Origin of the sequence: Youngiibacter multivorans, from assembly GCF_017873395.1 — a bacterium.
GTDB classification, from domain to species: domain Bacteria; phylum Bacillota; class Clostridia; order Clostridiales; family Clostridiaceae; genus Youngiibacter; species Youngiibacter multivorans.
The window spans coordinates 1-114,472 of sequence record NZ_JAGGKC010000011.1; the positions used below are offsets into that span (position 1 = coordinate 1).

General features: G+C 46.5%; 126 protein-coding genes, 1 tRNA gene and 1 other annotated feature. Of the genes, 12 read left to right on the plus strand and 115 right to left on the minus strand.

Features of this window, described 5'->3' with window-relative positions:
- Positions 1-127: 127 nt before the first annotated feature.
- From J2Z34_RS07590 to J2Z34_RS07600, 3 genes are read right to left on the minus strand one after another with little or no spacing between them, the layout of a single operon-like run.
- The gene (locus J2Z34_RS07590; RefSeq protein WP_209459270.1) at positions 128-358 is read right to left on the minus strand and encodes a DUF2164 domain-containing protein; all 231 of its coding nucleotides are present in this window, start codon (positions 356-358) and stop codon (positions 128-130) included.
- The gene (locus tag J2Z34_RS07595; RefSeq protein WP_209459271.1) at positions 358-1,089 is read right to left on the minus strand and encodes a bactofilin family protein; all 732 of its coding nucleotides are present in this window, start codon (positions 1,087-1,089) and stop codon (positions 358-360) included. Before J2Z34_RS07595 ends, J2Z34_RS07590 begins: the two co-directional genes overlap by 1 nt.
- 11 nt (positions 1,090-1,100) lie before the next feature.
- The gene (locus J2Z34_RS07600) at positions 1,101-1,721 is read right to left on the minus strand and encodes a DUF4004 family protein (protein WP_209459272.1); all 621 of its coding nucleotides are present in this window, start codon (positions 1,719-1,721) and stop codon (positions 1,101-1,103) included.
- A 180-nt stretch (positions 1,722-1,901) separates the two neighbouring features.
- On the opposite strand from J2Z34_RS07600, the gene J2Z34_RS07605 reads away from it, so the two are divergent.
- Positions 1,902-2,195: a TIGR04104 family putative zinc finger protein gene (locus J2Z34_RS07605; RefSeq protein WP_209459273.1), complete on the plus strand. Its 294-nt coding sequence runs from the start codon at positions 1,902-1,904 to the stop codon at positions 2,193-2,195.
- A 41-nt stretch (positions 2,196-2,236) separates the two neighbouring features.
- Here J2Z34_RS07605 and J2Z34_RS07610 read toward each other — a convergent pair whose 3' ends face one another.
- The 25 genes from J2Z34_RS07610 to lysA form a co-directional block, all read right to left on the minus strand.
- On the minus strand, positions 2,237-2,782 hold the full coding sequence (locus J2Z34_RS07610; RefSeq protein WP_209459274.1) for a 2-oxoacid:ferredoxin oxidoreductase subunit gamma family protein: 546 nt from the start codon (positions 2,780-2,782) through the stop codon (positions 2,237-2,239).
- Complete coding sequence (locus J2Z34_RS07615; RefSeq protein WP_209459374.1) at positions 2,779-3,540, minus strand: thiamine pyrophosphate-dependent enzyme; 762 nt, start codon at positions 3,538-3,540, stop codon at positions 2,779-2,781. The genes J2Z34_RS07610 and J2Z34_RS07615 overlap by 4 nt, the downstream gene beginning before the upstream one ends.
- 16 nt (positions 3,541-3,556) lie before the next feature.
- Entirely contained in the window at positions 3,557-4,624 is a 1,068-nt protein-coding gene (locus J2Z34_RS07620; protein WP_209459275.1) for a 3-methyl-2-oxobutanoate dehydrogenase subunit VorB, read from the minus strand.
- Positions 4,625-4,636: 12 nt separating this feature from the next.
- Positions 4,637-4,846, minus strand: a complete 210-nt coding sequence (locus tag J2Z34_RS07625) for a 4Fe-4S binding protein (protein WP_209459276.1) — start codon at positions 4,844-4,846, stop codon at positions 4,637-4,639.
- Between the two features lie 16 nt (positions 4,847-4,862).
- Entirely contained in the window at positions 4,863-5,525 is a 663-nt protein-coding gene (locus J2Z34_RS07630; protein WP_209459277.1) for a nucleotide-binding protein, read from the minus strand.
- 271 nt (positions 5,526-5,796) lie between these two features.
- Positions 5,797-6,864, minus strand: coding sequence for a butyrate kinase (gene buk / locus J2Z34_RS07635; protein ID WP_209459375.1), 1,068 nt, complete (start codon positions 6,862-6,864; stop codon positions 5,797-5,799).
- Entirely contained in the window at positions 6,858-7,772 is a 915-nt protein-coding gene (gene ptb / locus J2Z34_RS07640; RefSeq protein ID WP_209459278.1) for a phosphate butyryltransferase, read from the minus strand. The genes buk (J2Z34_RS07635) and ptb overlap by 7 nt, the downstream gene beginning before the upstream one ends.
- Entirely contained in the window at positions 7,769-8,851 is a 1,083-nt protein-coding gene (gene buk, locus J2Z34_RS07645) for a butyrate kinase (RefSeq protein WP_209459279.1), read from the minus strand. The genes ptb and buk (J2Z34_RS07645) overlap by 4 nt, the downstream gene beginning before the upstream one ends.
- Before the next feature lie 160 nt (positions 8,852-9,011).
- Positions 9,012-10,601 (minus strand): NAD(P)/FAD-dependent oxidoreductase, encoded by a 1,590-nt coding sequence (locus tag J2Z34_RS07650; RefSeq protein WP_209459280.1) that lies wholly within the window; start codon positions 10,599-10,601, stop codon positions 9,012-9,014.
- Positions 10,602-10,638: 37 nt separating this feature from the next.
- Entirely contained in the window at positions 10,639-11,853 is a 1,215-nt protein-coding gene (locus tag J2Z34_RS07655; RefSeq protein ID WP_209459281.1) for a CdaR family protein, read from the minus strand.
- Positions 11,823-12,671 (minus strand): diadenylate cyclase CdaA, encoded by an 849-nt coding sequence (gene cdaA, locus J2Z34_RS07660; RefSeq protein WP_209459282.1) that lies wholly within the window; start codon positions 12,669-12,671, stop codon positions 11,823-11,825. Before cdaA ends, J2Z34_RS07655 begins: the two co-directional genes overlap by 31 nt.
- A gap of 152 nt (positions 12,672-12,823) precedes the next feature.
- Positions 12,824-13,138, minus strand: a complete 315-nt coding sequence (gene trxA, locus J2Z34_RS07665) for a thioredoxin (RefSeq protein WP_209459283.1) — start codon at positions 13,136-13,138, stop codon at positions 12,824-12,826.
- A gap of 92 nt (positions 13,139-13,230) precedes the next feature.
- A complete protein-coding gene (locus J2Z34_RS07670) occupies positions 13,231-13,794 on the minus strand; it encodes a zf-HC2 domain-containing protein (RefSeq protein ID WP_280922314.1) in 564 nt (187 codons plus the stop codon).
- A gap of 201 nt (positions 13,795-13,995) precedes the next feature.
- Complete coding sequence (locus J2Z34_RS07675) at positions 13,996-14,217, minus strand: hypothetical protein (protein ID WP_209459285.1); 222 nt, start codon at positions 14,215-14,217, stop codon at positions 13,996-13,998.
- Between the two features lie 150 nt (positions 14,218-14,367).
- Positions 14,368-15,984 carry a phosphoenolpyruvate--protein phosphotransferase gene (gene ptsP, locus J2Z34_RS07680; protein ID WP_209459286.1) on the minus strand — a complete coding sequence of 539 codons (1,617 nt, stop codon included), beginning with the start codon at positions 15,982-15,984 and terminating at the stop codon, positions 14,368-14,370.
- 84 nt (positions 15,985-16,068) lie between these two features.
- Positions 16,069-16,629, minus strand: coding sequence for a citrate lyase holo-[acyl-carrier protein] synthase (locus J2Z34_RS07685; protein WP_209459287.1), 561 nt, complete (start codon positions 16,627-16,629; stop codon positions 16,069-16,071).
- Positions 16,605-17,630, minus strand: a complete 1,026-nt coding sequence (locus J2Z34_RS07690) for a nucleotidyl transferase family protein (RefSeq protein ID WP_209459288.1) — start codon at positions 17,628-17,630, stop codon at positions 16,605-16,607. The genes J2Z34_RS07685 and J2Z34_RS07690 overlap by 25 nt, the downstream gene beginning before the upstream one ends.
- Positions 17,631-18,202: 572 nt before the next feature.
- Complete coding sequence (locus J2Z34_RS07695) at positions 18,203-18,760, minus strand: Fe-S-containing hydro-lyase (protein WP_209459289.1); 558 nt, start codon at positions 18,758-18,760, stop codon at positions 18,203-18,205.
- Complete coding sequence (locus J2Z34_RS07700; protein ID WP_209459290.1) at positions 18,760-19,602, minus strand: fumarate hydratase; 843 nt, start codon at positions 19,600-19,602, stop codon at positions 18,760-18,762. Before J2Z34_RS07700 ends, J2Z34_RS07695 begins: the two co-directional genes overlap by 1 nt.
- Positions 19,603-19,698: 96 nt before the next feature.
- Positions 19,699-20,940 carry a methylaspartate ammonia-lyase gene (locus J2Z34_RS07705; RefSeq protein ID WP_209459291.1) on the minus strand — a complete coding sequence of 414 codons (1,242 nt, stop codon included), beginning with the start codon at positions 20,938-20,940 and terminating at the stop codon, positions 19,699-19,701.
- Positions 20,937-22,400, minus strand: coding sequence for a methylaspartate mutase subunit E (locus J2Z34_RS07710; RefSeq protein WP_209459292.1), 1,464 nt, complete (start codon positions 22,398-22,400; stop codon positions 20,937-20,939). The genes J2Z34_RS07705 and J2Z34_RS07710 overlap by 4 nt, the downstream gene beginning before the upstream one ends.
- 11 nt (positions 22,401-22,411) lie before the next feature.
- Positions 22,412-23,794: a methylaspartate mutase accessory protein GlmL gene (gene glmL, locus J2Z34_RS07715; RefSeq protein WP_209459293.1), complete on the minus strand. Its 1,383-nt coding sequence runs from the start codon at positions 23,792-23,794 to the stop codon at positions 22,412-22,414.
- A 1-nt stretch (position 23,795) separates the two neighbouring features.
- Positions 23,796-24,227, minus strand: a complete 432-nt coding sequence (glmS, locus tag J2Z34_RS07720) for a methylaspartate mutase subunit S (protein WP_209459294.1) — start codon at positions 24,225-24,227, stop codon at positions 23,796-23,798.
- A gap of 18 nt (positions 24,228-24,245) precedes the next feature.
- Complete coding sequence (locus tag J2Z34_RS07725; protein WP_209459295.1) at positions 24,246-25,208, minus strand: GntR family transcriptional regulator; 963 nt, start codon at positions 25,206-25,208, stop codon at positions 24,246-24,248.
- 295 nt (positions 25,209-25,503) lie between these two features.
- Positions 25,504-26,751: a diaminopimelate decarboxylase gene (gene lysA, locus J2Z34_RS07730; RefSeq protein WP_209459296.1), complete on the minus strand. Its 1,248-nt coding sequence runs from the start codon at positions 26,749-26,751 to the stop codon at positions 25,504-25,506.
- A 245-nt stretch (positions 26,752-26,996) separates the two neighbouring features.
- Between lysA and J2Z34_RS07735 the strand changes: the two genes are divergently transcribed.
- Positions 26,997-27,971, plus strand: coding sequence for a P1 family peptidase (locus tag J2Z34_RS07735; RefSeq protein WP_209459297.1), 975 nt, complete (start codon positions 26,997-26,999; stop codon positions 27,969-27,971).
- Between the two features lie 46 nt (positions 27,972-28,017).
- Here the strand turns inward: J2Z34_RS07735 and J2Z34_RS07740 are convergent, their stop codons facing one another.
- On the minus strand, positions 28,018-29,421 hold the full coding sequence (locus J2Z34_RS07740; protein WP_209459298.1) for an MATE family efflux transporter: 1,404 nt from the start codon (positions 29,419-29,421) through the stop codon (positions 28,018-28,020).
- A gap of 303 nt (positions 29,422-29,724) precedes the next feature.
- Here J2Z34_RS07740 and pstB point away from each other — a divergent pair, with 303 nt between their 5' ends.
- The 6 genes from pstB (at position 29,725) to phoU (ending at position 34,863) form a co-directional block, all read left to right on the plus strand.
- A complete protein-coding gene (gene pstB / locus J2Z34_RS07745; RefSeq protein WP_209459299.1) occupies positions 29,725-30,522 on the plus strand; it encodes a phosphate ABC transporter ATP-binding protein PstB in 798 nt (265 codons plus the stop codon).
- A 246-nt stretch (positions 30,523-30,768) separates the two neighbouring features.
- The gene (locus J2Z34_RS07750; protein ID WP_342453134.1) at positions 30,769-31,557 is read left to right on the plus strand and encodes a phosphate ABC transporter substrate-binding protein; all 789 of its coding nucleotides are present in this window, start codon (positions 30,769-30,771) and stop codon (positions 31,555-31,557) included.
- The gene (gene pstC / locus J2Z34_RS07755; protein ID WP_209459300.1) at positions 31,554-32,399 is read left to right on the plus strand and encodes a phosphate ABC transporter permease subunit PstC; all 846 of its coding nucleotides are present in this window, start codon (positions 31,554-31,556) and stop codon (positions 32,397-32,399) included. The genes J2Z34_RS07750 and pstC overlap by 4 nt, the downstream gene beginning before the upstream one ends.
- Positions 32,400-32,406: 7 nt before the next feature.
- Positions 32,407-33,243, plus strand: coding sequence for a phosphate ABC transporter permease PstA (gene pstA / locus J2Z34_RS07760; protein WP_209459301.1), 837 nt, complete (start codon positions 32,407-32,409; stop codon positions 33,241-33,243).
- Positions 33,244-33,253: 10 nt separating this feature from the next.
- A complete protein-coding gene (locus J2Z34_RS07765) occupies positions 33,254-34,015 on the plus strand; it encodes a phosphate ABC transporter ATP-binding protein (protein WP_209459302.1) in 762 nt (253 codons plus the stop codon).
- Positions 34,016-34,173: 158 nt separating this feature from the next.
- Positions 34,174-34,863: a phosphate signaling complex protein PhoU gene (gene phoU / locus J2Z34_RS07770; RefSeq protein WP_209459303.1), complete on the plus strand. Its 690-nt coding sequence runs from the start codon at positions 34,174-34,176 to the stop codon at positions 34,861-34,863.
- Between the two features lie 219 nt (positions 34,864-35,082).
- Here the strand turns inward: phoU and J2Z34_RS07775 are convergent, their stop codons facing one another.
- From J2Z34_RS07775 to J2Z34_RS07795, 5 genes are all read right to left on the minus strand, one after another.
- Positions 35,083-35,502 carry a hypothetical protein gene (locus J2Z34_RS07775; protein WP_209459304.1) on the minus strand — a complete coding sequence of 140 codons (420 nt, stop codon included), beginning with the start codon at positions 35,500-35,502 and terminating at the stop codon, positions 35,083-35,085.
- Between the two features lie 121 nt (positions 35,503-35,623).
- Entirely contained in the window at positions 35,624-37,225 is a 1,602-nt protein-coding gene (locus J2Z34_RS07780; protein WP_209459377.1) for a Na/Pi cotransporter family protein, read from the minus strand.
- Positions 37,226-37,422: 197 nt separating this feature from the next.
- Positions 37,423-38,079, minus strand: a complete 657-nt coding sequence (locus tag J2Z34_RS07785; RefSeq protein ID WP_209459305.1) for a transaldolase family protein — start codon at positions 38,077-38,079, stop codon at positions 37,423-37,425.
- Positions 38,080-38,108: 29 nt separating this feature from the next.
- Positions 38,109-40,517, minus strand: a complete 2,409-nt coding sequence (locus tag J2Z34_RS07790; protein ID WP_209459306.1) for a glycyl radical protein — start codon at positions 40,515-40,517, stop codon at positions 38,109-38,111.
- 28 nt (positions 40,518-40,545) lie between these two features.
- Positions 40,546-41,292 (minus strand): DeoR/GlpR family DNA-binding transcription regulator, encoded by a 747-nt coding sequence (locus tag J2Z34_RS07795; protein ID WP_209459307.1) that lies wholly within the window; start codon positions 41,290-41,292, stop codon positions 40,546-40,548.
- Positions 41,293-41,460: 168 nt separating this feature from the next.
- On the opposite strand from J2Z34_RS07795, the gene J2Z34_RS07800 reads away from it, so the two are divergent.
- Entirely contained in the window at positions 41,461-42,399 is a 939-nt protein-coding gene (locus tag J2Z34_RS07800; protein ID WP_209459308.1) for a glycyl-radical enzyme activating protein, read from the plus strand.
- Between the two features lie 86 nt (positions 42,400-42,485).
- Here J2Z34_RS07800 and J2Z34_RS07805 read toward each other — a convergent pair whose 3' ends face one another.
- Positions 42,486-43,271 carry a histidinol-phosphatase HisJ family protein gene (locus tag J2Z34_RS07805; protein ID WP_209459309.1) on the minus strand — a complete coding sequence of 262 codons (786 nt, stop codon included), beginning with the start codon at positions 43,269-43,271 and terminating at the stop codon, positions 42,486-42,488.
- Between the two features lie 157 nt (positions 43,272-43,428).
- Between J2Z34_RS07805 and J2Z34_RS07810 the strand changes: the two genes are divergently transcribed.
- Positions 43,429-44,457: an ROK family protein gene (locus J2Z34_RS07810; RefSeq protein ID WP_209459310.1), complete on the plus strand. Its 1,029-nt coding sequence runs from the start codon at positions 43,429-43,431 to the stop codon at positions 44,455-44,457.
- A 301-nt stretch (positions 44,458-44,758) separates the two neighbouring features.
- Here the strand turns inward: J2Z34_RS07810 and J2Z34_RS07815 are convergent, their stop codons facing one another.
- From J2Z34_RS07815 to radA, 79 genes are all read right to left on the minus strand, one after another.
- Positions 44,759-45,682 (minus strand): helix-turn-helix domain-containing protein, encoded by a 924-nt coding sequence (locus tag J2Z34_RS07815; protein WP_209459311.1) that lies wholly within the window; start codon positions 45,680-45,682, stop codon positions 44,759-44,761.
- Between the two features lie 193 nt (positions 45,683-45,875).
- Complete coding sequence (rpsI, locus tag J2Z34_RS07820) at positions 45,876-46,268, minus strand: 30S ribosomal protein S9 (RefSeq protein WP_209459312.1); 393 nt, start codon at positions 46,266-46,268, stop codon at positions 45,876-45,878.
- Positions 46,269-46,292: 24 nt separating this feature from the next.
- Entirely contained in the window at positions 46,293-46,727 is a 435-nt protein-coding gene (gene rplM / locus J2Z34_RS07825; RefSeq protein WP_023388351.1) for a 50S ribosomal protein L13, read from the minus strand.
- Positions 46,728-47,009: 282 nt separating this feature from the next.
- A complete protein-coding gene (gene truA / locus J2Z34_RS07830; RefSeq protein ID WP_209459313.1) occupies positions 47,010-47,738 on the minus strand; it encodes a tRNA pseudouridine(38-40) synthase TruA in 729 nt (242 codons plus the stop codon).
- Positions 47,735-48,550: an energy-coupling factor transporter transmembrane component T family protein gene (locus J2Z34_RS07835; protein ID WP_209459314.1), complete on the minus strand. Its 816-nt coding sequence runs from the start codon at positions 48,548-48,550 to the stop codon at positions 47,735-47,737. The genes truA and J2Z34_RS07835 overlap by 4 nt, the downstream gene beginning before the upstream one ends.
- The gene (locus J2Z34_RS07840) at positions 48,547-49,413 is read right to left on the minus strand and encodes an energy-coupling factor transporter ATPase (protein WP_209459315.1); all 867 of its coding nucleotides are present in this window, start codon (positions 49,411-49,413) and stop codon (positions 48,547-48,549) included. Before J2Z34_RS07840 ends, J2Z34_RS07835 begins: the two co-directional genes overlap by 4 nt.
- Entirely contained in the window at positions 49,398-50,258 is an 861-nt protein-coding gene (locus J2Z34_RS07845; RefSeq protein WP_209459316.1) for an energy-coupling factor transporter ATPase, read from the minus strand. Before J2Z34_RS07845 ends, J2Z34_RS07840 begins: the two co-directional genes overlap by 16 nt.
- 133 nt (positions 50,259-50,391) lie before the next feature.
- Entirely contained in the window at positions 50,392-50,733 is a 342-nt protein-coding gene (rplQ, locus tag J2Z34_RS07850; RefSeq protein ID WP_023388346.1) for a 50S ribosomal protein L17, read from the minus strand.
- A 12-nt stretch (positions 50,734-50,745) separates the two neighbouring features.
- The gene (locus J2Z34_RS07855; protein WP_209459317.1) at positions 50,746-51,693 is read right to left on the minus strand and encodes a DNA-directed RNA polymerase subunit alpha; all 948 of its coding nucleotides are present in this window, start codon (positions 51,691-51,693) and stop codon (positions 50,746-50,748) included.
- Positions 51,694-51,812: 119 nt separating this feature from the next.
- Entirely contained in the window at positions 51,813-52,214 is a 402-nt protein-coding gene (gene rpsK, locus J2Z34_RS07860) for a 30S ribosomal protein S11 (protein ID WP_023388344.1), read from the minus strand.
- 12 nt (positions 52,215-52,226) lie between these two features.
- Positions 52,227-52,595 carry a 30S ribosomal protein S13 gene (gene rpsM / locus J2Z34_RS07865; protein ID WP_209459318.1) on the minus strand — a complete coding sequence of 123 codons (369 nt, stop codon included), beginning with the start codon at positions 52,593-52,595 and terminating at the stop codon, positions 52,227-52,229.
- Positions 52,596-52,630: 35 nt separating this feature from the next.
- Positions 52,631-52,744, minus strand: coding sequence for a 50S ribosomal protein L36 (gene rpmJ, locus J2Z34_RS07870; protein WP_023388342.1), 114 nt, complete (start codon positions 52,742-52,744; stop codon positions 52,631-52,633).
- An 18-nt stretch (positions 52,745-52,762) separates the two neighbouring features.
- Positions 52,763-52,981 (minus strand): translation initiation factor IF-1, encoded by a 219-nt coding sequence (infA, locus tag J2Z34_RS07875; RefSeq protein ID WP_209459319.1) that lies wholly within the window; start codon positions 52,979-52,981, stop codon positions 52,763-52,765.
- A 7-nt stretch (positions 52,982-52,988) separates the two neighbouring features.
- Entirely contained in the window at positions 52,989-53,264 is a 276-nt protein-coding gene (locus J2Z34_RS07880) for a KOW domain-containing RNA-binding protein (RefSeq protein WP_209459320.1), read from the minus strand.
- A gap of 59 nt (positions 53,265-53,323) precedes the next feature.
- Complete coding sequence (map, locus tag J2Z34_RS07885) at positions 53,324-54,082, minus strand: type I methionyl aminopeptidase (RefSeq protein ID WP_209459321.1); 759 nt, start codon at positions 54,080-54,082, stop codon at positions 53,324-53,326.
- A complete protein-coding gene (locus tag J2Z34_RS07890; protein ID WP_209459322.1) occupies positions 54,082-54,732 on the minus strand; it encodes an adenylate kinase in 651 nt (216 codons plus the stop codon). The genes map and J2Z34_RS07890 overlap by 1 nt, the downstream gene beginning before the upstream one ends.
- A gap of 20 nt (positions 54,733-54,752) precedes the next feature.
- The gene (gene secY, locus J2Z34_RS07895; RefSeq protein WP_209459323.1) at positions 54,753-56,030 is read right to left on the minus strand and encodes a preprotein translocase subunit SecY; all 1,278 of its coding nucleotides are present in this window, start codon (positions 56,028-56,030) and stop codon (positions 54,753-54,755) included.
- A 1-nt stretch (position 56,031) separates the two neighbouring features.
- Complete coding sequence (gene rplO, locus J2Z34_RS07900) at positions 56,032-56,472, minus strand: 50S ribosomal protein L15 (RefSeq protein WP_209459324.1); 441 nt, start codon at positions 56,470-56,472, stop codon at positions 56,032-56,034.
- Positions 56,473-56,493: 21 nt separating this feature from the next.
- Positions 56,494-56,673 carry a 50S ribosomal protein L30 gene (gene rpmD, locus J2Z34_RS07905; RefSeq protein ID WP_023388335.1) on the minus strand — a complete coding sequence of 60 codons (180 nt, stop codon included), beginning with the start codon at positions 56,671-56,673 and terminating at the stop codon, positions 56,494-56,496.
- 11 nt (positions 56,674-56,684) lie between these two features.
- Positions 56,685-57,182 carry a 30S ribosomal protein S5 gene (gene rpsE / locus J2Z34_RS07910; RefSeq protein WP_209459325.1) on the minus strand — a complete coding sequence of 166 codons (498 nt, stop codon included), beginning with the start codon at positions 57,180-57,182 and terminating at the stop codon, positions 56,685-56,687.
- Between the two features lie 17 nt (positions 57,183-57,199).
- Positions 57,200-57,559 carry a 50S ribosomal protein L18 gene (rplR, locus tag J2Z34_RS07915; RefSeq protein ID WP_209459326.1) on the minus strand — a complete coding sequence of 120 codons (360 nt, stop codon included), beginning with the start codon at positions 57,557-57,559 and terminating at the stop codon, positions 57,200-57,202.
- A gap of 19 nt (positions 57,560-57,578) precedes the next feature.
- A complete protein-coding gene (rplF, locus tag J2Z34_RS07920) occupies positions 57,579-58,121 on the minus strand; it encodes a 50S ribosomal protein L6 (protein ID WP_209459327.1) in 543 nt (180 codons plus the stop codon).
- 39 nt (positions 58,122-58,160) lie between these two features.
- Positions 58,161-58,559 (minus strand): 30S ribosomal protein S8, encoded by a 399-nt coding sequence (gene rpsH / locus J2Z34_RS07925; protein WP_209459328.1) that lies wholly within the window; start codon positions 58,557-58,559, stop codon positions 58,161-58,163.
- 29 nt (positions 58,560-58,588) lie between these two features.
- Positions 58,589-58,774 (minus strand): type Z 30S ribosomal protein S14, encoded by a 186-nt coding sequence (locus tag J2Z34_RS07930; protein ID WP_082447616.1) that lies wholly within the window; start codon positions 58,772-58,774, stop codon positions 58,589-58,591.
- Between the two features lie 15 nt (positions 58,775-58,789).
- A complete protein-coding gene (rplE, locus tag J2Z34_RS07935) occupies positions 58,790-59,332 on the minus strand; it encodes a 50S ribosomal protein L5 (protein WP_209459329.1) in 543 nt (180 codons plus the stop codon).
- 26 nt (positions 59,333-59,358) lie between these two features.
- A complete protein-coding gene (gene rplX / locus J2Z34_RS07940) occupies positions 59,359-59,673 on the minus strand; it encodes a 50S ribosomal protein L24 (RefSeq protein WP_209459330.1) in 315 nt (104 codons plus the stop codon).
- An 18-nt stretch (positions 59,674-59,691) separates the two neighbouring features.
- Positions 59,692-60,060: a 50S ribosomal protein L14 gene (gene rplN / locus J2Z34_RS07945; RefSeq protein WP_023388328.1), complete on the minus strand. Its 369-nt coding sequence runs from the start codon at positions 60,058-60,060 to the stop codon at positions 59,692-59,694.
- 23 nt (positions 60,061-60,083) lie between these two features.
- Complete coding sequence (gene rpsQ, locus J2Z34_RS07950) at positions 60,084-60,338, minus strand: 30S ribosomal protein S17 (RefSeq protein ID WP_023388327.1); 255 nt, start codon at positions 60,336-60,338, stop codon at positions 60,084-60,086.
- A gap of 21 nt (positions 60,339-60,359) precedes the next feature.
- Complete coding sequence (gene rpmC, locus J2Z34_RS07955; RefSeq protein WP_023388326.1) at positions 60,360-60,572, minus strand: 50S ribosomal protein L29; 213 nt, start codon at positions 60,570-60,572, stop codon at positions 60,360-60,362.
- A complete protein-coding gene (gene rplP / locus J2Z34_RS07960) occupies positions 60,572-61,006 on the minus strand; it encodes a 50S ribosomal protein L16 (protein ID WP_209459331.1) in 435 nt (144 codons plus the stop codon). Before rplP ends, rpmC begins: the two co-directional genes overlap by 1 nt.
- A gap of 30 nt (positions 61,007-61,036) precedes the next feature.
- Positions 61,037-61,702, minus strand: a complete 666-nt coding sequence (rpsC, locus tag J2Z34_RS07965; protein ID WP_209459332.1) for a 30S ribosomal protein S3 — start codon at positions 61,700-61,702, stop codon at positions 61,037-61,039.
- A gap of 18 nt (positions 61,703-61,720) precedes the next feature.
- Positions 61,721-62,056, minus strand: coding sequence for a 50S ribosomal protein L22 (rplV, locus tag J2Z34_RS07970; RefSeq protein ID WP_023388323.1), 336 nt, complete (start codon positions 62,054-62,056; stop codon positions 61,721-61,723).
- 30 nt (positions 62,057-62,086) lie between these two features.
- Positions 62,087-62,365 (minus strand): 30S ribosomal protein S19, encoded by a 279-nt coding sequence (gene rpsS / locus J2Z34_RS07975; RefSeq protein WP_209459333.1) that lies wholly within the window; start codon positions 62,363-62,365, stop codon positions 62,087-62,089.
- A gap of 81 nt (positions 62,366-62,446) precedes the next feature.
- Positions 62,447-63,277 carry a 50S ribosomal protein L2 gene (gene rplB / locus J2Z34_RS07980; RefSeq protein ID WP_209459334.1) on the minus strand — a complete coding sequence of 277 codons (831 nt, stop codon included), beginning with the start codon at positions 63,275-63,277 and terminating at the stop codon, positions 62,447-62,449.
- Positions 63,278-63,343: 66 nt separating this feature from the next.
- Complete coding sequence (gene rplW, locus J2Z34_RS07985; RefSeq protein ID WP_209459335.1) at positions 63,344-63,640, minus strand: 50S ribosomal protein L23; 297 nt, start codon at positions 63,638-63,640, stop codon at positions 63,344-63,346.
- The gene (gene rplD, locus J2Z34_RS07990; RefSeq protein WP_209459336.1) at positions 63,640-64,260 is read right to left on the minus strand and encodes a 50S ribosomal protein L4; all 621 of its coding nucleotides are present in this window, start codon (positions 64,258-64,260) and stop codon (positions 63,640-63,642) included. The genes rplW and rplD overlap by 1 nt, the downstream gene beginning before the upstream one ends.
- Positions 64,261-64,288: 28 nt before the next feature.
- On the minus strand, positions 64,289-64,915 hold the full coding sequence (gene rplC / locus J2Z34_RS07995) for a 50S ribosomal protein L3 (RefSeq protein ID WP_209459337.1): 627 nt from the start codon (positions 64,913-64,915) through the stop codon (positions 64,289-64,291).
- A gap of 80 nt (positions 64,916-64,995) precedes the next feature.
- Complete coding sequence (gene rpsJ / locus J2Z34_RS08000; protein ID WP_023388317.1) at positions 64,996-65,304, minus strand: 30S ribosomal protein S10; 309 nt, start codon at positions 65,302-65,304, stop codon at positions 64,996-64,998.
- Between the two features lie 468 nt (positions 65,305-65,772).
- Entirely contained in the window at positions 65,773-67,422 is a 1,650-nt protein-coding gene (locus tag J2Z34_RS08005; RefSeq protein WP_209459338.1) for an ABC transporter ATP-binding protein, read from the minus strand.
- Positions 67,419-69,059, minus strand: coding sequence for an ABC transporter ATP-binding protein (locus J2Z34_RS08010; protein WP_209459339.1), 1,641 nt, complete (start codon positions 69,057-69,059; stop codon positions 67,419-67,421). Before J2Z34_RS08010 ends, J2Z34_RS08005 begins: the two co-directional genes overlap by 4 nt.
- 168 nt (positions 69,060-69,227) lie before the next feature.
- Positions 69,228-69,965, minus strand: coding sequence for an MBL fold metallo-hydrolase (locus J2Z34_RS08015; RefSeq protein ID WP_209459340.1), 738 nt, complete (start codon positions 69,963-69,965; stop codon positions 69,228-69,230).
- Positions 69,953-70,612 (minus strand): HAD family hydrolase, encoded by a 660-nt coding sequence (locus J2Z34_RS08020; RefSeq protein ID WP_209459341.1) that lies wholly within the window; start codon positions 70,610-70,612, stop codon positions 69,953-69,955. Before J2Z34_RS08020 ends, J2Z34_RS08015 begins: the two co-directional genes overlap by 13 nt.
- A 264-nt stretch (positions 70,613-70,876) precedes the next feature.
- Positions 70,877-72,574: a S8 family serine peptidase gene (locus tag J2Z34_RS08025; protein ID WP_209459342.1), complete on the minus strand. Its 1,698-nt coding sequence runs from the start codon at positions 72,572-72,574 to the stop codon at positions 70,877-70,879.
- A gap of 262 nt (positions 72,575-72,836) precedes the next feature.
- Positions 72,837-74,192, minus strand: coding sequence for a S8 family peptidase (locus tag J2Z34_RS08030; protein ID WP_209459343.1), 1,356 nt, complete (start codon positions 74,190-74,192; stop codon positions 72,837-72,839).
- Between the two features lie 224 nt (positions 74,193-74,416).
- A complete protein-coding gene (gene tuf / locus J2Z34_RS08035; protein ID WP_209459344.1) occupies positions 74,417-75,610 on the minus strand; it encodes an elongation factor Tu in 1,194 nt (397 codons plus the stop codon).
- Positions 75,611-75,651: 41 nt separating this feature from the next.
- Positions 75,652-77,727, minus strand: coding sequence for an elongation factor G (gene fusA, locus J2Z34_RS08040; protein ID WP_209459345.1), 2,076 nt, complete (start codon positions 77,725-77,727; stop codon positions 75,652-75,654).
- Positions 77,728-77,801: 74 nt separating this feature from the next.
- Entirely contained in the window at positions 77,802-78,272 is a 471-nt protein-coding gene (gene rpsG / locus J2Z34_RS08045; RefSeq protein WP_209459346.1) for a 30S ribosomal protein S7, read from the minus strand.
- Positions 78,273-78,408: 136 nt separating this feature from the next.
- Complete coding sequence (rpsL, locus tag J2Z34_RS08050; RefSeq protein WP_209459347.1) at positions 78,409-78,789, minus strand: 30S ribosomal protein S12; 381 nt, start codon at positions 78,787-78,789, stop codon at positions 78,409-78,411.
- A gap of 180 nt (positions 78,790-78,969) precedes the next feature.
- The gene (gene rpoC, locus J2Z34_RS08055; RefSeq protein WP_209459348.1) at positions 78,970-82,512 is read right to left on the minus strand and encodes a DNA-directed RNA polymerase subunit beta'; all 3,543 of its coding nucleotides are present in this window, start codon (positions 82,510-82,512) and stop codon (positions 78,970-78,972) included.
- Between the two features lie 21 nt (positions 82,513-82,533).
- Complete coding sequence (gene rpoB / locus J2Z34_RS08060; protein WP_209459378.1) at positions 82,534-86,214, minus strand: DNA-directed RNA polymerase subunit beta; 3,681 nt, start codon at positions 86,212-86,214, stop codon at positions 82,534-82,536.
- Positions 86,215-86,550: 336 nt separating this feature from the next.
- Complete coding sequence (locus tag J2Z34_RS08065; protein WP_209459349.1) at positions 86,551-86,946, minus strand: YccF domain-containing protein; 396 nt, start codon at positions 86,944-86,946, stop codon at positions 86,551-86,553.
- Between the two features lie 71 nt (positions 86,947-87,017).
- On the minus strand, positions 87,018-87,824 hold the full coding sequence (locus J2Z34_RS08070) for a class I SAM-dependent methyltransferase (protein WP_209459350.1): 807 nt from the start codon (positions 87,822-87,824) through the stop codon (positions 87,018-87,020).
- A gap of 137 nt (positions 87,825-87,961) precedes the next feature.
- Positions 87,962-88,327 (minus strand): 50S ribosomal protein L7/L12, encoded by a 366-nt coding sequence (rplL, locus tag J2Z34_RS08075; RefSeq protein ID WP_209459379.1) that lies wholly within the window; start codon positions 88,325-88,327, stop codon positions 87,962-87,964.
- Between the two features lie 68 nt (positions 88,328-88,395).
- Complete coding sequence (gene rplJ, locus J2Z34_RS08080; RefSeq protein ID WP_209459351.1) at positions 88,396-88,899, minus strand: 50S ribosomal protein L10; 504 nt, start codon at positions 88,897-88,899, stop codon at positions 88,396-88,398.
- Between the two features lie 36 nt (positions 88,900-88,935).
- Positions 88,936-89,057, minus strand: a sequence feature (ribosomal protein L10 leader region).
- Positions 89,058-89,103: 46 nt separating this feature from the next.
- The gene (gene rplA, locus J2Z34_RS08085) at positions 89,104-89,793 is read right to left on the minus strand and encodes a 50S ribosomal protein L1 (protein ID WP_209459352.1); all 690 of its coding nucleotides are present in this window, start codon (positions 89,791-89,793) and stop codon (positions 89,104-89,106) included.
- Positions 89,794-89,852: 59 nt separating this feature from the next.
- Positions 89,853-90,278 (minus strand): 50S ribosomal protein L11, encoded by a 426-nt coding sequence (gene rplK / locus J2Z34_RS08090; protein ID WP_209459353.1) that lies wholly within the window; start codon positions 90,276-90,278, stop codon positions 89,853-89,855.
- Positions 90,279-90,356: 78 nt separating this feature from the next.
- A complete protein-coding gene (gene nusG / locus J2Z34_RS08095) occupies positions 90,357-90,881 on the minus strand; it encodes a transcription termination/antitermination protein NusG (RefSeq protein WP_209459354.1) in 525 nt (174 codons plus the stop codon).
- A gap of 55 nt (positions 90,882-90,936) precedes the next feature.
- Positions 90,937-91,137: a preprotein translocase subunit SecE gene (gene secE, locus J2Z34_RS08100; protein ID WP_209459355.1), complete on the minus strand. Its 201-nt coding sequence runs from the start codon at positions 91,135-91,137 to the stop codon at positions 90,937-90,939.
- Between the two features lie 23 nt (positions 91,138-91,160).
- Positions 91,161-91,310, minus strand: coding sequence for a 50S ribosomal protein L33 (gene rpmG / locus J2Z34_RS08105; protein ID WP_023388441.1), 150 nt, complete (start codon positions 91,308-91,310; stop codon positions 91,161-91,163).
- 211 nt (positions 91,311-91,521) lie between these two features.
- Positions 91,522-92,715, minus strand: a complete 1,194-nt coding sequence (gene tuf, locus J2Z34_RS08110) for an elongation factor Tu (protein WP_209459344.1) — start codon at positions 92,713-92,715, stop codon at positions 91,522-91,524.
- A gap of 101 nt (positions 92,716-92,816) precedes the next feature.
- A tRNA-Thr gene (locus tag J2Z34_RS08115) sits at positions 92,817-92,892 on the minus strand.
- A gap of 81 nt (positions 92,893-92,973) precedes the next feature.
- On the minus strand, positions 92,974-93,600 hold the full coding sequence (gene sigH / locus J2Z34_RS08120; RefSeq protein ID WP_280922313.1) for an RNA polymerase sporulation sigma factor SigH: 627 nt from the start codon (positions 93,598-93,600) through the stop codon (positions 92,974-92,976).
- A gap of 66 nt (positions 93,601-93,666) precedes the next feature.
- Positions 93,667-94,167 carry an NYN domain-containing protein gene (locus J2Z34_RS08125; protein ID WP_209459356.1) on the minus strand — a complete coding sequence of 167 codons (501 nt, stop codon included), beginning with the start codon at positions 94,165-94,167 and terminating at the stop codon, positions 93,667-93,669.
- A gap of 93 nt (positions 94,168-94,260) precedes the next feature.
- Complete coding sequence (gene rlmB / locus J2Z34_RS08130) at positions 94,261-95,199, minus strand: 23S rRNA (guanosine(2251)-2'-O)-methyltransferase RlmB (RefSeq protein ID WP_209459357.1); 939 nt, start codon at positions 95,197-95,199, stop codon at positions 94,261-94,263.
- A complete protein-coding gene (locus tag J2Z34_RS08135) occupies positions 95,192-95,629 on the minus strand; it encodes a Mini-ribonuclease 3 (RefSeq protein WP_209459358.1) in 438 nt (145 codons plus the stop codon). The genes rlmB and J2Z34_RS08135 overlap by 8 nt, the downstream gene beginning before the upstream one ends.
- A 96-nt stretch (positions 95,630-95,725) precedes the next feature.
- The gene (rpsD, locus tag J2Z34_RS08140) at positions 95,726-96,319 is read right to left on the minus strand and encodes a 30S ribosomal protein S4 (RefSeq protein WP_209459359.1); all 594 of its coding nucleotides are present in this window, start codon (positions 96,317-96,319) and stop codon (positions 95,726-95,728) included.
- 153 nt (positions 96,320-96,472) lie between these two features.
- Positions 96,473-97,567, minus strand: coding sequence for an FAD:protein FMN transferase (locus J2Z34_RS08145; RefSeq protein ID WP_209459360.1), 1,095 nt, complete (start codon positions 97,565-97,567; stop codon positions 96,473-96,475).
- A gap of 171 nt (positions 97,568-97,738) precedes the next feature.
- Positions 97,739-98,818, minus strand: a complete 1,080-nt coding sequence (locus tag J2Z34_RS08150; protein WP_209459361.1) for a hypothetical protein — start codon at positions 98,816-98,818, stop codon at positions 97,739-97,741.
- A 498-nt stretch (positions 98,819-99,316) separates the two neighbouring features.
- Complete coding sequence (gene cysS / locus J2Z34_RS08155) at positions 99,317-100,705, minus strand: cysteine--tRNA ligase (protein ID WP_209459381.1); 1,389 nt, start codon at positions 100,703-100,705, stop codon at positions 99,317-99,319.
- Between the two features lie 41 nt (positions 100,706-100,746).
- Complete coding sequence (locus J2Z34_RS08160) at positions 100,747-102,192, minus strand: YbaK/EbsC family protein (RefSeq protein ID WP_209459362.1); 1,446 nt, start codon at positions 102,190-102,192, stop codon at positions 100,747-100,749.
- A complete protein-coding gene (locus J2Z34_RS08165; protein ID WP_209459363.1) occupies positions 102,189-103,103 on the minus strand; it encodes a TVP38/TMEM64 family protein in 915 nt (304 codons plus the stop codon). The genes J2Z34_RS08160 and J2Z34_RS08165 overlap by 4 nt, the downstream gene beginning before the upstream one ends.
- Positions 103,104-103,290: 187 nt before the next feature.
- Entirely contained in the window at positions 103,291-104,334 is a 1,044-nt protein-coding gene (gene arsB / locus J2Z34_RS08170) for an ACR3 family arsenite efflux transporter (protein WP_425348041.1), read from the minus strand.
- 25 nt (positions 104,335-104,359) lie between these two features.
- Positions 104,360-104,845: a DUF2703 domain-containing protein gene (locus J2Z34_RS08175; RefSeq protein ID WP_209459365.1), complete on the minus strand. Its 486-nt coding sequence runs from the start codon at positions 104,843-104,845 to the stop codon at positions 104,360-104,362.
- Positions 104,846-104,870: 25 nt separating this feature from the next.
- Positions 104,871-105,188 (minus strand): ArsR/SmtB family transcription factor, encoded by a 318-nt coding sequence (locus J2Z34_RS08180; protein WP_209459366.1) that lies wholly within the window; start codon positions 105,186-105,188, stop codon positions 104,871-104,873.
- 146 nt (positions 105,189-105,334) lie between these two features.
- A complete protein-coding gene (locus J2Z34_RS08185; RefSeq protein ID WP_209459367.1) occupies positions 105,335-106,756 on the minus strand; it encodes a multicopper oxidase family protein in 1,422 nt (473 codons plus the stop codon).
- A 163-nt stretch (positions 106,757-106,919) separates the two neighbouring features.
- Positions 106,920-108,404, minus strand: coding sequence for a glycerol kinase GlpK (glpK, locus tag J2Z34_RS08190; protein WP_209459368.1), 1,485 nt, complete (start codon positions 108,402-108,404; stop codon positions 106,920-106,922).
- Positions 108,405-108,578: 174 nt separating this feature from the next.
- A complete protein-coding gene (gene ispD / locus J2Z34_RS08195) occupies positions 108,579-109,265 on the minus strand; it encodes a 2-C-methyl-D-erythritol 4-phosphate cytidylyltransferase (protein WP_245250562.1) in 687 nt (228 codons plus the stop codon).
- A gap of 3 nt (positions 109,266-109,268) precedes the next feature.
- Entirely contained in the window at positions 109,269-110,396 is a 1,128-nt protein-coding gene (locus J2Z34_RS08200) for a PIN/TRAM domain-containing protein (RefSeq protein WP_209459369.1), read from the minus strand.
- A 149-nt stretch (positions 110,397-110,545) separates the two neighbouring features.
- Positions 110,546-111,907, minus strand: a complete 1,362-nt coding sequence (gene radA / locus J2Z34_RS08205) for a DNA repair protein RadA (RefSeq protein WP_209459370.1) — start codon at positions 111,905-111,907, stop codon at positions 110,546-110,548.
- Positions 111,908-112,088: 181 nt separating this feature from the next.
- Between radA and J2Z34_RS08210 the strand changes: the two genes are divergently transcribed.
- Positions 112,089-112,922, plus strand: a complete 834-nt coding sequence (locus J2Z34_RS08210; RefSeq protein WP_209459371.1) for an HAD family hydrolase — start codon at positions 112,089-112,091, stop codon at positions 112,920-112,922.
- A gap of 52 nt (positions 112,923-112,974) precedes the next feature.
- Positions 112,975-113,685 (plus strand): MgtC/SapB family protein, encoded by a 711-nt coding sequence (locus tag J2Z34_RS08215; RefSeq protein ID WP_209459372.1) that lies wholly within the window; start codon positions 112,975-112,977, stop codon positions 113,683-113,685.
- 49 nt (positions 113,686-113,734) lie between these two features.
- Here the strand turns inward: J2Z34_RS08215 and J2Z34_RS08220 are convergent, their stop codons facing one another.
- Positions 113,735-114,211 (minus strand): PTS sugar transporter subunit IIA, encoded by a 477-nt coding sequence (locus J2Z34_RS08220; protein ID WP_209459373.1) that lies wholly within the window; start codon positions 114,209-114,211, stop codon positions 113,735-113,737.
- Positions 114,212-114,472: the final 261 nt, after the last annotated feature.

Sequence of the window (114,472 nt, forward strand, 5' to 3'; positions counted from 1 at the left end):
GTACAATCGGAAAAATTGCATTCGGGTCATCAATGCTTTCCTGCATCTGATGGCCATTCTTTTCCCCTCAACGATTCTTTCCTAATAAATTATATCACCATCTACACCAATTAAAAATCATTCACCCCTATGGCTTCTCAAGGGACATGATGTCCTCCACCCTGTCCTTCATCAGAAGGTATGAATCCATAACTCCCTGGTTGTAGAATTCAGGTCCAATCTTCTCCTCGAAGAAATCGAGAAGAAGAGCTGCGGCAAGGTCGCCCAGCTCCTCTTCTCTCTCAGCCAGGAAGTAGGTCCTGATCTCTGAAATCAGCCCTTCCTTCTTTTCCTTTGAAAGCATGCTCTTCTTCGCCATCAGTGGATTACCTCGTCAACCTTTGAATCCTGGGATACCCATATGGTACCTGTATGCTCAACGCGTCCGATCCTGCATCCGCGTCCTATCGACACGTCGCCGCCCCGAACAACCTCAGCAATTGTATTCTCAAGCTCTATCCTGTCTCCCTCTATGGTCTGCACCCTGAGGACTGAGTCTCCCGAGGTAACGATCTTAAGCTTCTTAAAACTCAGGTTGAAGCCGCCTCTGTCCCTGCCCTTGTTAACTACAGTAATCCTTCCTCCGACAAGCTCCTTGATCTCAGACTCCCCTGCAAGGTCTATGTCGCAGGTTTCGCAGTTTACTGTACCTCCACAGAATATTCCTCCATGAACTGTCAGTGTCTCGCACTCCATATCAAGCCCTATTGTGGACTCTCCACTTATCCTTACATCCGTACCCTTCAGAGCACCGCGTATCCTGGTACCGCCGGCAAGGTCCATCTTTTCTCCCCTTATGCTGCCGTCTATGGATACTCCGCCGCTGATGATAATCTCATCCCCTGTTACGTCACCTGCAATCTTAACCCCACCGGTTATCCTGATTTCCCTGCTCTCAACGCTTCCGTCAATCTTAACTCCACCGGTTATATTGACAGTCTCAGCATGGATAGGGGATGTCACACTTCCTGCACCCGAAATCTTTACATTCCTGAATCTGCCACCAGAGACTACTGAAGCCCCCGTCATTATTAGGTCTCTCTCATCCATTTCAATCCCTCCTACCCAAGCTTGTGCTTGAGGTTCTCTACAGCAGTCCTTAGGCTGTAGCCAGAAACAATAGCATCAACATCAGCCTTCAGATATCCGTCAGACCTGTGAAGGAATACCATGGTCACACCCAGCTTCCTGAATATGCTTATTGCAGGGTCCTTATCCTTCAGCTCGCCATAGTTCTCAGAAACAATCCTTATGGCCTTCTCGGCATCCTCAAGTGAAAGGTTCCTCTTCTCAATCAGCTCCGATACCATCTCCATGTATAGGAGGTCCTGGAATGTGAATTCCTTCTTCCCCTGATACATGTTTGTATACAATGCCAGTATATCTTTTGAAACAATGTTCCGTAGCGCTATATCCTCACCGCTTATTACCATCTCTTCCGGCATGCTGGGAGAAAACCTTTCAGCCAAATCATCAAGAGACACATCATCCTTCATCTCCATTATCTGCTTTACCCTCTCCAGTATCCTGTCCTTCTGGAAAAAAGTCTCCTGCCCTGTATAGCTTGATTTCTTTATGAACCAGTCTTCAGGTATAAGGTTCTTCCTCTTCCACCTGTAAAGCTGACCATAGGAGATTCCAGTAAGCTCCAACAGCTCCTTCTTTGATATGAGATCTTCCATTGTCCTCACCTCTCAAGAACAATGTAACATAACATTGTTACGTTGTAAATAGTTTTTTTACACTCTAAATCTTATTTTTAAAATGGACTATTTTTGCATATAAAGTATAATTATATATATTAGTGTTTATATTAAGTAATCTATAATTGGCAATTATTATTTAATTTAAGCTTTCAGGAGGTGAAAACCATACAGAAATGTCAGAATTGCTCCGAACAGTTTACATGGAAAGCTATTCAAAAATCACTGCTATGGGGCTACAAGCCCATCAGTTGTACCAATTGCAGCAGTACACATGACATAAGCTTTATGTCCAGGATCGGATTGGTTCTTTTTACTACGGCAATACCCATGCTGCTTGTCTTTAATCCGTTGATGGATCTTCGGATTGAGATTGAAACGGCTCTCTATCTGCTTTGGGTTGTCATTGTCATTGGGATTGCTCCACTATTCGTAAAGTACAGCATTAAGTGAACTAACCCGCAAAAAAGGAAGCCGCGAGGCTTCCTTTTGCATTACGCTGTAACGAGTTCCTTCCTTACAGCCTCTATTCCTTTTTCTATTGCCAGCTTGTTCATATCGAAGAACGATGCCTTGCCATGTTCCTTAAGTGAAGCGAGAAGGACTTCCATTGGGATTACACCTATCTTCTCTACAACAGCTCCAAGGAGGATCATGTTTGCGATGGTCTTGGCACCTATTTCAGCTGCGATAGTTTGAGAAGGTATCCTTATTTCAGTGACATCCTTCCTTTCAACGCTCCTGTTGACCAGGTCACTGTCTACGATGATAAGGCCACCGGGCTTTACGATATGTTCGAACTTGTCCAGTGAAGGCCTGTTCATGACAACCAGAACATCAGGCTCTGTGATTACAGGGGCTCCGATGTCATCGTCAGAAAGGATCACCGAACAGTTGGCTGTTCCTCCCCTCATTTCAGGACCGTATGAAGGACACCATGACACATGAAGTCCGTCATCCATTCCGCCATAAGCCAGGAACTTTCCCATGGACATTATTCCCTGTCCGCCGAAGCCGGCGAAAAGTATCTCATAGGTCATTTCGCTTCAACCTCCTTGACAGCATCCATATCCTTAACAACACCAAGAGGATAGTATGGAATCATATTCTCTCTCAGCCACTTGAGGCTTTCCTCCGTGCTGAGGCCCCAGTTAGTCGGGCAAATTGAAAGTACTTCAATCAGATTGAAGCCCTTGCCTGCAATGACATTCTCAAAGGCCTTCTTTATCGCTTTCTTGGCCTTTGCTACAGCAGCCACCTTGTCAACGGATACTCTCTCTACATAGTGTGCCCCGTCAAGCTGTGCAACCATCTCAGAGAACCTTATAGGGAACCCTTGTGTCTTTACATCCCTTCCATATGGCGAGGTCTCTGTGACCTGACCCGGAAGAGTGGTAGGAGCCATCTGTCCGCCTGTCATTCCGTATATGCAGTTGTTGACGAAAATGGTGACTATCTTCTCGCCTCTTGCTGCTATATGTACTGCCTCAGCAGTACCGATAGCAGCAAGGTCGCCGTCTCCCTGATAAGTGAATACTATTTTGTCGGGATTTGCCCTCTTTATTCCTGTAGCGACAGCAGGTGCCCTTCCATGGGCAGCCTCGAACATGTCACAGGCGAAATAGTCGTATGCAAGTACAGAGCATCCTACAGGAGCGACTCCTATGGTCTTGTCTATGATGTCGAGCTCCTCAAGTACCTCACCCACAAGCCTGTGGATGATTCCATGCGTACAGCCCGGGCAATAATGGGTGGGAACATCGAGCATGCCGGTTGTCGGCTTGAAAAGCACCTTCATTTCCTGGTTTTCCATGTTATCCCCTCCCCGTTATTTCTCTTACTTTTTTCATGATGTCCTTAGGCTCAGGAATCATGCCGCCAGACCTTCCGTAGAAGTATACAGGCTTCTGGCCTTCGACAGAGAGCCTTACGTCCTCTACCATCTGGCCTTCGCTCATCTCTACGCTCAGGTATCCATACTTCACGTCCTTCACTGTCTCAGTGAATGCCTTGACAGGGAACGGCCAGAGCGTTATAGGTCTTATCAGTCCAAGGTTCAGGCCTTCAGCCTTCGCCATCTTGATTACATTCTTGCATATCCTTGATGTGGTGCCGTAAGCGACCATGATGAGGTCTGCATTTTCTGTGTTGAACGACTCGTACCTTGTCTCGTTCTCCTTCATCTTTTTGAACTTAGCCTGGAGATGGTGGTTGTGCACTTCAAGCTCTTCAGACTTCAGGTAAAGGGAATTCACCACGTTATGGGTAGCCCTGCCATTCCTGCCATTAGCTGCCCAGGTCTTTTCAGGAAGTACCCTTGTGGTAGTCCTCTCCTTGAACTCAACCGGCTCCATCATCTGGCCAAGCATACCGTCACCCATAACCATTACAGGGGACTTGTACTCGTCAGCCACATCAAAGGCTTCCTGGATAAGGTCTACCATCTCCTGTATCGATGCCGGTGCATATACAGGCATGTTATAGTCGCCATGTCCGCCGCCCTTTGTAGCCTGGAAATAGTCCGACTGTGCGGGCTGTATGCTTCCAAGTCCCGGGCCGCCTCTCACGATATTTATGATTAGGCATGGGAGCTCAGCTCCCGCAAGATACGATATTCCTTCAGCCTTCAGGCTTATTCCAGGTGAAGACGAGCTCGTCATGCACCTTACTCCGGTACCTGCTGCACCGTAGACCATGTTGATGGCTGAAACCTCGCTCTCAGCCTGCAGGAATACTCTTCCAAGAAGAGGCATCTTCCTTGCCATATACGCCGCGACCTCAGTCTGCGGAGTTATCGGATATCCGAAGAAGCACTTGCAGTTTGCACGAATGGCAGCCTCACCGATTGCTTCATTCCCTTTCATGAGAACCTTCTCGCTCAATTTCCCCACCCCCTATTTATACACTGTGATACAAAGATCAGGACACATTCTTCCACAAGATGTGCAGCCTATGCACTTCTCCATGAGCTCCTCCGGTATCCCCGCCGGTCTGTAGCCCTTCTCGTTGATTCTCTCCGTGAAGGAAATTATCTTCACAGGACAAGCGATTACGCACTGGCCGCAGCTCTTGCACCTTTCTTCCCTGAACACTACTTTTGGCATTTGCTCTCCTCCCTAATTATCGCCATGGCGGCTTCATGTATATGTCTATGGGCAGGATCTCGCCCTTTATCCTTTCTTTGACCTCGTCAACCAGGTCTCTCCTCACCACCGTATACGCTACCGGCAGCCCTGTGGCTTCTGATATCTCGAAGACCTTCTCCTCGCCGGAGATGATGTCCTCTGCTGTAGTTTCATATGACAGGTTGGTGTTTGATATCAGCTTCGTCACCTTCAGCCTTGAGCTCCTCTCGATGCTCTCCATGTACTCCATGACCGACCTTCCGTCAGACGTAAGGGGTCTCAAAGTATTTACCACGAAATACATCTCATAGGGCTTGTCCTTCAAGTGCGCGTTGTACTGGCCAAGGACCACTGCACCCATGTCGTCTCCGCCGATATCCATGATGACGCAGGAATCCTCTCTGTAGAAGGCTCCAGACACCTGACGCGGAACCACCATGAGTTCTGCATTGGAGAGGTGCGGACTGGCAGATACCAGCTCGATCCCCTCGGCTTGCAGCTCATCCCTGAAATCCCTTATGCAGAAGTACGGGTTCACGATGTCGATGTCAACAAGGACTACCTTTTCCCCTTCCTTCCTGAGCTTCTTCGACAGGTTCAATGCTATCTCAGATTTGCCGCTGCCGAAATGCCCGGTTATGATTATAAGCTTTTCCAAGTTCTTCAACCCTTTTTTATATTTATCCGGAATCCGGATGTTTTCCACCTATAATTTTACATTAAAACGGTTACAAAGACCAATTTTTATATTTATTATGAATAGCTTAAAATACCTGCGATTTTATGTGCTGAGATTCTTAAAATCTATTATTTGATAAAATTATGGTTACTTTTCTATTAACTTCCGAATATTAGATTGCAAAATAACATTTTCATCAAAAAATTATTTTTTTGTATCAAAAGGCGGGACAAGTGTCCCGCCTTGAAAATCAATATGTCTTTGCCTCTTCTTCGCCATTCAGGACCCTTAAGGCAGCTTCTGAGAGTGCAAGAAGCTCATCCTCTCCGGGATATACCACAACCTCAGCAATAAAGCCAACGCTCTGCCTTATCATCTCAACGATGCTCTTCGACCAGGCTATGCCGCCGGTAAGAATTATTGCATCTACCCTTCCCTTGAGTACAGCAGCATTTGCTGCGATATCCTTCGATACCTGATATGCCATGGCATCGAATATGAGCCTCGCCTGTCTGTCTCCAGACTGGGCAAGATTATCCACAGCCCTTGCATCATTAGTCCCAAGATAGGCCACAAGTCCGCCTCTTCCTGTTATCTTCTTCCTTATCTCCTGCTGTGAGTACATACCTGAGAAGCACATGTCTACAAGCTGACCTGCCGGCAGTCCCCCGCTTCTTTCAGGTGAAAAAGCACCTTCACCATCCAGGGCATTGTTGACATCAATTACCCTTCCCCTGTGATGAGCTCCAGTTGATATTCCTCCGCCCATGTGGCAGACGATGAGGTCCAGGCTCTCGTATTCCCTACCGGTCTCCTTGGCATATCTCTTTGCCACAGCCTTCTGGTTGAGAGCATGGAATATGCTCCTCCTCTTGATCTCAGGCATACCGGAAATCCTCGCGACCTCCTGCAGCTCATCGACTACAACAGGGTCCGCTATGAAAGCTTCCTTTCCTGTCTCCTTCGCAAGCTCATGCGCCAGGACACCGCCGAGGTTTGAAGCATGCTGCCCATAGGCGCCGGACTTAAGGTCAGAAAGCATCTCCTCGCTGATCCTGTAGGTTCCGCTTTCGATTGGCTTTAGCAGTCCGCCCCTGCCCACGAAGGCGTCAAACGATCCGAGCGGTATTCCCTTCTCCTCGAGATAGCCTGTTATGGCCTTCACCCTGAAGCCATACTGGGAGAAAATGTCAGGATACTGCTCAATTTCCTTTGCGTCATGCCTTAGGGTAACAGAGCTCTCCTCGGTAAGGTCATTGTATATGCCAATCTTTGTTGATGTTGAACCCGGATTGATTATAAGAAGCTTCTTCAAAATACGCCCTCCTGTGCCATTGCCTGCATCGCAGCAAGCGCCATTGAGTTAACCTTCGATTCAAACGAATCAGCTCTTGATGTAAGTATGACAGGAGCCTTGGCTCCAAGGAGTATTGCTCCCAGCCTGCAGTCAGCTGTATATGTGAAAGCCTTGTAAAGTACGTTTCCAGCCTCTATGTTAGGCATGAGGAGGATATCAGCCCTTCCGGCAACCTCGCCCTTTATGCCCTTGTGCTCAGCAGCTTCGATGCTTATGGCATTGTCCAAGGCAAGAGGTCCGTCAACAAGACACCCTTTTATCTGTCCTCTCTCATTCATCTTGGAGAGCATAGCAGCATCAAGAGTCGCAGGCATCGCATCATTTACAACCTCTACAGCGCATACCGGTGCAACCTTCGGCACTTCCACTCCCAGACTGTGCATAAAGTCTACCGCATTCTCAAGAATTGCCTTCTTCTCCTTCAGAGTCGGAGCTATTGTGAATGCCGCATCTGTTACCACAAGCAGCCTGTCATAGCCCTTGATCTCGAATACTCCTACATGGCTTATGAGGTCTCCCTTCCTGAGCCCGTTCTCCTTGTCGAGGACTGCCCTGAGAAGGCTTGCAGTATCAACCAGCCCCTTCATCAGCATATGCGCCTCGCCGTTCCTGACAAGGGAAGCGGCAACTAATGCAGCTTTCTTCGGGTCCTTTTCCTCTATCACCCTGAAGCCTGATACATCAAGCCCCTCGGCCTCTGCAATCTCACGTATCTTTTCTCCGTCACCCACAAGTATGGAATCGCATATGCCAAGCTCCCTGGCCTTTACCACAGCAGAAAGTACTGCATCATCCCCTGCAGCTGCAACCGCTGCAGTCTTCATGTTTCCAGTCCTTATCTTCTCATAGATCTCATCAAAGCTTTTCATCCAATAATCTCCTCCTCATAGCTCAGCGGCGTCTCTTCACCGTCAAGCACCCTCTTGGCACCCTCAAACAGCGCCCTCATCTCGTCTTCACCCGGAACTACGACTACAGGCGCAAGGAATCCCACATATGATGAAATGAGGGATGTCATGTATGCGCTGTAGGCAAGTCCGCCTGTAAGTATTATGCATTTGACCTTACCCTTGAGGGCGGCAGCTGCCGCTCCGATTTCCTTTGCCACATGGTATCCCATGGCGTCGTATATGAGCTTGGCATTCTCGTCGCCCTCATCTATCATCTTCTCAACCTTCCTCGCATCATTGGTGCCAAGGTGAGCCAGAAGTCCTGACTTCCTCTGGAGAAGCCTCAGAAGCTCCTTCTCCTCGTACTTTCCGCTGTAGGCAAGCTTCACTACGCCAGACAAAGGCAGGGTTCCGCTCCTCTCAGGCATGAGAGGCCCTCCCTCATTGGCGTTGTTTACATCAGTAAGTCTCCCAGCCTCTACTGGTCCTATGGAGAAGCCGCTGCCAAGGTGAGCCACTACGAAGTTATCACTGGAAAAGTCGTAGCCCTTATCCCTGCAGACCTTTCTCACTACTGCCTTGATGTTAAGGTAGTGGGCAAGGGAACCCCTTTCGATGCCAGGAAATCCAGTGACCCTTGCAAGCTCGTTCATCTCGTCACAGGAAACCGGGTCCACAATATATGCATTTATCCCTGCTGAATCAGCCATCTCCTTCGCGATTATCCCACCAAGGTTAGATGCATGCTCTGTGATCTTTGCATCCTTGAGGTCGCCAAAAAGGGCATCGTCCACCAGGTAGGTTCCGCACCTTATGGGCCTTACTATGCCTCCCCTTCCGACTATGGCAATAAAGTCATCCTTAGACAGTCCCTTGCCTCTAATCCATGAGGATATTGCTTCCCTTCTCAGTGGAAGCTGCTCGCTTATATGCCCGAAGCCTGAAAGCTCTCCGGGGTCATGCTCTATGATGTCGGAATAAAGCGCTACGGACTCGCTGCTGAAAATGGCCACTTTCGTGGAAGTGGAACCGGGATTGATTACCAATACATACTTCAATCAATATCACTCCCTCTTTGTTCTTACATTCTAATTCTACTAAAATCCTTTACAAAATGAAATAGGAAATGACCACTATATTGACAGAAGAATTTTTGATTATCTGATAATATTTTCCTGCAAAATAATTAAATCGGCAATGCATCGCATTGCCGATCTATTATCTCCTTGGCTTGTACCTACTCATTATGCTTTCAGCTGCCTTTATTCCGTCGACCGCAGCAGATACTATGCCGCCGGCATAGCCAGCACCTTCACCGGTCAAATAAAGCCCGCTGCAGGATATGCTCTGAAGCTCATGGCTTCTCACAATCCTCACCGGAGCGGAGGTCCTTGTTTCTACCCCTGTAAGCACTGCACCATTTTCAGCGAAGCCTTTGATCTTGACATTGAAGTCAGTAAGGGCCTCCCTCAGCCCCTTGGTCACAGGGTCCGGGAGTACCCTGCCGATATCAGCAAAGCATACTGCCGGAACATATGTGGGAGTTACCTCACCAAAAGATGTGGAAACCTTACCTTCAATGAAGTCAGATACCAGCTGTACCGGTGCTGTGTAATTTCCACCACCAGCTTTATAAGCCCTCTCCTCGATCATTCTCTGGAACCTGATCCCGTCGAGAGGATGATTGCCGTAGTCATCAGGAGTCACTGATACCACTATGGCAGAATTGGCATTCCTACCATCCCTCGCATGGTAGCTCATGCCGTTGACAACAAGCCTTCCATCCTCGCTGGCGGCAGGCACCACGAAGCCTCCGGGGCACATGCAGAAGCTATAGGCGCCCCTTCCGTCTGAAAGCTTCCTTGTAAGCTTGTATTCAGATGACCTGAGCCTTTCATGACCCGCCCATTTACCGTACTGGTTTCTGTCGATGAGCTCCTGAAGGTTCTCTACCCTGGCTCCCACTGCCATGGACTTCGCTTCCATCTCTATGCCTTTTTTGAACAGCATCTCATATGTATCCCTTGCGCTATGACCTATGGCAAGCACCAGGGCCTCTGCTGGAACTTCTTTGCCTGACACCTTGGCTGACCTAACCCTTCCGCCATCCATTCTGATGTCTTCAAGCTTCTGCCTGAAGGCTATCTCTCCTCCGAGAGACTCAATCTTTTTCCTCATGTTCCTGACTACGTTCTTCAGAATGTCAGTCCCTACATGAGGCTTTGAAAGGTATTCTATCTCCGCCGGCGCTCCTGCCTCGATGAGCTCAGACATGACCTCCCTGACCCTCTGGTCCTTGATTCTCGTGGTGAGCTTTCCATCAGAGAAAGCACCCGCTCCGCCTTCACCGAACTGTATGTTGGATTCAGTATCCAGCGGTCCTCCTGCCATGAAAGCATCCACAGCCGCCGTCCTCTTGTCCACATCATCTCCACGTTCTATCACAACAGGCTCATACCCATGCTTTGCGAGGGTCATCGCGCAGAATATTCCTGCGGGACCAAAGCCTATGATCAGAGGCTTCTCATGAAGGACCTCCGTTCCGTAAGACACAGAAGCCCTGGGCTCCTCGACATACAGGGATGCGTCCCTGTTCCTCGCCCGAAGCAGTACCCTCTCATCATCCTTTGTCTCCACCATTACGCTGTAGGAAAGCTTCACCTCGCTTCCCCTGGCATCAATGGATTCCTTCAGTATCCTAAATGACAATCTATCCTCTGCTGAAAGCCTCAGGGCCTTTGCTGCCTTTGACCTTAATGCCTCCCATGGCTCATCCAGGGATAGGCTGATTGAATTTATCCTGATCATATTTCCTCCATAGAAAAAGCCCTCACGGGCTTTTTCATCAGTTTTGGTCTATGCTTATCGTTACACTCACATTTTCAGGGTTAAGCTTCTCCAGGACAGCTCCCTCAGGAAGCCTTACCTTCGGTACAAGCTCGTGTCCGCCAGCTTCAAGACCTGCAAGGTCAAGCTCTGCGAATATGCTACCTTCTGCTATGGCATCAAGGACGCCCTGCGGACCCCGTATTGATATGGATATGCTCGCAGGCGTTACGGATGCAAGAAGGCCTTCTTTAAGGTTTACGGTCTTTATCTCAACATTGAGGTCCCTGGTACCCTGCACCTCAACCACTGCTGCCACCTCGACACTTGATTCTCCGCCTACTATATATATCCCATCAGGTACTGAGATAGGAACAAGGAAGCTACCGCTTGCAGTTATCCCCCTGAGATTTATTTTCTCAGTATCTATCCTTGTAATGATTCCAAGCAGATCCTCAGGTCCCGCTATGGTAATCGACTGCTTGACCGGGGTAAGCGACATAAGGCTCAGACCATCGCTCATGGTACCTGTTGTTACAGGATTAATGACCACGCTCTTCGTCCTGTATACTCTGGCTGAGAACTGCACTTCTCCCGGTTCAGCCTCCACATGCTGTACAACGCTTCCGCCCTCATCAACTGGAACAACATCAACTGAAACATCCAGGTCTTTGGACAGGCCTTCACTTGTACCCTGTATTATGAGCTTCACAACCTTCTCCACATATTCCGAAGGTCCCTTGATCTTGGCAGTCGTCGGAGTAACCGACGACGGAGCCGCGAAGTATCCTTCAGCGGTCTTAACAGTGTACTCGCTGATTACCGGGACTTCCTTCTCCACAAGTTCATCCAGGCGGACAGTTGCCTTCAGGTTCCTGCTCTTTGTGATGTCAACGTTCTGAGGATAAAGCGTAATGTCAACAGGTAGCTCATTTATACCCTTCATGATGTCATAGCCGCTCATGTCCACCTCCACCCTGAAATCAGTGGGAAGTGCCCTGTAAACTGTTGATGCAGGACCCGTGATCGACAGGTTTACAGTTAAGGTCTGCCCGGGTACGAGCACCAGAGACTGATCAGCGAGACTTTCCGTATTTACCAGCCTTACGCCAACATTGTTGATCCTTACGGTCTTCGTCGGATTTTCAACATTTGTGAGGTAGATCCAGAGGCCGAATGACATGATAAGGGATACTATCTTGATCAGGAGGTCGTTTTCTTTATTTTTAGCCATTCCTTGATCCTCCCCCTTATCGACTCGTCCTTCCCTTCCTCCTTCTTCAATATCTTAGTTAGTATTGCCTGAAGCCTTTCCCTGTCATAGTTCCTCACAAGCTTGCCGTTTACCGCCAGGCTTATGGTCCCTGTTTCCTCAGAAACAACCAGCACTACCGCATCAGATACCTCGCTAAGGCCTATTGCAGCCCTGTGCCTTGTACCAAGCTTCTTGCTGATTTCCTGGCTTCCTGTAAGGGGAAGCACACATCCCGAGGCTATTATCCGGTTCATCCTTATTATGGTGGCTCCGTCATGGAGCGGAGTGTTCGGTACGAATATGTTCTCCAGGAGGCTTGCAGAAACCACTGCATCCACTATGGTACCTGAACCGAGGATTTCTCCGAGGCCTGTAGTCCTTTCAATGACAATGAGTGCTCCGGTCTTTGATTCTGACAGGCTGTCCACAGCATTTGTGATTTCCCTGATTACCTTCTCTATTGATTCGTCCTGTCTTGGGACTCCTCTTTCAGTGAATGCCGACCTTCCTATGTGCTCGAGCACCCTTCTGATTTCAGGCTGGAATATTATGATCATCGACAGTACGCCGATTGTTATGGTCTTCGAGATTATGGTATACACCATGGTAAGGTTAAGTATGTAGCTTACCGGTATCAGAAGAAGTATGAGGAGTATTCCCTTAAGCAGCTGCTCAGCCCTCGTCTCCTTGATTATCTTATATGCCCTGTATATCAGGTAAGCAACCATAAGAATATCTATGATCGATGTAATGTTGATGTTCTTCACTGTATTCAGTATCACATTCAGATTTTCCAAGCTGCCACCTCCCTGGTAAAAAAGTATACAAATAAATTATACATTATTTGATACCCGTTTTCCCCTTTTTAAGATAAAGTTATGGGAATGATTGGAAAAAATGACTAAAAAAACAAGCCCCGCTGAAAGCGGAGCCCTGAATTCCAAATATCCTATCTGTTCCTGGTTATGAATCCCTCGAGGTCTGATTTAGGTCTGAAGCCTATTATCTGGTCTACAAGGTCTCCGTTCCTGAAAGCAAGAAGCGTGGGTATGCTTCCAACCCTGTACCTTGAAGCCAGCTGCGGGTTATTGTCCACATTGACCTTAAGGAACTTCACATCGTCATTCTCCTTGTCAAGCTCTTCAAAAAGCGGTGCCAGCATCTTGCATGGTCCGCACCATGGCGCCCAGAAATCAACAAGAACCAGGTCCTCAGTGCTTGAAAGCTCTTCAGCGAATTCTACATGGCTTACATCATTTATCATTTCATTACCTCCGGATTTTTCTCATGTCATCATTATACAGGACTTCAGAGTTTTGTGAACCCCGGATTTTTCCAAAGTACCATCACTTTCCCTCAGGAGCCTTCCACATCAACGATAAGAATTTTTCCATCCCTTGATCCCACAGTGAAGGTAAGCCTGAAGTCACGATTACCTAAAAGCTCGCCTGAGGTATTGAAAACAGCGGCACCTGCAACTCCCTGGATGTTTGTGAATCCCTTGAAGGTCATGCCGGTAACCTTTGAAACCGACTCCCCTTCGGTGAGCATGAAAAATTTCTCATAGGCCTCGATGGACATATGCTCGCCTATCGTCTCTATGTTTCCTTCCTTCCACAGGACTATGAATTCTCCCAGAAAATCCTGCCTTACAGACATGAGCTTCCTTCTGGACATACCTGTCATGAAAAGAGGCACAGTCACAAGAAGCAGAAAGGCGGCAATGACAAGGAGAGTCCTTGCATTCTTTGAAAGTCCAGGACTCTTTCTCCCGTTTTCAAGAAGCCCTGACATCATTTCCTCGCGTGAAAAATATTCCCTGCAGGCCGGGCAGGCTTCAACGTGACTGAGTACGGCCGCCTTTTCAGTCCTGGTCAGGTCCGCTCCCCTGTATGCTGTTATATGCTGTCTGACCGACATGCAATCCACAAAATCACCCCAAAAATCTTCATCATTTTGATGATACGGCATCCTAAGACAATATTCAACAAACAGCGCGAATTTTGTCAACATGAAAAAAAGCGTTAAAAATAGACACTGCAATTCGACAAATTGCACTGCCTTCCTAAAAACGTTTTCAGTATATGCATGGAACCGATCCGAAATCGGTTCTCTGTCAGCCTAGTTAATGTCAAGCCATTTCAACGCATCAGCCTTCATGATCAGGTCAATGGATTCTCCCGGGCAGTGGCTGCTTTCGCCGCCTCTTCTTACAAGTACATATCTGTTGTTCTTTGTCCTCATGAGAATTTCTTCATATCCGCAAGGATCACCGAAGGTTCCTGACGTCACTCTCTTTATCAGGAGCGCGTTGTCGAGGCTAGGTATCTTCTTCTCCGCCATTGTTCATCCCTCCTTTCATTCATAGCGATAACCCTATTATACCATCAACATCAAAAAAACTAAAGTACCTTATATTGCAGTACTTGTAAACGTATACTATAAGCATATAAAAGAGGCTTCCCGTTAGAGAAGCCTCCTTGCATAATCTTCCTATTCTTCGTTCAGGATGAGCTGCTTCGCCCTCAGTATGGATGATGCAGACATTGAGAATTCATCAAGTCCGTACTTTACAAGCGTTGAAATTGCAGTTTCGTCTCCAGCCATCTCGCCGCACATTCCACACCACTTGCCCTGCGAATGAGCCCCGTCAATGGTCATCTTTATGAGCCTGAGCACAGCCGGATGCATCGGGTCGTAGAGGTATGATACCTTTTCGCTCATCCTGTCTGCAGCCAGAGTGTACTGGATAAGGTCGTTGGTTCCTATTGAGAAGAAATCAACATACTTAGCCAGCTCGTCCGCCATTACGGCAGCGGCAGGTATCTCGATCATTATTCCCCACTCTACCTTCTCACTGAACTCCTTTCCTTCTGCCTTGAGCTCTGCCTTGCATTCATCGACAAGCTTCTTGGAATCAAGGAATTCATTAAGTGATGAGATCATCGGGAACATGACCTTCAGGTTTCCGTATACGGAAGCCCTCAGGAGCGCCCTCAGCTGTATCTTGAATATGTCTGTCCTGTCCAGGCAAAGCCTTATGGCCCTGTAGCCTAGGAACGGATTCATCTCTTCAGGCATTACAAGATATGGAAGCTTCTTGTCTCCGCCAATATCAAGGGTCCTTATGACAACAGGCTTATCTCCCATTTTCTCAAGGACATACTTGTAGGACTCGTACTGCTCATCTTCGGTAGGCATCTCTTCGCGGTCCATATAAAGGAATTCGGTCCTGAAAAGTCCGATTCCGTCTCCGCCGTTCTCGATGACCTTAAGGACATCCTCAGGCTTTCCGATATTGCCGGCGACCTCGACTCTCTTTCCTGATTTCGTAACGGTCTTGGTATCCCTGAGCTTCATGAGCTCCTCTTTTTCCTTCTCGAATACAAGCTTAAGAGCCTTGTATTTCTCTATGGTATCTTCATCTGGATCGATTATTACAGTTCCTTCGATACCGTCAACGATCAGCATGTCTCCCTGCCTGACTACCTCGGTTATGTCACCAAGACCGACTACTGCAGGAATTTCAAGTGTCCTCGCCATGATTGCGCTGTGTGAGGTCTTTCCACCAATGTTCGTAAGGAAGGCCGTAACCTTTGTCCTGTCCAGCTGAGCCGTATCGGATGGTGTGAGGTCATGTGCGATTACTATCGTATCAGGCTCGTCAATTTCTATGCTCTCATCGATTCCTGCCAGATTGTTCATGAGTCTCTTGGCTACGTCCTTGATGTCCGCTGCCCTCTCCCTCATGTACTCGTCTTCCATGGATTCGAATATCGCCACATATCCTGAAGTCACGACATGAGTAGCCTTCAGTGAATTGATGGAGTTGTTCTCTATTTCGCTTTCAATGGCACCAATGAATTCAGGGTCATCAAAAAGCATCAGATGGGCATCAAATACCTGTGCCTTCTCCTCGCCCAAATCTATAAGCGCCTTGTCCCTGATCTTATGCAGCTGGTGCTTCGATTTGTCAGCAGCTCTCTTAAGTATCTCCTTCTCAAGCGGTATGTCGCTAACTCTGGAATCACTGATTTTAAGCTCCACATGTTTCTTGATGTATGCTTTGCCGATTGCGTACCCCTTTGATGCGGCAATTCCTGTCTTCATCGATATTCCTCCTAATATTTTTCTGTTGTTATATAGTTATTTGGATTGAAAATCCAATCCATTTTACCACAAAAGCATATTGTATTATACCCTGCGCACCTTATCAGCTGTTTCCTCGAGATAAATTTTAATCTCATGCCTGATGTATGATTCGATTTCAGTATCCACGTGCCGTTTTTCAGTGCTGCATTTCACGCGTTCATCCCCGCATATGCAGCATTCTCTCGGAGCATAACCCATCTCAAGCCTCGAAATCGGGAACTCCTCCTGGCACTCATAGATGTCAATATCAGAGAACTTTCCCAGAGGATGGCTCTCTTCGGTGAACACTGCATTTTCCTTGTAGATATGTGCATCACCCCTGACCACGAAAAGTATTTCACGGGTAACCCCGGACTCGTAGGTCTCCTCGAAGAGCAGCTTGTTTCCTAAAGTCCTCTTCAATGCCTTCTCAAGCTCTGAAAGGATGATTCCCTCCTCCGGACTCCCTTTCATGGTTACTGGCAGGTCCGCTCTTAGCGCCACTACAGGCATCTGGAACATCTCATTCAGGCTTTCTATCCTTTTGTCCTTGACCTTCCTGATGTAGATAAGTGGCGAGGCTGAGCCTTCCATGACCTTCATAGTTCTCTTCTCATTCTCCAAATCAGTTCTTTCCCTTCTTCGCTCTCCAGGTATTTGACTGTATTCTCGGGTATCATTCCATAGGCTTCCTCTATCCGGTCTTCAGTGAGTAACTTCCTCACTACCGATGCGCTGACGGGGGTCCCGTTTTGCTCCAGCCTATCTACAGTCCTTGATTCCAATGAGCTTTTTTTCATCAGTTCCCTGAGCTTGCTGTTGTAGACTTCAGTCACTTCATCCGTAGGCTCGGATCCGAAGAATCTGACATCTATCGCCAGGTCTCTTGCAATCTTGTCTATGAAAAGGCCACCGTCCAATTCGGTATAGACGCCCAGCATTTCATCGCGCTTCTTGATGAAATATGTCGGGAAAGTCGCCTTCGATATGATGTAGGGTCCTCCCATGAGGACATGGACATTTGGAAATTCCTTGAGTTCGTTCTTGACGATCCTGTACCTGTCCTCGAAAGGGAACAGCGAGCTGTCTTCCTGGACAACGAAAACAAGGAGGTCAGAAACCTCTCTTGATGCGGTCTCGACAAGATACCTGTGACCGTTAGTCATTGGGTTGCAGTTCATTACAACTGCTCCTCTTCTGCCTTCCTTTTTCGGGATCTTCTTCTGGATCCTTGAAATCCAGTTGGAATAGCTTCCGAATCCACCCTCCATGAGGCACGCCCTCTCGGTGTTGTACACGAGTACCATACCCAAAGCAGCGAATATCAGGATGTTCTCAGGAGTAGTGAAGGCAAAGTAGGAAACATACCCCTTGTCAGACAGGTATTGCACCAGTCCGTTGAAGATCAGGCGGGCCAGACCTTCATGCTGATGGTCAGCATGCACGAAGAAATATTTCAGCGTATTGCCCTCCACCGATCCAGTGGCTACAATGGCACCTTCATGCCTGACGACCATGGTAAGGTCGCACCTTGAGTAGACCACCTCGAATGACTTCAGGAAATCGCTGACTTCCTCAAATTCAGTTTTGTCGTTGATGTTGACTTCTTCTGCGAAATAAATCATTTTCACCACCTGAATAGCAGCAGATTGATCGGAAATGGTTTCAGCCCTTCCCTGCCAATAAAGCAAGAATTCGGACTTCATCCCTCTAATTATATCACAGCAGCCGTGCAATGTAGCAAAAAGGAAATGTAACTAAACTGCTAACACTGCAAATTTTAAAACTTGAAAAAGGAACATTGAAATCGAAGGGATAACATCATTTGGTATATCGTAATATACTAAATCATGATTTACTTTATTACGATATACCAAACAAGTTTGCTTACCCATAATCCATTTAGCAATGATAATTCAGTAATCATTGCTATTAGTCTAATTTCGGAATGTGATCCCAAAAAACTAACTTGGCAGACACTTTATCGGCCAATCGTTATCACCATTTTACTCCGAAGCCTCATCCGTATGGGAGCTTTGCACCATCATCCAGTGAATTGAAAAGGTGCCGGCGATTATCCACCAGCACCATCATCCTATTCGATACAATTATCCTGCAATGCCAGATTACACTGAGTAAAAACCGCCTCGAATTCGGAAGTGCCTGTTCAAAGGTAAAATTTATGTTCTGTAAACTCCTATTCCAGCGACTTAAGATAAGCAGCCCTTCCAGTCTCATACAGGTCTTCGCCTCTTGAGTCGATGATGACAGTTGCTGGGAAGTCAACAACCTCAAATTCTCTGATGGCTTCAGGTCCCAGCTCCTCGTAGGCAATGACCCTTGAAGCCACAATCGTCTTCTTTATGAGGGCTCCGGCTCCGCCTATGGCTGCAAAATAAACTGCGCCATGCTCCCTTATCTTCGCCTTAACTGCGTCGTTCCTCTCGCCCTTCCCGATCATTCCGAGAAGACCAAGGTCAAGAAGCCTTGGCGTATAGGCGTCCATTCTCAGGCTTGTTGTAGGACCTGCAGAACCTACGGGCTCGCCTGGCCTTTCCGGCGTCGGCCCCACATAGTATATGGCAGCTCCCCTGATGTCAAACGGCAGCTCTCCGCCGTTATCGAGCAGCTCAATCATCTTCTTATGGGCAGCATCCCTTGCGGCATACAGCTTTCCTGAAATCAGGACATTGTCTCCCGGCTTAAGGCTCTCAAGGGACTCTCTGGTGAATGGGGCATTTATCCTTATATCCATTAAAGAGTAACCTCCTTGTGCCTTGTGGCATGGCAGTTTATGTTCACTGCAACAGGCAGCCCTGCGATATGGGTCGGGAACGTCTCAATAGCAACCTTCAGCGCCGTTGTCCTTCCACCGAAGCCCTGAGGTCCTATGCCAAGGCTGTTTATCTTCTCCAGCAGCTCCTTCTCCAGCTCGCAATAGAACGGGTCAGGGTTGCACTCATCAAGGCTCCTCATCAGAGCCTTCTTCGCAATGTATGTGACCTTGTCGAATGAGCCACCTATGCCCACTCCTACAACCAATGGAGGGCAGGCGTTAGGTCCTGCCAGCTCAACAGTCTCAATGACAAAGTCCTTCACACCCTGAAGGCCGTCAGATGGCTTAAGCATCTTGAGCCTTGACATGTTCTCGGATCCGAAGCCCTTTGGAGCAACCATGATCTTAAGTGAATCTCCAGGAACTATCTTGTAGTGTATTATTCCCGGTGTGTTATCCCCGGTGTTCTTCCTCGCAAGCGGGTCTCCAACAACCGATTTCCTAAGCAGGCCATCTTTGTAGCCTTCCCTTATGCCCTGGTTTATCGCGTCATCAAAGCCACCTCCTGTTATATGGACCTCCTGTCCTATCTCAACGAAGACAACCGCCATCCCCGTATCCTGGCACATTGGCACATTCTCAGTATCCGCAATCTCAGCGTTCTCTATGATCCTTCCCAGAGTGTCCGTTGCGAGCAGCCACTTTTCATTCTCCTTGCTCTTCCTGAGCGCATCCGCCACATCCTTCGGCAGATGGTAGTTTGCTTCCATTACAAGCCTTCTGATCTCAGACGTGACCAGAGCAGCATCAATTCCCTTCATTCAAGCACCTCCTTATTCTCCCATGATTATACTATAATGATCCTCTTTTTTACACAGAGCAGAGAAACGCCGGCAGCAATTGCAGCCGGCGCTGATTTATCTTATTCTTCCTGCCAAGGCAAGAACCCTGTTCATCTCGTTATTAACTATCATATAGCCTTCATCAAAGCCCATTCCCGGCTTTGCCAGTGTCTGCCTGGCACCGCAGGCCATTGCTATGTTCACGCAAACTTCAGCGCTCCTGTTGGTCTCATTGCAGGTACCACCAAGATAAGCACCGATGCCCTTTTCCTTGCAGTATAGAATCGCCTTGATGGAGTTGTTCACTCCTCCAAGGTCAGGAGTCTTCACCTGTATCATGTGGCCTGAACGGTTGTCAGCGAAATAGATGACATCCTCATATGTGTTGCACCATTCATCCGCAACAAGCTCAACATTTATCCCACGACTGTCAAGGAGTGCAGTGAGGTCCCTTAAGGCCTCCATCTGTTCCTTCCTGCCGCCTTTGTCCATTGGCCCCTCAATCCTTAGCCTGAAGGGTCTTGCAGCCTCCTCAAGGGTCTTGAGGTAATCAGCCATCCTGTCCATATCCTGGTTGAAGAGCATGCCTATGGTCCCATAGACGTCTATGTGGAATATGGGGCTATAGTTATCCTCTTCCCTATGGAGAAGCACCCTGTCCCTCAGCCACTCAATGTAGGCCTTGAGGATTTCACCATGCCGTCCGAGCTTCTCGTCGATATTATTGATGAGGGCATGGGGCATGACATCAGCGCCCTTTATTATCATCTTGTCGGCGTTGGTATACCTGTCATCCCCGCTCTGTGCAAATATTGGGATCCTTCTTAGCTCAACCCCGGTGGAATATTCTTCCTTTACGACCTCTGCCATGGTTAGCCTTCTGCTCCTTGAAGCTGCGTCAAGCAGAGCCTGGGTGACACCGTACCTTACAGCTGTATGGAGCTTCTTCCCGTTAACCTCTATTGAGTCGATCTCATCTGCAAGCACACGGAATGAAGATGCATCCCTGTTTAGCAGAGCGTCCCTGACCTCGCCTTCTATGAGCGGTATGAAGTCTTTCGCAAGGAACAGGGGGTCCCTTCCTCCTGCTCCTGAATACTGTACTGCAGCGCAGTCTCCGTAAGCAACCTCTCCATTTTCAAGTATCAGCATTACCGAGATGCTCTCCCCCGGAACCCTTATGCTTTTGAAGCCTTCAGTTGTGGGCTCACCGGTATATATGAAACCATCGTGTCCGGCTCCTCCTACAATGGCTTTCTGGTCGTCAAAGTAGAATCCGGTCTTTCCTTCTGAACAAACTAAGTCTACAATCCTCATTTTTCACCATCCTCCGGTCTTCCGATAAGCATTCCCTTTCCCACTGCAAATATGTCATCAACTGTCATCTGGAAGCCGACCTTCCTGTGTTCAAAGGTTCCCCTCTCATCAAGCTTAGCCTTGTTGAAATCAAGGAGTTCCTTGGACAGAGGTACGTTGCCTGCGTTCAGGTACCTTACTGAACCTGTGTTGTCCCTTGCCGGCATCATCTTTCCATGATTGTATTTTGATGGTGCAAAAGGCACATCTATTAACCCAAGCCTAAAGCCCTCTACAACTCCCCTTGCGAGGTCACCCTTTCCTACCTCGATCACCTTCTCTATCATGCAGGCAGTCTCAGCCTTGATGATCGTTATCTCAGCAGCCAGCTCCTTGCTCATCGGCATCGTCTGCCCCTTGAGCATGTTAAGGGTCATCTTGGTGTCCCTTATCCCCTGTGCGTTCGCTTCCTTAGTCGGTATTCCAAGAGCCTCATGGGGCGTCTTGACTATGACCTTGGTTGCACCTGCAAGAGCTGCTGCAGTTGAGCCCAATGAGATCACACCAAAGGCCTTTGCCTCATCCTCGGGGAATCCTCCCATCCACTGGTGGAAAACTGTCGTAACATACACTCCGTCATATCCGAACCTGTGAAGGTACTCGTTAGTCTGGCTTTCAAGGGCCCTGATGGCTGCAATGTCCTGTATAAGGTTTCCGCATTGGCCGTAGCCTACTGTAATGTTCTTCACTCCCTGCTCTGCAGCAAGAAGAGCTTCAATTATCGCCACCGCATTGGAGGTTGATGGCGGTACGAGCGTCCCTGTAAGAGGTCCGAATGGCTCCCTGTTGAGCTCGATTCCTCTCTCCTCGTAGTACCCGACAAGCCTGTCGCAATACTGCCAGTCGGTTATGGTCTTCTCCATGGAAACACTCTTAGCATACGGTATGTTGTAGCTAATTCCTCCGCCTTCATTCGACGTCCAGCCTGAAGCATGGATTATCTCAGACAAAAGCCTCGCATCCGGTGTACCGTGCCTTGCCTGCACCGGCACATGGACCGCCTCGAATACCCTCCTGCAGCCAGCAACCCCATGGTTGACCGCAGGGAATCCATTCAGCATTGACCTTCCAAGCCTTTTGGATTCCTCTATTCCTACCTGACACTCATCATACCTGTTCTGTCTTGTGTAGGAATCAATGGTTGAAGGCAGAAGGTCAGCCCCCCCTTCCTTCTCAAGGTGGAGAAGAAGTTCGATGTGGTCTTCTATAAGCGCGACTCCTGCCCTTGGCTGGGCCAGGGTAATACCTTCCTCTTTGGCTTTCCTGAGCTTTTTAGCCACATTCTTCTCGTCAGGCACCTTCTTCAGGTACTCCACAGCTTCATTAAGGTCTACGTCTTTTCCGGTCGGCCAGTGCGTCAGCACGTCCTCCCTTATCCTCATGAATTCTTCCTCTGTAAGCTTCCTGTTCCTTAGATTCATATCCCCCACTCCTAACAGCTAAACATATATTTCTTCAGCATTCTTAAAGCCTTTTCACTGTCTATCATTGCAAGCAGCCCCATTGCTGACAGGATGTAGTCCCTGTCGTACAGGAATCCCGGACGCCTCGGCTTCAGGGAATCAGGGTCGTCCATTGTAAACACTGAAGCCCTGAGGATCTCCTTCGGATTCCTGCTGTACACTATTACCCCGCCAGTACCAATGACATAGGGCAGCTCAGACAGGTCCTTGCCTTCCTGAGCGAACATCATTCCAAGCGGAGAATAGATGGCAGTCACAGTGCCAGCATGCCTCTTCATTGACATGTCGCAGCAGATTTTTGCCATTCCTTCATCAAACTCAATGTCGGCTTCTTTTGTTGAGACGAAGGCCGTATTGTCGTGACGCCTCGAAAACTCCTTTTCGTAATCAAACTTCCCCTCGTCCAGGTATTTACGCACAAGTCTTCTGCCAGATGCCTCATAAAGAGACAGGGCAGAATATCTCATCCCAAGATCCCCCTCAACAGTCCTTTTTGAGAGAGGTTCAAGAAGTCCGCGCAAAATAACAGAGGGCTTACTTGGCGCCCCTTCGGCTATGGTGTGGACGTCTGTAGTCGCACCACCAATGTCGATTATCGCAAGGTCACCTATACCCTCCATATCCTTGGTACCCATGGACAGAACCTCCGCTGCCTTAAGGACTGCAGCCGGAGTCGGCATAAGGATGCCGCTGATCATGCCTTCCATTCCTGACATGCCCTTGGCCTTGACTATCCTCTTCATGAAGATGGTCCTTATGGTCTCCCTTGCAGGAAGCACATTGATATCATTAAGGCTCGGCATGACATTTTCCGTCATATGATAATCTATGGCATTGCCAAAAATATCCCTGATTTCATCCACCGCACTCTTGTTGCCGGCGACCACCACAGGAATCCCGATTTCAAATTCTCTGATCATCTTCGCATTGTGAATAATGACCTCCGAATTTCCGCCATTAGTGCCACCTGCCAAAAGGATCATGTCAGCGTTCGATTCCTTTATCTCCCGCATCTCATCTTTGTTCAGCTTGAAGCTGTATACCCTGATGACCCTTGCTCCTGCTCCGAGAGCTGCCCTTTTGGCCGCTTCTGCTGTCAGCTCAGGAACCAGTCCTATGGCGATTATCTTCAGGCCCCCTGCAGCCGATGAACACGCAAGCTTCCTTATGTAGTTAAGCTCTCCTGCCTTGCCTTCAAGCTCCTTCATCGCATTCAGGTAGCCTTCCTTAACATCAGTCTCTACTGTTGTATATGCCTTGCCCGTTGCAATTACCTCATCGGCATTCGCATCCACAGCAGTGAGCTTTGTATAGGTGCTTCCGAAATCAATGAAGAGATACGCATCCCTCATGCTATGCCCCTAACGCTTCTTCTGCAACTCCCAGGTCCTCCCTGAGGTCGTGGATCGCCGTGTCAACCGTTGTTCCCGGGGGATAAACCCTGTCGAAGCCCATGCTTTCAAATCTTGCCTTGACCTCGCTGAAGTCCTGCTTTCCTACTACAATGTTTCCACCAACGTAGAGCAGTATGTCCTTAAGTCCTGCCTCGTCGCACTTTTCTCTCATTCCTCTGCAGTCGATCTCTCCATGGCCATACAGCGATGACACCATTATCACCTGGGCATTGGTCTCAATTGCCGCATTGATGAAATCCTCCTGTGGTGAAAGCACCCCAATGTTAACAACATTGAAACCTGCCTCGGTCAATGAATAATCAAGTATCTTGTTGCCCACTGCATGACAGTCAGAGCCTATAACTCCAAGTACTATTGTCTTCTTTTCCATCTTAATCGCTCCTTCTGCCTACATAAGGCTCTGTTCTATCAGTTTGCTCTTCAGGGCCTTTACCGAGCCCTCATCAAGGTTGTATTGGAATTCTATGATTTCCTTGCCATCGATGTTGTATTTTTCTATATCCTTGACCCTGCCTGGTGATACTATGAGGACCTCGCTGTCTTCAACGAGTTTCCTGACCTCATCCTCATCCCTTGTGTTTGAAAACTCAATGCTGAGGTAGCCGAGTCCTGCAGATTCAAGGGCCTGCCTTGTCTTCTGCATGAACTGGTCTGATATGCACAGGAATCCGAATCTTTTGCTGTCAGGGTATCTCGCTATCCTGACTATGGTCTCCAGGTCTGGATTTATAGCAATTCCCAGGACTTCCTTCCCGAAGCTGCCGACAAGGTCGACTACTTCCCTGACATGATTGAAGGTCGCAATGACTACGCTTGCTTCCCTTAGCTTCCTTGCGGTCTCGTCATCCATGGTCTCCAGGTCTGAGATTGTCAGTGGCTGGCATGGAATCCTGGTAAGCTCAGTGAGCTCCCTTGCAAAAAACTTTGCCTGTTCAATGTTGCACTCGAGGAACACGGACCTGGCACCCGACAAGCCGTTTGTCCTGACCCTTATCCTGTCATCAAGCATCACTGAAAGACTCTTTTCATCCACTCCCAGAGCAGCAGCCTCATCTATTGCCTGGTCCAGCAGCCTGTGGAGGTTCAGATACCTGTCCCTGCCATATCCTGCCGCATCATCAGATACGAAGGTGCCTTTTCCCTGCCTTGATGTCAGCAGTCCTGATGCCTCCAGCTCCCTGTATGCTGAACTGACGGTATTCCTGCTTACTCCAAGCTCCAATGAAAGGTCCCTTTCAGCCGGCATCCTGTAGCCTGCTTCAAGCTCCCTCTTTTTTATGAGTTCGGAGACCTGGTCATATAGCTGCTTATAAAGCGGTTTGCCATTGTTCTTGTTAAGGGTAATGTTCAAATCAGTCACCTGTTTCCTTTAGTCACCTGTTTCCTGCAGGTAATTTTCCCATCTCTTGTTACCCTAATAGTACCACATTGGACGCATGATGCAAGGCTTTTTTTAGTCCATTAGAGTCCAATTTCATAATATTTACCATCTATTCTGTGAATTTTATGAGTCCATTAGGTTCCAATTAATGCGTTTTTGAATATTTCAAAATGGTATCCTTCATAATGTAATCGTATTTATGGAAAAACAAAGAAAAAGCTGCAGGAAATGAAATTTCCTGCAGCAATATATTCATGCGATATTTTTACAAATTTAACATATTTATGAGTAAACTTTCATAATTATCCATCTTTCTTATGAGCTTTACAGACCCGTCCGCCCTTATCAGAACCTCGGCAGGCTTAAGCCTGTTGTTGTAGTTGGAGCTCATCGAAAAACCGTATGCTCCAGCATCCATTACTCCAAGGGTGTCTCCGGTCTTGATTTCAGGAAGTAGCCTTCCCTTTGCCATGATGTCTCCGGATTCACAGATGTTTCCGACCACAGTCTGCTCGAATTCCTGACCTAAAGCCCTTCCGTCATTTGGATAGACCTCTATGTCATGATGGCTGTCATACATCATCGGCCTTGCCAGTACATTGAACCCAAGGTCTGTTCCCACATAGGTGGTACCTGCATTGTCCTTTACAGCATGGACTGTTCCAAGAAGTATTGAGGACTCAGCCACCACATACCTGCCCGGCTCAATCTTAAATAGCGGTGTCTCTCCTGTCTCTGCCATCCATTCCTTCAGTACTTCTGTAAACTCAGCCTTTAGGGATGCTATGTCCAGCGGTTCCTGCCCGGTCTGCTTCTTGTATGGAATTCCGAAACCGCCGCCGAAGTCAATTATCTTAAGCCCCTTGAAGCTCTTTGCAATCTCAAGGAGATTTTTGACTGCAGCAAGGAATGGGTCCTTCTCCATATAGAGCGAGCCTATGTGCTGATTGATTCCAATGAGCGTGGTTTTATTCCTGGTCAGTATTTCCTTGACCTTATCTATGTCATCCATGGAAACGCCGAACTTGGTCTTCTTTCCGCCTGTTACTACCTTTTCGCTGTGACCAGCGCCGACACCAGGGTTGAACCTGATTGCGACCTCAAGACCGTCAGCTATCCTGCCGAACTGATCAAGCTGGTCCAGTGAGTCAACACTCACTATGATTCCCCTGTCCAGGGCAAACTTCATCTCTTCAGCGCTTACGTTGTTCGCTACGTAGAATATCTTCTCATGCTCGAAGCCTGCAGCCTCAAGGGCCAGTATCTCTCCCGGAGACATTGCGTCAGCATAGAGGCCCTCCTCGTGGATGATCTTAAGAAGGCTTACATTTGAATTCGCCTTGACTGAATAGTTGGACTGGAAATTGGGAAGCTCTGCAAGGTTCTTCATATCCCTTGCCTTCTGCCTCAGAATCTCCTCACTATATACGTAAAGGGGGCTTCCGAACTTTACAAGAAGCTCCTTAGGGTCATTCCCCTTATAAAAATCTGTTGTCTGTGAATAATATGCCATATCCTACCTCCTGGCCATGATGCCCGACTAAAGGGCCAAAAGCCCCTTTTCCCGTTGAAACTTAATGTATTTGATTTTATCATGATTTTTTCCGCATGAAAAGCATATTGGATATTTTCATGAAAAAAATCAGTAAATATGCATAGATGGTGAATTATTCAATTTTTCACTCAGCCATGAGCAATCGGGAGGGTTGTGATATATAATTTAGTTATTGATAGGAAGCTTACAAAGGGGTGAATAGATTGAAAGAAATAGACATAAGGGAATTAGGCTTCAGGATAGGAAACGCTGAGGACAAAGACGGCGGGACAGGTGTGACTGTCATCCTCTGTGAGGATGGTGCAGTTCCAGGGGTGGATGTGAGAGGTGGAGCACCCGGAACCAGGGAGACCGACCTGATCGATTCGAGGGAAATGGTTGAAAGGATCCACAGTGTAGTGCTCGCAGGAGGCAGCGCCTTCGGACTGGATGCCTCTTCAGGAGTAATGAGATTCCTCGAGGAAAAGGGCATCGGCTTCGACACCGGTGTTGCAAAGGTCCCAATAGTTGCATCCGCAGTGCTTTTCGACCTTGCGTACAGGTCAGCCAAAATAAGGCCTGACCTTCAAATGGGCTATGAGGCATGCAGGAACGCATACCCGGGAAACTACGAGGACGGCTCAAGAGGTGCAGGAACTGGTGCCACAGTAGGAAAGATCATGGGACCACATAACGCCATGAAGAGCGGCATAGGTTCAGCAGCCTATGAGGTTGGAAGCGTCAGGGTCGGGGCAATAGTAGCTGTAAATGCCTTCGGCAGCGTATACGATGGAGGAAGCCTGATGGCAGGACCAAGGATTGCCGGAATCCCGGCTTCCACCGAAGATCTGATGATAAAGGGCATGGAGGCAAAATTCCGGGGAAACACTACAATTGGCTGCATCCTGACCAATGCCAGGCTGACCAAGGCTCAGGCCAACAAGCTTGCCACAATGGGACAGGACGGCTTCGCCAGGGCAATCAGACCTGTACACACAATGGTTGACGGAGATACCCTTTTCGTCATGGCAAATGGCAGCGAGGAAACAGACCTCAGCTTCCTTGGAACCCTTGCAGCTATGGCAGTTGAAAAGGCTATAGTCGAAGCTGTAAGGAAGGCAGAGAATCTTGGTGACGACATACCGACCTATTCGCAGATCGATTCAGGCAAGCTTAAGCACGGGCTTGATATATTCTAGGACAAATAGGGCGAAGCCGATGAAATTCATCGGCTTCGCCCTATTTCTACCTTATCTTAATGTATTTCCACTTTCCGGTCCTGAACCTCATCATTACAAAGAACCATCTTATCAGCTGGTCTACAAGTACGGCTGCCCATGCTCCCGTAAGTCCCATGCCGAAATTGTTGACAAGAACATAGGCTATGATCAGCCTGAACGGGAGAGCGCCTATAAAAGTCGCAATCAGCGGCCAGAAAGTATCACCGGCTCCTCTTAAAGCTCCGGCAAGTATGAGCTGGGATACCTGGAATGGCTGGACCAGCGCGATTATCTTGAGTGCACCTGATGCATTCCTAATAATCTCAGGGTCGGTGGAGTATAGGGATACGATATCCGTTCCGAAGAAAAAGAACAATAGGGCTATTACAGTCGCGACCACTGAGCCCATCTTCCTTGTCTCCTTAGCATACTCCTCAGCCTTCTTCGGATCTCCGGCACCGAGTGACCTGCCGACCAGTGATGATGCTGCTATGCCAAAGCCCTGTCCCGGCTGGAAAGATAGTCCAAGGATGCTCAGCGCAATCTGGTGGGCCGCATAGACTACAGTTCCAAGACCTGCCACTATCCTGACGAATATAAGTATGGCAACTCTTAAGGCCAGGGATTCAAGTGAAGCTGGAACACCTATCTTCACAAGGTTAGTCATGATGTCCCGGTTGAATTTGAACTTGTTCCTTAAGTTGAGCCTTACCACGCTGTCGCCCTTCAGAACAAAGGCAAGGAGCAGCATGCTTGCAACCACATTGGAAAGGGATGTTGATATTCCGGCTCCCGTTATTCCAAGCCTTGGAGCTCCCAAAAGGCCGTATATCAGGATCGCATTTCCTACAACATTCAGGAAGTTAACCATAATGTTTATCTTCATGGGAACCTTCGTCTGTCCCACTCCGCGGAGAGCAGCCGTTATCGACATGTTGAAGGATTGGAATATGAAGCCGACCATTATTATCTTGAAGTATGCGTTGCCTATTCCTATTACATCCTGGCCCGCACCCATGAACTGCATTATCTGGTTTGAAAAAACTATTCCCAATGCTCCCAGCGGTATTCCAAGACCCAGAAGATTCAGTATTATAGTGTGCTTCAGAGTACTCTCAATCCTGTCCCTCTTGCCCGAGCCAAGATACCTCGCTATCATGGCAGTTCCGCCTACATTCAGGGCCTGTACAAGCGAAAGTCCTACGAACATGGGCTGGTTGGTTATTCCAACCGCAGCCACTGATGCTGCAGCCTCTCCAAGGTTAGCAAGCCTCCCAAGCATAATCATGTCAACCATCCCGAAAAGAGTGCCCATGATGAGCTCAAGCACTATGGGCCACGAAAGCCTAATGATATCCGCCTTCACAGGATTCTTGATATATGCGTATATATTCAGTTTTCCGCTTCTCTTTTTATTAATCTCTTCCATTTCGTCTAACCATCACTTTCTTATCACATACAGAAAATTATAACATATAAACATCTTGTCAAAAAAATAACTTAGTTCCAAATGTATTTGAAGATGGAGATTACCATTCTCCATCATTCCAGAAGCCTTTCGCAGATGCCATCCATTTTCAAATGACAACATAAAGGATACTGCTATTCATCTGTGGTGTGGTGTTGCGAAGACAGAGTATAATATCTCTATATAAAATGAAGTGGTATAATAAATCATGTAATAGTCCTTCTTATTAATAGCCTGATAGGGAGAGGATGTGTGAGGTATTGAATGGATAATCAAATCAGAAAGTCTCTGCAACGAACTAAAATGAAAACACAAAATGTAAACCTGTACTATGGGTCATTTCAAGCTTTGAGGAACGTTTCCATTGATATTCAAGAATGTACGATAACTGCCCTGATTGGTCCGTCAGGGTGCGGCAAGTCATCCTTTCTGCGGCTTTTAAATAGGATGAATGACCTGATACCTGGAGTTAAGGTTGAAGGCAATATTTTGCTGGATGATGCTTCAATTTATGATAAGGATATGGATGTTGTTGCTCTCAGAAAAAGAGTAGGCATGGTATTTCAGAGACCAAATCCATTCCCGATGTCAGTATACGATAATATCGCCTTTGGTCCACGGCATCATGGACAAAAACATGCTTCTGAGATAACAGATATTGTTGAGCGGAGCTTACGAGAGGTCTCTTTGTGGGAAGAAGTAAAGGATAAGCTTAAAAAGCCTGCCTTCGACCTTTCGCCAGGTGAGCAGCAAAGGCTATGTATTGCACGCGCACTTGCAGTAGAACCAGAAGTAATATTGATGGACGAGTCATGCAGCGCACTTGATCCAGAATCCACTCTAAAAATTGAAGACTTAATGCAAATCATAGCTAAAAAATATACTATAATCATCGTTACTCACAACATGGAGCAAGCTGCCCGAGCATCTGACATGACTGCATTCATGATGATGGAAGAGGATAAGGCGGGAACCCTTGTTGAATATGCACCGACAGCCGAACTCTTTTCTAACCCTAGAGACAAACGAACTGAGGACTATATCACAGGCAGATTTGGGTAAACTGAACATAGAAATGCTGTGAGGAGATTGGAAGCTCCGTGCAAAGTCATTGAAAGTTGTTCTGCAGAAGAATCCGGCTAATTTTCCTCACTCGAATGGGTAACCTTAATAACATAGGAATGGAGGAAATCAGGCACCGATATTATCCTCACCGATGATTCTGGTTCTTGATTTTGTGTGATGAATATGAAAACAATGTATCTTAACTGCAAGAATCAAAGACGATCTGTCAAAGCCTTGGGAGCAGTGCTGCTGTCTCTGACTGTGAGCCTGACGTCCGCCTGCAGCATAAATTCAGAAGCAGGCCTTATTGTTGCCGGATCCACTTCTGTGCAGCCTTATGCCGAGATTTTAGCGGAAGAATACGCAATTCTAAACCCCGCTTCAGTCATTGACATTCAGGGGGGTGGCTCATCAGCCGGCATCTCTGCAGCCAAGTCTGGCACTGCTGATATCGGTATGTCATCCCGATCTCTAAACGACGAAGAGAAAAACTTGTGGAGCATTGAAATTGCCAAGGACGGGTTAGGTATAATAGTAAACCCTGCCAATCCGATTCTAAATCTGACTTTGGACCAGATCCGCAAAATTTACTCATCTGAAATCACAAACTGGAGCGAGATTGGTGGTTCAAATTCGAAGATCCATGTTATTACACGTGAAGAAGGGTCAGGTACTAGAGGCGCATTCGCGGACTTGGTTATGGAAAAAACTGAAATCACTCCAAAAGCCATAGTTCAAGACTCCAATGGGGCAGTAAAGCAATTGGTTAAGGATGATCCTAATGCCATAGGCTTCATTTCTTTAGGTCTGGTAGATGACACTGTGAAAGCATTGCATCTTGAAGGTATTGCAGCAACCCAGGAAAATATACGAAATGGAAGCTACAGTCTGTCAAGACCATTCCTATTCGTTTCGCTCAGCCAGCCTTCGGGACAAATCAAGCAATTTATCGACTTTATCCTCTCTGCTGAAGGGCAGAAAATATTGAGCAATGAGGGACTAATTCCTTCAAAGGAAGGTGCAGAGAAATGAAACATTTCAAGGAAAGATTCTCTGAAGGCATTTTTCTCATTTTGGCGCTTTCGTCTCTGTCAGTACTTGCGCTGATAACAGTATTCATAATAATCCAGGGCTTGCCGATAATCTCCAAGGTTGGCCTGATCAACTTCATATTTGGAATGAAGTGGGCCCCGAGCCAGGGGGCATTCGGAATATTCCCCATGATTGTCGGTTCAGTATCAGTCACACTTGGCGCAGCAATCCTGGGAGTTCCAATCGCTATTTGCTGCAGTATTTTTTTGGCTGAGTTTGCCCCAGCTGCACTAAGAAACATCTTTAGACCTGCCATTCAGCTGCTGGCTGGCATACCATCAGTAGTCTACGGATTTTGGGGAGTGCTGTTCATAGTTCCAGCGATCAGGAAATACCTGGGTGGACCTGGGCTAAGCATATTGGCAGGTTCAATCATTCTCGCAATAATGATTTTGCCTACGATAATCAGTATATCTGAAGTGTCCCTGCTTTCCCTGCCGCGTCAGTATAAGGAAGGTGGATTAGCCTTGGGCCTGACCCATTGGCAAACAATATATTTTTTGCTGTTGCCTGCTGCAAAGTCGGGAATTGTTTCCTCAATAATCCTGGGAATAGGACGCGCAATTGGAGAGACCATGGCGGTGATAATGGTTCTTGGAAATGCGGTAGCTATCCCACAGTCGATTCTTGATCCGGTAAGGACTCTGACAACTAATATAGGTATTGAGATGGGTTACGCATCCGGTGACCATCAGCATGCACTGTTCGCCACAGGTATAGTATTGTTTGTAATAATCATGGTTTTAAATGCTTCCGCCCAATATATCACGAGAAAGAGGTGAGGCTAGTATGAAAATCAGTGCACGAACTTCACAAAACATAGCCAAAGTTATTATTTGGTCAGCCGCACTTCTAGTAATTGTGATTTTGCTTGCCATAATTCTCTACATACTTGCGAAAGGCATACCTGTTCTAAGCTGGCAATTTCTGACTGAAATTCCGCGAAATATGGGTCGCTCCGGAGGCATTTCCTCATCAATTGTTGGTACCTTACTTGTGACATCAGTTGCGGTCATCGTAGCGATGCCATTTGGAATCGGAACGGCTTTCTATCTTACAGAGTATACCCGTGAAAGCAGGATCACACGTATTATCCGTTTCAGCGCTGAGTCGCTTGCAGGGATTCCATCCATTGTCTACGGACTCTTTGGATTCATATTCTTTGTCACATACCTGAAATTGGGATGGTCTGTTCTATCAGGCGGCCTGACTATGGCAATCATGATACTTCCGACAATAATCCGAACATCAGAAGAGGCAATTCGTACAGTACCAAACCTGTATCGTGAGGTAGGCTATTCACTGGGAGCCACAAAGTGGCAGACCATAACCAAGACTGTATTCCCATCAGCGCTTCCTGGCATAGCCAATGGAGTGATTTTGAGCATAGGCCGATGTGTGGCCGAAACGGCTGCTGTAATGTTGACAGCCGGTTCAGCCCTGCGTATGCCAACATCTCTATTTTCACCGACAAGGACCATGGCAATACATTTTTATATACTGGCCAGGGAAGGAATATCGATTGAGAATGCCTATGGCACAGCAGCACTGTTGATCACACTCATTTTTCTGATAAATGTCGTTTTCAATATGCTTGTCAATCGATTCATTGCGAAAGGTCGTTAGGAGGTGGAAGATGAATCAACAATCGAAGATAACAATAAAAGGGTTGAAATTCTATTATAAGGAAAAAGAGGTAATTCATGGTATCGACCTTGAGGTTACGGCAAATGAGATCCTGGCATGCTTCGGACCTGCCAACAGCGGGATAACGACTTTGCTGAGAACACTGAACCGTCTCTGCGACTTGATTCCAGGCGCACGCCCGGAGGGCGAAATCCTCCTTGATGGAAAAAACATTTATCATCCGGATATGTCAGTAGCTGAGCTGCGCCGCAAGGTAGGTATGGTCTTTGATGTGCCCACGCCTCTGCCCATGTCCATTTTTGATAACATCGCTCTGGGGCCTAGTATGGGTGGAGTCAAATCCAAGGCAGTACAGAGTGAAAAGGTAGAAAAAGCTTTGAGAATGGCTGCTCTATGGGATGATGTCAAAGACAGGCTGCACACTCCTGCTGCTAGATTATCCGGCGGACAGCAGCAGCGACTATGTATTGCCCGAGTTTTGGCACTGGAACCGGAGGTAATATTGTTGGACCGACCGTGTTCAGCGCTTGATCCGGTATCGACAGCTAAAATAGAGGATTCACTTAGAGAGCTAAAGGACCAGTTCACCATAATCATCGCACCTCATACTGTTCAACAAGCAGCGCGAATTGCTGACAAGGTCGCATTTATATTAATGGGTAATCTGATAGAACAGGGTATTGCTGAGGAAGTTTTCGCTAATCCTAAGGAGCAGCGAACAAGTGACTATATTACCGGAAGGTTCGGCTAAGAAAATTGCCGCAAAATCCAGCCTGTATATATTGAGACTAGCCTGTTCATCAAAACTATTGACCAGATGATGCTGTGGTAGATTTAGAGAACCGGTGTGAAATTCCAGAAAATTAATTACTGAGAGACAAATTGTAAGTTTTGGAGGTATATGGAAGTATGAGAAAAAGGTTTGACCAAGAGCTAGAAATACTTAACGCTGAAATAATCAAAATGGGAAGTCTCATTGAAACTGCAATTGAAACCAGCGTAAACGCACTGGTGGATCAGGATATGTCCCTTATAGAAATAGTGAATAACCTGGAAATCGAAATTGATGAGATGGAAAAAATCATTGAGAAACATTGCATGAACCTGCTAGTGCAGCAGCAGCCGGTTGCTTCGGATTTGAGACTGATAGAAGCTGCATTGAAGCTGATCACTGACATGGAACGTATCGGAGACCATGCAGAAGACATTGCTGAAATTACGAAATTGTTCGAAAATAAAAAATTCATAAAGAACCTGGTCCATATACCGCAGATGGCTGAGGTCACCATAAGCATGGTAAAAAGGAGCCTCGCAGCATATGTCAATAAAGATGAAAAGTTAGCTATACAGGTCTGTATCGATGATGATATTGTTGATAACCTGTTCGTTACCGTTAAAACAGAACTTATTGATATGATCCGCGAGGATTCTAACAACGGGGAACAGGCAATCGATCTGATTATGATTGCTAAATACTTTGAAAGAATTGGAGATCATGCCCAGAACATTGCCGAATGGGTAATCTTTTCAGTGACCGGAGAACATAAGAATACGGATAATATTGGAAAGACGATTCAAGCTGGCTCCTTTGCTGAGTGACACTGCAATTTGAACAAATTGAATACTGTCAAATAACACAAAAAAAACAGACCATATTATGATGGTCTGTTTTTATTGTTTAAGGCTCTTAGTGAACAGAACCTCAGCCTTACTTTCAATTTTATCCCAGCCCTGATTAAGCTGAGTCATTTGCTTTATCCAATTACTTCAAAATATCAGCAGTCTTCATAGCAATGCTTCGTCGTGGCCTTACTGATACTATTCTGGTGAATTCGTAGCAGGATAACTGAATTCCGGATAAAGGAACAGAAGCTCTGTCATTTTACTGCGATCTGCCTTGTACCAGGACTTTCCAATTCTCAACATGTCGTCCTGCACAAGGATATCTAAAGTCTCCTCTCCTTCTACCTGTACCTTCATCGCCCATCCTGCAGGATTTCCTCCAAGCGGCGAGTATCTCAGGTCAATGGAGTTGAAGACCTTGATGAACCTTCTCATGTCATCCTTACCAGTCACATGCTTTACGGCATCCTCAGTTGCCCTGATTGACATGCTGACTGAGGTCACTTCATCTGCCTTCAGTTCCGGAGTGACTATGTTTCTGAACATGACATAAGCTACCGCTATGAGTAAAACAAGCAGCACTCCATTAATCATATTAAGCTTCCATCTCTTCAAATACATCACCCCCCTCTTTTAGATATGTGTTTATTATATACTATCTTTGTTACCTCTGGTGAAAGTTTCTTTGAACATTCTGCCAAAAAAAGGACCGCTTTACGCGGTCCATGAATTTCAGCTATTCTTCATATCTGCCGAGAACTGCCTCAGCAACATTGTTCGCATGGTCTCCTACCCTTTCCATGTTGGATATCAGGTCAAGGAATAGTATTCCAGCTATAGGGGTACATTTCCCATGGGTGAGCCTTCTGATGTGCGTTTCCCTGTATTCCTTCTCAAGCTCGTCAATTCGCTTCTCGACCCTAAACATTGACTCCGCACGCTTCTTGTCGTTGTTCTTGTAGCTTTCAATAGCTATGTTAAGCGCATCAATGCAGTACGTGAACATCGACTTGAGCTCTTCGACAGCATCTTCAGTCATTTCAACGCCCTTTCGTATCTTTTCCTGAGCAAGCTCCATAATGTTCTCTGAATGGTCGCCTATCCTCTCGATATCGTTCAGGACATGGTAGGTTGAAGCTATCCTTCCGAACTCATTGATGTCTATATCGCTTGAAGAGAGCTCCACAAGGAAGTTGGTTATTCCTTCATTAAGCTCGTTTATTGTCCTTTCGTTTCCAAATATCCTCTCTGCGTTTGACTCATCGCTCTCAAGGAATGCCTCAAATGAAAGCTTGAAGTTTTCCTTGGCTATCTCAGCCATCCTTACAGTCTCGTTGATTACCTGGCCTTCAGCTATGGAAGGTGTCTGAAGAAGCCTCTTATCCAGCCTGTCGGTGACAGATACAGTTACCTCGTCCGTTCCGATCAGCTTGTTTGCTGCTGCAATAAGCAGATTTGAGAATGGAAGAAGTATGATCGTATTAAGCACGTTAAACATGATATGAAGGTATGCTATCTGCATCATTATATTTTCAGGTGATGTGACACTTCTAACTGCTCCAATCATCAGTGTCCCTAGTGGCATAAATATAAGCGTTCCTGTTGAGTTAAAGAGAAGATGTATTACCGCTGCCTTCCTGGCGGTCTTGTTGGTTCCTATGGATGACAGGAGGGCTGTAGCGCAAGTTCCTATGTTGGCACCTAGCAGCATCGGGAATGCAACCTCCATGGTTATCTTTCCAGTTGAAGTCATCGCAAGAAGTATTCCTGTCGTTGCAGAGCTTGACTGTATTACTGCTGTAGCAACAACTCCAAGTATGAGTCCCAGATACCATTGGCTTCCAATTGAAAGTATTATCTGCTCGAATGCTGCCGATTCCTTCAGTGGAGACATGGCAACCTTCATGAGCTCCATACCCTCCATGAGAAGACCGAATCCAAGAAGTATGCTGGCAAGGTCCCTTCTCTTCTTAGCCTTCGAGAACATGAACATTATGGCTCCGAAGAATATGGCGATTGGAACTATGGCATCCATATTCAGGGAGATTATGAATGCGGTTACAGTTGTTCCAATATTCGCTCCCATGATTATTCCGGTTGCCTGAACCAGATTCATGAGTCCTGCATTTACAAATCCTACTACCATGACCGTTGTCGCCGAACTGGACTGAATTATTCCAGTTACTATCGTACCTACCAGAACCGCACTGATCGGATTGGCAGTTACCTTTTCGAGTATGAACTTGAGCTTCGACCCCGCAGCATTTTCAAGTCCGTCTCCCATCATCTTCATTCCATAAAAGAAAAGTCCAAGACCCCCGAGCAGACCTATTATCATTTCAAAATCCACAATTATTCCTCCGTTTACAGAAAACTACACATGTAAGTCCAGTTAACATGATACAGGAATCTTCACCAATTGTTAATGGAGTGTAATGTGAATTAACATAGATTTAACGTTTGAAACGATAAAAGCAGGATCCTTTAAATTAAAGGACCCTGCTGCATACATTTTATTTTGGGCCTTGTTCCAGCCTATCCAATGGATTCGCCATCACAGTTGAAAACCTCAATCGCAGAGAGTGCTGCGTCCTTGTCCATCATGAGCTTGAATATAGATAGCGGTGCCGTGCAGGTATGCGCACCTGCATTCAGGGCATCCGTTACCTGAGAAGCTTCCTTGAAGCTAGCTGCCAGAATCTTAGTAGTAAGTCCCCTTTCATCGATGAAAGATCGCATCCTGCTAATCTCATCGTACGGGTTGAGGCCGCAGTTCTTCATCCTGTTGACATAGGGCGCCAGGTAGTCACATCCGGCTATGGAGCTCAGTATTGCCTGGTCTGCCGAATAGATTGCCGTGCCGAGTATCACGGTTTCCGGGTCATGTTCCTTGATGCGCCTTACAAGCTCCAGTCCCATGAAGCTCATCGGGGTCTTTATTCCAATCGCTTTACCCTTCGAAATCCCATAATCATAAAGCTTAAGATAGTCCGCATACAGTTCTTCAGTATCGCGGCCTACTACCTGAACAAAAAGCATTCCGGGCCCAAGCTCGAGAATGTCATCAAGCTGATTGAAGCGCGGCTTGTTTCCCTTCCTCAAAATCGTGGGATTCGTGGTTACTCCCTTGATTATTCCAGTCTTCAGCGCTTCCTTTATCTCATTTATGTTTGCGGTATCTATGAACATCATGATCCTTCCTTTTCCAATTAATTCTTTTCTCAGATTATCTGCTCGGTCCTCTCGATAATGTCGTCCTGTGTCTTCCTTGACAGAACATTGAAGAACGCTGAATATCCTGCAACCCTTACTATAAGGTCCCTGTGCTTTTCAGGATGCTGCTGGGCTTCCCTCATGGTATCTCTTGAAACCACATTGTACTGGACATGGAAGCCATCCAGCCTGTTGAAGAACGTCCTCAGCATCATGATAAGCTTCATCTTGTCCTCTTCCGACTGGAGTGTCTGCGGATTTACCTTCTGGTTAAGAAGCACACCTCCTGTGATTTCCTTTGTTGGAAGCTTCGAGACAGACTTGAATACTGCAGTCGGGCCGCTTCTGTCAGCATTATGGCATGGTGCGCAGCCTTCAGCCAGAGGTTCGCCAGCCATCCTTCCATCCGGAGTTGCAAGCGTACCCAGCCCCTGACCGATATTTGCTGAAATCGAGGATGTTCCTGCGTAATAGTTGCCGCCAATGGGTCCTCTTCCAAATCTCGTGTTGTGGTATTTCTTCATCTCCCTGATATGCATGTCGTAAGCTTCTCTTATAAGCAAATCCACATAATCATCATCATTGCCATATTTGGGAGGTACCTCGCTCATTATCCTTCTGATTCTCTCGCCTTCAGACCCTTCATAGTTGTTCATCATGGCACTCCAAAGCTCCTGAGGAGTTACAAGCCGCTCGTCAAAGACGCACTTTTTGATAGCGGACAGTGAATCTGCTAGATTTGCGATTCCCACCTGGAGGTCTGAAATCATGTCGTATACAGCTCCGCCCTCTTTAAGGCTAAGCCCCCTGTCAATGCAGTCATCAACAAGCGCGGAACACAGTACATCCATGGTATTTAGCTCAAGTGTCCTGTCGACTGCAGCATCAATTATGACCTGCTCTTTCGTGAACTGGGTGATGGTCCTGTCCCATGCAGCCATTACCTCATCAAAGGACTTGAATCCAGTAAACTTGCCTGCGCCTTCCATAAGATATGAGCCTGATTTGGGATCGACTCCATCATTCATCGCTATAAGGAGCGTCTTCGGATAATTGAGGAAGCTCATGCCTGTGCATCTGTATCCCCATTTCCCGGGTACTCCGACCTCAACACAGCCTATTGCACTGTAGTTGTAGGCATCCTCTCGTGAAACGCCCTTCTCGATTAGTGAGGGTATTATGACCTCATCAGAATTGAATGCCGGCATTCCGGTACCAAGCTTCATAAGCTCTATTGCCTCGTTCATGAACCTGCTGTCAAGGCCCCTGTGATATCGTACCGTCAGATTCGGCTGAGGCAGATGTACCTTAGCATCAGACTTGAGAATCAGGTAACTGAGCTCATTCACGGCGTCCTTTCCATCAGGAGTCTGTCCCCCAATCGTTACATTCTGATATAGCGGGCTTCCTGCGGAATACTGGGTATGGCTCCAGGACCTTATCTTATTGATGGTATATGTCTTTATCCAGAGGTTCGTCAGCAGCTCACAGGCTTCGTCCTCAGTAGTTCTGCCTTTCCTGAGGTCATCCATGTAGAAGTCGTAGAGATACTGGTCCATCCTTCCATACGAGAGGGAATGTCCGTTGCTCTCTATCTGAAGCACGAGGTGGACCAGCCATATGGACTGGACTGCCTCATAGAAGCTGTCAGCCTTGCTGTAAGGGACCTTCTTCAGGGTACTGGACATCTTTTCCAGCTCCGCCTTCCTCACCGGATCCGTCGTACCTGCCGCCATTTCAGAGGCAAGAAGTGAATACCTTCCGGCAAGCTTGGTGACAGCATCGATTGTTATCAGGATACCCTTGTAGAAATGCATTTTCTCCTGGTTGCGATAATCGGTCAGGTCCAGCTTCAGCATGGCCTCTCTAGTCTGGTCCTTGAAGCTTTCAAGCCCTTCCCTTATTATCCTCCCATAATTCACTGCGATATGTGCGTCTCCTGAAGTGATGTTCCCTTCAGCCTTTATGATCCCAAGATCATAGAACAGACGGCTCTCATCAGGCATCCCCGCAAGAGCCTTCTCCTTGATCGTCTTCCCTTTCCAGATGGGTGCAATGTCCCTCAGTATCTGCTTGTTCTCCTCTGTTATATGGAATACATCGCCATCACGCTTGTCAAACTGGTCAAGCTCATCGATGACCCAGTCCATTGCATATTCAGGGAATATTGGTGCTGCACAATTGGATGATGCCTGGTTTCCGGCAATCAGTGTCTCATCCTCAATATAGATGGTCATGTTGTCAAGGATTGTCTCAAGCATCCTTGCACGTTTTATCGCAAGGGGCTGCGCGGCATACCTTTCGTACGCTTCAGTAGTGCTGACCGCCCTCTCGACACAAACCCATCTTTTAGATTCAAGGACATTTTCACGATACCTGTTCATCCTTGCTGTCAGTTCACCAAAATATCTGCTCATTTTTTCCTCCCATTCTTAACTTTAAAGCCTACTTTGCTACAACCACGCTTATACCATGCATCATAAGCTCATCCGCTACTTCTCTGCTTATGCCATTATCTGTAACTACAGTACTTATCTCATCGAAGGAGAACTGATGCACGAGTCCGCTGGACCCGAACTTTTCAGAGTCTGTCAGAACTATTACTTTTTTCGCGCTTTCTGCCATGCTCCTTACAGTATCTGTCCTAACCTGGTCCCTGCCTGTGAATCCTGAATTTTTGTCAAAGCCGTCAGTCCCAACAAAGAGCTTGTCAACCTTGAACTGTCCTGCACATAGCTTCGTCATTGGCCCGGTGTTTACCTGGGATTCCCTCTGGAATTCCCCTCCCAGCAGCGTCACATTTATTCCTCTGGAGTCCCTTATGAAGTTAGCTATGAATACTGAATTTGTGATAATCCTTCCAAATCCCTTTTTCCTGGATATCTCCTCCGCAAGGAGCGCACAGCAGGACCCTGATTCTATCATCACGGTTTCTCCCTCCTGTATCATCTCGGCAGCCCTTTCTGCGATCATTCTTTTTGTTGAATAGTTCCTTGCAAGCCTGTTAGCGAGATCATCCGCATTTAGCACAACTGCAAATCCATGTTCTCTGCCAATGAGGCCCTTGGCCTCGAGCTGGTCAAGATCCTTCCTGATGGTGACCTGCGATACATTGGTCCTCCTGGAAAGGTCAGCCACAGATACCTTTCCTTCCTTTGTGATGATGTTCAAAAGTTCGATTTCCCTGGACATGTTCTCATCTCCAAACTCTTATTACTACGCTTCAAATTATACCTTTCACTTTCGTAAGTGTCAATAATTACTTTCATTCGTAAGTTTTTTTATTCTTTTTGAAATTTATCTCTTCAATTTGCATCTAAATTCTGATATGCTTAATACATCGAGGCAAGGAGGAACCAAATGAGCAGAAAAGGAATGGTATTCAATATTCAATGGTTCAGCATTCATGACGGACCAGGTATCCGTACTGCGGTTTTCCTAAAAGGATGTCCGCTTCACTGCCCATGGTGTTCCAATCCTGAATCTCAATCGAAGGATATCCAGCTTACCTGGGACAGAAAAAAATGCATCAGCTGCGGAGCCTGTATAAGCGCCTGCAATTTTGACGCAATACATATGATTGAGGCGAAGGATCTGAGCCAAGAAGCTTCATCAAAGAAAATCATCATGATAGACGGAAACAGATGCACCGCATGCATGATGTGCAAGAACGCCTGTCCAAAAGGTGCAATAGCATATGAGGGATACTATAGGACCGTTGATGAGGTCATGGACATAGTAATGAAGGATGAGCCATTCTATCTTGAATCAGGAGGCGGAATCACTCTTACAGGAGGAGAAGTGCTCTCCCAGCCGGAATTTGCAGCTGAGCTGCTCAAGACTGCGAAGTTAAAAGGCCTCCATACTACAATAGAGACAACCTGCTTCGGACCTAAAGAGAAATTCATGGCCCTACTGATTCATCTTGACCTTCTGCTTTGCGACATAAAGCATTGGGACAGCGAGAAGCATGAGAAGGTTACCGGAGTGCCTCTGGGACAGATATACGATAACATCAGAAGCGCGCTCCAGATACCGGGTCTTGATATAATTGGAAGAATCCCAGTGATTCCAGGATTCAACTATACGATCCACGATGCTGAAAAAATGAGCGAAGCTATCAGCGGACTTGGAATAAGTAAAATCCACCTCCTCAGATATCATAGCTTCGGTGAAAACAAGTATGAGCTGCTTAACCGTGAATACCTGATGAAGGGCACGGATTCAATACAGAAGGATGATCCTTTTTTCTTAGAGTATGCGGATGTGTACAGGCAGTCAGGACTGCAAGTGCTGTAAATTGAGAGACTGCAAAACCCCGAAGCCAAAGAGGCTTCGGGGTTTGCTCATAACGTATTTTTATTTGGTTAGAAACCGGGAAAGGGTTATATGTCATGCGCTATTGGCTTCATCCTCTCAAACGTATGGATATGACTGAAGCCAAGCCCCTTAAGTATCCCCTGGACTTCACCAATCTTATATCCAAGGTGAGACTCGGCGTGTGAATCGGATCCTATGGTGATAATCTCTCCTCCCAGGCTCCTGTATAGCTTAAGAATGTCCACCGAGGGAGTCAGGTCATTAAGACCGTACCTGAATGAGGATGTATTCACCTCTATCCCCTTTCCGTCACGGATCACAGTCTCAAGGATTTCCCTGATCAGACCCTCCACCTTTTCAAAGGGATAATCGCCTTCATCGTCGTACCTCTTGATCATGTCAAGATGACCAAGTACACTGTAGTCCTTATAGGTCCTTATTACCTTCAGGATCTCCACATAATATTTCTCATTGTATTCCTTTTGAGTCTTTCCCTTCTGGAAATCCTTTGTCCAGAATTCCTTGTCACCCACCTGGTGGCAGGACATAATTACAAAGTCAAAGTCATACTCATCAAAGTCCCTCTGGAACTGGTCTATCGTATGCACCTGCATGCCGAATTCAATCCCAAGCTTAAGTCCGATCTCTGTTCCGTACTTTTCACTGCATCTTCCGAATTCCTTCACGTACGCAGGATAATCACAGTTATCCTCAGTCTTTACTCCATGGTCCACGTGCTCGGTAAAGCAAATCTCCTGAAGGCCAATACTGATAGCCTTCCTGACCACTTCCTCCATCGGATAAACAGAATCATCGCTGAAGCTTGTATGAACATGGTAATCTGCAATCATATTAATCACTCCTGACCAGAACTTGTACACATCCAATCATTCCTAAGTCTACCTCCCTAGCTCTGACATGATATTGACTATGGAAATCATGTATGTTACGTTATTATGGTAACTTAGTAAAACTCTTTTGTAAAGTCTTTTAGTATGGAGGAAGTCAATGGTTTCAATTTCTGGAAATTCCTTTGTCATCAGGGAAATCAATACGAATCTTGTCAGGAATGTGCTTAAGTCTGGCGGCCAGTATACAAAACAGCAGATAGCCGCTTCTACCGGCCTGACTTCAGTTACTGCAGCCACTGTCCTGAATCAGCTCATAGCAAGCAATGAGGCTATTGAGGTTGAACTGTCATCTCCCCGTGGGGGCAGACCTGCCCACCAGTTCAAATACAATCCAGACCATGCGCATGCCCTGGTACTGTTTCCTGTGGAGGCAAAGAGTAATGTCAGGATAAGGTGCACTGTAGTCAACCTGTTCGGAGAGACCGTTTCAAGGAATGATTTCAAGGTACCTTACCTAGAGATTCCAATCCTGGAAGAAATCATTGACGAGATTATAATGTCATATCCCAAAATCAGTGCTATCGGTCTGGGGCTTCCGGGTGCTGAGCACGAGGGAAAGATCATTGTATCAGACTACAAATCACTTATCGGTTTGCCGCTTGTGGAGCATCTCAGAATAAGATACCAACGGCCTGTAATAATGGAAAATGATGTCAACTCTGCTGTAATCGGATATTCTGAAAAAGAGCTTGGTAATGACAAAGCTTCTGTAGCATATATCTATTTCCCAGGAACTTATCCGCCTGGCTCAGGGCTGCTTCTTAATGGCAGGTTGCTAAAAGGAGACAGCAATTTCGCCGGTGAGGTGTCTTTCATTCCTCTTGGAATTGACTGGACCGACAAGGAATTGTATTCTTCTCAGGAGAAGACATCAGACGCAGTAGCAAAGCTGATAGCAACAGTTGCCAGCATCCTTAATCCCCGGGATTTCGTACTTAACGGCGACTTCCTGACAAAAGGTCAACTGGAAAGAATCCATGAGAAATGCATGGCCTTGCTTCCTGAAAAGGTAAACCCCAGACTTCACCTTTCTGATGATTTCAACAGGGACTACCTGAATGGAATGATCCATCTGACCCTTAATGCAATAGAGCCGGGAGTCGTACTTTCAAGAGGCGGTTTTTAATATGATTCCCGGCGTCTGCGAATCTGATTCCAGTGACTTGATACAAATTATTCTTAACATAAATCATTTCAAGTCCTGAATATAAATTGAAATGCTCCCTTGTGAAAACTAAAACAGTTCTCATAAGGGAGCATTTCAGTTACCTACAAGGAGTTTCATCATCTTTTCTTTCACCGCACAGACTGGAGCAATCCTTATCCTTTACATAGGTCTATGAACAGCAGTGCCAGACTAATGCAGGGTTTCTAATATAAGCGTCAGCCATGGAATTTTTACCAACCTTTCTATACTGCTTTAGATGCTATTCTTTCGTAAAGTATTCAATCATTTCCTTGTATCGGTCCTGTGCCGAAAAGCATGTATCCAGCAAATATCCTCTTTCCTCCAGGAAATTATTCAGACCACGATAATAGAATTGCTTGTGCTTCTCTTCAATAATAAAAGGTTCAATATTGTTTTTTAAACACTCCTTGAACATGATCATTCGCCCGACTCTTCCATTTCCATCTTGAAATGGGTGAATGGACTCAAATCTATAATGGAACTCCATTATATCCTCGAATGTTACCTTCGAAATCTGATTATAGTCTATCAGTAATTTAGCCATTTCACCTTTAACCTTTGAAGGGGCAACTGTCTTATTATCTCCAACCATATTGGGCTTGCTTTTGTAATCACCCACCATAAACCAATCTTTTCTGCTATCTGAAGTGTTATTTTTCAGTATCCTATGGAACTCTTTGATGATAGCTTCCGACAAATTCTGGTCAGCTATGTCCAGCATATAGTCAAAACACTGAAAATGATTTATAGTCTCCACGATATCATCTATTGAAGCAGTTTCTTCATTCGCTGTTGCAATTGTATTTGTCTCGTAAATATATCTGGTCTGGTCCTCTGTCAGTTTACTGCCTTCAATACGATTGGAATTATATGACAGCTTAACCTGAGTCTGATGATATATCCCTCCCTTTAGCTTCATTTGCATCTCTTCCCTAAGCTTTTGCAGCAAAGGATTATCTATGTGGCTAATCATCTCTATGATGTCTCCCGGCTGGCAATTCAAAACTCTACAAATTTCTTCAATGATTTTCATTGAAACATTCTCATTCTTTGAAAGCTTAGCCATTGTGGTAGATGACATCCCTATTCGTTTCTGCAACTCGGTTTTTGAAATCCCTTTATCTGAAAGCAGCTGAAATAACTTCCTATACTGAATTGGCATTTCGTCACCATCCTCTCCAGTATTATACCACATTCCTTTACAATTATAAATTTACAAATCAAAATCTTTGTCTTTATAAAGATTTCTAACACATAATTATATATAAAAAACCTTCCAGAATAAATCCTGGAAGGTTCTGTAACTTTTCTTGTAATACGTGAAAGGAGTAATCCTTTTGAAAGGATAGTAGTCCTTATCTCTTTGAGAACTGAGGACTTCTCCTCGCCTTCTTCAAACCGTACTTCTTTCTTTCCTTCATTCTTGGGTCTCTTGTAAGGAATCCTGCTTTCTTGAGGTCTCCTCTGAGAGATATGTCAGCCTTGAGCAGGGCTCTGGAAATTCCGTGCCTTATTGCTCCTGCCTGTCCTGTGAATCCGCCACCGTGAACATTTACGAGAACATCGTAGCTGTCCTTTGTGGAAGTGAGAACGAGCGGCTGGTTTACTATTGTTATGAGAGTCTCAAGTCCAAAATAGTTCGTGATGTCTCTCTTGTTTATCGTTACCTTGCCTTCGCCTGGTACGAGTCTGACTCTTGCAACTGACTTCTTTCTTCTGCCAGTTCCTATGTACTGTACTTTTGCCATAATTTTTATCCTCCCTCAGTCCTTCTAGTACTTAAGCTCAAGAACTTCAGGGTTCTGAGCCTCATGAGGATGGCTAGATCCTCTGTAAACCTTCAGCTTGAGCAGCTGGGCTCTTCCAAGGACTCCAGTCGGGAGCATCCTTCTTACCGCTTCAGTGAAAGCGAGCTCCGGCTTCTTTTCCATTACTTCCCTGTAAGGTGTCTCTTTGAGTCCTCCTGGGTAGTTGGAGTGGTGCCTCATCATCTTCTGGTCAAGCTTTTTGCCTGTAAGCACAGCCTTCTCAGCATTGATTATGATTACGAAATCTCCTGTGTCCACATTAGGTGTGAACTCCGGCTTGTTCTTTCCTCTAAGTATGGTAGCGACCTGGCTAGCTACTCTACCGAGAGGCTTTCCAGCTGCATCAACCACATACCATTTTCTTTCTACTTCACCTGGTTTTGCCAAATATGACTTCATTTCTTTCCTCCCGAAACTCTACAATTAAGTTCCTATTGTATTTAGGTAATCCTCGACTGTAGGATCCGGGGCTAGTGGATCCTTACAGGAAATTAACAAACACGATTATTATATTACATGTTCCACTTTCATGTCAATAAAAATCGTGGTGACACTCGTGTGCCAATATATTATACTTCAAAACGAAATCATTTTGAAAGTATAAACAACAAATAAATCTGAAAAACTGGATAAAACCGGATAATTTTCTACATTTTGCTGGTGCAGCTGCATTTGTTCAGCTCAATAGTATACTTTCTCAAGATAAAGCCCGCATGATGGAGCAGGCTTTGACCTTCCCCTTATACCAGACTCGAGTATACTCAGTATTTCTGAGTCACCTATTTTCCCCATTCCTGCATCAATCAGGGTTCCTGCTATGATCCTTGCCATGTTGTAAAGGAAGCCTGAAGCGGTAAGGGAAAGGATTATGAAGTCACCTTCCTCGCAAAGGGTTATGTCCCTCATTTCCTTAACAGTGTTCATGTCGCTTGAGCCTGTACTCATGAATCCGCGAAAATCGTGTGATCCCCTGAACAGTTCTGCTGCAGTCATCATCTTCTCAAGGTCAATTGATTCCTCCACCAGGCAGGCATAATTCCTGTATATGGCTGAAGGGTGGCTTCGTCTCAGCATCCTGTAGGAATATGTCTTCCCGTCAGAGCTGTACCTTGCATGGAAGCCTTCAGGCATCTCCATTGAGGAGAGTGCCCTGATGTCGTCAGGAAGCTTTGCATTTACTGCCAGAGCTATCCTTTCAGGTGGTATCCTTCCAACGGTTGTGAATGACACAGGATACTCCCGTGCATGTACGCCGCTGTCGGTCCTTGACGAGCCATTGACTTTGATTTCCTCCATGAGGAGGTCAGACAGTGCCTTTTCAAGGTCACCCTGGACAGTCCTTGCATTGGGCTGCCTCTGCCATCCTGAAAATGCAGTTCCATCGTATTCTATGAGAAGCTTAATGTTCATATCAGATTCGTAAGTCCTAGTGCAAAGGTTGCAGCAAACAGCACTGCAAACGAGGCGAATGCCACTCCGTCACGCTTTGTGTACTTGAGCTGCTTCATCCTGGTCCTTCCCTCTCCGCCTCTGTAGCTCCTGGCCTCCATGGCCATTGCAAGCTCCTCAGCTCTCCTGAAGGATGAGATGAATAGAGGGACCAGAAGAGGTATAAGGCTCTGTGCCTTCTTAATGAGGTTCCTTGATTCGAAATCAGCTCCTCTTGCCATCTGAGCCTTCATTATCTTGTCAGTCTCATCCATGAGTGTGGGGATGAACCTTAGCGCTATACTCATCATCATGGCAAGCTCGTGAGCAGGCACCCCTATCCTCTTGAAAGGCTTCAGAAGGCTCTCTATGCCGTCTGTGAGCTCTATAGGGGAAGTAGTCAGGGTAAGCACCGAAGTGCCCATTATGAGGAACATGAGCCTGAATGTCATGTACATGGCCTGATATACGCCTTCTCTGTAAATCTTGAAGATACTGAACTGGACCAGCAGCGTTTCGCTGGTTCCCTGAGTGACGAACAGGTTCAGGGCTGCAGTGAACAGTATGAGCACGAATACAGGCCTTATTCCCTTGTACAGATACTTGGGCGAAAGCTTCGCGACCTTCACCATAAGCACTATGAAGGCGAATACCGCCACATAGCCTACGAAATTCTTTACAAGGAAAAGGTTTATTATAAATAACAATGAAATCAGTATCTTCGTCCTCGGATCAAGCTTGTGTATGAAGGATTCGCCTGGGATGTACTGTCCAATCGTGATACTCTTTATCATGACAAGCTTCCTCCCTTCCTAAGCAGCCTGAGCAGCTCCTTCTTTGCATCCTTCACCGTGAATATGTCGGTGGACACATCGAAGCCCTTATCCTTCAAAGCCTTCATAAGGTAGGTAATCTGAGGTGCGCCGAGGCCCACGCTTTCAAGAAGCTCAGCCTTTGTAAAGACTTCGCTTGGCAGTCCCTTCATTATGACCTTTGAATCGCTCATTACGATGACCTCGTCAGCAATCTCCGCAACATCCTCCATTGAGTGAGTTACAAGGATGACAGTCGACTTGTAGTATTCATGGAGTTTGATTATCTGCGCCAGTATCTCGTCCCTGCCCTTGGGATCAAGTCCCGCTGTAGGCTCGTCAAGTATCAGGACCTGGGGTTCCATTGCTATGACACCCGCTATTGCTACCCTTCTCTTCTGTCCGCCGGACAGCTCGAAGGGAGATAGATTCCTGAACTTTTCAAAGTCGAGTCCGACTATTTCCATTGCCTTCCTGACCCTTGACTGTATCTCAGCCTCAGGAAGCCCAAGGTTCTTAGGACCGAATGCGACGTCCTTCTCTATGGTCTCTTCAAAAAGCTGGTACTCAGGGTACTGGAAAACAAGTCCCACCCTTTTCCTTACCTCGCTCATTACTGTCTTCTTGTCGGTAATGTCTACATCACCAATGAAGATTTTACCAGAGGTCGGCTTCAGAAGTCCGTTAAGATGCTGAATGAAAGTTGATTTACCTGAGCCTGTGTGTCCTATTATCGCATAAAACTTCCCTTCCTCCAGCTCAAGGCTGATGTCGTCAAGCGCAATCATCTCGAAGGGTGTTCCCGGCATGTATATGTGCGTAAGATTCTCTACTTTAATCGACATAGCGCCTCCACCATCTCCTCAATGTTGAGGATTCCCTCTTCAAGCGGGATACCTTCCTTGATCAGCTCGTGTGCCAGCTCAGTCACCTGAGGAACATCAAGGCCCACTGACTTGAGGAGTTCAACATTCTTGAACACGTTCCTGGGAATATCGTCTATTATTATCTTGCCTTCCTCCATGACTATTATCCTGTCACCCTGGACAGCCTCTTCCATGAAGTGGGTAATGTGTATTACGGTGATTCCAAAGTCCTGGTTGAGCTTCCTGACGGTCTTCATGACCTCCTGCCTTCCAGAAGGGTCAAGCATTGCGGTAGGCTCATCGAGGATAATGCATTTTGGACGCATGGCAAGGATTCCGGCAATAGCCACTCTCTGTTTCTGTCCGCCAGAAAGAAGGTGTGGTTCATGACGCCTGTATTCGTACATGTTGACTTCCTTGAGAGAATCATCTACCCTCTGCCTTATTTCGAGCGGAGGAACTCCGAGATTTTCAGGGCCGAAGGCAACATCCTCCTCCACTATGGTCGCAACCATCTGGTTGTCAGGGTTCTGGAATACCATTCCAGCTCTTCTCCTGACCTCCCAGGTATTCTCAATGTCTGTGGCATCGATGCCATCGACATATATCTTTCCCCCTGTAGGCAGCAGAAGCGCATTCATATGCTTTGCAAGGGTTGATTTTCCTGACCCGTTATGTCCCAGGATAACAACGAATTCACCCTGCTTTATCGTGAGGTCGATGCCGTTAAGGGAATACACCTTCTCGGCATCCTCCCTGTCGTCATAATAATGAGTGAGGCCTTCAGCCCTTATCATATCTTTCTTTTCATCTATGTTAGTCATAACTTCCTCCTCATGGATAGGCACTGGAATCCTATTCCCATGGATTCCACTACTTATCCTGATATTTGGAAAAAAGGGACTAAGCGCGCTTAGTCCCTTTTGTTTCAACCAGGAACCTAAGTTCCCGGGACAATTAAACGAGCTCGAGTATCGCTACTTCCGCGCCGTCGCCTCTCCTTGGTCCTACCTTGTAGATCCTGGTGTAGCCGCCGTTTCTCTCGGCGTACTTTGGAGCGATGTTTTCAAAAAGATCACTTACCACAGCAGGCTCCTGAACGAAGGCAGCCACCTGTCTCCTCGCGTGAAGGTCTCCCCTCTTTGCAAGGGTGATCATCTTCTCTGCGATGTTCTTGGTCTCCTTAGCCCTGGTTACTGTAGTCTCTATCTTGCCATACTTGAGGAAGCTTGTAACAAGTCCTCTCAGCATGGCTCTTCTCTGGTCGGACGGACGTCCGAGCTTTCTCTGCTGAGCCATTTTTATACCTCCTTACTCGTCGCTGGATCTTAGATTCAAATCCAGATCCTTGAGCTTTCTTTCAACCTCTTCAAGAGACTTCTTTCCGAGATTCCTTACCTTCATCATGTCTTCCATGGATTTCATGGTAAGCTCATGAACGGTGTTGATTCCTGCCCTCTTCAGGCAGTTGTACGACCTTACGGACAGGTCAAGCTCTTCGATAGTCATCTCGAGGACCTTTTCCTTCTTGTCGTCTTCCTTCTCTATCATGATTTCAACGTCATTCGCATGATCTGTCAGAGTCATGAAAAGCTTGAAGTGCTCTATGAGTATCTTCGCTGCGAGGCTTATGGCCTCCTCAGTCTTGATGGTTCCATTGGTCCAGATCTCAAGAGTCAGCTTGTCGTAGTCAGTTATCTGTCCTACTCTCGTGTTGTCCACTGAGAAATTGACTCTCTTCACCGGTGTGTATATGGAATCCACAGCTATTGTCGACAGGCTCAGGTCATCGGATTTGTTCCTCTGCTGTGAAACATATCCCCTTCCCCTGTTGATGGTGATTTCCATATATAGCTTCGCTTCTTCATCAAGGGTAGCGATATGAAGGTCCTTGTTTATGATCTCCACATCTCCGTCGGTCTTGATATCTCCGGCGGTTATTACTCCCGGTCCCTTGGCGTCGATATATATCTGCCTTGGTCCGTCCCCGTTCATCTTAAGGAACAGGTTCTTGAGGTTCAGGATGAGCTCTGTGACATCTTCCTTGACTCCGGGTACTACTGAAAACTCATGCAGCACGCCGTCAATCTTGACTGATGTGGGAGCAACTCCCGGAAGAGAAGAAAGAAGCATTCTCCTCAATGCGTTACCTAAAGTAATTCCATAGCCTCTTTCAAGAGGTTCTACTACGAACTTACCATAGGTGCCATCTTCATTTGTCTCTACACACTGGATTTTTGGTTTTTCAATCTCAAACATTTTGACCCTCCTTGGATAATGCAGTCTTCAAAGGTCAACTGATTCCATGATTCCCGGATCTATACGCTTGGCTTAGCCTTCGCTGTGTGCCCGGGTAATAGTGCAATCCAAGAGGATAACTAGACCCTTCTTCTCTTAGGAGGTCTGCATCCGTTGTGTGGAATTGGTGTTACGTCCTTGATTAGAGTAACCTCAAGACCTGCTGCCTGAAGTGACCTTATTGCCGCTTCTCTGCCTGATCCAGGTCCCTTGACATATACCTCTACACTCTTCAGACCGTGCTCCATTGCAGCCTTTGCCGCAGTTTCTGCAGCTATCTGTGCAGCATATGGTGTGCTCTTCCTTGATCCCTTAAAGCCATGAGCTCCTGAACTGGACCATGAGAGGGCGTTTCCTGCCGCGTCAGTGATGGTTACTATGGAGTTGTTGAAAGTAGACTGTATGTGAGCCTGTCCGTGCTCAATATTCTTTCTTTCTTTTTTTCTTCTTACAACCTTCTTGGTGTTTTTAGCCGCTGCCATTATCTTCCCTCCTTACTTCTTCTTGTTAGCTATGGTCTTTCTCGGACCCTTTCTTGTTCTTGCGTTTGTCTTTGTCTTCTGACCTCTTACCGGGAGACCCTTTCTATGTCTGATGCCTCTGTAGCATCCGATTTCAACAAGCCTCTTTATGTTCAGGGCAACCTCTCTTCTGAGGTCTCCTTCTACTTTGACATTCTTGTTGATGAAGTCTCTTATAGCATTGACTTCAGTTTCGGAAAGGTCCTTGACCCTTGTGTCAGGATTCACGCCTGTAGCTTCTATTATCTTCTTCGAAGTAGAAAGGCCGATTCCAAATATGTAGGTTAGTCCGATTTCGACTCTCTTACCTTTAGGTAGGTCTACGCCTGCTATTCTTGCCATATGATTATTTACACCTCCTGTTAATACTCTTTCTATTAGCCCTGTTTCTGCTTGTGCTTAGGGTTCTCGCAGATAACCATTACGTTACCTTTTCTCTTGATGACCTTGCACTTTTCACAGATAGGCTTAACTGACGGTCTTACTTTCATCTCGTTAACCCTCCTTTATTACTTGGCTCTCCAGGTGATACGTCCTCTTGTGAGATCGTATGGTGACAGTTCAATAGTCACCTTGTCGCCTGGTAGAATCCTTATGAAATTCATTCTCAACTTTCCTGACAGATGAGCAAGAATTGTGTGTCCACTTTCAAGTTCAACTTCAAACATCGCGTTCGGAAGTGATTCCTTGACGGTGCCCTGCATTTCTATAACATCTTCTTTTGACATAAGGTACTTATACCTCCTTAGCCTGAAGCCCTATGAGCTTCGCAATTTTTACCATGCACTCCTGATCTCCTGCCCTGAGGCCTTCAATCGTCCATTCTTCTGCTCCAGCTGCAACAAAAAGATGCTTTTTGTTCTTTCTCTTAGGGTTGTCAAAAGAATGCTTGTTTCCATCCACCAGAGTGACGAAATACCGGTCGGTATCTTCGAATACTACATAGTACTTTCCTAGGTCTCTGCCTTTTCTGGAAAGCACCAGGCATCCCTTCATTCCATTGTCTTCCACAAACTCACCTCTTGATTGCCATAGCTATAAATCAAAATCCATAACTAAGCAGCATTTTCTCAAATGCCCCGCATCAGTGTCAGGATCTCGGGTTCGCCATCTGTAATGGCCACGGTGTTCTCATAGTGAGCAGAAAGCTTTCCGTCTTCTGTAACCGTAGTCCAGTTGTCGTCTAAGATCCTTACATTGTACCTGCCAACATTTACCATAGGTTCGATGGCAAGCACCATGCCTTTGTCTAGCCTGGGTCCCCTGCCCTCTTTTCCGTAATTCGGTATCTGAGGGTCTTCATGCAGATTCCTTCCGATCCCGTGGCCGGTAAAATCCCTTACCACTGAAAATCCGTTATCCTCCACATGCTTCTGTATGGCATGGGATATGTCCCCAAGCCTCCTGCCTTCATAGGCATGTTCCATTCCCTTGAAGAAGCTTTCTTCGGTCACCCTTATGAGCTTCCTTGCCTCCTCTGAAACATCTCCTACCGGAAAGGTCCTTGCGGCGTCTCCGTGGAATCCGTTAAGAAACGCTCCGACGTCAACGCTGATGATGTCCCCTTCCTTCAGTATGTTCTTCCGGTTTGGTATGCCGTGAATCACCACATCATTCACAGAAGCGCATATGGATCCTGTAAATCCGTGATAATTCTTGAAAGATGGTTTAGCTCCGTGCCTAGTTATAAATTCCTCACACAGTGCATCAAGCTCCTGTGTGGATATCCCCGGCCTGATATGCTCGGCGATCATCTCCAGGGTCATCCCTGTGAGCTGTCCGGCCTTCTTCATCAGGTCCAGTTCGATCCGGTTCTTAATTATTATCATTATTCCTTGCTCCCAAGTAGCTTTACTATGCTTTCGAAGACCACAGGTATTGCCTGTGTTCCATCAACCACCCTGAGTATTCCCTTTGCCAGGTAGTACTCTATGAGCGGCTCCGTCTGCCTGTCATAAATATCAAGTCTGTCCACTACTGTATCAATGGAGTCGTCCTTCCTTTGTATGACCTTTGTTCCGCATACGTCACAGACACCCTTTGCCATCGGCGGGTTGTAGACAAGGTGGTAGGTTGCTCCGCATGACGGACAAACCCTTCTTCCTGTCATCCTGTCGATTATGAAATCTCTGGGTACCTGTATAAGCAATGCCGTATCTACGGCTTCGCCATCGGCTGCAAGCATCTTACCGAGCTCGTCAGCCTGGAATACGGTTCTCGGGAATCCATCAAGCAGGTAGCCGGTTTCGCAGTCGGGCTCACTGAGCCTTCCTTTGACCATTCTGATGGTAACCTCGTCCGGCACAAGCAAGCCTTTGTCCATGTACCCTTTTGCAAGGGTGCCAAGTTCCGTTCCGTCAGCGATGTTCTTCCTGAATATATCTCCTGTGGAAATATGCGGTATCTGGAACCTTTTGCTTATGGACTGCGCCTGCGTGCCTTTGCCTGCTCCAGGGGGACCTAACAATATAATCTTCACGGGCTTCATCTCCAATATTCTTATTTAAGAAATCCTTGATAATGCCTCATCACAAGCTGTGATTCAAGCTGCTTCATTGTGTCCATTGCCACGCCAATCATGATGAACAGCATTGTTCCTCCGAAGGCGAGACCCTTGAACGAAGTATAGCCTTCAAGGACTATTGGGAATATAGCTATGGCTGCAGCGAATATTCCGCCAACTATTGAAACCCTGTCAAGTATCCTCTCCAGGTATTTGGCAGTTGCCACACCAGGCCTAATGCCTGCCACGTATCCGCCTGATTTTGCCATGTTCTCAGCCATCTCATCCGGTTTGAACGTTATGTTCGTGTAGAACCAGGAGAAGAACAGCACAAGCACCGCGTAAATCAGTGCGTAAATTATCGTATTTGTCTTGAATGGGCTATAAGCACCTTCTGTCAGCCACTTTATCCATGCCACGTTCGGGAAGAACTGGGCGAGGGTTGCAGGAAACTGCATTACGGACATCGCGAATATTATCGAAATTACCGCTGAGCTGCTTATCCCTACAGGTATATGTGTGGACTGGCCTTTGTACTGCTTTGTCCCTACTACTCTTCCGGCATACTGTACAGGTATTCTCCTCTCACCGAGTGAGAAACCAGTCACACCGACGAACATGAGAGCCACTACAATAACAAAGAGCGCAAGCATGACTATGTCGATGTTTTTGCCCGTATAGAGCGCATATACCTGATACATCAGGGTTGGGAATCTGGATAATATGTTCACGAATATCAGTACTGAGACACCGCTTCCTATTCCCTTTTCAGTGATCTGGTCACCCAGCCACATGAGGAAGGTCGAGGATGCGATAAGAGTCATTATGATAAGCACCGTGTTGAGCGGTGTATCCTTTTCGACTGCCCCTGCATTGTATATTATGACATAAGTTCCATAAGCCTGTACCGCACCGATTGCTATAGCCGCATACCTTGTTATGTTCTGTATCTTTGCCCTTCCGTCCTGGCCTTCTTTCGAAAGCTGCTCCAGATAGGGAATAATGACAGTCATAAGCTGCATTATGATGGATGCATTGATGTACGGGACTACACCCATTGCGAATATGCTGAAGTTTCCGAAGGCTCCTCCTGATATCAGGTCATAGAACCCGATAAGAGTCTGGGAGTTTGCGAGACTTTTCAGTGCATCCGCATTGATATTAGGTACCGGTATGAAGTGTCCCATCCTGAATATGAATACCACGAACGCCGTGAAAAGTATCTTCTTTCTCAGGTCCTTGATCTTCCAGGCATTCTTAAGGGTTTGCAGCATGCTAAATCACCTCAACTTTTCCTCCGGCAGCTTCTATCTTTTCCATCGCTGATTTAGAGAACTTTGTAGCCTTGACTGTAAGTGACTTTTCAAGCGTACCGTTTCCGAGAATCTTAACTCCGTCAACGATCTTTGATACTACGCCTCTCTTGAGAAGAACTTCTTCTGTGATTTCTGCGCCATTCTCAAATATATTGAGCCTGTCCACATTTACCTCTACATACTCCTTAGCGAATATGTTAGTGAATCCTCTCTTTGGGATTCTTCTATAAAGAGGCATCTGGCCTCCTTCGAATCCTGGTCTGACTCCTCCGCCTGACCTTGACTTCTGGCCTTTCATACCTTTGCCGGCCTGCTTTCCGAGGCCTGATCCAGTACCTCTTCCGACTCTCTTAGGAGCCTTCCTGCTGCCAGCCGCTGGCTTCAACTCATGAAGTTTCATTTAGTTTGCACCTCCTCTTTATTATGCTTCTTCCACGCTGAGAAGATATTCTATTTTCTTGATCATTCCCCTAACCTGAGGAGTGTCGTTATGCTCTACTGTCTTGCCAATCTTGGACAATCCGAGGGCCTTGGCAGTAGCAATGTGGTCTTTCTTCCTCGCGATGAGGCTTTTCTTAAGCGTTACCTTCAATGTTGCCACGATGATCCCTCCTATCCTAATATTTCTTCTACAGTCTTGCCTCTCAGCTTAGCTATCTGCTCTGCAGACCTAAGGCTGGCAAGTCCGTTGATGGTTGCCTTTACCATGTTGCTTGGATTGTTTGATCCAAGTGACTTGGCTCTGACGTCCTTGATTCCTGCAAGCTCGAGGACTGCTCTCGCTGGTCCGCCTGCAAGTACTCCTGTTCCTTCTTCAGCTGGCATTATAAGAACCTGACCGGTTCCGAACATGCCTCTTGTCGAATGAGGAACTGTGGTTCCCTTTATCTCAACATGCACAAGGTTCTTCTTGGCATTCTCGATGCCTTTTCTGATGGCTTCCGGAATTTCTATGGACTTGCCCATGCCGACTCCGACATGACCATTCTCATCGCCTACAACCACAAGTGCTGCAAACCTGAAATTTCTACCACCCTTGACGACCTTTGTGACTCTGCCAATGTTGACTACTTTCTCTTTAAGGTCCAGTGTGCTGGGATCTATTCTCACTATTTATTTCCTCCTTCTTAGAAATCAAGTCCGGCTTCTCTTGCTGCCTCGGCCAGAGTCTGGACCCTTCCGTGGTATATGTAGCCGCCCCTGTCGAAAACGACTGACTTTATTCCCTTCTCAAGTGCCTTCTTGGCTACGGCTTCGCCGACCTTCTTGGCTGCCTCAAGATTGCTTCCTGCTCCGTCGAAGTCCTTCTCGACTGATGAAGCGGAAACAAGTGTTACTCCCTGTACATCATCGATGATCTGGGCATATATGTTCTTTTCGCTTCTGTAAACAGAGAGTCTTGGTCTCTCAGTAGTACCGCTGATCTTTGTTCGAACTCTTATGTGACGTCTTACTCTTGACGCTTTCTTGTCACCTTTATTGAACATTAAGTCTCACTCCTTTCTATTACTTCTTACCAGTCTTACCGACCTTACGTCTTACGACTTCGCCTTCAAACTTGATTCCCTTGCCTTTATACGGCTCAGGCTTTCTCCACTTCCTTATGTCGGCAGCGGTGTCTCCTACGAGTTCCTTGTCAGTTCCCCTGATTATTATCTTGGTCTGAGTTGGAAGTTCGAAGGTGATGCCTTCTGCAGGCTCTATCTCTACCGGATGTGAATATCCGAGTGCGAGCACGAGCTTCTTGCCCTGCAGAGTTGCTCTGTATCCAACTCCTACGAGTTCCAGAGTCTTAGTGAATCCAGCGGATACTCCGACAACCATGTTGTTCACAAGTGCTCTTACGAGTCCGTGGAGTGCTCTGTTCTGCTTGTCGTCGTTTGGTCTTGTAACAAGTACATTACCGTCTTCAAGCTTAAGTGTTATATTCTTATGCATAGCCTTTACCAGCTCGCCTTTAGGTCCCTTTACAGTAACAACATTATCCGGTGTCACATCAAAGGATACTCCAGCAGGTATGGCTATTGGCATTCTACCAATTCTTGACATTTCTTAACCTCCTGTTTTTTGGAAATCCATCAGCTATTCTTACCAGATGTAGCAGATGACCTCTCCGCCTAATCCGAGTTTCCTTGCCTCTCTGTCGGCAACCATGCCCTTTGAAGTGGATACTATTGCTACTCCGAGTCCGTTCAATACTTTTGGAACTTCGTCAGCTTTGCAGTACACTCTGAGTCCTGGCTTCGATATCCTTTTGAGACCAGTGATAACCCTTTCCTTGTTGGCTCCGTACTTAAGAGCGATTCTCATCATCGGAACAACTCCATCGCTAAATTCCTCGATGCCCTTAACGTATCCTTCTTCGAGCAGTATATTAGCAACCGCCTTCTTCACCTTGGAAGAGGGGACTTCAACGACCTCATGTCTTGCAGAATTTGCGTTCCTTACTCTGGTGAGCAAATCTGCGATAGGATCAGTCATAACCATTATTTGTGCCTCCTTTCAATTACTTGAGATTACCAGCTTGCTTTTCTTACGCCGGGGATCTCGCCCTTGTATGCTAGGTTTCTAAAACATATTCTGCATATTCCGTACTTCTTGAGTACTGAATGCGGTCTTCCGCACAGCCTGCATCTGGTGTAAGCCTGTGTCGAATATTTAGGTTCTTTGCTCCACTTTTCCAAAATAGCCTTACGTGCCACTTTATTCCCTCCTCTTTACTGAACGAAAGGCATGCCAAGGAATCTCAAGAGTTCTCTTGCTTCCTCGTCTGTCTTCGCGGTTGTAACGAATACGATGTCCATGCCTCTGATTGCATCTATCTTGTCGTACTCAATCTCGGGGAATATGAGCTGCTCCTTTATTCCAAGGGAGTAGTTGCCCCTGCCGTCAAAGGACTTGTCTGAGACTCCTCTGAAGTCCCTAACTCTTGGAAGCGCTACGTTCATCAGCTTGTCAGCAAACTGGAACATGTGCAGCTTTCTAAGAGTAACCTTGCATCCTATTGGCATGTTCTCTCTTATCTTGAAGTTCGCAACTGACTTTCTAGCCCTTGTAATTATAGGCTTCTGTCCAGCGATAAGTGTAAGCTCGGCAACTGCCGCTTCAAGTATCTTAGCGTTGTCTTTTGCTTCTCCAACGCCCATGTTGATGACTATCTTTTCCAGCCTTGGAACTTCCATTACGTTCTTGTAAGAGAACTTCTCCATCATAGCTGGTACTACTTCATTCAAGTACTTTTCCTGTAATCTTGGAACCATATCCATGAGTCCTCCTTTCTTCTATCTTATAATACTGCGTTGCAATGCTTGCAGACTCTTACCTTGGATCCATCTTCCATTATTTTCCTGGAGATCCTGGTCACGGACTTGCACTTTTCGCAATACAGCATCACTTTGGAGCTGTTTATCGGTGCCTCTGTGCTTATTATTCCGCCCTGCATGTTTGTCTTGCTTGGCTTCTTGTGCTTTGACACCATGTTCACGTCCTTCACCAGGACCTTGCCTACCTTGGGCATAACCGAGAGGACTTCGCTTATCTTGCCTTTGTCCTTGCCGGAAATCACCATTACTTTGTCATTCTTTCTAACATGTACCTTCATTTCTGCCACCTCTCCTTCTTAAAGAACTTCAGGCGCCAGCGATAGGATCTTGGAGAATTCCTTATCCCTCAGCTCTCTGGCTACTGGCCCGAAAATACGGGTACCCTTGGGGTTCTTGTCGTCCTTTATAATTACCGCTGCGTTCTCGTCGAATCTGATATAGGATCCGTCCGGTCTTCTGACAGAGTTGACTGTCCTGACTACAACGGCCTTTACTACGTCACCCTTTTTAACAACTCCGCCTGGTGTTGCATTCTTGACGCTAGCAACTATTATATCTCCTACATGGGCATATTTCCTCTTGGATCCGCCCAGCACTCTTATACACATGATTTCTTTCGCACCTGAATTGTCAGCGACCCTCAGGATGCTCTGCTGCTGTATCATGATTATCCTCCTTTCAGGTTCTATTACTTGGCTTTCTCAACTATCTCCACAAGTCTCCATCTTTTGTCCTTGGACAATGGCCTTGTTTCCATAATGAGGACCTTATCGTTCATGCCCGCTTCATTGTTTTCGTCGTGAGCCTTGAACTTAGTAGTTACATTGACAGTCTTACCATAAAGCGGATGTCTGATCTTAGTTGCAACAGCAACCACGATTGTCTTGTCCATCTTATCAGATACAACTACTCCGATTCTGGTCTTTCTATTGTTACGTTCCACGGATTGGCCTCCTTTCACTGATTACTGCTGTATCGCCTTTATCTCTTCTTCACGGATGATTGTTTTGATCTGGGCGATGGATTTCTTTACTTCCTTGATTCTCATTGGGTTCTCTAGCTGCCCTGTAGCAAGCTGGAATCTTAAGTTGAACAGTTCCTCCTTAAGATCATGAAGCTTCTCAACTAGATCTGCCGAACCAGAGGTTCTAAGATTATTCAGGTCTCTAGCCTTCATTATTCTTCACCACCCATTTCTTCAAAATCTTTCTTAGTGACGAACTTTGCCGATATCGGAAGCTTGTGACAAGCAAGTCTCATAGCTTCTCTGGCTCTTTCTTCGTCTACTCCTGAAAGCTCAAACAGTACTCTGCCTGGCTTTACTACTGCTACCCAGTGATCAACAGCTCCCTTACCGGAACCCATTCTTGTCTCAGCTGGTTTAGCTGTTACAGGCTTGTCAGGGAATATCTTTATCCAGAGCTGTCCGCCCCTCTTTATGTATCTGTTTATTGCTATTCTGGCTGCCTCTATCTGGTTGGAAGTTATCCATCCGCATTCTGTAGCCTGAATTCCAAAATCTCCATATGCAAGGAAGTTACCTCTGGTAGCCTTTCCCTTCATCCTGCCTCTCTGCACCTTACGATGTTTTACTCTCTTAGGCATTAACATGTCGAAATTCCTCCTTTCTTCGTCTATTGACTATGCGTTCTTCTCTACTGCCTTAACTTTCTTGGTTGGGAGAACTTCGCCTTTATAGACCCATACCTTAACACCTATTTTTCCATAGGTAGTGTTGGCTTCTGCAAATCCGTACTGTATATCCGCTCTAAGTGTCTGTAGCGGAATCGTTCCTTCATGGTAAGTCTCGCTTCTTGCGATTTCTGCTCCGCCAAGTCTTCCGGCACACATGGTCTTGACACCCTTTGCGCCTACTCTCATGGCTCTCTGTATGGTCTGCTTCATGGCTCTTCTGAAGGATATCCTCTTCTCGAGCTGTGCTGCTATGTTCTCAGCCATAAGCTGTGCGTCCTGGTCAGTGTTCCTTACCTCAACGATGTTGAGAAGGAGTGTCTTATCCTTGACGAGCGGCTGCATTTCCTTCTTGAGCGCTTCAATACCTGAACCACCCCTGCCGATGATTACTCCCGGCTTTGCAGTGTGGATGTTGAGCTTTACTCTCTTGGCTGCTCTTTCTATCTCAACACTGGATATTCCGGCATTGAAAAGTCTAGCCTTGACGAACTTTCTTATTGCCTGGTCTTCAACAAGGTTGTCTGCAAATGTCTTCTTGTCAGCATACCATCTTGCATTCCAGTCTTTTATCACGCCGACCCTGAGACCGTGTGGATTAACTTTCTGTCCCACTATTCTTTCCTCCTTCTACTAAGCTCTTTCCTTGACAACCACTGTAACGTGTGTGGTCCTCTTGAGAATCCTGAACGCCCTGCCCTGTGCATGGGGCCTGAATCTCTTTAGTGATGGGCCGGGTCCTGCGAAGGCCTCTGAAACAAACAGGTTGTCCCTTGAAAGGTCCATGTTGTTCTCAGCGTTTGCTACTGCAGACTTAAGAACCTTTGAAACCACTTCAGCGGCGTCCTTTGGAGTATATTCAAGCACTGCAAGTGCTTCTGTTACATTCTTTCCTCTGATTATGTCAAGAACTATTCCAATCTTCATCGGTGACATTCTGACATATTTTGCTATGGCTCTAGCTTCCATTGATGATCCTCCTTTCGATAACCTCTTTGATTATCTAACCTTTGACTTCTTCTCGCTGACATGACCCCTGTAGGTTCTGGTAAGCGCGAACTCGCCAAGCTTGTGTCCAACCATGTCCTCTGATATGTAAACCGGTACGTGCTTTCTTCCGTCGTGGACAGCTATCGTATGCCCGATCATCTCCGGGAATATTGTTGAACTTCTCGACCAGGTCTTTACAACCTTCTTTTCACCGGCCTTGTTCATGTCTACTATCTTCTTCATAAGGCTTTCTGCTACGAAAGGTCCCTTTTTGATTGATCTACTCACTATTTGTTATCCTCCCTTCGAGAATTGTCTGGATCAAACAGGATAATGGGGCTCTTCCCGGAAGGGAAGAGGCCGTTATTCCTACTTTGTCCTGCCCTTTATGATAAGTCTGTCGGAATACTTCTTGTGCTTCCTGGTCTTGTATCCAAGAGCAGGCTTGCCCCATGGAGTAAGCGGAGCAGGTCTTCCTATCGGGGACTTTCCTTCTCCACCACCGTGCGGATGGTCTACAGGGTTCATGACAGAACCTCTGACTGTAGGTCTGATTCCAAGATGCCTTGTTCTTCCTGCCTTACCGAGGTTTATGATTCCATGTGTGGAATTCGATACAGTACCGATTGTAGCCCTGCACTCGATCCTTACATATCTCATTTCTCCCGATGGGAGTCTCAGTGTAGCATAGTTTCCTTCCTTAGCCATAAGCTGAGCGGAAGTACCAGCTGACCTTACCATCTGTGCTCCCTTGCCGGCAGCAAGCTCGATGTTGTGGATCACGGTACCGACTGGAATGTTCTTGAGCGGAAGTGCATTACCGATCTTGATGTCGGCATTTACTCCGGACTCGATTGCATCTCCAACCTTTATACCCTGAGGAGCGATGATGTATCTCTTGTCTCCGTCAAGATAAACTACAAGAGCGATATAAGCGGACCTGTTCGGATCGTACTCGATAGTTGCGACCCTTCCCTTGACTCCGTCCTTGCTTCTCTTGAAGTCGATTATTCTGTAATTCTGCTTAGCTCCACCACCGTGGTGTCTTACAGTTATCTTACCCTGAGCGTTCCTTCCTCCAGATCTCTTCTTCGGTTCGAGAAGGGATTTCTGGGGCACGTTGGTCGTGATCTCTTCAAAAGTGCTCACGGTCATGTGTCTTCTTGAAGGGGTGGTAGGTTTGTAACCCTTAATTGCCATTTGTGATTATCCTCCTTGTTTAACTTATCTGGCCGAAAATCTCCGGCCAATATGGGACCATAGGTCTTAGTTCATGTTGTCGAAGAACTCTATGGTCTTGCTTGATTCGGTGAGTGTGACGATGGCTTTCTTTGTGTCAGCCCTCTTACCTACGTGAACTCCGACCCTCTTCACCTTTCCAAGTGACTTGATGGTCCTGACTTCTGCAACTTCGACACCGAATACTTCCTCAATGGCCCTCTTTATCTGGACCTTGTTGGCAAGCGGATGGACTATGAAGGTGTACTTCTTTTCTCCCATTGCTGCCATTGACTTTTCGGTTATTACCGGCTTTCTGATTATGTCATAAGCTTCGAGTTTCATTATGCGTACACCTCCTCAATCTTGGATACTGCATCCTTTGTGATTATGAGCTTCTCGTACTTGAGAAGGTCATAGACGTTTATATTGTTTACAGGTATCACTGAAACACCTTCGATGTTTCTTGTGGACTTATAAACATTCATGTTGGATTCAAGAGTTATTATCAGTGCTTTCTTTGCTTCGAAAGCTCCAAGCATCTTGACTATGGTCTTTGTCTTTGGAGCATCAAGAGCCAGGCTCTCGAGAACTACGATGTTGTTGTCCTGCACCTTAACTGTGAGGGCTGACTTCATCGCTACTCTTCTCATGCTCTTAGGAAGTGACATCCTGTAATCTCTTGGCTTAGGGGCAAATACTACTCCACCCTTAACCCACTGCGGAGCCCTTGTTGAACCCTGCCTTGCTCTTCCTGTTCCCTTCTGTCTCCACGGCTTTCTTCCGCCGCCCCTTACTTCTGCCCTGGTCTTCGATGACTGTGTGCCCTGCCTCTTGTTGGCGAGCTGTGCAACGACTACCTGGTGAAGAACTGCTGTGTTTACCTCAACGTTGAATACTGACTCATTTAGAGCGAGTTCTCCAACCTTGTTACCTTCCATATTGAATAATCCTACTGTAGGCATCATGTATCCTCCTTTCTCCTAAAGATCCTTATGCCTTGACGCTATTTCTGATTACAACGACGCCCTTGTTTGGTCCTGGCACGCCGCCCTTTATCAGAATAACGTTCTTCTCGGGCATAACCTTGACAACCTCAAGATTTAGAACAGTCGTATTGACATGTCCCATGTGTCCTGGCATCTTCTTGTTCTTGAAGGTCCTGGACGGTGACGATGACGCACCCATGGAGCCAACGGCTCTGTGGAACTTTGAACCGTGTGTCTCAGGTCCTCTGTGGAAGTTCCATTTCTTGATTACGCCTGCGAATCCCTTACCCTTTGAAAGACCGGATACATCAACCTTTTCGCCTGCGACGAAAGTGTCAACCTTTATTTCGGAACCAACTTCCAATGAGCTGTTATCGAGCCTAAGCTCTTTAAGAAGTCTCTTTACCGGCACTCCTGCCTTCTTGAACTGGCCCTGTCTTGGCTTGTTCACGAGCTTCTCCCTTATTTCTCCGAAGCCTACCTGCACTGCAGCATAGCCTTCCTTTTCAACTGTCTTAACCTGCACTACCACATTGGGGAGCGCTTCAATGACAGTTACTGGAACGACTTTTCCATTCTCGTCGAATATCTGGGTCATTCCGATCTTCTTACCGATGATCGCTTTCTTCATTTTCTTACCTCCAAACTAATTAGCGGATCGCAACAACTTGTGCGGTCATAACAGTCCATAGAGTCATCTACAAACCATTCCTACAGCTTTATCTCGATGTCGACTCCTGCCGGCAGGTCAAGTCTCATGAGAGCGTCAACTGTCTTCGGTGAAGGATTGACGATGTCGATGAGTCTCTTGTGGGTCCTGAGCTCAAACTGCTCTCTGGAATCCTTGTACTTGTGTACTGCCCTGAGTATTGTGATGATCTCCTTCTCCGTAGGAAGGGGAACTGGTCCGACTACCTTGGCTCCTGTGTTCTTTGCAGTCTCCACAATCCTCTCGGCCGACTGGTCGAGTACGCTGTGATCAAATGCCTTGAGTCTGATTCTGATCTTCTGCTTTGCCATTTTTTTACCTCCTTTGTCTTGTACGATATACTTCTAACGCACAACAGCTGGTATCCATACACTCTTCCAGGCGTTTCATGCAATCATGGCGCACCTTAAGACATGACGATACCATCGCCCAGGTTCTCGACCCGGACATGCTCATCAAGAATAACCTGTAAAGTCCAGCAACCTCTTGAATCATCGCTGTTCGCCTTAACCATAACATTATATGACATTACGATTTAGGATTCAATAGAATTTTTATGAATTATGGCTATTTCATAAAAAATATCCTATGGCGCATCTTTTCTATTGTACAAAAAAATATTTGTCCATGCAACAAAATTTTAATTTATTTATTTCAGCACCTGTTTTCTCCTGTTTACTGATCTGTTCCGCAAAATATGCCGACCTTTCATATTGATACGGAAAAATATCCCTGCATTTCCTGCAGGGATATTTTTCACATGCCTCAGATTTGCATCATTACGGTAAGGATACAATTCCAGCCTTTTCCAAAACCGATGTGGCTCCTTTACCCGAAACCCTTATGATGTCGTCATAAAGTGACTTGTTCTCATCTATTACCACATGGCTGACGTTAATAACTGTCAGGTCCTCTATCATAAGGATAGTCCTCTCGATATCCCTCGCTGTGTTATAGTCGAGGCTCGCAAAAGCTTCATCCAGCAGCAGTATGTCAGACCTTGAGAGCAAAGCCCTTGCAAGTGCTATCCTGCTCTTCTCTCCGCCAGAAATGTTTCTCCCGTTGTCTTCAAGCACAGTGTCAAGGCCTTCCGGAAGATTCGCCACGAAATCCGAAAGTCCGGCAGCCCTTGCAGCAGACTCAATATCATCAGCCTCTGCCTCACGATAAAGTGTCAGGTTGTTTCTAAGGGTATCGTCAAATATGAATATCCTCTGCTCGACATTTGCAATACGCCTGAACCAGCTGTCCTTGTGTATTGCCTTAAGCTTGATTCCATCCACAAGTATGTCGCCGCCATCCACATAGAAGTACTTCCTGAGAAGCCTCAGGAGAGTTGACTTGCCTCCTCCGCTGGGACCGACAACAAGGTACTTCCCTCCCTTTCTGAATGTAAGGTCAAGTTCATTGAAAACTTCATTTTCACCATAGGCGAAGCTTGCCTTAACAATGTCTATTGTTCCATTGAATGCATCGATTTTGTCAGTTTCAGGACTTTCACTGCTGTTTTTCAGTGATTCCTCAATTGACCGGAAAAGAGGCTTTGATGAGATTATCTTAGGATATAGCTCCCCTGCCATCTGAAGCGGTCTCATCATCCTCTCTGAATTGTTCACGATAAGTATTACTCCACCCAAAGTGATTTCGCCTTTTATGGCGTAATATACTGAGGTTGCGATGATTCCCATGAACACCAGGTTCATGGTCCCGTTTTGGAATGCATATATGTATGTTGAGTACTTGTCTATCTGAAAGCTCTTTTCCTGCAGCCTTCTTGACCTCTTCCCGAAGTCCTCGGTGACCTTCTCATACAGGTTATTAGCTCTCACAATCCTGAATGCATTAAGCACCTCGCTGGTATATGTGGTATACGCCTCATAAAGCTTGCTTCGTTCACCGAACAGCTTTTTCAGCGGTTTTGAGACAATACTTGAGAGCACGCCCATGAACACCGTCAGGCCGATGATTAGGAAGAGTATCCGTCCGCTTACTCCTGCGATGATTATGGCAAATACGAAGAATGAGGCGAATGCAAGTGAAAGCTCGAACAGAGCATCTATGAAATTGGTATCTATAGTATTCATGTCATTGGTTATGTTGGATACGTACCTCGCGCTGCTCTCGTTGTTGAATTCGTTGATGTTCTTCCTGAACACCCTCTGAAGATAATCCATCTTAAGCCTGAGGTTCGCGTCCCTTCTGTAAAAGCCCTTAAGTACAGACAGAATCGTATTGGTAACAAGAACCCCGACGGCCAGGATTGAGATTACCATCACTTCTTTCATGAAGCCTTCCCCGCTCTTGTAAAAGGCAATGTCGATTATGTCCTTGATATGCAGATTCAGAAATCCCTCGACTACTGCTGTCGCTATTCCGGACAGCAGTGCAATGACCATGAGCGGTAAAGCCTTAAGGTATGACTTCTTCATGACTCCACCCCCGCCAGGAACTCTTGAGTTGTCATTTCCTTGACCTTCCCGTTCACAATCTCAATGACATGGTCATACTTCTCCGTAACCCCCGGATAGAACCTATGCGATACTGCGATAACAGTTGTGTCAAGCGAAAGCATGGTATCCTCAACAAGACGGCCAAGAGTTTCATCCAGTGCCGATGTTATCTCATCGGCGAAAAGTATATCAGGTTTCCTTATTATGGCTCTTGCTATGGATATCCTTTGCCTCTCTCCTCCTGAGATATTCTTGCCGTTCTCCTCAATTACCTCATCAAGACCATTTAGCTTTGATGAGATGAACGACTCTAGACCGGCTCCCTTTACTGCCTCCATTATCTCTTCTTCAGTATATGGCTTATAGAGAGCTATATTGTTCCTTATTGTATCCTCAAAAAGGAATACGTCCTGATAAACGAAGCTTGCCTTTTCATTGAAGCTCTTCTCAGATATCTCAGCAAGCTCGGCACCATCTACAAGTACCTGTCCTTCTGACGGCTCCGCCACCTTGGACAGAAGGTTCATCAGCGTTGACTTGCCTGACCCGCTTGCACCCTTTACCAGATACTTCCTGCCTTTTACAATCTTAAACGATGCATCCTTCAGTATCATCCTGTCTCCATAGGAAAAAGACAATCTTTTCGCTTCAATTGCATTCTGGAACTGGAAGATCTGAGTACCAGTAGTCCCTTCCTCTTCATCCCTTGCGAGTATCCTTTCAACGACCTTCGCATGGGATTCCGCCTCGTTCAATAAAGGCATCGCCTCAGTTATAGGCCAGATCATGGAATTGGCTATGGTTACAGTAAAGAATATCCTCGCAAGGTCAGCGCCTTCCATCATGAATGAAAGCACATATACGAGAAGCAGAATGAATACAATGGTTCCTATCAGGAACGAGAACTTTCTCTGCCAGTATGTGAACACTGCGAACCTGAACTTCTTCTTCTCGACGCTGTCCACCTCCCTCATGGTGTTATGAAGGAACCTGTCCTCGATCCTGTTAAGCTTCAGTATCTCAAGACCTGAAAATGTGTTAGAGACGCTTACCGTGAACTGCTCGCTGCTCTTCTGTACCTCAGCCTGCATAGCTACAGTCTTTTTCTGGAACAGCCTGTTGATCCAATATACAGCTATGGACAATGCAAGCATAATGAGTGCGAGCTTCCAATCCATTACAAGAAGTATGAGGAACGCCACCAAGTATGTCGTCATGAAGAAGATAATGTTCAGTATCGAATAGAAGAAGCCGTTCTCGAAATTGTTGATGTCATTGACAAGGTTAGATATATACTCGCTCCTAAGCTTCCTGTTGAAGGACCTGTAGGATTTAGTGATTATTGTATCGAATGCTGTATTCCTGACATAGAGGATGGTATCCTTCATGAATCCTATCCTCTTGAACCTGGAGAATACAAAGAGAAGCTGGCCCAGAACAGTCTGACCAACCATAAGACCTATAAGCAGATAAAACCTTCCAATGTCCTTGGTCTGGACCAGCCCCACCAGATTGGAAAAAATGATATTGCTGACTATGACATCCTCAACAAACAGTGTGGATGCCAGCACGTATATTATGAATGCCTTCTTGTTCCTTAGCAGTATCTCTTTCATCAGTCTAACCTCGCATTGATGCTTTTGCCTGTCACAACATGCATGATATCAGAAACAGTACCGAAAATGATTACAATTCAATTTCTATTGTACTCATATATCCTGCAATGTCACTCAATTCATGAGATTTTAATCTGGAGCAACAAAAAAAGACAGGTTTCCCTGTCGTTAAAGAAATTCCCCCAGGAGCTCAAGGTCCTCCCGGAGATAATCAATCACATACTCCTTAGACCTGGGCTCGTCATGCCCATGCAGCGCGATTTCAAAATCCATCCATTCAAGTGCCTCAATTAGCATACCTAGTTTTTCCCTGTGGTGGCTGCCCGTACCGTTGTGGAAATCCTCTGAGGTTATGTCACCGAGGAACACCACCTTCTCCTCTGGTATATAGACTATTACGCTGTCCTCAGAATGGGAGTTCGGGAGCTTCATCAGAATGCACGTAACTCCCCCGAGGTCGATCTGAAGTAATCCGTCAAATACAATGTCGGCAGTCGTTACATCAATCATTGAGCGATCTGGATATTCCTTTCTTATGTTCTCATCGCAGAAAAGTATATCTTCACCTGTCTCTATCCTCCTTGACATAGCCCTGTCGGTCCATTCCCATTCCGACATCTCAATTAGCTTGAGATTGGTTTCCAGGCTTGCAACAGAAACCGCATCGATTCCGCATAATCCGTAGCAATGGTCCCAGTGCCAGTGGGTTATAGCCACATACTTCGGATAAGTCAATCCCTTCACAAGGACTCCATCTGTAAGAATTGCAGCATGTTTCCTGGAGTTTCCTGCATCTACCATGAGTGATGCCTGGTCCCCTGAAACATATCCCAAAACAGGCCTGTCAGTCCTCTCGTCAGCATCTGTATACCAAATTCTTTCTGTAAGTCTCTTCAATGCATCCATGACGCTTCCTCCAATACAGCCGGAACCTCAGCAAGGCTTTGTACGATTCTGAAGGCAGTATTGACTATCTCTTCATCTGGTTCTGTAAAATCAGGAACGAATATGCACCTCATGCCTGCACTTATCGCACCCTGGAGCCCTGACCTTGAATCCTCAAGGACTATCGAGTTCTCATTTTTTGCTCCTGCAATTTCTGCGGCCTTCAGGAATATTTCCGGATCAGGCTTTCCCTTGCTGATCTGGTCACCTGTCACCATTCCATCGATCCTGTCCTTAAGGCCAAGCTTTTCCACGATGAATTCAGCCCTCTTCCTGTGCGACGATGTCGCTACAACCTTCCCGTAGCCATTCTTATCAAGATAATCGAACAGCTCGAACAGTCCCGGCATAGGGTCCAACTTCTCCTCTATCATCCTCTGAGCAAGGTTGATTTTCTTGATGAACAGTTCATCCACCGGTACATCTTCTCCGTATATGCCCTTTATAATTACTGCAATATCCCTGTTGTTCTTGCCTAGCGTGAAGTCAAATTCCCTTCTGGTGAAATCAACCCCTATTTCCTTCATGACCTCATGCCATGCTCTGAATGATACTGTCTCAGTATCCACCATAAGTCCGTCCATATCGAATATTACAAGCTTGTCCATATATCCCGCTCCTGACCTAATTTCTTTCATTCAGCTTATTGTACCATAAGGCAATACCTCGTGTTTCCAACATTTGACCTTACTTAATGAGGCTTAGTGATCAGCCTGATATTTTAACAGGAACCACCCGACTGTCCAGTTTTATCCCGAACTTCAGTTTACCTGTTTAGATATCATTCTAAGCCAAGTCTAAATGAGCTTAAAATGATCAGATGAGCGAAAAGACAGGGAGCTGAACTGCTCCCTGCCTGTCGCTCATTTATGCTATTTCCCGGTAGTAAACGATACTTGCCAGGTTTCTACATTAAAGTTTCCTGCTGCATCTTTCACAGCACCTGAACTGACTGTCAGAGTATACTTCGTGTATGACAACAAAGTCGCTATAGGATCTATAACAAGCTTTGTCACATCAGTTGATGGAGTAATTGCAACTGGCACTGAGGAATTGGTTACCACAAGGCTTATTCTTGTTAGATCCAGTATTGTTATTCCCTCACTGAAGGTCACAACAAGATTATTTGCCTTCTTGAAGTTCTTTGCCCCATCAGAAGGTACGGATGATACGACATATGGAGCCACAGTATCACCAACTGGAGGAGGATCTACAATAGTTCCGCCAGCAAGCTCAAGTGCCTTCATTGCATTTATCATTCCACCTGTCACAGTTTTCCCTGCAAGTGACAGAAGAGGATTTGCTATGGCTGACTTCATGATGATATCCTTCACTGCAGCAGTATTAAGTGTTCCGTTAGCTCCCATCACCAGTGCCGTAACTCCTGTTACATGAGGCGCAGCCATTGACGTACCACTCATATATACATAATCATTATCAGGGTAAGTGCTTCCAATATTCACACCAGGTGCCCCTACATCAACACCGGTCAAGCCATAATTTGAGAATGATGCAAGAGCTCCCTTGTTGTCCACTGCTGCAACAGATATTATGTTCGCACAGTCATAAGATGCCGGGTAGCTTGCGACCCTGTCGATATTCCTCTTGCTGTTCCCTGCTGCAACTATGAATGGCTTTGCAAATTCATTGATGGCAGTCCTGAGTGTTGCGTCGTATGAACCGCCACCCCATGAATTATTGGACAAATCAGCTCCCATGAGTTTAGCATAATTGATGGCGTCAATCGCATCTGCCGTGGTTCCTCCATCTGCTCCCAGGAACTTTAGCGACATGATCTTAACATTAGGTGCTATACCTATTACTCCGATCGTATTGTCTACTGCTGCTATAGTTCCTGAAACATGTGTAGCGTGACCGTCTTCTTCAATATCAACGAAAACATCAGGGGAATTATTAACGAAATTCCAACCATTTATGTCATCAACATACCCATTGCCGTCATTATCTTTTCCATCACCAGGAACTTCTTTCGTATTCACCCACATTTTCCCTTGTAGATCCGGATGACTGGTATCAACTCCAGTATCTATTACAGCCACAACAACTTCATCCAGAGTACTACCATTCAGATAATTCCACGCCTCAGGAGCATCGATATCCACATCAACTACACCTGATACACTGCCAATTAGTTGCCCTGTATTGTTCAGCCCCCATAATATTCCGTAATGTGGATCATCATCAGGGTTTACATCTACAGTCGGATAGTAGAGGAAGTTCGGCTGCACGTACTTTATCATCGGGTCAAACGCAACCTTTGCCTTTGCCTGAGCTACCGTAAGCCCTTTAGGCAACTTAACGAGCTCAGTGTCCTTAAGCGGCAGGTCCCTGACCTTTGTCAATTCATGCTTTTCCCTTACCTTCACTTTATCGAAGATGCTGCTAGTACCGATGTATGTCACCAGGAGTTCTCCCTCCACATACTGCGGCTTCCCGCTTGAATCTGAAAATGGCAGCGACTTGATATCTGATGCGGCTGCGATTACGGAAGTAGTTATGAATAAGGCGGTTATGAGTGAGGTTATGAGTATTTTACTTCTTCCTTTCATCCTGAGTTCCCCCTCTTGTTGGAATTCTTCAATTGTGCAGCGGAATTTACTTCCCTTTTACTTAATTCTATTCTCGCAATCAAGCTGATTCAATAGTTGTCAGACTATTCCCTCATTTATATTTTTCATCATATTATGACAAAATTAAAGGGAATAACCCTCAAACGCACCTTTTACAGGCTGTTTTGGAATATTCCCCTGATCTTTATTCAATATTCGCTTTTATGAATTTAATTCAGTTATTGTGTACAAACCGATCATCTTACTTGACTCTTACTCTCAGGGCAAGCTTTACTGCCTCTTCAGCATTGACCATTCCACCAGTCAGTATCTTGCCTGCAAGTGATGAGAGCTTATTGCTTGTTGCTGACTTCAAAACTATTTCCTTTACCTGCGATGCTGAAAGACCAGGCTTTGCACCCAGCATGAGAGCAACAACACCTGATACGTGAGGAGCAGCCATTGAGGTTCCGCTCATCCATGCGTAGGATGAATCAGGATAAGTACTGGCTATATATCCGCCGGGAGCCGCCACATCTACTGAGGTCTTACCATAATTCGAGAAGCTTGACATTAGTCCGGTGTTGTCAACTGATGCCACTGAAATTATGTTGCTGCTGGTATAGGATGAAGGATAGTGTGCATCCAGGTCATTGTCTGCAGCTTCGTTCCCCGCTGCAGCTATAAATGGCTTGCCGAAGTCCTCGATGGCATCCTTTAGAGCCTGGTCGTATCCTCCGCCTCCCCAGGAATTATTCGCGACATCTGCGCCATTGTCCTTTGCATACTTGACTGCAAGTATTGCATCAGCTGTAGATCCGCCGTTGATGCCGATGAACTTAAGCACCATGATCTTAACATTCTGAGCTACTCCGGCAACTCCGATACCGTTGTTGGTCTGGGCAGCGATGGTTCCTGAGACATGGGTTCCATGACCGTCTGCTTTGGCGTTAGTGAAAACATCATTGTCTCTTTGGAAGAAGTTCCAGCCGTTGAAGTCATCAATATAGCCGTTTCCATCGTCATCGTAGTTCTTCAGTCCGTTGACTTCTGCTTCATTCATCCATATGCTTCCTTGAAGGTCAGGATGATCAATGTCAACTCCAGTATCAATTACAGCAACTATTACTTCATCAGGCGATGCCGGCATGAGCTTCCATGCTTCAGGAGCATCGATATCAATATCTGGTGTTCCGGCTATCCCCAGGATTTCCTGACCCTGGTTGTCAAGTCCCCACTCGATTCCGGCATACGGATCATTTGAAATCACTGCATCCGGATAATAAAGAAAATTAGGCTGTACTGAAAGGATATCAGGATCAAATGTAAGCTTGTCCTTTGCCTTTGATGTTGTGAGACCTGCTGGCAGCCTGACGAGCTCCATATTGGATGGAAGGTCCTTTATTTTTTGAAGTGAGTTCTTCTCCCTGACCTTGACCTTGTCGAAAATGGTAGCTTTGCCAGCGTACCTTACTATCAGCTCGCCTTCTACATATGCAGGTCTGGACGAAGCATCTCTTTCGATTACTTTCAGGTCCTTTGCAAAAACCATAGTAGTTGAAGAAGCTAAAAGCGCGGTGACAACGAGCAGACTGACGAATCTGGCGGTTCTCTTCATGTTGTTCCTCCTGACATTTGAGATCAAAGCAATGCAAAACGAAACATGGCAACGGATAATGCGCTGAAATCCGCATCCATAGCCATTTCCTTCATTTTACTTCCCAAACTTCCACGAAGCAACCAGTTTTCTGATATTTCTGCACAATATATCCAATAAATATTGTTATGTTTTCTTTACATAGAAACAGCCGCAGCTATCTAGCTGCGGCTGTAAAGAATCTCTTATGCCTTTATTGTGGTAACGACGCCTGAACCTACGGTCCTTCCGCCTTCCCTTATAGCAAACCTGAGTCCCTCATCCATTGCGATCGGTGTGATCAGCTCAACATTCATGTCGATGTGGTCTCCAGGCATTACCATTTCCATTCCGTCAGGCAGCTTTATGCTTCCTGTTACGTCTGTGGTTCTGAAGTAGAACTGTGGCCTGTATCCGTCAAAGAACGGTGTATGCCTTCCGCCTTCTTCTTTCTTAAGTACGTATACCTGTCCTACGAACTTTGTGTGTGGCTTTACTGTTCCTGGCTTTGCAAGAACCTGGCCTCTTTCGATTTCAGATCTCTGTACTCCTCTAAGCAGTGCTCCTATGTTGTCGCCTGCCTGTGCGGAATCAAGAAGCTTTCTGAACATCTCCACGCCTGTGCAGACGGTCTTCTTCTTCTCCTCTGAAAGTCCTACTATCTCAACTTCGTCGCCTACCTTGAGTATTCCGCTCTCAACTCTTCCTGTTGCAACGGTTCCTCTTCCTGTGATCGTGAATACGTCCTCTACAGGCATAAGGAATGGCTTCTCTACGTTTCTTACCGGTGTAGGTATGTAGCTGTCTACTGCATCCATGAGGTCATTGATGCACTTTGTTGCTACTGGATCATCTGGGTTCTCAAGTGCCTTGAGTGCTGATCCTGCTATGATCGGTGTGTCATCGCCAGGGAAATCGTACTCGTCAAGCAGCTCTCTTACTTCCATCTCTACAAGCTCAAGAAGCTCTGCGTCATCTACCATGTCTGCCTTGTTGAGGAATACTACTATGTAGTTAACTCCAACTCTTGACGCAAGGAGTATGTGCTCCCTTGTCTGTGGCATCGGGCCGTCTGCTGCTGATACGACTAGGATCGCTCCGTCCATCTGTGCAGCTCCTGTGATCATGTTCTTGACATAGTCAGCATGGCCTGGGCAGTCAACATGCGCATAGTGCCTGTTGTCGGTCTCATACTCAACGTGTGCCGTGTTGATTGTGATTCCTCTTTCCTTTTCCTCTGGTGCCTTGTCTATCTCGTCATACTTTGTTGCCTGTGCAAATCCCTTCTTTGACAGTACTGTCGTTATTGCCGCTGTAAGGGTGGTCTTGCCGTGGTCGACGTGACCTATGGTTCCGATATTTACATGAGGCTTGTTTCTCTCGAATTTTGCTTTTGCCATTCTTTGTTGATCCTCCTTGATAATTGAATTTATATCACGAACTATTTATCTGCGTTTCTCTTGCCTGCGATCTGCTCCTGGATGTTCTTAGGAACATAATCGTAGTGATCGAACTCCATGGCGTATACTCCTCTACCCTGTGTCTTTGACCTTAAGGTAGTTGAATATCCGAACATGTCGGAAAGTGGAACGTGAGCTCTGACAACCTTGGCTCCTGCCCTGTCGTCCATGCCTTCGATCCTTCCTCTCCTTGAGTTGAGGTCACCTATGACGTCTCCCATGTACTCTTCAGGAACTGTGACCTCGACCTTCATTATAGGCTCGAGTATCGCAGGGTCTGCCTTTGCCATAGCATTCTTGAACGCCATGGATCCGGCTATCTTGAAGGCCATTTCTGATGAGTCGACATCGTGGTAGGATCCTTCGATGAGCCTTACCTTGAAGTTAAGAACCGGGAATCCGGCTACGACACCAGACTTGCAGGCTTCCCTGATACCCTGGTCAACTGCAGGTATGTACTCTCTTGGAATTGTTCCACCTACGACAGCGTTCTCAAATATGTATTCGCCTTCGTTAGGGATCATTTCTATTATAGCGTGTCCATACTGTCCGCGTCCGCCAGACTGCCTTACGAACTTACCTTCAGCAGTAACCTGCTTTCTGATAGTCTCCTTGTATGCAACCTGTGGCGCACCGACTGTACACTCAACCTTGAATTCTCTCTGGAGTCTGTCGACGATGATTTCGAGATGGAGTTCACCCATTCCCGCTATGATCACCTGACCTGTCTCGTGGTCTGTCCATGTCTTGAAAGTCGGGTCCTCTTCGGCAAGCTTCGCAAGCGCGAGTCCCATCTTCTCCTGGGCAGCCTTGGTATTTGGTTCGATAGCGACGTTTATGACCGGCTCCGGGAATACCATTGTCTCAAGGATGATAGGATCAGTATCAACTGAAAGAGTATCTCCTGTAGTGGTATCCTTGAGTCCGACAACTGCGCCGATATCTCCAGCTCTGAGCTCAGTGATCTCCTGCCTGTGGTTGGCGTGCATCTTCACAAGTCTTCCGATTCTTTCCTTCTTGCCGCCCTTTGTCGTGTTGATGACATAGGAACCTGAAGTCATGACACCTGAATATATTCTTGTGAAAGCAAGCTTTCCTACGAACGGGTCAGTAGCTATCTTGAATGCAAGAGCAGACATCGGAGCATCGTCTGATGCCGGTCTTTCCTCTTCTTCTCCATCGAGGTTGGTACCTACGACAGGAGGGATGTCAACTGGTGACGGCAGGTAGTCAACTACCGCGTCAATCATTTCCTGTACTCCCTTGTTCTTGTATGAGGATCCGCAGATTACAGGAACGATCTTGTTTGCAATTACGCCCTTTCTGAGAGCTGACTTGATTTCCTCAACAGTGAATTCTTCACCTTCGAGGTACTTCATTGTAAGTTCTTCATCAAGATCAGCAACAGCCTCTATGAGGATTGTCCTGTATTCATTAGCCTGGTCTACAAGGTTTGCAGGGATCGGTCCCTTTTCGATCTCTTTTCCGAGGTCGTCAAGATGTACGATTCCTTCCATGGTAACGAGGTCTACGAGACCCTTGAAGCCTCCCTCCTCGCCTATTGGAATCTGTATTGGAACGACGTTGGCTCTGAGCCTGTCCTTCATAGTCTTTATGCAATTGAAGAAGTTGGCGCCGGTGGCGTCCATCTTGTTTACATAAACGACTCTTGGAACGCCGTACTTGTCGGCCTGTCTCCAAACTGTTTCTGTCTGGGGCTCAACGCCTGACTTGGCATCGAGTACTGTCACCGCTCCGTCGAGGACCCTTAGGGATCTCTCAACTTCTACAGTGAAGTCTACGTGGCCTGGAGTGTCGATGATATTTATGATATGTCCATTCCACTCTGCCTGAGTAGCAGCTGAAGTAATGGTTATTCCTCTTTCTTTCTCCTGAGCCATCCAGTCCATCTGAGACTCACCCTCGTGGGTTTCTCCGATCTTATGTGTCTTTCCTGTATAGAAAAGAATACGCTCAGTCGTAGTTGTCTTTCCAGCGTCAATATGTGCCATTATCCCTATATTACGGAATTTCTCCAAAGGGAACTGTCTTGCCACACGGACTCCTCCTCTCGTTGTTAAATTACAGGAAACTGTCCCAGCTTATACGCCAAAACAGTTTCTTGCGGATATTAGTATCTGTAGTGAGCGAACGCCTTGTTAGCTTCCGCCATCCTGTGTGTGTCTTCTCTCTTCTTGACAGCAGTTCCTGTGTTGTTCGCAGCATCCATCAGCTCTCCAGCCAATCTCTCTCTTGCGTACTTCTCAGATCTCTTGTCAACAGCAAGAAGCAGCCATCTGAGTCCTAGAGTCTGCCTTCTTTCCGGCCTGACCTCTATTGGAACCTGATAGTTGGATCCGCCTATTCTCCTGGACTTTACTTCGAGAAGCGGCATTACATTTGTCATCGCTGCCTCGAATACGGAAACTGGGTCGTTTCCTGTCTTTGCCTGGATTATTTCGAATGCTCCGTATACTATCGTCTGAGCCACGCCCTTCTTACCATCGTCCATGACGTTGTTGATGAGCTTTGTAACTACTTTCGAATTGTAAACCGGATCAGGCAGTACATCTCTTTTTGCAATAAAACCTTTCCTTGGCACTTTTCTTCCCTCCTTAACAATTATCGATTAATTCATCGGTACTCGGTATGCTATACCGCAAAGCGCTCTATTTTTATATATATCTGAATGAAAAATCTTTCCCATCTGATTCATAAAAACACAGCACTGACTGATGCTACTTCTTGACCTTAGGCCTCTTAGCACCATACTTGGATCTTGACTGCAGCCTGCCTGTGACACCTGCGCTGTCGAGTGCTCCTCTGACAATGTGGTACCTTACACCAGGAAGGTCCTTGACTCTTCCACCCCTTATGAGAACAACGCTGTGCTCCTGAAGGTTGTGTCCTACTCCACCGATATAGGCTGTAACCTCATATCCGTTAACAAGTCTTACCCTGGCGATCTTTCTGAGCGCTGAGTTTGGCTTCTTAGGAGTAGTTGTCTTGACTACTGTGCAGACTCCTCTTTTCTGAGGGGACTCCTTTAGAGCTGGAGAATTAGTCTTATAGACTGCTGTCTCTCTGCCCTTCCTTACTAGCTGGTTAATAGTTGGCATTTTTTCACCTCCGTGTGTCTTTATGAAACATATCTATATGGGTTAATAGATACCTTAGCAACACCCTTTTACGGGCTTCGTGGGATATGGCCGGTGCTTTGGATGATCCAAAACACCGTTCCTTTAAATCACACAAATTTTATTTTACCAAAATCAGGGGTATGTGTCAACAAATTGACACTAATCCTCTATGATCTCTTCTTCTTCCTCATGCTTGTCAACAGCAAGGTCATTGTCGGTACTAAGCTTTATGGCATTGTACCTGGTCATTCCGGTACCGGCTGGTATCAGCTTTCCTATTATGACGTTCTCCTTGAGTCCGAGCAGCGGATCTATCTTTCCCTTTATTGCCGCATCAGTCAGAACCCTTGTGGTTTCCTGGAAAGATGCCGCAGAGAGGAATGAATCTGTTGCAAGAGATGCCTTAGTTATACCCAGCAGCACCTGTTCGCCTTCCGCTTCCTTGAGCCCAAGCTCCTTTACCCTGTTGTTTTCAATTATGAAGTCGAATATGTCAATGAGAACTCCCGGCAGAAGCTCGGTGTCATTGGCTTCAGTAATCTTGACCTTTCTCGTCATCTGTCTTACGACAACCTCGAGATGCTTGTCATTGATGTCAACACCCTGCAGCCTGTATACCTTCTGTACTTCTGAAAGAAGATATTCCCTGACGCCTTCTACTCCCTTAATCCTCATTATGTCATGCGGATTGATGGATCCTTCAGTAAGCGCATCACCGGCTCCAACCACCATTCCGTCCGAAACCTTTATTCTGGATCCGAATGGTATGTCGTAGCTGAATTCCTCGCCAGTTTCAGCAAGCACATGTACAGTCCTCTTTTTCTTGGTTTCCTCAAGTCTTACGCTGCCGCCGATATCGGTGACAACCGCAAGTCCCTTTGGCTTTCTTGCCTCAAAGAGCTCTTCGACTCTGGGAAGACCCTGGGTTATGTCGGCTCCGGCAACTCCGCCTGTATGGAATGTTCTCATAGTAAGCTGTGTTCCCGGCTCTCCTATACTCTGCGCAGCGATGATGCCCACAGCCTCGCCGATGTTGATCTGGCTTGCAGTTGCCATGTTCATGCCGTAGCACTTGGCACATACGCCGACCTTAGTCTGGCAGGTGTATACCGACCTGATCTTGACCTTCTTGATTCCAAGGCCATCGATCTTCTCCGCCATGAGCGGCTCGATGTACTCGCCCTCATGCACCAGGATTTCTCCCGTTTCAGGATGGACGATGTCCTGCATGGTGAATCTTCCTGTAAGTCTTTCCCTAAGTGTCTCGATGATATCACCGGCTTCGGTTATCGCCTCCATCACCAGGCCTTCAGTGGTTCCGCAGTCCTCTTCCCTGACTATTACTTCCTGTGATACGTCTACAAGTCTCCTGGTAAGGTATCCTGAGTCAGCTGTCTTAAGGGCGGTATCCGCATTACCCTTTCTTGCTCCATGAGTGGATATGAAGTACTCGAGGACGTCAAGTCCTTCTCTGAAGGATGCCCTGATCGGTCTTTCGACGATCTTTCCTGACGGGTTGGCCATAAGTCCTCTCATTCCCGCCAGCTGCTTGATCTGCGATTTCGATCCTCTCGCACCTGAGTCAGCCATCATGAATATCGGGTTGTATCTGTCAAGGGATTCCATAAGGGCATCAGCAACCTCATCAGTTGTCTTTGTCCACTTCTCGATAACCCTGTTGTATCTTTCCTCTTCCGAGATGAGTCCTCTCTTGAACATCTTCTCTATCTTGTCTACCGTTTCATCAGCTTCCTTAAGAAGAACATACTTCTTCTCAGGAACTATCATGTCCGCAACCGCGACCGTGATGGCTCCGACAGTTGAATAATGGTATCCAAGGGCCTTTATGTCATCAAGCATTATTGAAGTCAGTGTAGGACCATGCTTGATGTAGCATTTGTCAACTATCTTTCCAAGCTTCTTCTTGTCTACCAGGAAGTCAATTTCCAGCATGAACAGGTTCGCTTCATCAGTCCTGTCCACAAATCCCAGGTCCTGCGGTATTGACTCATTGAATATGAGCTTTCCTACCGTAGTCTTGATTATCTCTGTCCTCTCCACACCGTCAACGACCTTTGAAAGTCGTACCTTGACAGGCTCCTGGAGTGTTACAGCCTTTACCTGGTATGCCATCAGGGCTTCTTCTTTCGATGTGTAAAGCTTGTCGAAGCCATCATTGGATGGTCTCTCCATTGTCAGGTAGTAGGATCCTAGGACCATATCCTGAGATGGAACCGAAACCGGCTTTCCGTCAGAAGGCTTCAATATGTTACCGGATGCAAGCATCAGGAACCTTGCTTCAGCCTGTGCCTCCATTGACAGTGGAACGTGGACGGCCATCTGGTCTCCATCGAAGTCAGCATTGTACGCTGTACAGACGAGAGGATGGAGCTTAAGCGCCCTTCCTTCAACCAGTACCGGCTGGAATGCCTGAATTCCAAGTCTATGCAGTGTAGGTGCTCGGTTAAGGAGAACCGGATGGTCAGTTATGACCTCTTCAAGGATATCCCAGACCTGTGGCTGGACCCTCTCTACCATTCTCTTCGCGCTCTTTATGTTGTGTGCGGTTCCGTTTGCAACCAGCTTCTTCATTACGAAAGGCTTGAACAGCTCAAGCGCCATCTCCTTGGGGAGACCGCACTGGTACATCTTCAGCTCAGGACCGACGACGATAACCGATCTTCCTGAATAGTCGACACGCTTTCCAAGGAGGTTCTGCCTGAATCTTCCCTGCTTTCCCTTCAGCATGTCGGAAAGGGACTTTAACGGCCTGTTTCCAGGACCTGTTACCGGTCTTCCTCTTCTGCCGTTGTCAATCAGCGCATCCACTGCTTCCTGCAGCATCCTCTTCTCGTTCCTTACAATGATGTCAGGTGCACCGAGGTCAAGGAGCTTCTTCAGCCTGTTGTTCCTGTTTATGACCCTTCTGTACAGGTCGTTGAGGTCGGAGGTTGCGAACCTTCCGCCGTCGAGCTGCACCATTGGCCTTATGTCAGGCGGTATTACCGGAATGACATCAATGATCATCCATTCAGGCCTGTTTCCGGATTTTCTGAAGGACTCGATTACCTCAAGCCTTCTTATTATCCTGACCCTTTTCTGACCGGTTGCATTCTTGAGATCTTCCTTGAGTTCCTTTGAGGATTTCTCAAGGTCGATTTCAGCAAGGAGAGCCTTTATAGCTTCAGCTCCCATCTTGGCTGTGAAGGAGTATTCTCCCTCCTGCTCCACCATGTCCCTGTATTCCTTCTCCGTGAGCACCTGCTTCTTCATGAAGGTGGTGTTCTTCGGGTCAAGTACTACGTATGAGGCAAAGTAAAGTATCTTCTCGAGTGACCTCGGGCTCATGTCGAGGATGAGTCCCATCCTCGAAGGTATGCCCTTGAAGTACCAGATGTGTGAGACAGGAGCTGCAAGCTCTATGTGCCCCATCCTCTCTCTTCTTACCTTGGCCTTAGTGACCTCGACTCCGCATCTGTCGCATATTATGCCCTTGTATCTTACTCTCTTGTATTTACCGCAGTGGCACTCCCAATCCTTCATAGGCCCGAATATTCTTTCGCAGAACAGTCCGTCCCTTTCCGGCTTGAGGGTCCTGTAGTTTATGGTCTCCGGCTTCTTAACCTCGCCCCTTGACCAGCCCCTGATCTCCTCAGGAGATGCCAGGCCAATCTGCAGCGCATCAAAGTTGTTTAATTCCATAAAGGGTTGTCCTCCCTCCAATTACTCTATATCGTCGGCAAAAGCGCTCGTGTCATCATCAATTTCGAATTCCTCATCATCAATAATAAGCGCATCCTTATCGAATTCCTCGCTTGTATCGATGATTATGTCCTCCGGGGATTCGATTGTGATTCCGGTTATCTCGGTGAAGACTTCCTCTTCTACCGATTCCTTAATCTCTATCTCTTCCTTCTCGTCATTAAGGACCTTGACATCCAGGCAGAGTGCCTGCAGTTCCTTGATAAGGACCTTGAATGACTCTGGTATGCCCGGTTCAGGGATGTTCTCACCCTTGACGATGGACTCATATGTCTTGACTCTTCCGACGACGTCATCGGATTTGACTGTAAGTATTTCCTGCAGAGTGTGGGCAGATCCATAAGCCTCGAGTGCCCAGACTTCCATTTCTCCGAACCTCTGTCCTCCGAACTGTGCCTTTCCGCCCAGCGGCTGCTGCGTTACAAGGGAGTACGGTCCTGTAGACCTTGCGTGTATCTTGTCATCGACCAGATGCGCAAGCTTAAGTATGTACATGTATCCTACGGTGACAGGATTGTCAAAAGCTTCTCCTGTCCTTCCGTCGTAAAGCAGAGTCTTGCCGTTTCTGTCATATCCGGCCTGCTCAAGCATGTCCTCGATGTCCTTCTCTGTCGCTCCGTCAAATACCGGTGTCGCAACATGCCAGCCCATCTTGGAGGCTGCCCAGCCAAGATGAACCTCAAGTACCTGTCCGATATTCATTCGGGAAGGAACTCCAAGAGGATTCAGGCATATCTGCAGCGGTCTTCCGTCAGGCAGGAACGGCATGTCTTCTTCAGGGAGAACCCTTGAGATGACACCCTTGTTTCCATGTCTTCCGGCCATCTTGTCACCGACTGAGATCTTTCTCTTCTGTGCAATATAGCACCTTACGAGCATGTTGACTCCAGGCGGCAGCTCATCAGCGTTGTCTCTTGTAAACACCTTGATGTCTACTATGATACCTGATTCGCCATGTGGAACTCTCAGTGATGTGTCTCTGACTTCTCTTGCCTTTTCACCGAATATTGCCCTAAGGAGCCTTTCTTCAGCTGTAAGCTCGGTCTCTCCCTTTGGAGTGACCTTACCGACAAGTATGTCACCAGACCTTACCTCGGCACCTATCCTTATAATTCCTCTGTCGTCGAGGTCTCTCAGCGAGTCATCCCCGACATTAGGAATGTCCCTTGTTATCTCTTCAGGCCCCAGCTTGGTGTCCCTTGCCTCAGCCTCGTATTCCTCGATATGTATCGAGGTGAAGACGTCATCCCTTACAAGCTCTTCAGATATGAGCATGGCGTCCTCGTAGTTGTAGCCTTCCCAGGTTATGAAGCCAATTCGGATGTTCTTTCCGAGTGCTATCTCTCCAAGGTCTGTAGACGGTCCGTCTGCAAGAAGGGCTCCCTTCTTGACATACTCGCCCTTTTCCACAAGCGGCTTCTGGTTTATGCAGGTACCCTGGTTGCTTCTCTTGAACTTGAGGAGCCTGTAGGTGTCGATGAGACCTCCATCAGCCCTCTTTATCCTTATCTCATTTGCACTTACGTATACGACGGTGCCTTCATGCACAGCCTTCGGAAGCACTCCTGAGTCGGATGCAGCCTTGTACTCTATACCGGTTCCCACTATAGGCGCTGTAGCCTTAAGAAGCGGAACGGCCTGACGCTGCATGTTCGATCCCATCAGGGCTCTGGATGCGTCGTCGTTCTCGAGGAACGGTATCATCGCTGTAGCAACTGATACCAGCTGCCTTGGCGATATATCCATGAGGTCTACGCTCTGTCTTGTTATGACAGCCATATCCTCCATATCCCTTACAGCGACCCTTTCTCCGACAAACCTTCCGGTAGCGTCAAGAGGCTCGTTGGCCTGGGCTATGAAGTACTCATCCTCCTCGTCTGCAGTGAAGTACTTCACTTCAGTGGTTACAGTTCCAGTGGACTTGTCCACTACCCTGTAAGGAGTCTCGATGAATCCGTACTCATTGACCTTGGCGAATGTGGCCAGGGAGTTAATGAGTCCTATGTTCGGTCCTTCAGGAGTCTCTATCGGGCACATCCTGCCATAATGGGAGTGATGTACGTCTCTGACCTCGAAGCCTGCCCTTTCCCTTGAAAGTCCGCCAGGTCCAAGCGCTGAAAGCCTTCTCTTGTGAGTGAGCTCTGAAAGCGGGTTGGTCTGGTCCATGAACTGGGAAAGCTGCGATGATCCGAAGAATTCCTTTATTGCAGCAGTTACAGGTCTGATGTTGATAAGGGCCTGCGGAGTTATGTTCTCCTGGTCCTGTATCGTCATCCTTTCCTTTACTACCCTCTCCATCCTTGACAGTCCGATCCTGAACTGGTTCTGGAGAAGCTCGCCTACAGACCTCAGCCTTCTGTTTCCAAGATGGTCGATGTCATCAATGACGCCTATCCTGTATGGAAGTCCAAGCTCGTAGCTTATTGCTGCGTATATGTCGTCCTTGAGGATATGCTTTGGAACAAGACCATGGAAATTCTTCCTGATCTCTTCCTTGAGGTCATCCTCCTCCAGGTTCATGTTGAGAATTGAACGGAGAACCGGGAAATGCACCAGTTCCTTTATTCCGACAATCTTCGGGTCGAAGGATATGAAGTCCTTCATGTTGACGAAGTTGTTTCCTATTACTCTGATAGTCTTGTCATCAGCAATGATATCAACCGAGTTGATGGCACATGCATGAACTGCCCTTGCCTTTTCTCTCGTGATCTTTTCACCCTTGCCGACTATTATCTCACCAGTATTAGGATCCACGATGTCGTTTGCTGAAATGTGGTTTGCGATCCTTGCAGCTATGTTCAGCTTCTTGTTGAACTTGTATCTGCCGACCTTTGAAAGGTCATATCTCTTCGCATCGAAGAAAAGCGAATCAATAAGAGAAACTGCGCTGTCCACTGTTGGTGGCTCGCCCGGTCTCAGCCTCTTGTATATTTCAAGAAGTCCTTCCTCCTTGTTTGTCGTGTTGTCCTTTTCAAGCGTAGCCTTGAGCCTTTCCTCTTCACCGAAGTAGGAAAGGATGTCCATGTCGCTTGACATTCCCATTGCCCTTGCAAGCACCGTAATGGGAAGCTTCCTTGTCTTGTCTATCCTTACACTTATGACATCGTTCGAATCGGTCTCGAATTCCAGCCAGGCTCCTCTGTTAGGTATGACGGTGGATGCATAGAGTTTTTTCCCGTTCTTGTCCAGGGACTCGTTGTAGTATACCCCAGGAGACCTTACAAGCTGCGAAACGATAACTCTCTCAGCTCCATTAATAATGAAGGTTCCCTGTTCGGTCATCAGCGGGAACTCGCCCATAAAGACTTCCTGTTCCTTGATTTCTCCGGTCTCGATGTTCTCGAGCCTTACCTTCACCTTCAAGGATGCAGAATAGGTGGAATCTCTTTCCTTGCACTCCTCGATGGAGTATTTGATGTTCTCTCTGTCCAGATGGAAGCCCACGAACTTCAAAACCAGGCTGCCACCATAATTGGTGATCGGGTTGATGTCATCAAAGACCTCGTCAAGCCCTTCCTCAAGAAACCAGTTGTACGAATCAAGCTGGACCTCGATGAGGTTAGGCATTTCGAAGACGTCCTTGACTCTTCCGAAACTCATTCTTGTTCTTTTTCCTGTAGGAATTGGAACAGGATGTACCATTAGCATTCACCCCTCAAAAAACTAAAAATGCCCAAAAAGACGCAAGTTCCCTAGGGACTTTGTCTCTTGGATTCAACCGATTAGAAACGTATGGGACATTGCAAAAAATCAGCGACTTTCGCAAAAATCCCCATTTAATATTTTAACCTTCTTTTCTCTCTATTACAAGAGTACAATTAAGTATATTATCACAATATTAACAACTAGTCAACGAATTAGACCAGAATTTAGTTAAAAATATTGTCTGACAATTTGTATTCCTTTGAGAACGATACGCAAAGGAATAGAGACCCTCTAAAGGTCTCTATTTAACCAATTATGAACCTTGTGTGAATGTCATCGCCGTCTATCCCAATCTTTGCTCCTGCTCTTGACAATCCTTGCACCAAAGGGCATCAGAGACAGCTTAGCCATCTTGAAGCTCTGTAATCCGAATGGTATTCCGATTATCGTAATGCAGAATGCCACCCCTATGAGCGCATTCAGTATGAACAGCTCGAAGCCTCCGAAGAATATCCAGATTATATTCAGGATTAGGCTTCCCAGTCCCACTCCGTCGAAGGATACATCCCTTCCGAACGGAAACAGCTGAAGGTCTGCCATCTTGAAACACTGAAGGCCTATAGGTATACCGATTATGGTAAGGCACCACAGGACTCCTACAACAAACCAGCCTATGGCAGGTATGAAGCCGCCGAAAATGATCCATATCAAATTGCCAAGAATACTCATGCAATCCACCCCCTCGACAACAATATATGGGATGAACATTGAAATCTGATTAACTTGAAGCCAAATGCCCCTTATTTTACCGGAGACTTTTCAGCGACAAGCACGTATGAGAGCGGAAGTCCTTTATCCTCAAGAGATGAGAACATGCCTCCGGCGATGTCCCTTTCATACTCCTTCAGCCTTACTGCATAAAGCCCGCTGTCTGACATGGCGTTTATTATGCTGCCTAAAGTATGCTGGAAGGACGTAAATGTTTTGGAAGAGTATTCCCTGCCCGTCATGTAGTTCATTCCGGAGTTGTCAACCCATGGCTCATCCTTGAAATATGAGTTCTTGATCCTGTTCGGTTCCTCTTCATCAAAGTTTTCTTCTCCCTTTACAGCAAGCAAGCCGCAGAACGGATGCATCTCATGTATGAAGAGCACGCCGTTCTCCTTTAGACAGGACGATATCTTCCTGAAGAAGGGATGGAGATCCCTGAACCAGGTCAGGGCTCCTATCGTAACAAGTCCATAGTCAAAGGAATCATTATGCTCATCCCCGATCTCAAGTATGTCAGTCTCGATAAAGAAGCATGGCAAACCAAGCTCATCTGCAAAGGAATTGGCAGCCTTCACCATGTTGGATGCAATGTCAAAGCCTGTACCCCTCTCAAGGCCGAGCTTCGAAAGGTTCAGAAGCTCCCTTCCATTGTTCGAACAGAACTGTGCAGCGGTCTTTCCCTTAAAATCGTACTTCTTCATTTCGAAAAGAAGCTCCGGATCAAGATATGGAAACTCTTCCTCACTAAGCCTTGCGATAAGGTCCCTGTCATAATCCTGCCTTCTGTTGTCATATGCCTCTTCCCAGGCTTCCTTGTTTTTACCCCTGTAGTCCATGGTGCACCTTCCTCTAGGATTTCGTAATTCGATTATACCGCCACAAGGAGGCAAATTCCCCATTCTCTCTTAAATTTACAGAAAATGCACAAAAAAAAAACAGGAGCAGGATGTTCATCCTGCTCCATGCTCCGAAATTACTTAACTTCTACTGAAGCTCCAACTTCTGTAAGCTTAGCCTTCATAGCCTCAGCCTCGTCCTTTGTAGCGCCTTCCTTAACTGGCTTTGGTGCTCCATCAACGAGTTCCTTAGCTTCCTTGAGTCCAAGTCCTGTAAGCTCTCTTACAACCTTGATAACCTTGATCTTCTCAGATCCTGCTGCTGTAAGGATTACGTCGAACTCAGTCTTCTCCTCAACTACAGCTGCCTCAGCAACTGCTCCTGCTGCTGCAACTGGTGCTGCTGCGGATACTCCGAACTCCTCTTCACATGCCTTTACGAGCTCGTTAAGCTCGAGAACTGTCATTTCCTTGATTGCTGCAATTATTTCTTCCCTTGATATTGCCATTATTGACACCTCCGTGTTTATTCGAAAAATTTGTTTGTCAGGCCGTTAGCCCGACCATCTGGTTACTCAGCCGAAACCGCGCCCTTGCTCTCAGCAACTGCATTGAGCATGTATACAAGGTTCGACAATGGGGATTTGATGCTTCCGAGGAACTTTCCGATGAGGATTTCCTTGGATGGGATTGTAGCGAGCATCTTTACGCCGTCCGCATCAAGTACGGATCCGTCTACATATGCCGCCTTGAGCTCAAGCTTCTTGCTTTCCTTAGCGAAGTCGCTGAGGAGCTTTGCTGCCAAAGTCTCGTTCTCATAGCCGAAAGCTATTGAAACCGGTCCTTCAAGATACGGATCAAGTCCTTCGATGTTAAGGGACTTAGCCGCCCTTGCAACAAGAGTGTTCTTATAGACCTTGTAGTCTATACCTGAATCTCTCAGCTTCTTTCTGAGAGCTGTATCCTGCTCGACAGTTATTCCCTGATATGTTACAAGGACAACTGATTTCGCCTTTCCAAGCTTCTCGGCAATCTCATTGACTTTGACTTCCTTGACCTGCTTGTTCTTGTTCACTGTGTGTCCACCTCCTTACAGCATTGAAACTGCAATCTCGTAAATAAGAAAGGTCTTTCCGCAGACGGAAAGACCTTTTGAAATCAATCTTCAAAGTCCTCGGTCGGATTTATGGGAATTTCCCTACCTACTGTCTACGGAATGGCTATTCATTTCTTTAACGGTAGTATATTACCATCTTCGCCGTGACTTTGTCAACAGTTTTTAGTCAAGAACCTTTACAGGATTTATCTTTACTCCAGGTCCCATTGTTGAGGAAACTGAAACTGACTTTATGTACTGTCCCTTCGCTGCAGCGGGCTTTGCCTTTACAACGGCTTCCATCAGGGCCTTGAAGTTCTGTCCGAGCTTCTCGTTCCCGAAGGACTTCTTTCCGATTGGAACGTGGATTATAGCAGTCTTGTCGACTCTGTACTCCACCTTACCGGCCTTGATATCAGATAATGCCTTAGCTACATCAAATGTTACTGTTCCAGACTTCGGGTTCGGCATGAGACCCTTTGGTCCAAGAACTCTTCCGAGCCTACCCACGACTCCCATCATATCCGGAGTTGCTACAACAACTTCGAAGTCGAACCAGTTCTCCTTCTGAATCTTGTCGAGGTACTCCTCAGCTCCAACATAGTCTGCTCCTGCATCTATAGCTTCCTGTGCCTTTGCTCCCTTTGCGAAAACAAGAACCCTTACGGTCTTTCCTGTTCCGTTTGGAAGGACAACTGCGCCTCTGACCTGCTGGTCAGCGTGTCTTGGATCTACTCCAAGCTTTACGTGAAGCTCTATTGTCTCGTCAAATTTAGCCTTTGCTGTCTTTATAGCGAGGTCAAGTGCCTCACCAGGTGTGTAAAGTGCCTGCCTGTCTATGAGCTTGGCGCTTTCTACATAATTCTTTCCCATCTTAATTTTGCCTCCTTCGTGGTTTTAACGGTTTTTACCTCCCACCTGTTCCGGTAAGATTATTCAACGATAGTAACGCCCATGCTCCTTGCTGTGCCTTCGATCATGCTCATCGCAGTCTCTATGGTTGCAGCGTTAAGGTCAGGCATCTTAGTTTCTGCGATCTGCCTCACTTGTTCCTTGGTGAGCTTTGCCACCTTGGTCTTGTTTGGAACTCCTGAACCACTTTCGATTCCAACAGCCTTCTTTATGAGGACTGCTGCAGGTGGTGTCTTGAGTATGAAGCTGAATGATCTGTCCTGGTAGACAGTGATAACGACAGGTATGATATATCCTACCTTGTCAGCTGTCCTAGCGTTGAATTCCTTACAGAATCCCATGATGTTGACACCGTGCTGTCCAAGTGCTGGTCCAACCGGTGGTGCTGGAGTAGCCTTTCCTGCTGGGAGCTGTAACTTGATCATTCCCGTAACTTTCTTTGCCATGAGTTTTTTCCTCCTATACTGTGGTAGAATGCGGACCTTTGGTCCTCCCACTTATTAAGACCCGCAGGTCAAAAAAGCTTAGTAGATTTTCTCGATCTGGTTGAATTCGAGCTCTGCCGGAGTTGACCTTCCGAACATTTCGATTTCGACCTTGACCTTCTTCTTGTCCTTGTTGATTTCCCTGATAGTAGCCGGGAAACCCTTGAATGGCGCAGTAGTTATCCTGACGCTCTCGCCCACTGCAAGGTCTATCTTCGGGGTAGCTTCCACTATTCCCATTGACTTTACCTCTTCGTTCGTTAGCGGAACAGGATTGTTTGACTTTGCGCCGACGAAGCCGGTGACTCCCCTGGTGTTTCTTACTATATACCAGGATTCTTCGGTCATGACCATCTTCACCAGGACATAGCCTGGGAATTTCTTCTTGAGGACGACCTTTTCCTTGTCATCCTTGCGTTCGATGACTTCTTCCATAGGAACTTCAACACCCTGCAAAAGATGACCTAGGTTTCTGTTTTCGATTGCCTTTTCAAGGTTGACCTTCACCTTGTTCTCATAACCCGAGTATGTATGAACAACATACCATCTTGCCTTTTCTTCCATAGAAAATGCGGAGCAGGATGGATATCCGCCCCTTTCCTCCTTCCTTGATTCAAACTTAAATGTTCAAAAGGAAATTTGTCAGGAGATTCTCAAAAAGGAGATCTGATACAGCGATCAAGACCATATAAATGGTGCATATGACCACTACTGCAGTCAAGGCCTTTTTGACTTCCTCCTGGGAGGGCCAGGTTATCCTCTTGAATTCTCTTTTGACTTCCTTTAGGAAGTTCAAAAATCCTTTGTCGTTAGAAGCCATGAAATTCACATCCTTAGTCCAGCTTACTTAGTTTCTTTATGAACCGTATGCTTGTGGCAGAACTTGCAGTACTTGCTCATCTCGAGTCTTTCGGGATTGTTCTTCTTGTTCTTCATAGTGTCATAGTTTCTCTGCTTGCACTCTGTGCATGCCAAAGTCATCCTAACTCTCACCTTTGTGCACCTCCGTACCTCATATATTTTGAACATGATAATAGACCCCGTGGGTAGGGTATTACTAAGTTACTTTATCACATAGGGTATTCCCTGTCAACGAAAAAATACTCGTAATCAAGCACAAATTCATCGCCGCAAATTCAGTCATAGCCCAAATGCACGGCTAAATCCACGCAAAAAGGACCGGATAAACCGGTCCTTAAATCTCTTATGCCTTTATTGTGGTAACGACGCCTGAACCTACGGTCCTTCCGCCTTCCCTTATAGCAAACCTGAGTCCCTCATCCATTGCGATCGGTGTGATCAGCTCAACATTCATGTCGATGTGGTCTCCAGGCATTACCATTTCCATTCCGTCAGGCAGCTTTATGCTTCCTGTTACGTCTGTGGTTCTGAAGTAGAACTGTGGCCTGTATCCGTCAAAGAACGGTGTATGCCTTCCGCCTTCTTCTTTCTTAAGTACGTATACCTGTCCTACGAACTTTGTGTGTGGCTTTACTGTTCCTGGCTTTGCAAGAACCTGGCCTCTTTCGATTTCAGATCTCTGTACTCCTCTAAGCAGTGCTCCTATGTTGTCGCCTGCCTGTGCGGAATCAAGAAGCTTTCTGAACATCTCCACGCCTGTGCAGACGGTCTTCTTCTTCTCCTCTGAAAGTCCTACTATCTCAACTTCGTCGCCTACCTTGAGTATTCCGCTCTCAACTCTTCCTGTTGCAACGGTTCCTCTTCCTGTGATCGTGAATACGTCCTCTACAGGCATAAGGAATGGCTTCTCTACGTTTCTTACCGGTGTAGGTATGTAGCTGTCTACTGCATCCATGAGGTCATTGATGCACTTTGTTGCTACTGGATCATCTGGGTTCTCAAGTGCCTTGAGTGCTGATCCTGCTATGATCGGTGTGTCATCGCCAGGGAAATCGTACTCGTCAAGCAGCTCTCTTACTTCCATCTCTACAAGCTCAAGAAGCTCTGCGTCATCTACCATGTCTGCCTTGTTGAGGAATACTACTATGTAGTTAACTCCAACTCTTGACGCAAGGAGTATGTGCTCCCTTGTCTGTGGCATCGGGCCGTCTGCTGCTGATACGACTAGGATCGCTCCGTCCATCTGTGCAGCTCCTGTGATCATGTTCTTGACATAGTCAGCATGGCCTGGGCAGTCAACATGCGCATAGTGCCTGTTGTCGGTCTCATACTCAACGTGTGCCGTGTTGATTGTGATTCCTCTTTCCTTTTCCTCTGGTGCCTTGTCTATCTCGTCATACTTTGTTGCCTGTGCAAATCCCTTCTTTGACAGTACTGTCGTTATTGCCGCTGTAAGGGTGGTCTTGCCGTGGTCGACGTGACCTATGGTTCCGATATTTACATGAGGCTTGTTTCTCTCGAATTTTGCTTTTGCCATTCTTTGTTGATCCTCCTTGATATAAATACTTTTTTATTGCCGATTTCAGTTCCTCAATCAACGCATCCTGGTGTTCTCACACCCGACACCCGATTGAAATTTGGAGCCCATAAGCGGGATTGAACCGCTGACCTCCACCTTACCAAGGTGACGCTCTACCGACTGAGCTATATGGGCAATTCGTTTACCTAGTAAATATTACTAGAATCGATTGCCCTTGTCAATACAAAATCTGAATTCCAGGAGCTTCCAATAAGCTCATCTGGCTCTGCTCCTCGACAGCTTCCTCCTGATCCTTTGGATTGCATTGTCTATGGCCTTTTCTTCCTTGCCTAGGCTCAATGCAATTCCCAGATAACTCACCCCTGAAAGGTACTGGTTCAGAACCTTCAGTTCGAATTCAGACAGGCTCGACCCAATCTCTGAGTTCATTTCAGTTATGTTCTCGAGGCTTATGAACATGTCTTCAGGGTTGTCATTCACGGAAAATGGAATCATCTCGATAAGCGGCTTATCCCCCTCATCGCTGCCTGAAGGCTTGCTTAGCGACACATAGGTGTTGAGGGGTATGTGCTTTTGTCTTGTGGCTGTCTTGATTGCAGTCATAATCTGCCTTTTTATGCACATCTCCGCAAAAGTCCTGAAGGAGGCCTGCTTTTCCGAATTGTAGTCCCTGACAGCTTCATAAAGCCCGATCAGACCTTCCTGCTGGATGTCGTCATTGTCCGCACCAACGAGGAAATAGCCCCTGGCCTTGTTCCGGACCAGAGGATAGTACTTTTCCGTTATAAAATCGGAGGCAGCTTTGTCGCCCTTTTGTGCAAGAACTACAATTTCTTCATCAGGCATGGAACTGAATTGGCGTGTACCTGTCGTCTCCCACAAAGGAAAGCCCTCCTTTACCGCTGTTACCAAGATTATAGGCTTCAAATCCGTTCAAAGTCAAGGAAATCAGCCATCCCGGCGCATCTTCTCAAGCTTTTCGAGAGCACCCTCGTCGACTCTTTCTGCAAGCGTATGTCTGACTTTGTCCGAAAGCTCCCTTGTCTTTTCCCTGATGCTTCTTTCCGCTTCCCTGTATTCAGCCCTGAACTCCTTTGAGCTCATCCTGGTTGCGCCTCTCCCGAATATTATCTGCTGCTCAAGGGAGTCAGAGGTCACAACAAGAACCTCCACTCGCTTGCCTATCTGGTCCACGCTGTGCTCAATGAATGCATCCGCCGTTTCCCCGTCCCTGGTAAATACGACCTCGACCCTATCGAAGCTATCCCTTTTTTCACTTCCGCCAGCCACTCTGTGCGCATCGAAGACCACCACGACCCTGGAATCATAGAAGCTCCCGTAATTGACCATGAACTCAATAAGCTTCTCCCTGGCAATCCCAAATTCAAGGTCCTTAAGCTCCTGCCAGGAGTTAATCACATTGTATCCATCTATGAAAACAGTCCGCATATCAGGCTTCACCTCTCAAATTCCTTATATATACAAGTATACAGGCCGTTTCTTAAAAAACAGCCTGTATACAAAATCATTATTCTTTTAAACCTAGTCCTCTATCGGCAGCCTCTGCACCATGACTTCGTACATCAGGATTCCTGCCGCTACAGATGCATTAAGCGAATTAATCTTTCCGACCATCGGGATTGATACTAAGCTGTCGCACTTCTCCTTGAGCAGCCTTGAAATGCCCTTTCCTTCGTTTCCGATAATGAGAGCCACTCCTCCTGAAAAGTCGGTTGCAAAGCTTGCTGAGTCTCCGTCCATGTCTGCTCCGTAGACGAATATACCGGCTTCCTTGAGCTCGTCGACCTCTCTGGCAAGGTTAGATACCTTGGCGATGAGCATGTGGTTCACAGCTCCAGCTGAAGTCTTGTAGACGGTGCTGTTCACAGAAGCGCTCCTCCTCTTGGGTATTATCACTCCATGGACACCTGATAGCTCGGCAGTCCTTATGATAGACCCAAGGTTATGTGGATCCTCGATTTCATCAAGCACAAGGATAAATGGCTTTTCGCCCTTCTCTGCAGCCTTGTCAAGGATGTCCTTGACCTCAGAATATCTGTATGGGGTCACATATGCGATGACTCCCTGATGGGACTCTCCCTGGCTTAAATTATCAAGCTTCCTTCTGTCCACCTCGATTACAGGAATTCCCTTTTCCTTGGCGATTGGTATTATCTTGTTTATTGACCCCGATGTATCACCTGAGGCGACAAGTATCTTCTCAACTGTCAGCTTCGAATCAAGAACCTCAAGCACAGCATTCCTGCCTGCCACGATATTCTCGTTTATCTCGACTTCGACTGCCGGCTTTCTATCTGCAAAAGGCTTTCGTTCAGCAGCAGGCTTTCTTTCTGAAGCAGGCTTCCTGTCCTCCGCCTGGCGCTTTTCAACCGGCTTTCTTGCTGCATCCCTGACCTGTGTCTCACTTTTGGCACCCTTCTTCTTCGTCCTGTCGAAGTTAAGTCCGTCTCTTTTAGCCATTGCCGTTCACTCCTTTCATATCTTCCTTCATATCTTCTTTCCGTTCCTCTATAGCTTTCGCTGAAAGCTCCATTATCTCCAGAAGTCTTTCCTCTTCGCCGATAAGGAACAGGTATCCTATCAGGGCCTCGAATCCCGTTGCCCTTCTGTAATCAATCACTTTTGCATTCTTGGGCACGGTCATTGACTTCATGTTCCGGCCCCTCTTGAATATGTAAGCTTCCTCTTCACTGAGTCCGCTTTCAATCACTTCCATTATATAGCTTTGGTTTGCGGCTTTTACATACCTGATGGCCTCAAGGTGAAGCTTATGGGGAAGGCTTGCTGTTCCTCTTAGGATTATCCTTTCCCTGACAAAGTTCTCGAATGTCGAGTCCCCTATAAAAGCAAGAATAAGCGGATTAAGATTTATAGCGTCCTTCTTTTCCATCACTCTGTCCTTTCAGTCCTTCATTAATACAACAATAGCAATCCTTAATGCAAAAAACAAGGGACCTGGAATTCCAGACCCCTGTTTCGTAAATTCTTACTTTGAGTAGTACTCGACTATGAGCTGCTCGTTGATCACTATAGGAAGCTCTTCCCTCTGTGGATCTCTTACAAGCTTAGCCTTCCAGTTCTCTACATCTTTCTCGATGTATCCCAGCGGTGAAGCTGTGATTGTGTTGAAGTTGTCAACGAAGAGCTGTGTCTTCCTTGACTTCTCCCTGAGCTCAACTACATCTCCTGCAGTAAGTCCATAGGAAGGAATGTCTATCTTCTTTCCATTTATCAGGAAGTGTCCGTGATTTACCATCTGCCTTGCCTGTCTTATGGAATTAGCGAATCCCATCCTGTATACCATATTGTCAAGTCTCTTCTCAAGAAGTATGAGAAGTGCAGGTCCTGGCTGCTCCTTGGACTTCATCGCCTTATCTACGTACCTTACGAACTGCTTCTCAAGAACGTTGTAGTATGCTCTGAGTCTCTGCTTTTCGAGAAGCTGAACTCCATACTCGGAAAGCTTCTTGTCCGCCCTGCCTGTGCCCTTCTTCGCCCTGTTCATCGCCTTCGGATGTCCTACGACGTTAAGTCCGAGCCTTCTTGCCGCCTTGAAACGTGGTCCCATCATTTTTGCCATCTTTGATCTTTACCTCCAAAATAAATACTTGCCGCGGTATTTTTTCCTTTTGGATAGCCATCATTTATTCTATACCCGCCACTTGCTATTGTCAATTTCTTTTTGTAATTAAACCCTATTGTTTATATTTGTCATTTCAATTGGTTCTGTAGGCTAATCCGCTCCCGAAGCACCCTTGCTCTTCAGCATCTTCTCCAGACCCTCTGAAATCACCACTTCGCCTTCCATTGTAACCCAGTAGGCATAAGTATCCGGGATTGTCGCGATCAGCTTCTTGCCTTCTTCAATGTCCATAAGGAACACTGTAGTAGACAGGAAGTCAGCAACTCCCGAATTAGGAGTGATTATCGAAACAGCCTTGAAGTAGTCTCCGGGCATAAGAGTTGTTGGATCAATGAGATGATGGTACTTCTTCTCATCAACTATGTAGTACCTCTGATAGTCGCCTGAACTGACAACACAGAGATTGTTCAGGAATACAGTATCCAAAGTTGCATCTTCACCGACTATGGATTCATCAGGATTCTGTATCCCGACTCCCCATCTGTCCCTGATGTTGTCCAGCGGCTTATCAAGAGCCTTCACATTTCCGCCTGCACTTAGGATGAGTGATGTGAATCCCTTGGTCCTCATGTCCTCGCCTATCATTTCAGTTGCATAGCCTTTCGCAACAGCTCCGACATCAAGCCTCATCTCAGGGTCCTCAAGATATACCGTGGAATTCGCTTCATCTATAATTACCTTGGTTATATCCACATGCTCCATGGCTGCCTTAAGCTCGTCCATAGGAGGAAGCTTGGCATTCATGGGATCATCCATGCCTTCATTCCTGTAATCTGACCAGATCGAAAGCATTGCTCCAAGGGCAATGTTAGTCCTTCCACCCGTCTTGTCGTACCATTCCTTCGCGAACTTCAGCATGTCGATTATCTTCTTGTCAACCTTCACAGGTTCTTTGCCTGCATTGTCATTTATCGTCTTCAGGTTACTTATCCCCGCATAGGTGTTGTATATGTCATAGAGCCTGTGATATTCACCGAACTGAGTCCGGATATCTTCATAGTATTCGTTGAATTCCTCTTCAGTTTCAGTATATCCGATGACAGTTATTACAGTATCGAACGCATCAAAGAAGGTATCCGAATATTTAGTATATGATACAGTGGGTTCTGGCTCTTTTTCACCACACCCGGTAAAAATTCCTGCTGCAATGAATACTGTCATGAGTGCGATAACTAACCTGCGCATATATCCTCCTCCTCGTCTTTGCAAAGCGAGCTTTGCCCACGAGTCCAATTCCTTTTAATACCGGTATATCATACCATACACCGCTTCAGAGTATATCTGAAAAAACTTAAAAAACCTTGAAAAATCCCGCCCTGAGAAACCTCAGGGCGGGATTCTATTGCTTATTAAAAATTATTTTGCTTTTTCAGCCGCTTCCTTGAATGCATCAAGGTATCCCTGTACTGATACAGTTACAGATGTCTTAAGGTCTGCTGCGTCTGCCTTGCCTTCAACAAGCTTCATTCCAGTTACATCAGCAACTGACTTTCCAACTGTCCAAGCTGCAAGTGCGTTAGCCTGCTCAAACCACTCTTTGCCTATCTTTGAAGCTGCCTTCATGTTGTATGCAGTTCCAAGTTCCTGCTTTGACTTAACAACTGCAGTCTTGTCGGAAGTTACCTTTCCGTCTACATCGTAAGCAACCTTAGTCTGTGCTACGTCGATAACTGTTCCTGCAACCTTTCCGTCCTTGTCAAGTGCTGTAACTACGATAGTTGTGTCAACCTGTGCGGTTGCTCCCTTATCTGCGTCTTCGCCCTTTGACTTAGCTATGGAAACGCCCTGTCCAAGTCCGAGCTTTACAGCTCCAGCCTTAACTTCCTGTGCGTTAGCGTATGCCTTCTCAAGTCCCTTTATGTAGTCTTCTACAGTAATGGTAACAAGTGAAGTAAGCTCTGGTACGTCTGGAACGTTCTTGTGGTTGTCATCCTTGACCTTAACCTTGAGTGCCTTGACTTCAGCTACAGTCTTTCCGACCATCCATTCGCCAAGTGCTCCAGCCTGCTCAAACCACTCTTTGCCTATAGTAGTAGCTGCCTTCATTCCATAGTCGTTTCCAAGCTCAAGCTTAGTCTTGATTGGAGCTGCTACGTCGGAAGTAAGCTTCATGTCCTTGTCGTAAACAACCTTAGTCTGTGCGTTGTCGATGATTACGGAAAGAACCTTTCCGTCCTTGTCGAACGCTGCTGCGACCATGACTGAATCAACCTGTGCTGTAGCACCCTTCTCAGGATCTACATCCTTCGACTTTGCTATTGATGTTACTATTCCAAGACCTATCTTGGCAAATCCTGTTGCTGCAGGTGTAGTTGGTGCTGCAGTCGGTGCCGCTGTTGGTGCTGTGGTTGGTGTAGTTGGTGTCTTTGCTCCGCATCCGGCAAGTACGCCAAGTGCGAGAACTGCTGACAAAACGATTGATATTGTCTTTTTCATGTTTCCCTGACCTCCAAATGGTTTTTTGTTTTACAAGTCAATTTTAATATATTGTTAAGTATTCGACAAGCGATTTTGTGAAAGTTATGATATTCACAATAAACTCCCGGCTAAAAACAGAGTTACTCATTTTAAACCGAAGATAACTCCCATTTTGTTAACCGTTTTCTTTAAATATGCCTGATTTAGGAACATGTCGAACGTTTTCATTTATTATTTATTTATAATTCGTTCATTTATTCTGACAACTTCACCATAAACATTGTGTTTTATTTGTACATGTTTGAGTTAACAGCCATCAAAAAGTAATGCCTGTAACAAATTTGTAACATATGTCAGTAAATCAGTTCGATAAACTAATATATCAACAGTAAAGCAGGTGACCTGACTTTTAGTCGTTTTATTTTTCCACATTGTTAAATGTAATCAAATCAAAAAGCAGAAAAACCGGAAGCATCTGATATAGCAGATCAATCAAGCCTCCGGTTTCCTATATTGCTATTTCCTTATCGACCATCTTACTCCCTGCGGAGTATCCTCTAGTACTATCCCTTTGGCAGAGAGCTCATCCCTGATGCTGTCAGAAAGCTTGAAGTTCTTTTCCTTCCTCGCCTGCTGCCTTTTCTCAATCAGCTCCTCTACCTCTTTCTCGAGGGATCCGCCGACTTCGTTCTGCATTATTCCTATTGGCTTTCCAAGCTCGCGGAGAACCGAAATCGCATGCTCTATGGTTCCCTTTCCGGAAGTCTCATCGATGCTTGTGTTGATTTCCTTTATAAGCTCAAATATTACGGATATCGCATCTGCAGTATTGAAGTCATCATCCATCTTCTCGATGTACCTGGACTTGTAGGAATCTATCATCTCAATTATTTTCTGGTCAGTTCCCTCAGCCGCTGATGCAAGGAATCCGTTCATCCTGGTGAGAGCATTGTACATCCTCTCAAGTGATGCCTTGGCCGAATCAAGAAGCTCCATGGTAAAGTTTATCTGGGTCCTGTAATGTCCGGACAGCATGAAGAGCCTTACAACTTCGTTATCGTATTTCTCAAGTATCTCCCTTGCAGTGAAGAAGTTGTTCAGGGACTTGCTCATCTTCTTGTTGTCCACATTGACGAATGCGCCATGCAGCCAGTATCTTGCAAATGTCTTTCCTGTCCTTGATTCCGACTGTGCTATCTCATTCTCATGATGAGGGAAGACAAGGTCGGTTCCACCCGCATGAATGTCTATGGTTTCGCCAAGAAGGTCGTATGCCATGCATGAGCACTCAATGTGCCATCCAGGCCTGCCGGGTCCCCAGGGACTTTCCCATGAAGGTTCTCCTGGCTTAGCAGCCTTCCAGAGTGCAAAGTCCATCGGATCCTTCTTCCTCTCGTCAATCTCGATCCTTGCACCGGACATCAGGTCATCAAGATTCTGTCCTGAGAGCTTGCCGTATTCATTGAACCTGATTGTAGAGAAATATACGTCTCCGTCTGTCTCATAGGCATAGCCCTTAGAAATGAGCTCTGATATGAACTTTACCATTTCGCTGATATATCCGGTTGCCCTCGGATTCACCGTAGCTCTCTTGATCTTAAGGGCATCAGCATCCTTGTAGTACTCCGTGATGTATTTGTCCCCGAGCTCCTTGACTGTTATACCCGTATCATTTGCCTTCCTTATCATCTTGTCGTCTATATCGGTGAAGTTCTGAACGAACTTGACCTCGAATCCCCTGTACTCAAGGTATTTCCTTATAGTGTCGAATATGATGAAGGTCCTTGCGTTGCCGATGTGGAACAGGTTGTAGACAGTAGGTCCGCAGACATACATCCTTACCTTTCCCTCTTCAATCGGCACGAATTCCTCTTTCTTCCTGGTTAGGGTGTTGTATACCTTCACCGCAATCACTCCTCGCATTTTACTGAATATCATTTTATCATCTATACCCTGAGAATTTCCACCAATTCATCAAAGTTAACAGGCGTTATTTCGCCGCTTCTGGCCTTGTACTCAAAAAGCCCTGCTTCCAGCCTGTCTCCGACAATTACCCGATGTCTTACTGACATCAGGTCGCAGTCGAAGAGCTTGGAGCCCATTCTCTGATTCCGCAGGTCCAGGAGAACCCTTACACCTTTGCCAAGCAGTTTCTCATAGAGGTCAATTGCATTCTTTACGAGCTCCTCATTTCTGGCATCAGACGGAATCACAGCAGCCTCAAATGGAGCAAGGCTATCCGGAAGCATCACGCCCTTCTCATCTGAAAATTCCGAAGCTATGGCAAGCATAAGGCGGTGAAGGTTCAGGTACCCGAACTGGACCTGTGAATAATGGGGTCGTCCATTTTCACCAGGCGTCCTCATGCTTTCTCTCAGTGTCCTCGTTCTTCCAATGACATGACCCTTTACATATTTCCCTGACCTTGCAAAATCCCCCGGCTCTCCGGTAAAATCACGCCCGGGAACCACGCTTGAAAGATGGTACCCTGTTCTGTTGGCGCCTGCCAAATATCCTTTACCACTTACCACACCATGATGGACAAGGACCTTAACATCCTTAAGCCCCACTGGTCCTGAAAAACCAACATCAGCCAAAGTCAACCGCCTTATGTCAGACTCAGCCATAGGCTTAAGTGATGAATCGGTAATATCCAGGTATGAGCTGACCTTTTCAATGTCCACCTCATTGTCACCCGGAATCACAACAGCTACGTGGCAGTCTCCATGTGTCAGAAGAACTGTCTTAAGAATATCCTTGCCGCTGCAGGAGAAGAATTCCTTTAGCGCGGCAATCGTCCTGATGTCAGGGGTTTCCACAAGCTCAGCCTTATCGCTGCTGCCAGCTTCTGGTTTAGCAGGCTCAGGACCTTCGATGCATACAAGCTCGGCTCCTGCACCTTCACTTTCATGGACGATAATTCCCTCGTGCCTCATTCCCTTAAGGCCAAGCCTCTCAAGACATTCATCAATTGCAGCCCCGACAGCATCCTCTGAAGCCCCCGAAAAAAGAAATGACATGACAGGATATGACGGGGATGACCACAGGGAATCTGTTGCCCTATGTCCGAACATGACATCTGAGATGCTGAAAATCCCTGTTGGCAGATCCCTGTATGACCTCACATCGCTAGCCAGGTACTCAGTCATGGATTCCTTCATCCCTCTGATTCCGAAGCAGCCTGGAACAGATATCCTTTTCGCTCCGTTCACTTCCATTGCATCCGACAGGGCTTCCCTGATATTTTCAATCAGCATGGTTCCCAGCGTTGTATATATGCAGCCTCCTGAGGAGCCTCTGAGAAATCCGCCTCTGTACAGGAGGGTCTCTTCCACTCCTTTATATGTCCCATCATCCTTTGACGTCCTTGCTGACAGTTCCTCTATCCTCATAATGAACCACCCTTTAAAGAATTTCTCTCCTTCTTTCTTTTCATCGCAACTATTACAGACCTGGCCAGAAGGTACAGGAGAACCAGAATCCACTGCACTATGGCAAACTCCGAGGCGATATCGGCTCCCAGCATACCGAAGACCGGAGTGAAGCTGTATACGCCTTGCGTGATTATCTTGGCTATGGATGCATAACCTATTATTGCAGTCTTACCATAGCCTGCCAGAACAGCACCAAGTATAACAGCTTCATCCGGCATGACAGGGAGTATGAAGAGTACCAGCACAAGGGATGCATGATGTCTTCCCGCCGCTTTCCGGAACCTTTCCACATGCTTCAGGCTTACTATCCTGTCTATCAGGGCATCCTTGAAATAGGATGCCAGAAAGGTCATCGCTGTTATTCCGGTCATAGTACCAAGATATCCAAGCAAAAATGCAGTCCATGGACCGAAAATCGTACTTCCAGCCATAGTTGTCACAGCCTCCGGAGTAGGCATGAAAAGGGGCTGTATTACATTGACTAGGAAATATGTCCAGAGACCTATTTCAGGATTCATCCTGAAATAGGCTTCAAGGTCCGATTCAGATGCAAAAACAGCAAATCTGAAGATAAGGAATGCCAGAACCGAGAACATAAGAACAAGAGACATATATGCCAGTGCAACAAGTGCTGCAAGCGCATGGCTCCGCCTGCCAGAATGCCTCGATACCAGGAAGATCGCAAGTACAATCATGATTATCCCGGTGAAGCCTGCCTTCCAGTACCAGACCATTGGAAAACCTATAAGATATATCATCAAAATGCTAAAAGCGGTAAAAAACAAGGCCATCAGGAGCTTCATACCCTCTGTGGCTTCCTTTATCGACCTGTAAATACCCTTTTTATCCTTAGATTCTTCATTCGCCATGTCAAAATCCCACCCTTGCATAGTATAAGTATACCCCCTGCAGCCAGTTTAGACCACCAGGATTGTTATTGCTTACTGCCATTAAGACTATTGAGGCAGTCACTCCATACTCATTTATAATCCGGAATAGCAAAAAAAATCATGCAAAATAATGAACCCCCAAAGGGGGTTCCGGAACTCACATTGATTATACTGCTTCTGTCTTTGCCTTCGCCGGGAACCAATGTTTTGTGCTGTTCGCGATCTTTACAAGCACCAGCATCACCGGCACCTCTGTAAGCACACCTACGACTGTCGCAAGAGCTGCGGGGGACTCGGTACCGAACAGGGCGATCGCCACAGCAACAGCAAGCTCGAAGAAGTTTGAGGCTCCTATCATTCCAGCCGGCGCTGCAACATCATGGGAAAGCTTAAGCTTTTTAGCTGCAAGGTACGCAATGAAGAATATGAGGAATGTCTGGATTATAAGAGGAACTGCAATAAGTGCTATGTGTGTGGGATTCTGAAGTATTACCTCTCCCTGGAATGAAAATAGCAGTATCAGAGTAAGGAGAAGTCCTGCTGTAGTCGCATGGTCGAATTTCTTGACGAATACATCATCAAAGTACTCCTGCCCGTATTTGTTCACCACGTGTATCCTTGTAAGCATTCCACCTGCAAGAGGAATTACAACAAATAGTATTACCGAGATGAACAGTGTCTCCCAGGGTACTGTAATGTTGCTGACTCCAAGAAGGAACTTCACTATCGGAACGAACAGAAGAAGTATTATGAGGTCATTGGTCGCGACTTGAACAACAGTGTACGCTGGATTTCCCCGTGTCAGCTGGCTCCAAACGAACACCATAGCTGTACAGGGCGCTGCTCCGAGTAGTATGGCACCTGCAAGGTAATTTGTGGCAAGGTCCTTTGGAATATAATTCTTGAATATTACAAAGAAGAACAGGTAAGCTATTGCATACATGGTGAATGGCTTGATGAGCCAGTTTACGACCCATGTCACATACAGTCCCTTTGGATTCTTGCCTACGTTCTTAATGCTCTTGAAGTCGACCTTCATCATCATCGGATATATCATTACCCAGATGAGTATCGCAACTGGAACTGAAACATTTGCATATTCGAATTTTCCAAGGAACTCAGGAACTGCCGGCAAAAATCTCCCGATCAGCACCCCGGCTGCCATGCAAAGCGCTACCCACACCGACAGATATTTCTGGAACGCACCCATATTAAGCTTCTCACCTTTAGACACTTTACTCCACCGTCCCATCCATATTGTTTTTCTTCATCTCAAGTGCATCATAAAAATCAACAAGATTCTTTGGCATCTCGTACTTTGGCTGTCCGAATGAAGAAAGCTTCTTCTTTCCTGAAGCTGCAGAAATTATCGCTTCGACTATGAGCTCCTTCGGTGCCTCAGTGAAGACTTCACCTCCGTACCTCCATACCCTGCAGTCAGTGCTCGTGCCGCAGATATCTCCGCAATCCGTGCAGCATGTCTCCTCAAGGCTTTCAGCAATATCAGAGCCATTGACCCTGATCGTAGGCGATGAGATGAACCTGAAGCCCTCTGCGGTCTTCCTGTCCGACATGTGGACCTTGCTTAAGCTTATGACATGGCCTGAACCTTCAAGCCTAAGCCTTGCCTCATCTACAGCATCCTCCACATTTGTCTCCGTGCCCATGCACCTGTTGCAGGTCTCATTGTCAAGATAAAGGTATTCAACTGAAATATTCATATTAATATTCCTCCATTCCAATATTCTAATTGCAGCTGCAGCTTGCAGATTCAGCAGTCTCCGGGATTCCGGCTGCTATGCCGTCAAGGATTGATGCGGCATTGGCGAAGCCTTCAGGGTCCAGCGCATAGTAGGTCCACTTCTTGTCCTTCCTTGCCACAACCAGTCCTGAATCCACAAGGATCTTCATGTGGTGCGACAGAGTCGACTGACCTACGGGTATCTCTTCAAGAAGGTTGCAGGCACAGTCCTCTCCTGTCTTCAGCTTCTCTATTATCATAAGTCTGTTCTCATCGCAAAGAGCCTTGAATATCCGGGCTGCATCCTTCAGATTATCTTCCATGAATTCACCTCATATCTAATTTCTTCGATATGTCTATTCTACTTCTCATATCGAAATCAGTCAATATGTATTTTTCTGGCAATAAAAGAGCTTTGCCATAAAGCAAAGCCCCTGATTCTTAAATCGCCACACATATTGTATTCTTTTCATTCTACAAGTATCTGTCCCATCATGCCGTTATCCTCATGCTCCAGGATATGGCAATGATACATGAATACACCAATTTTCCTGAACCTTATGAGTATCCTGACTTCTTCACCCGCGTTCACGAAAACAGTGTCCTTGTAGCCACTTTCCTCTGGACCTGGCTCTCTTCCATTCCTCGAAAGAATCCTGAACTGAACCCCATGCACATGAAATGGATGACCGCCAGACTGCATCATGCCTACCGGATTCCTGATCACCCATACCTCGGATTCATTCAGCCTTAACTCTTCATCGATCCTGTCCATATCAAAGGACTTCCCGTTTATCGTACCGCTGATACCCATGCTCTGAAGCTCGAAATGTCTTACATTAAGACCAGTTTGCGCCTCTGGCTCTCCGACCTCCGCAAGCCTTTCCGGCACAGCCCCGTTTTTCTTAAGGTCAGAACCTATCCTTAATTCCAGAACATTACTGTTTCCTGTAACAAGCTGAAGCGTCTTGCCTCCCTTACCCTTGAAGTCTGCAACTATTTCAGCCCTTTCACCAGGTGCAAGCATGACCTCATCCGTTTCGTAGGGTTCCTCAAGCAGACCTCCATCTGACGCGATCATATGGAAACTGCTGCCATCGCTCAAGGCAAAGGTGAAGTTTTCCGAATTCGACCCATTGAGTATCCTCATCCTGAGTCTTTCAGCCGTTACCTCATAGAACGGCCCGATACCGCCATTTACCAGAAGAGTATCTCCGGGAATGACTCCCATCATGTTGACCCTGTAGGCAAGGGTGCCATCAGAATTGAAGCTTCTGTCCTGAACAATTAAAGGTATATCGTCAACACCATATTCATCTGGCAGACCGAGACTGTCTGAAACCTCATCATCGATATAAATAAGACCTGCAAGCCCGAAATAGACCTGATCTGAGGTATTTCCCATCAGATGAGGATGGTACCACAAGGTTGCTGCGCTCTGGTCGACAGTAAACACAGGTGCCCACCTTTCTCCCGGTTGTATCCCATGGTGAGGTCCGCCATCATCTTCACCGTCTACTATCAGCCCGTGCCAGTGGACGGTCGTTGCCTCAGGCAGCTCATTAGCGACATTCATCTCGACCTTCTCGCCGCGCCTCAGCCTGATCACCGGACCAAGATAGGTTCCGTTGTAGCCTAAAGTGTCTGCTTCCTTTCCATCTATGAAGGATGTCTTCCCTTTTTCCACCACTATCTCGAAAAGTGCGCTCTCAGGAGACGGGTCATAGTCATGGAGAACAGCAGGTATCTTAAGTCTGTTTCCGTCTTCTGCTGCTGGTCCGTCAGCCTTTGGAAAAAAATTCAGGAAAAGCACATACGAAATAGCCAAAAAAATTACAATTGACGCCGCCAGGGCTGCGTAAAGGCCATATCCAGCTCTTTTTTCAGCCATACAAACCGCCTCCTCAGCTAGTTCCATCTAGTATCATAATTGTATAACCAAGTTGTGAGCATGCTATGAAGGTTTGGTATATTTTTACGAAAATGACCCGGAACAAAAGTTCACGGGTCATTTCGTACTTTCTTATATTATCTCCTATCTCAGGTTTTAAAAATCACTCTTCCCATCCTCGTGTCCTCTCAACAGCCTTCTTCCATTTTGAAACCAGTGCATCCCTGACCGGCTGGGTCATTTTAGGCTCAAAAGAATTCACTGCATCCCACTTCCCCTTGACCTCAGCTTCATCCTTCCAGAAACCTACGCCTATACCTGCAAGGTATGCTGCTCCCAGTGCAGTGGTTTCCCTTATTGCAGGTCTGATGACTGTCCTGTCCAGAATATCCGCCTGGAACTGCATTAGGAATTTGTTGGATGAAGCTCCTCCGTCTACCTTAAGGCTGCCAAGGGTTATCCCTGCGTCCTTCTCCATTGCCTCCAGCACGTCTCTAGTCTGATAAGCTATAGATTCAAGCGCCGCCCTTATTATATGGTATCTGTTTGAGCCTCTTGTCAGTCCAAATATTGCTCCTCTTGCATACTGGTCCCAGTATGGAGCTCCGAGGCCTACGAATGCCGGAACAATATACACTCCACCATTGTCGGGCACCTTGCCTGCGAAATACTCTGTATCCCTGGAGTCATGTACAAGCATGAGCTCGTCCCTGAGCCATTGGACTATTGCTCCACCAACGAATATTGAGCCTTCAAGGGCATATTTGACGTCATTTCCCGACGTCGCCGCTATGGTAGTCAGAAGGCCGTTCTCCGACAGCTTCATCTCAGTGCCTATGTTGAGGAGAAGGAAGCAACCCGTGCCATAGGTGTTCTTTGCCTCTCCCGCTTCAAAGCAGGTCTGGCCGTAAAGCGCCGCTTGCTGGTCTCCGGCAATTCCAGAAATTGGAACCATTACCCCCCCAATATTGGTCTCTCCGTATACACCCGAGGATTTCCTGACTTCTGGCAGCATCGAACGTGGTATTCCAAGCTCATAAAGAAGCCTTTCATCCCATTTAAGCTCGCGAATGTTATAAAGCATTGTTCTTGAGGCATTTGTTTGGTCTGTGGCGTGGACTCTTCCGGCTGTCAGCTTCCAAAGCAGCCAGGTATCGACAGTTCCGAAAAGCAGCTCTCCGTTTTCAGCCTTTTCCCTTGCACCTTCCACATTTTCAAGGATCCACCTTATCTTGGTACCAGAAAAATACGCATCCACCGGAAGCCCTGTGGTTTCCCTGACGTATGGCTCAAGCCCCCTTGCCTTGAGTTCATCGCACATACCCGCAGTCCTCCTGCACTGCCATACAATGGCATTGTACACAGGCCTTCCAGTCAACTTTTCCCAGACTATCGTAGTCTCCCTCTGGTTGGTAATGCCGATTGCCGCAATTTCCTCTGCTGTTATCCCGGCCTTCGCCATTATTTCGGTGAGCACGCTGTACTGTGATGACCAGATTTCCATCGGGTCATGCTCAACCCATCCCTCCTTCGGATAGAACTGGGTGAATTCCTTCTGGGCGACAGCTATCACGGACTGCTCCTTGTCGAAGGCTATAGCCCTTGAGCTTGTGGTTCCCTGATCCAGTGCTATGACATACTTCTTCATAAAAATTCTCCTACGAATTCATTGGGTCGTGTTCCGGAAATCCGATCGATAAATCGAATACTCCTACGGATAATATATCTTCATATATTATCATACCGTTTTCATTCTGAATTTCACAGTGAAAGTTGAAAGGCCCCGCAGATCACACTGCGGAGCCATGATGTTCTTTCATTCTTATACTTTGCGCCTCGATATTATCGCTTCAGCCACTGCCATATCCTCAGGTGTGGTTATCTTTATGTTTTCGTAGCTTCCCTCATAAAGGTAAACCCTGCCGATGTATTTCTCGTACGCCGCAGTGTCATCAGTAACAGTTTCTCCTGAATAGTCAAGCCTTTCATGGGCTGCCAGTATCTTCTTAAGCTCGAAGACCTGAGGTGTCTGGACAGAAAAGAGAGAATCCCTGTCCAGGGTTTCCCTGGAAAAGCCATCTTCACCCCTGACCTTTATGGTATCCTTCGGCTTCATTCCACAGGCGCTGGCACCATGCTTCATGCAAAGCTCCACGCCTTCCTTTACAATGCTTTCTGTCACAAGAGGCCTTGCTCCGTCATGGATAACTGCAATCCCGGAATTCTGGAGTGATTCCAGGGCCTTGAGCCCGCTTCTTACCGAATCCTGTCTCCTCAAGCCGCCTGAAGCAATATGTATATCCTTGCTAAAGGCATAAGGAAAGCTTTTAAAGGTCTCCCATTCATCCACTGGAAGCACAAGGACAATGTTGTCTATGAATTCCATATCACAAAATGCAGTCAGGGTCCTTGCAAGCACCGGTACTCCTTTCAGGTCCAGGTACTGCTTTGGAACATCAGCTCCCATTCGGCTGCCTTTGCCTCCGGATACGATCACTGCTCCGACCAATTGCTATTCCCCCTTGGGCTTTGCAAAAATCATCCTTCCTGCCGCAGTCTGAAGCACTGAGGTTACAAGGATGTCTATTTCATTGCCTATGGATTTCTTGCCGCCTTCAACAACTATCATGGTACCGTCGTCAAGGTACCCTATTCCCTGGTTAGCTTCCTTTCCTATCTTCGAGATAAGGAGGTTCATTTCTTCTCCCGGGAGAAGCACAGGCTTTACAGCATTTGCCAGCTCGTTTATGTTCAGAACCGGAACTCCCTGGAACTCAGCTACCTTATTCAGGTTGTAGTCATTTGTGACGACCTTTCCTGATACTACAGTAGCAAGCTTCAGAAGCTTTGAATCCACTTCCGCGATTTCCGGAAAATCCTTGTCCCAGATTTCCACCTCTATGTCGAGCTCCTTCTGTATCTTGTTAAGGATGTCCAGACCTCTTCTTCCCCTGTTTCTCTTGAGGGAATCCGACGAATCTGCGATATGCCTCAGCTCCTCGAGCACGAATGACGGTATTATGAGCTTTCCTTCTACGAATCCTGTCTGGCAGATATCGAAGATTCTTCCATCTATGATGACAGAGGTATCAAGGACCTTCGGGTCTCCCTTGTACATTGCCTTGTATTTCTTGTTATCCTTATCCCTGTCCTTGTCCCTGGACTGGGATTGTCCCTGGTTCCTTCTTCCTATGCTCTGGAAGAAGGAATAAAAGTCGTCTGCCTTCTTGATTGCAACATTAGCTCCAAGAAGCGCAGCAAGTATGTTCAGAAGCACAACGACTATGCTGCCTACAGGCGGGAATATGTCGTTAAGCGGTCTCGTCAGGAAGAATGTTATGACCAGAAGCACTATGGCTCCAGCCGCTCCCAGGAACATTTCATGGATCGTCATCTTGGACAGGTTCTTTTCAGCCGCTTTGTTTGCACTCAGTATCAAAGAATAAATCTTTGATGAAATAATAAAAAATATGATTCCGAAAATTAGGGTGAGTGTTGCAATTAAAGCGATTTTTGCTACCAGGTTTTCAAATATGGGATACTGGTTGAGATACTGGGATGAGGTAAGATAGTTTCCGAGAAGTCCGCCAATGACGGCTCCGAGGATGGTCACTATGCCTCTTATCAGGTTCTTCAACATGATATCCACCTCCTTAGTTTTATTTTGTTCGTTTATCTTTTATTATACAATTTAATCAAGCACCTATGGTATAGCACAATGCAATATTCAGAAAATTATTAGTTATCTTTCCATGTTTCTAATCGTAGACGAAAAACCTTTAAAACAGGTTAAACCTGAAAAAGCTTGGAAACAGCCTCTCTAAGGGATCCAACCGGAATTATCCCTTCGCCCTTGAGCTTGAGCTTCTCCGCACTTCTCTTCGGAATGACGAAAGTCTCGAAGCCCATTTTTCTGCCTTCTCCTATGAGCCTCTCCACATTGCTTACCGGTCTGATTTCCCCTGTCAGTCCGATTTCTCCAATTGCCAGTATGTTCCTGTACTTCATCTCCTGGCCTCTTGCGCTTGAGACGAGACTTAAGGCAACTCCAAGGTCCTGCGTGGTACCCTCAATCGACAGACCGCCGACTACATTGACGTACACATCGCTTGAATAGAAAGGTATCCTGAGCTTCTTTTCAAGAACAGCAAGTATAAGGTTCAGTCTCGGGGCCTCGATGCCTATTGTTGTTCTCCTCGGCATCACCGCCTTCGTCTCAGCCACCAGGGACTGCACCTGGACAAGTATGGGCCTCGTACCCTCCATTATTCCAATAACTACTGAGCCTTCCTTTGACTCCATGTCATCCTCAAGGAAAATCCTTGATGGATCATATACCTCTATCAGTCCTTCAGCCCTCATTTCGAATACTCCGATTTCTGAAGTGGTCCCGAATCTGTTCTTCATTGTCCTGAGTATCCTGAGTTCCTCGGTCCTTTCACCCTCGAATGAAAGCACAGCATCAACCATATGTTCAAGGACCCTTGGTCCTGCGAGCTCACCCTGCTTTGTCACATGGGCAACGATGAACAGGGATATGCCCATTGTCTTGCCTATCCTCATCAGGCCATTTGCACATTCCCTTACCTGGGACACCGAACCAGGTGCAGAAACGACCTTGTCCGAATAAATTGTCTGTATGGAGTCGATGATGACAAATACCGGACTTAAGTCCTCAATATGCTTCTCGATGAGGTCAAGGGATGTTTCTGAAACTACATAAAGGTTGTCGGCCCTTGCCTTCAGCCTGTCACCCCTTATCTTAATCTGCTCCTCGGATTCCTCACCTGAAACATAAAGGACCTTTCCGTAGCTTTTTGAAATATTGTGTGCGCACTGAAGAAGAAGAGTGGACTTTCCTATGCCCGGGTCTCCTGAAATCAGCGTAAGGGATCCCCTGACAAGACCACCTCCAAGCACACGGTTAAGCTCAGCAATTCCCGTATCAAGCCTTTCCTTGTCTCCTGAGACTATGTCCTCTATCTTCTTGGGAACACTGAAATTGCCTATGCCTTCCTTTCTCTTTGTTTCTATCTTCTGCTCCTCTTCCACGAAGCTGTTCCATTCACCGCATTCAGGGCATTTTCCAAGCCACTTCGGAGAAGTGGCACCGCATCCCTGACAAACGAAATTAGTCCTTATCTTAGCCATTTGGTTTCCTCCAGTCATATGGATACCGTTCAATCTGATTTCCAAATTTCAAAATACGCACACCATTGAAGTTGAATGTGCCATAATATACGTATATTATGTAGGAAATAAACGATTATTAACAGAGCTTGGCAAGGATAATCCGCCTTTTTTGGCGTCAACTGCCTTTCAGGGAGGAAAAATGCAAAGAAAATTGATCTGCTCAGACCTGGACGGAACACTGCTCGGCAGCGACCGTAAGGTATCGTTGCTGAATATGGAAGTTATAAAAGAGCTTATGAAAAGAGGACATATATTTACTGTCGCAACCGGCAGGATTTTCCAGTCCGCAAAATACATATCAAGCAACTTCGGAGATAACGTGCCGCTTATCGCTTCAAACGGAAGTGTATATGATACGGGGGATGGGAAGCTTCACAAGAACCATTTCGATGAGGACCTCTCTGCTGAAATGTTCAGGATGGCAAAGAGCTTCGGTGTAACCCTCTCCTACTTCACCCATGATACGGTTTTTTCAAACACGATCAGCGGTGCCCTCATAACTAAGCTCATATACAACAAGGGGGTTCCCAAGAACTACAGGGTAAGGACGCTTCTCGCAGCAAATGAATCAATCATCAGGAAGAATTCCGATTCCATTGTGAATGGGATTGTCGTATCCAAGAACAATCCCGGTAAACTGTCAGCGATGAGAGCAGAGCTTGAAAAGCTCTCCGGTGTGACCATACAGAGCTCAGGCAGGGACAACATCGAGCTTATTCCGGGAAATGTGGACAAAAGCTACGCTGTAAAGGCTCTTGCAGAACACTATGGTATCGCTCGTCAGGATGTCATTTGCTTCGGGGACGGTGAGAACGACATTACCATGTTGAAATATGCAGGCCTCGGCTTTGCAATGGCGAATGCTTCAGACAGCGTCAAGAAATCAGCTGACAGCATAGCCCCGCCCAACCACGAGTCAGGCATAGGATTGAAGCTCATGGAGCTTTTCGGAATGGAAGAAATGGCTGTATGATATACACTGCCGGTGAGTCCATACATAAAGTAATGTTACGGAGGTTTTAACCATGACCACGTTGACTGTACTTACAAGACTTTCCATAGCCTTAATCCTTGGCGGCGCAATCGGATATGAGCGAGAATACAGGAACAGGCCTGCCGGATTCAGGACGCACATGCTCGTAAGCCTTGGTGCTGCATCAGTTTCCCTTCTCCAGATTTCAATGCTGGAGGAAGCAGGAAGACTGATAGCCCAAAACCCTGCGCTTGCCGAGGCTGTGAAGCTTGACGTCGGAAGGCTTGGAGCTGCTGTCATCAGCGGAATCGGCTTTCTTGGAGCTGGCACCATCTTCCTGACCAGGAACTATATAAAGGGTCTGACAACAGCAGCCTCATTGTGGCTTGTAGCTGTATCGGGACTTTCTGTTGGAATGGGCTATTATGCTGTCGGCATAGGCACATCGCTCCTTGCCCTCACGGTCCTTCTCGCACTTGGAAGGCTGCAGGAAGTGATGTTCAAAAAGACCGGAGTCATTACGATTGAGATTTCTTATGATGGCAATCAGTCGACCCTTGCAGCGATTGAAGCATACCTCTCTCGGATTGGCGCAAAAGTCCTTGACCTTGAACACCTTGAGTCAGGAAAGGATGGTAATGGCATATGCCTCTTCACCCTTGACCTCAGGTCATCTGCTGACAAGGAGACATTCATTAAGGGGATCCTGGAGAATAAGGGTGTTTTCTCATCAAGAATCATAAAGGGATATGAATCCCAGTAAAAAATCAGGCTGAAGCCATTAATTACGGCTTCAGCCTGATTCTCTATTTCTACTGCTTCTTGTATTCCACTATTTCAGCTTCACCTGCTGCAACTCTCTTTCCTTCCTTCAGGACCTCACAGGCTTCGCCAGAGGTGAACACAATTATGATGTCAGTTGAAGGCACCTTTGCCTTGACACCTTCCAGATCGAATCTTGCTATAAGGTCGCCCTTCTTCACATTCTGTCCTTCGGATACGACCTTTTCAAATCCTTCACCGTTAAGGGCTACAGTATCCACACCTATGTGTATAAGAAGCTCTGTTCCGTCAGAGCATCTAAGTCCGAGAGCATGGCCTGTCGGAAATATCATTGCAACAGTACCGTCTACAGGTGAGAATATATCTCCTGTCTCAGGGGTAACTATGAATCCATCTCCCATCATTTTAGATGCGAATGCTTGGTCGGGAACCTTTGTAATGGGATTCAAAACACCTGCAGCCGGTGACACAATTTCTGTCTTCTGTTTCTTGAAAAGCTTGAACATTTGGACACTCCTCCTGCCTTAATACCAGATTTTTACCATTAAGGAAAATATACCACAAAAAGCCTGAAATATCATCATGACTGAGAACCAAATCCCAACACCCCCATAGGTCAGAAAAATACGTGCGAATACATTAAAAAAGACAAAAGCATGCCAGGAAATTTGCTGGTTAATTGAAAAAGCAACTTCCACTTTGCCAAATAGAATTCCACTAATTTAGGAATCTGGGATTTCTTTGATGTACATGGTTTTTTAGACAGT

Coding starts and splice junctions, on each gene's coding strand:
- rplK (WP_209459353.1), bottom strand. CDS start 90,278: ATGGCAAAGAAAGTTACGGGAATGATCAAGTTACAGCTCCCAGCAGGA.
- J2Z34_RS08005 (WP_209459338.1), bottom strand. CDS start 67,422: ATGAAGAAGTCATACCTTAAGGCTTTACCGCTCATGGTCATTGCACTG.
- J2Z34_RS07695 (WP_209459289.1), bottom strand. CDS start 18,760: ATGGATATAAGGATAAATGCCCCATTCACCAGAGAGTCCCTTGAGAGC.
- rpmJ (WP_023388342.1), bottom strand. CDS start 52,744: ATGAAAGTAAGACCGTCAGTTAAGCCTATCTGTGAAAAGTGCAAGGTC.
- rplP (WP_209459331.1), bottom strand. CDS start 61,006: ATGTTAATGCCTAAGAGAGTAAAACATCGTAAGGTGCAGAGAGGCAGG.
- J2Z34_RS08125 (WP_209459356.1), bottom strand. CDS start 94,167: ATGCGGACTGTTTTCATAGATGGATACAATGTGATTAACTCCTGGCAG.
- secY (WP_209459323.1), bottom strand. CDS start 56,030: ATGCTGCAAACCCTTAAGAATGCCTGGAAGATCAAGGACCTGAGAAAG.
- J2Z34_RS07805 (WP_209459309.1), bottom strand. CDS start 43,271: ATGATTGCAGATTACCATGTTCATACAAGCTTCAGCGATGATTCTGTT.
- glmL (WP_209459293.1), bottom strand. CDS start 23,794: ATGAGGGATGCGTATCTCTTCATTGATTTCGGAAGCACCTATACAAAG.
- J2Z34_RS08160 (WP_209459362.1), bottom strand. CDS start 102,192: ATGAGGATAGAGGAACTGTCAGCAAGGACGTCAAAGGATGATGGGACA.
- J2Z34_RS07610 (WP_209459274.1), bottom strand. CDS start 2,782: ATGACCTATGAGATACTTTTCGCCGGCTTCGGCGGACAGGGAATAATG.
- rpsM (WP_209459318.1), bottom strand. CDS start 52,595: ATGGCAAGAATAGCAGGCGTAGACCTACCTAAAGGTAAGAGAGTCGAA.
- J2Z34_RS07780 (WP_209459377.1), bottom strand. CDS start 37,225: ATGATAATAGGTCTGCTCGGGGGTCTTGGACTTTTCTTTTATGGAATG.
- J2Z34_RS08180 (WP_209459366.1), bottom strand. CDS start 105,188: ATGGAAGATAATCTGAAGGATGCAGCCCGGATATTCAAGGCTCTTTGC.
- J2Z34_RS07595 (WP_209459271.1), bottom strand. CDS start 1,089: ATGGATGAGAGAGACCTAATAATGACGGGGGCTTCAGTAGTCTCTGGT.
- J2Z34_RS08015 (WP_209459340.1), bottom strand. CDS start 69,965: ATGGATGCATTGAAGAGACTTACAGAAAGAATTTGGTATACAGATGCT.
- rpmC (WP_023388326.1), bottom strand. CDS start 60,572: ATGAAGGCTAGAGACCTGAATAATCTTAGAACCTCTGGTTCGGCAGAT.
- rplC (WP_209459337.1), bottom strand. CDS start 64,915: ATGAAGAAAGCGATCATCGGTAAGAAGATCGGAATGACCCAGATATTC.
- J2Z34_RS08145 (WP_209459360.1), bottom strand. CDS start 97,567: ATGCGCAGGTTAGTTATCGCACTCATGACAGTATTCATTGCAGCAGGA.
- tuf (WP_209459344.1), bottom strand. CDS start 75,610: ATGGCAAAAGCAAAATTCGAGAGAAACAAGCCTCATGTAAATATCGGA.
- J2Z34_RS07840 (WP_209459315.1), bottom strand. CDS start 49,413: ATGTCGATTAAAGTAGAGAATCTTACGCACATATACATGCCGGGAACA.
- rplE (WP_209459329.1), bottom strand. CDS start 59,332: ATGGTTCCAAGATTACAGGAAAAGTACTTGAATGAAGTAGTACCAGCT.
- J2Z34_RS08020 (WP_209459341.1), bottom strand. CDS start 70,612: ATGGACAAGCTTGTAATATTCGATATGGACGGACTTATGGTGGATACT.
- rplB (WP_209459334.1), bottom strand. CDS start 63,277: ATGGCAATTAAGGGTTACAAACCTACCACCCCTTCAAGAAGACACATG.
- J2Z34_RS08220 (WP_209459373.1), bottom strand. CDS start 114,211: ATGTTCAAGCTTTTCAAGAAACAGAAGACAGAAATTGTGTCACCGGCT.
- rpsJ (WP_023388317.1), bottom strand. CDS start 65,304: ATGGCAAAGCAGAAGATCAGAATCAGACTCAAGGCATTTGATCACAGC.
- J2Z34_RS07615 (WP_209459374.1), bottom strand. CDS start 3,540: ATGAAGGTGCTTTTCAAGCCGACAACCGGCATGCTCGATGTTCCCACC.
- J2Z34_RS08030 (WP_209459343.1), bottom strand. CDS start 74,192: ATGAAGAGAACCGCCAGATTCGTCAGTCTGCTCGTTGTCACCGCGCTT.
- J2Z34_RS08135 (WP_209459358.1), bottom strand. CDS start 95,629: ATGGAAAAGAAGGACGCTATAAATCTTAATCCGCTTATTCTTGCTTTT.
- J2Z34_RS08070 (WP_209459350.1), bottom strand. CDS start 87,824: ATGGACTACAGGGGTAAAAACAAGGAAGCCTGGGAAGAGGCATATGAC.
- arsB (WP_425348041.1), bottom strand. CDS start 104,334: ATGGGTGCGTTCCAGAAATATCTGTCGGTGTGGGTAGCGCTTTGCATG.
- J2Z34_RS08185 (WP_209459367.1), bottom strand. CDS start 106,756: ATGGCTGAAAAAAGAGCTGGATATGGCCTTTACGCAGCCCTGGCGGCG.
- radA (WP_209459370.1), bottom strand. CDS start 111,907: ATGGCTAAGATAAGGACTAATTTCGTTTGTCAGGGATGCGGTGCCACT.
- rplD (WP_209459336.1), bottom strand. CDS start 64,260: ATGCCTACAGTAGGATTATTCAATATGGAAGGTAACAAGGTTGGAGAA.
- J2Z34_RS07690 (WP_209459288.1), bottom strand. CDS start 17,630: ATGATTTATTTCGCAGAAGAAGTCAACATCAACGACAAAACTGAATTT.
- J2Z34_RS08215 (WP_209459372.1), top strand. CDS start 112,975: ATGACCACGTTGACTGTACTTACAAGACTTTCCATAGCCTTAATCCTT.
- rplF (WP_209459327.1), bottom strand. CDS start 58,121: ATGTCAAGAATTGGTAGAATGCCAATAGCCATACCTGCTGGAGTATCC.
- pstC (WP_209459300.1), top strand. CDS start 31,554: ATGAAACATTTCAAGGAAAGATTCTCTGAAGGCATTTTTCTCATTTTG.
- J2Z34_RS08065 (WP_209459349.1), bottom strand. CDS start 86,946: ATGAGTATTCTTGGCAATTTGATATGGATCATTTTCGGCGGCTTCATA.
- J2Z34_RS08165 (WP_209459363.1), bottom strand. CDS start 103,103: ATGGCGAATGAAGAATCTAAGGATAAAAAGGGTATTTACAGGTCGATA.
- J2Z34_RS07675 (WP_209459285.1), bottom strand. CDS start 14,217: ATGGCGGAGAAGAAGATACCTAGCCTCGACAACGCGCTCCTGATAAAG.
- rplO (WP_209459324.1), bottom strand. CDS start 56,472: ATGAAACTTCATGAGTTGAAGCCAGCGGCTGGCAGCAGGAAGGCTCCT.
- rplR (WP_209459326.1), bottom strand. CDS start 57,559: ATGTTCAATAAAGGTGACAAGAAAGCGTCAAGAGTAAGACGTCACATA.
- J2Z34_RS07790 (WP_209459306.1), bottom strand. CDS start 40,517: ATGAGCAGATATTTTGGTGAACTGACAGCAAGGATGAACAGGTATCGT.
- J2Z34_RS07765 (WP_209459302.1), top strand. CDS start 33,254: ATGAATCAACAATCGAAGATAACAATAAAAGGGTTGAAATTCTATTAT.
- rpoC (WP_209459348.1), bottom strand. CDS start 82,512: ATGGAATTAAACAACTTTGATGCGCTGCAGATTGGCCTGGCATCTCCT.
- glpK (WP_209459368.1), bottom strand. CDS start 108,404: ATGAAGAAGTATGTCATAGCACTGGATCAGGGAACCACAAGCTCAAGG.
- rplX (WP_209459330.1), bottom strand. CDS start 59,673: ATGAAGGTACATGTTAGAAAGAATGACAAAGTAATGGTGATTTCCGGC.
- J2Z34_RS07655 (WP_209459281.1), bottom strand. CDS start 11,853: ATGGCTAAAAATAAAGAAAACGACCTCCTGATCAAGATAGTATCCCTT.
- ptsP (WP_209459286.1), bottom strand. CDS start 15,984: ATGAAGACAGGAATTGCCGCATCAAAGGGGTACGCAATCGGCAAAGCA.
- J2Z34_RS07845 (WP_209459316.1), bottom strand. CDS start 50,258: ATGACTAACATAGATGAAAAGAAAGATATGATAAGGGCTGAAGGCCTC.
- rplW (WP_209459335.1), bottom strand. CDS start 63,640: ATGAAACTCGAAGCTTATGACATAATCAGAAAGCCGGTAATAACCGAA.
- map (WP_209459321.1), bottom strand. CDS start 54,082: ATGATAATAATTAAGAACCGGATCGAACTGGACCTGATGAAGAAGGCC.
- rplM (WP_023388351.1), bottom strand. CDS start 46,727: ATGAAGTCATATTTGGCAAAACCAGGTGAAGTAGAAAGAAAATGGTAT.
- pstA (WP_209459301.1), top strand. CDS start 32,407: ATGAAAATCAGTGCACGAACTTCACAAAACATAGCCAAAGTTATTATT.
- rlmB (WP_209459357.1), bottom strand. CDS start 95,199: ATGGCTAAAAGAGACGGACTTAACTTCGACAGGACGAAGAAGAAGGGT.
- J2Z34_RS07835 (WP_209459314.1), bottom strand. CDS start 48,550: ATGATAAAGAGTATCACGATTGGACAGTACATCCCAGGCGAATCCTTC.
- J2Z34_RS07700 (WP_209459290.1), bottom strand. CDS start 19,602: ATGAAGGGAATTGATGCTGCTCTGGTCACGTCTGAGATCAGAAGGCTT.
- glmS (WP_209459294.1), bottom strand. CDS start 24,227: ATGGAAAAGAAGACAATAGTACTTGGAGTTATAGGCTCTGACTGTCAT.
- nusG (WP_209459354.1), bottom strand. CDS start 90,881: ATGGAAGAAAAGGCAAGATGGTATGTTGTTCATACATACTCGGGTTAT.
- J2Z34_RS07650 (WP_209459280.1), bottom strand. CDS start 10,601: ATGATCAGGATAAATTCAATCAGCCTATCCCTGGATGAGCCATGGGAG.
- lysA (WP_209459296.1), bottom strand. CDS start 26,751: ATGGCATATTATTCACAGACAACAGATTTTTATAAGGGGAATGACCCT.
- J2Z34_RS07600 (WP_209459272.1), bottom strand. CDS start 1,721: ATGGAAGATCTCATATCAAAGAAGGAGCTGTTGGAGCTTACTGGAATC.
- tuf (WP_209459344.1), bottom strand. CDS start 92,715: ATGGCAAAAGCAAAATTCGAGAGAAACAAGCCTCATGTAAATATCGGA.
- J2Z34_RS07740 (WP_209459298.1), bottom strand. CDS start 29,421: ATGGAAGAGATTAATAAAAAGAGAAGCGGAAAACTGAATATATACGCA.
- J2Z34_RS07815 (WP_209459311.1), bottom strand. CDS start 45,682: ATGCCAATTCAGTATAGGAAGTTATTTCAGCTGCTTTCAGATAAAGGG.
- trxA (WP_209459283.1), bottom strand. CDS start 13,138: ATGATAAATGATGTAAGCCATGTAGAATTCGCTGAAGAGCTTTCAAGC.
- J2Z34_RS07590 (WP_209459270.1), bottom strand. CDS start 358: ATGGCGAAGAAGAGCATGCTTTCAAAGGAAAAGAAGGAAGGGCTGATT.
- J2Z34_RS08010 (WP_209459339.1), bottom strand. CDS start 69,059: ATGAAAGAGATACTGCTAAGGAACAAGAAGGCATTCATAATATACGTG.
- rplN (WP_023388328.1), bottom strand. CDS start 60,060: ATGATACAGCAGCAGAGCATCCTGAGGGTCGCTGACAATTCAGGTGCG.
- J2Z34_RS07800 (WP_209459308.1), top strand. CDS start 41,461: ATGAGCAGAAAAGGAATGGTATTCAATATTCAATGGTTCAGCATTCAT.
- J2Z34_RS07795 (WP_209459307.1), bottom strand. CDS start 41,292: ATGTCCAGGGAAATCGAACTTTTGAACATCATCACAAAGGAAGGAAAG.
- rplQ (WP_023388346.1), bottom strand. CDS start 50,733: ATGGCTCAGCAGAGAAAGCTCGGACGTCCGTCCGACCAGAGAAGAGCC.
- J2Z34_RS08175 (WP_209459365.1), bottom strand. CDS start 104,845: ATGAATATTTCAGTTGAATACCTTTATCTTGACAATGAGACCTGCAAC.
- rpsL (WP_209459347.1), bottom strand. CDS start 78,789: ATGCCAACTATTAACCAGCTAGTAAGGAAGGGCAGAGAGACAGCAGTC.
- ptb (WP_209459278.1), bottom strand. CDS start 7,772: ATGAAAAGCTTTGATGAGATCTATGAGAAGATAAGGACTGGAAACATG.
- pstB (WP_209459299.1), top strand. CDS start 29,725: ATGGATAATCAAATCAGAAAGTCTCTGCAACGAACTAAAATGAAAACA.
- rpsK (WP_023388344.1), bottom strand. CDS start 52,214: ATGGCAGCGGCTAAAAACACCAAGAAGGTTGTAAGAAGAAAAAAAGAA.
- J2Z34_RS07785 (WP_209459305.1), bottom strand. CDS start 38,079: ATGATGTTCATAGATACCGCAAACATAAATGAGATAAAGGAAGCGCTG.
- J2Z34_RS07625 (WP_209459276.1), bottom strand. CDS start 4,846: ATGCCAAAAGTAGTGTTCAGGGAAGAAAGGTGCAAGAGCTGCGGCCAG.
- rpsI (WP_209459312.1), bottom strand. CDS start 46,268: ATGGCAAAAGTACAGTACATAGGAACTGGCAGAAGAAAGAAGTCAGTT.
- rpsD (WP_209459359.1), bottom strand. CDS start 96,319: ATGGCAAAAATGATGGGACCACGTTTCAAGGCGGCAAGAAGGCTCGGA.
- J2Z34_RS07705 (WP_209459291.1), bottom strand. CDS start 20,940: ATGAGGATTGTAGACTTAGTTTGTTCAGAAGGAAAGACCGGATTCTAC.
- rpoB (WP_209459378.1), bottom strand. CDS start 86,214: ATGGTACATCCTGTTCCAATTCCTACAGGAAAAAGAACAAGAATGAGT.
- J2Z34_RS08200 (WP_209459369.1), bottom strand. CDS start 110,396: ATGTTGAAGAACCTGATAAGAGGCATAGTGACCATCCTCGGAGCCGTC.
- J2Z34_RS07855 (WP_209459317.1), bottom strand. CDS start 51,693: ATGTTTGAGATTGAAAAACCAAAAATCCAGTGTGTAGAGACAAATGAA.
- rpsH (WP_209459328.1), bottom strand. CDS start 58,559: ATGGTTATGACTGATCCTATCGCAGATTTGCTCACCAGAGTAAGGAAC.
- phoU (WP_209459303.1), top strand. CDS start 34,174: ATGAGAAAAAGGTTTGACCAAGAGCTAGAAATACTTAACGCTGAAATA.
- rplV (WP_023388323.1), bottom strand. CDS start 62,056: ATGGAAGCTAGAGCCATAGCAAAATATGTCAGAATGTCACCGATGAAG.
- J2Z34_RS08210 (WP_209459371.1), top strand. CDS start 112,089: ATGCAAAGAAAATTGATCTGCTCAGACCTGGACGGAACACTGCTCGGC.
- J2Z34_RS08150 (WP_209459361.1), bottom strand. CDS start 98,818: ATGAAAAAGACAATATCAATCGTTTTGTCAGCAGTTCTCGCACTTGGC.
- infA (WP_209459319.1), bottom strand. CDS start 52,981: ATGTCAAAAGAAGATGTTATAGAAATGCAGGGCACCGTCAAGGAATCA.
- J2Z34_RS07810 (WP_209459310.1), top strand. CDS start 43,429: ATGGTTTCAATTTCTGGAAATTCCTTTGTCATCAGGGAAATCAATACG.
- J2Z34_RS07710 (WP_209459292.1), bottom strand. CDS start 22,400: ATGAATCTAAGGAACAGGAAGCTTACAGAGGAAGAATTCATGAGGATA.
- J2Z34_RS07670 (WP_280922314.1), bottom strand. CDS start 13,794: ATGTCGGTCAGACAGCATATAACAGCATACAGGGGAGCGGACCTGACC.
- truA (WP_209459313.1), bottom strand. CDS start 47,738: ATGAACATTAAGCTTCTCATAGAATACGATGGAACTGCATTTTCAGGA.
- rplA (WP_209459352.1), bottom strand. CDS start 89,793: ATGGGAAAGAATTATGTAGAAAGCGCCAAGCTCATAGACAGGCAGGCA.
- secE (WP_209459355.1), bottom strand. CDS start 91,137: ATGGCTTCTAACGACAAAGGATTTTTGAACTTCCTAAAGGAAGTCAAA.
- J2Z34_RS08025 (WP_209459342.1), bottom strand. CDS start 72,574: ATGAAAGGAAGAAGTAAAATACTCATAACCTCACTCATAACCGCCTTA.